We start from the raw sequence: 103,361 nt of genomic DNA on the forward strand, positions 1-103,361 counted from the left end.
CGGTTTTGGTTAATTATGTAGACCCCGTTATCGTCCTCATTTAAGTACCAACAAGGTTGGTCATAGATTCACTATGGTTCAATTTCACTACAGCAAAGGTCATAACTTTACCATTCTTGGAAGTTAAACCTTCGGGGTCAAGGTAACGCGCAGATCAAGACATAAGTTTCTTTGCGGACTACCTCGTTACAACTCTAGGTTTCTTTGTAACAATAGTCAGTAACAAACATTTTGATTACGAACTGGCGGTTACAAGGTAGGTCATGAACCCGTTCCTTGTCATTGCAATGGACCCCATGTTTGACCTGGGTACCATGGACGTTTATTACATGACGACGGATTTCGATTTTAACGATTTCATCAAAAGAAATTTGAATTGTACGAATACAGAGGCGTATTTAATAATAACAAAGGATAAAGTAACTATTGAGAGATGATCCTCAACAGTAATCGTACGGAAGCAGCGAAGTCCAGCTACGTACGTTGTCACACTCATAATCGTCACCTCATCTTATTCAGTTCTTCTAAATGATTTTTTTTAATTATAAAAAGTTCATATATACGAAAAAAATGCGTAACCTACAAAAAAAACTCGTCGTACCGACAAGAAACCAAAATGGATAATTTTTTTTACACCGGAGACGCGAAAGAATTTTTTACGTTCTTGTCTCATGGCTCCTACTGATTATATCTCGTAGGTATTTTTGAACGTTGGAAAAAATTTTAAATTACTAGAACGTTAAATTAAATAAATAAACTGAATTAATGTTAGTTCGCTTGAGATAAAAAAATAATCGCATTAGTGGTGAGAAGCCAAGCGACGTGCTGGACGTAGCCATAGTAAAGACCGATGGCCCATGTCAAGTGGGTGGGTTCAGTGTACGTCGTAAAAAAATCCATGTGGTTCAAAATCATTTATAAAAACGTGGTAAGCGCGGGATAAAAGTCTATGACGCAACAATATTGGGAAAGCGGGTGAGCGTAGTCGTATCGGTTACTAAGAATAAAGTAAATAAACTCGTAGACGGAGATGTATCACACGTTATGCTGCATTAACAAGGAATAGACGTAGTGAGTTGAGCGATAATAGAAGAAATATTACCTTCTGTGAAAGAGCATAGACGACTATTAGCTTGCCATTGTTTAAAGGTTATGTAAGAACTATCGCCCTTATTCCGAAAACTTTAGGTTGCCCACTATTTCGTTGGCAACATAATTTGGGACAAAGTCTAGCTATCGACTTTAAACCAAGCATCGGAACACTATCCTTGCACTCATTGAAATTTGAACGTAGCGCGGAATCTATCTATGGTTTGAGTGGGCCGAATTGGTAATCGAGAGGACGTTTTTGTCTTCCAGCTAGACCGAAGGTTAACCCGCTAAAATACTACTAAAATCGTACATTTATGACGACCTGAAGTAGGGTGCAGGCATTTTGTTTTACCCCTCCAACACGGCGTATAACAAGTTTTATACGCTACGGTATTAATCCCTATCATTCACGGTTAGGTGTCGCTTAGCCTAATGCCGACTGAGCGGTAGGGAAACGTGGATTTCCTAAACGTTTTACTTGAACGCAGTAACATACACGTCATAAATAACATTCGTGGCACGAGTTGCGTTATGTACGGTATTTAACAGGAAACACTAGGTGTTTACGGTAGAAAATGAGTAAGAGCGATGAACAAAGTACAATAGGAATTAATAGCCGTTCTTGCGTCCTTAGAAATGATACGTTTGCGATTATTAATTAGCGGGACTGCTAACCGTACAAGTAGAATCTCTATTACTCTACAACGTTGTGTGTCACCGTCTATCACGTTTCGTAAAACGAGCGCGTAATTATTACGGTTTAGAATTTGGCCGAAATTGTTGTAACAGTAGGGAACCACTTATGTCTTTATCTTAAGACTGTCGTGATGGGTTTCCTAGATGAAAACTCGGAATATACTGAAAAATAGAATTACTAAGGCACACACGGCTTCTTAATGTAGTTCGGCGTTTTTGAGGAATACAAGAGCCACGTTTTGAAATGGGCCGTCCGCGTTGCTGGTTAAGTCTTCGTCCACGTTTTAGCAATTGTCGAGAAATAGGAGAAAAACTTCACAATGTTTTATTATTAGACCGCAACGTTTAAGTACCCCTTCAATGAGTATCACTATAAAAACTTGCACTCAGGAATAAATAACTACTCATAAATTTCGGTTAGCAGGCTTTAAAAGGGTTTGATTCTCATCAGGAACTTGTGTATAGTTGTGTTCGACGACAGCTTATACATTGTCTACGAGGTCGTTGTCAACGCCGTTGCTAATGAGGTGTAGTAAATAATATATTGGCGTTATTTGACGACCGGCCGCCTGACTCTGGGGTAATAATAACAAATGGATAAAATTTCGTACTTTTTCTAGTTTTCCGCAATGTCCTACGACGGACATCGCCATTAGGCTTCAAAAAACGACCTTGACTATCGCGGGGAGTATAGCATTCACGGTTTCTTTCACGGACACCAACACGTCCTTAAATAAGACGAGGGAAACGAGAGCGAGATATATGTGTTCATAAACTACTTTACTTGGTCAATTTTGTTGAATTAGTAAAAGAGTCAGCAAAACCACGACTCAAGATAGTCGATGGGTAGTTAGTTGTTGTGTAACTTGAGTAATTTAGGGGTGTTTGATATGGGCTAATAGACGGAAATCCGAGTTTGGTTCAACAAGGCTAGCGACGTCCACTTTGGTAGGTTACCTCGTAAGTACTCGGGTGCGCTATCACATAAAATATACTTAAATTTTCTTGCTAAAGCACCAAAGAATGGACAGCAGCAACTACATCTTTGTCGGCCATATCTAGGTATGTTTTTGCGTAACAATCTTTACACGTAGCATAATTAAAAATACCTACTTGTTCCATTAAAAATAGCACCGTTTTCAGTAAAACTTGTATAAAACGGAAAGGGACCGCGACTTAACCTAGTTTTTAGGGACCTCAAGTTAGTTTATCTAGGAATGGTTGGAGACGCAAAACGCGACCTACTTTTTTAGCGAAACCTTTTAGATAAATTTGGGTAAAAATGACGCGAATTTCTTTGAGTTACAGTCGCGCGACAGAACCAACCGGTATTACGTACCAAACTAAATAACAAATATTTTCTTCGGTAGTTTTCTTGTCCTCAATTTAGTGGTAAAGTACGGAAATGAACGAAGCTATGTCGATGTAATCCGCCCGAGTATATACCCGTTTGGCATAATCGGTTTCGTCGAGTTCGTCGTCCTTAAGGAAAACTACGAGTCCTTCGTGTAAGTCGCTAAATACTACGTCTTTTTTGGCGGCTAAATAAAACAGTATACCAGTTGTAGACCTTTTTTCATGTTGTTTTTTGAATTACCTCTAAAACGCTTTATATTGGATTAAATTGTTATGATCCTACACAACTATTGAGTAGAGTTGTGAAGTAGAGGGCCTTCTGCGAAACGCAGGGGCCCCTAGTTAAAAATGTTACTAAGTCTTACGAGACTATTTATTCGTCGTTGTGGAAGACAACTACGAAAGTATGGACGAAATGGAAAAACGGTCGGACGTCCTGTATGAAGTGGTAAAAGAAGTTTCACGACTTGCCGTAGTTACTAAGAATTTTAAAGCAGGTATAACGCTGGATATCCGTTTAGTAATTGCTAAACACTTGCTTGATGCGGTAACCATAGTTATTATTTACGTGGAGCCTTACGTTGTGGGCGTGGTCCTACAAGTTGAGGTATACTAACCGTTTACGATACTCAGTATAGTCGTCGGTATTGTATAGCTTGACCTGGTTATGGTGGGAATAATTAACCCCATAAAGACATACGTAACACTCACTTCACACTTAGTTAACTTTGTCATTGGTGAAGTTGTAATGCCGAAAACTTGAGTAGTTATGCTACCAGATTTCGTTAATTGAGTCTTCCTGTATGTTTTCATTTTAGGTCTCCTATTTTCTTGTGCTCGGGTATGAATGGAAAATTTACGAGCACATTTAATTTAAATAGGTATTAGAGTGGCAATCCGTAATGTCGACGATGCCATTTTAGTCCTCGAAAAGCAGGGTGATTATGCGAGTAAGATACTAGAGGTAGTAATAGCAATAATAATACCATAATTGAGCAATATAATACGTCGTTAACGTAGTGCGTCGTAACAAAGATTAAGTGGAACAACTTTATTAAGTCGTTACTATAGTCTTGGTGGCTAATTGAGAGGGAAGTGTATTTCAACACCTTTTCACCCGGTTAGTCGCATGACACCGTTACAAACCGCTTATAGTCCTAATCGTTCTTGTAGATGTATCCGTTTTAGCTGTGGTGTGCTAAGCTACGTAACATGGCGTGCTCGTCTTTTAGGTGTAACACCGTAGAAGCCGCACGGAAAGTATATTTCGTCTTACCGTAAAAGACGATAAACGAAAAATTAAAAAAGATTTCATAGGTGAGTTTGTGGAATATTATTCAATTAATAACGAGTAATAGCGCTTTTGGATATTTTCGGCGTTGGTTATTTAAAAATCGTGTTATCTAATTGTCTAGAACCAAATTTTCGGTTGATTACGAGGTAAACTGGATTATTATTGGTCGTTTGGTGCACATCTAAGACAAAAATTCGTGAAAGTAATAAGGTCCGATTTTTGGCGAAAAAAAGAATAATATTAATTAGAAGTAACTTATAGTACGGGAAGGACGATGTGAATGCGCGTGGCTTATTTTATTATCCTCTAATCCTACTGTAAATGTAACGGACTCAATGGAATGCGGTTCTTACGCAATCTTGGAGTGTAAAGGTCACTTTGTAATCTCATAGTAATGCCGTTCGTAGTAGTTCGAATGCAGTGGTTAAATTTATTTAATTAAGGTCCTTGACTTAAACTTTGGTACCTAGACCTTCTCTAGTAGTTTTTCAGTTTACCGCCGTATAAATTGTTACGCCGTGTTCAAACCTTAGTATGGAAAATGACCGTAACGGAGTCAGGATTACCACCACCGCTCGGGGTTCCGTTCAATCGCCTTCGTTAATTGTTTGTAAAACCGAGTAAGTCACGTAAATTTCTTCTCAAATGTTTTTGACGTTATAGATGAAAACCAAGTCCGACCCGTACCGAACAAGTTCTATCATGACCGCGAAATTTTTATTAGTCGTGGTCATTACGTCCTTGCGGGTACTGGCTCCCAAATTGGCGCGATAACTGCACGCTACATACCCTTGTACGTATAATATAACTAATGGCGTTACGTGCAGGACTGATACAGAGACGTAAGACCAGAAACCAATTAACCCTAAAACATCAGTCATTAAACTTTATTTTTGTAAGAAAAATGGTACCTATGGAAAGGAGTACATCGTATCCCTTCTTTCAATACAGATATTACACCGGCGTGGGATAGAGAGGGACTTCCCTCTCTATTAAAAACTCACCTCTAGGAAGTAAAAATTCCTTTTGTAATACCGAAATTAATGGTCAATGTTAGGATACGGTTATTGAAAGTGGGTACCTCTTCCTTAAACCAACATACTGCTTGTTCCGTTCCGGATAGAACTGCGAAATTCACCCTATCGTCAAACACCTAATCCTGTAAGAGTAGGACTACAGTGGTTTTGGTATGTCGTTGTTCGTCGATTCGACGAGGTATGGAGCTTATGGAAAGTGTAGTTTGTTGTTCTTAATGAACGGCTTTTTGAATGTTGATACCGGCCATACCTCGTTCAAAAAAAGCGATTAAGTCCACGACTTCGGTTACTTCGCCGTTAATTTAACTGGGCAGAAATACCGGTATTTTTCCCTTATCTTTGGGGAAGTTAATAACAATACCTTGCTCGCAAGGTGCCAGCATGTTACCGATGAAATTGGCGTAGTCCTTCAGCTTTTCATGTTCGTCCTAAACTTGGGAATCATGGACCAAAGTAAGCACGAGGAAAATTACTAAACCTACGGTAAGTATGATAACGTCGTTTATCTCTCCTACAACAACGACAATACGAGCTTGGTTAAGTCCCTCTTCCACCTTAAGTACGTCGTCTTCTTTCAATAGAAGCGAGGAATCGGTTCGAAACGCTTGTTGTACTAACCTACGAATAAGACCTACTTTAGGTTTGACCCTTACCGGCGTGGCCTTTTGAAAAATGGACGTACGTGATACTATAAGTTGGACTATAAGAATGATGACGGTTTCCAAACCCATTACCACAAGGGTATCCGCGGACGGACTACTCATTTTTTCGTTTTCTAAATAAATTTGGTCCTTTAGTACCAAGCTGAAAACCTCCATTAGGTGAACGAACACGGTGGCGAAATTGCCATAACCTTCAGAACCTCGCACTGTTTTAAACACTTTTTCATTGTTTTTTATCAGGCGACAATTACCTTTTTAATTAATTTTTAGACCCACTCGTAGGGACACAATTCAGCTAAGCACCATTTCCCATATACTATCCGTAACTCAACCTGGCGGGGCGGTTACTGTACGCAAATGAACCCAATCGGTTACCGTATGAGAAATTATAATGGCGTCTATGTCACCATGCTGAAAATGGAGGTAACTAATAGTTACTTCTGCTTTAGCTACTTAACCAATTCGCTAATTGAAACTGCTAGTTAGTTAAATGAGTTTTGATTAATTGGAAGTGCTCGAAAAATAAAATCGGACATACGCTGCTTCACTCGCGAAAATCATATGCCCGATTCGAAGAACGAAGTAGTAAAGTTTTTTTAGTTATTAGCATAGTATCTAAAAAGAATATTGAACTAAGAAACTGAAATTTAAGTTTGTTCATAGAAGAAGGCGCAAAGGACGAACGTCAAAAACCGTTTATTCCAGTTTGTATACCCGTAGTTAAAAGCGATTAAGTCCCTCGTACGCTAACTAAGCGAGATTTTTTTGTAAAAAAAATAAAAAAGAACTAAGTTTATTGGAAGAGAGGTCAGATAGGTAATCTAGAACGTCAAGTAAAAGCGCCGGTGATGTACACTACGCGTATTTTGGTAGTACAAAACTGTTAGGTTTTATTCTGTTTCCACATTAGTAATCTAACAGAAGTTTGTTATTTATTATTCTGTCGAGGAGTAGGCAGAAGTGATTTGGGCTGAAGACATTTTGCGCTTGGCGTAGAAACCCGTTTCCGTTTGGTTTGTATAGTGATTTCAGTCGTTCTTGTATTTTTCACCGGAGATGGACCATATTTCCCAGACCGTAACGGCGAGGGTACCGAAAATTAGCGCGTTGGTGTATTAGCTGGAAAAAGAATATCTTACGACGATATAATAAAAAAAGGAGTCAGGGTTTTAAGCGGTACCAAACTCGTATTCGACGAACACGACTTGCGCCACGTACTTACTTCATCGAATATAAAAATAACTCGTAAAGTAAGTAGTTTGAACTAAGTTTGTGGTTTTCGTGACGGTACGCGAGCGGTCGACGACTGTTTCGGAAACAACGACTTGCGTTTTGCTAGTGAGCAAGAAATTCCAGCCCTCGTTAAAAATTCTTTCTTCCGTATAGACTTTTCGAGTAGAGCCATATTCGAAGTAGTTTTTACTACATGTTTAGTCCTATGACTGCGTTTTGTAGACGTTAAAAAGAATTGAGTAGAAGCAGTTACTACAAAGGGTTCCCTAAACTACCTAATGTTTAATTATACCGGAAACCGGTTGGCACCAGGTAAAGTCGTTCCCTTATTCGGAGAAATTACGAAACAAGACAACGTGCACGACAATCAAATATAGGTCCGAGTAGGTAGTGTACTTATCCTACGTTTGTTACGTTACCTAATAACCTTATCCGCGACATTATTCCTTTTCCCCATTATTAAGCTATAGGGCCGTGTAGAAGTATTACTCATAATTTCCAAAGTTTATTATGAGCATTCCGTGGTTATGGCGGATGTCATTTATTATACAAAACGCGAAATTAAAGACAGGGTATGGTCGTACTGTACTACAGCCGGTAATTAAGAGCACCGCGCATTAGTGGTGCTCCTAGAGGTATCAGTTACCGTTATAGGAGAAGTTGGACCACTCCCAGACGAAAGGTAAATAACCAATTTACCAGATTGAAAACGGTTATACTTTCTATTCTACGTTAGCATACACTTAATTATCCTATCCAGCCGAAGGGTTCGGGGCGTTTTTAATTAAAAAAACAACGCCTATTTGGAACACGAACTTAAAGCAGAGAATTTCATAAACGGGTATTACGGTCGTCGTAATGAAAAAGTTAAAATAAGCGTGTTACAGGTAGCCCTCACTCGTACTATAATGGCCTATTAGTTAAAACGAATAATATTGTCTTACGTTTTATTTTGTACTATAGTTAAAATTCTTGTTAGTTAAGTTATTTTTAGGATTTAATTAGCCTTCAATCTCTCGTAAATAGATACGATACGAATTTTTATATACCTGTGAAGAAAACCAAAAACACAGTTACCTCTGCTTACTGGTGCGAGATTTTATGTCTTTTAAGTACAAAAATCTAAACCCGTGAGTTTTTTATACGACTTAATTTTAAAATTAACTAGTGCCTTATTTTACCGCTTTTTTCTTTGAGGGTTTTGCCGATTGAATTAACGACTAAATCTGTGCAATGTTTTATTTTAGCTAGTAGACCTTTGTGTTATACGGGTTAATTTTTTAGACGAACTACGGCACGGACCTCTACAGATGACCTTTCTAAATTTGCCACATACCAGACCCTACTTAGTTGCTACACAGGTTTCAGAAATAGTATACTTTAAGTAGTTATTTACGCTACTTTTACTTCAATAACCGTTTTGTCTAATACTCTATAAGCCGTTCGTTTGTCGGCTATAAATAGCTTGTTTACTGGAACTTCACTAACTCTTTTTACAACTTAACAGTGCCCTTCTCTCTTGCGAAAATGGTAGTCCACTTCTCCACTAAAATGAAAGCTGATTTTCTGGATACAACCTATTTAGTCCCTTGTAATAACCGTAAGAACCGTTATGGTAACTATAATGAGTAGATTTTTTTTAGCTTAGGCTCGAGTTTTCTCGCTTTCTTTTTCGTCTCCGACGCTTGATACGGTTTCTGCTTAAGTAGGCGTTATACTCAGTACTATAAGCGTGAGGAAATTCACCCTAATAGCCCTAGAGGTCGTAAGAACTTGTTCTTCGGGTGTTAAGGGCTCTGTTTCTTGTACGTGTGTACTATTTGTATTCGCCTCTTGTCGAGAATCGTAATGAATTACCCCACGAGCTATATTAACGACGTCCGTCAGTCGTTCTCTTGCATTAGTTACTTAGGCATACATTACAAGTACTAAATTATATGTCGTAACGGCTAGACCTTGCAGGCTGGTAATGCAACTTTTTTAACCTAAATAATTAATCGTAGCTGACGCTATGAGGGCTTACCTAGCGATGTCTATGACATTTTGACGTAGCTTAAAATAATTTAGAAAATCCGTTACGCCAATTTAAGTGCCTTTTCCCAAAATAACTTTAACCTCAGTCCGGGTTTAGTGTAGTACCGTTTTGTAATCAACTTAAAAAACAATTTCTATGACCGGGCCCTTAATCTGGATTTCTATTTCTGTTTTAGAAGTTTGCGAAAATAGCCCGTTGTGGAAGTAGTGTTCCATAAATGAGTCCAGTACCCCACCCTAATGTATATCACTTTGCAATGTGGGTCGAAAATTTTCCGTTCTATGCACAACTGAGTCGTTAGGTACGGCCTTGGTGTAAGTGTGATTGTTAAGGACACGTCTTCCGTCTTTTTGGTCAGTTAGAAGTTCTCGGCCGTGGAGAATTCGAGGGCCATTTGTTTTGTTCGAGACTTCTTAATTTATTACGAGGGGAACACGACGAATAACTTCTATTACGCTAACGAGATTGTTACTATCTTTTGGAAAATGTTGTTCAACCGTAGGCTAAAAATAGCCGGAGTTGTCCATCGTTTCGGAACCTCGACAAAGTTAGGGTATGAAAACTAACCTATAATTCACTATAACCAGATGGACTATGATGACCTTATGTTAATCGTTTTTTTAAAGCAGTCATACTTGTATCGGTATTGGTTAGTGGGTGAGGCTAGTAACCAAACTGTCGGGTACGTCATCGACTACAACTTTTTCTTACGAATGTTAGGCCCTACTTAGTTCACTATTGTTTTGGAGACGCGTGGGTAAACAACGTCCTCGATAACTAAGCGATATCGTTAAGGTTTGAAGGTAGAGGATTAAATCCGCGTGTCGGACTTAGATACGACGTCAAATTACTTATAGGGAACAAACTAGCACGACTTCCATATTTATTAGATCCAAGTCTTCCTCGGGAGTTTTTCTATCACGTGGAAGAATAACTTCTTTTGTGGTTCCTAAATTATTTTTGTCGGGTCCGAACCCTTTTCGTTCTAGACTAACTTTAATTATTCAATTGGGTATTTTACTTTTCGTCGCGCGAAATAACACCGTGGGAAGCGTACGCGGTATGTACGCTTCAGGAACTCGTTGTAAAAGTTGTTTTAGGGCTTAATATAGGAGTGCGCGAAATAGTTGTTGACGAGTTTCAGGTAGTCCTTTGACAACGGCACGAGGTTCTAACCGAAGTTGTTACTTAAACTCAATATTAACTTGGCTGACAAATTACAACGGGATTCCAACCAGTCGTATATGAGTCTGATAATTATCTGGCTTTGATTAATTCTCATTCATACGGTCCAATAAATAGTTAAGTAGGTGACTGGAAAGGCTTAAATAAAGCCTTTCTTTTTTATAGCTAACTTCTTTAATGATGGGGTCGATATTCCATGCTCGATCTCGCTTCACCATTACATTAATAATACGTATGCGGGTATTTTCAACGTAGCGAATTTTTTAAGAAACTGCTAGAGCGTCGAGCGCTTCTAAATAGAGTTTACGTACAAGACGAACCTCAATAGCCTGTTCCCCGATGGCTTCTGGTGTATCAGTGGTACGTAGACGGAGGTCCCTTCGTTGGGGTTCAAATACTGAGGTTTATGTCGTTAGGCCTTGCGAAAAAAAGCTGGCGGGGGAGTTTTTTATGATAATAGCCTTACGATTCGCGACGGAAGGTAAGGAATTTAGGTAAGCGTTCGGGTCTCGTTGTACAACTAAATTTAGTAAATCCCAGGCTTGCGTATTTAAGACGTTGTATAGTACGAAAGCCTTGGGTTAGGAAAAAACTACCGCAATGAACGCCAATAGTATGCCGAGTCGAGTAGTTTTAAAAACGCGGATAAGAGCTCGTACCACTATTAGGTTTAGGCTCACTCGAAAACTTGCGAAGGTAATTAGGATATTGCTCGAGCCGTTTCTATGAACTTCTCTTACGGGGGCTAAACCATGTTCAAAGGAAAAAAAGGAAAAACTTTTTCCGGACCGTTCTATGAAAAAACTGAGATTGACTGGGTGTCAAATCTTTAGTCATAGTAAAACCGGTAATGAAAGAGCCAACCGGTAGGCTAGGATTTCCGAGTTTTTATCGGATAAAAGAATGGAATTTTAAATAATGGCGGGGTAATTGTTTGAATGACAGAGAACGGTAACTCAAAGGTGAATTAAAAGAATCACTTTGTACGAGGAAAAATTTTTTGTCCTAGGAGAGGACCCGCGGCTGTTTAACCGATTGGGTTTCGGATGCATCACAAAATGAGGAATGTTGTTACCCTGACGTTCCTAACAAATTTCCTCGCTTAATAGACTAAGCGTGGTAATGAAGGGGGTATCAATCGAAATTCCTCCGCGTTTTTCAAGTAGGACGAAATCCTATAGAGTCACGAAATCGAAGATATACGAAATAACCACGCCGTTAACGTCGAGACCGCAAAAAACGTGGTGGCTAACACCGTCGAGATTACGGGAGATATCCGGGACCTCGTGAACGGCACGATTCATGCAATCGGATAGGAAAACAGGTTGACAAAAGAAATTAGTCGCAGAGTTAAGGACGTCGATGTCCCCGGTACGAAAGTAACTAATGGCCCCGTAGGAAAAATCCACGAGACGTAGTCGATCCGTCCTTGTGATAAATAGGAGTTTTCTCAGTTCAATATTGCGTTGCACATCAGTTATAACTTCATAGGGTCCTTCCTTCATTACACTCGTTCGTAGATAGTCGGGTTCGTTTTGGGCAAGTACTTTGCTGTAGATATTTCTTTGTTCTTCTAAGAAGATTACTTACCCATATAAATCTACTTCTTCTGTTAAGAAGAGTTCTTGTAGTCTCTGTTTTCCGTCTTTGTGTTTTTCGGTAGCCGGGATTTTTATTGAAGTTAGGATTACCATAAGTTCTATTATATCTTAAGTTTAAAATTAATGATCTATGGGTAAAGGATACTCGTGCGATCTATGTGAGTAGCGGCTTCAGCTATTACGCGATGCATGAAATAAAGGGGGTCGTGTTGCCTACTCATGGGCCGGTAGCGGACGTGTTAGTGAATGACTGTAGCTCGAAAGATATTTTCTTTTTTTAGTACAGCGCCCGGAGTACGCGCAGTTAGTACGGCCTCTCCAGACACGGGTCCGTGAAATAGTTCCAGTTCGCGATTGTCGCGTTAACGGGGTATATTTTTTTGTTTACTCACTACGACGTCGTCTTCTTTAACTAGTAGAGCGAACCACACTTCGCGCTAACTGACTTGACCCAAGTTTTGGTTCGGATAATTTAGGAAAGACCATACCGCCAAGGTAATATAATCCTCGTAAACGTCCAAAGCAACCACTATTTCATTCAAATCCAAAACAACGTCTTTGCCTCGCGGTTCAGAGACGCGTAAACGTCGCAGTAAATGTTGTTAACGGACGTTTTCTATTTTTTAGAGTCCGTTAAGAGCAATTTTACTTTCTTCTACTTCTCGTGGTGCGTTGCTGTCGCAACTTGCGACCTCGATATCTCGAAGGAATGTAACAGTTTGTTAACTACGCACAACATAGATTTAATTACTGATTTTCATCAATGATACATATCATCAGACCACTTTGTCTCGTTTATGCTTTAACTCCTAACTTGCAGCATCGGATTCTAACGTAGGTCCGAAGTGATAGGACGCAAGCGCTGCAAAGCGAATTCGATATTTCGATACCGCGTTCCTCGATAACGATACCTGAGTCGTTAAAATAAATGTGAAAAACAATAAAATCAACGGATATAGAAACTGAAATAGTTACCCAAAGTACTGCGTCGTTTGAGATATCGATGATAACAATGGTGATTTCAAAATTGGGGCTTCGTTCGGCATTACACCCGACGAAAAAAATTAAAGTAAAGCAAAAATCATAAATTAGAGTGCCATCGTTTTTGATAACCATCGCCGGACTAACTCAGACTAAAACAACTACTGGTAAAATAAAATCGGTGGAACTATCCGCGGTATAAGACCTTAGAACAATGAACCATAATACCTGACGGTAGTTCGAGTAGTGTACGCGAATAACCACCTAATCGTCCACGGCGATAACGGTTTCCACCAAAAAGTAGGGAATTTTACAGTCCGAAACGATTTCAATAACCGCCCTAAAAATAAAGTGGTCGTGAACCTAATGAGTAACGGGACGAATAATGAATAAAAAAAATATTTAAAAATGTGTCATCTTTACTGGGATTTAAGTTTAATAAGTTTCCTAAGGTTAATACGAGGAGACGAGAAGATTCGAACTGGGTACCGTCGTTACTACCTGTTTTTTGCTACCCATAGTAAAGGTATTATGACAAAAGTAGGCGTACCTAACTTCCAGGAAAAATACAGGGTACAACCCACTAATAAAGTACAGTCCGCCGTTAATCGGAGCCTTGGAACCGGCCTCCTACCGCCTAACACGCATGCTACCCTTGATTTTAGTGTTTTGAACTGGGGTACTTCCCTAGACGGCGTCTTTGACCTCGGCGGCAAAGAGAAAAATAACGTTGAGTTACACCGTAGGGTCAGAGTTGGTGTATATGTCAGTGGCCTCGTTAATGGCCTCAACCGAATTAATTACCTCAACGTCCTTGCGTAACCGCGCAATAATTTTCTTAAAAGAAAAGGACCGAGTAATGTTACGGACGTCGACGTTATTAAAGTCGACGTAACCATAATTCGGTATAGATCAGAAAACGGTTTCGTGATAACCTTATTGGTATCCGTTTTATTTAGTGGTTAGGTTATCGGTAGGTTTAGTGTTTCGCTTTTTCCCAGTGGTCTCCATTTACTTATTAATTTATTTTTGTTGACTCGTAGGGATTTTATCCCTGTTTTCCGTAAGGTCCCCAAGACTTGCCGGCTACGTAACAACCTACAAATATTACATTTATTTCATGGGGACGTGTTTGTTATTTTTTACGTTTATCTCATGGCTGCAAGTGATCAAGCCGGTTTTGTACCTAACCACGTTTCCGTCGTTCACTACGGTAATTTTGTGGCGTATCGTTTTATTGCGCATACCCCCATACTCATATAACTAACCAAACGCTTTTTTAGAAGCCATTATTCGGTAGCGCACTGTATCGATTGTATTGTGCACAATTCGGTATCTTATTTTGATTGTAATGCCATCAGTTAGGCCGATAACGTGGTTGCGACTATTTTGACCGGTGCCAAAATATTGGATTTTGGTTATTTCGTACCGACTAGCCTCTACGTTGTAACTCACACGACATCACACGCTATGGGCAATTATTGGGACTTTGTTATTATATATTTTGGCATGTTTATTTATTACTCGGCTAATAAGGATATCCATTCAGGGCAACACCTAACTAGCGGAGAAGTCGGCGACATCTTTGACGCAGTTTCGGTTATATTCGTTTTTTATAATTACTACGGGGGAATTAATGAGGCAGGGTAGGTTTTCCATTTTTCCCACTGGTTAACCCGCCTATTTGGAGGGAACTTCGTTAGTGTTATTTTTCTTTTTATTGTTATTCGAACTAGTAGTGGTATTATAATAACTGAGCCCTTGAACTAAACTGGGGGGTTTAATTATTACGCCAATTTTAACAGTATTACTGTGTACGATTATTTAATTTTTGAGGTGGGAGGCAACCCGGTACGTTCTCTTGAAACCCCTCTAACTAAAAATTTTAGTACTCTTTTAGTAACCGTATCGGCGAGGTAGGGTGTCTTTGACGTCTTTGTCTTTACCGTATAAGGTTATCGTTTAGGGTTGGTTGTTAGGTACGTTAATTGAGAGGTTTTGGACGTATTCGTATTGGTATTCGTGACGGTGTAGGTGGTTATCTACGTCGGTCAAGTCGTATTCTATTTCGTCGCTTCTGCGTTCGATGAGGTCGGTTATGTATTCTTTTTTAGTGACGTCCCGGGCGTAGATTACGTCGCTGTTGGGGACAGTTTTATTTTTATGGACGTGGATATTACCGCGGTTACGGGTTTTTCCAGTCTAGTTTCCGTCATTCTGTAAATTGTTCTACCCTAAGAGGGAGTTTACTACGTAACTAGAGAAAAAATGCTTTGTTCAGGTACCATACGAGTGCTAAATAATGAAGTTTTAAGATAAATAAATATTCGTTCTTTCGACGGTTTAATTATTATACTTCCAATCTAGTATTTTAATATAAACATCAAACCTAGGGCGTATCCAATTTTCAATTTACTTTTTTTGTTGGAATGCTTACTAGTAATAACCAGATAATTATAACAAAAGAAACTTATGAATGTCATTGTCTAGGAGATGTTAAAGTAGATGGGGGAGAAGGTTACTTTGATTTCGTAGGTCACGGTTACGTCGTTGAGTCTTACTCCTTTTCTTTTTCCTAGAGTGACGTAAATTTTGGCTTCTCGGGTTTCCTACATTTATAACCGAAGGATATAAATTTGGAGAAACAATAGCGAATGTAGTTTGTACCTGACTTCCGTTGTTTCTTGAAATAAAGAGACCAATACGTACCGTATTGGCGAAATGAATAGGACGACTTGATGAGGCTCTTTTTTTTATGTTACTTGAGCGAACCCCCCCGCCTAAACCGTTTCCAAAAAAACTACTTTTTCCTTTAACCGTGCCAGAAATACGATAACGGAAGGAGCTGAGGGTAGCATTGGAACTTGGCTGCCACCCTATACGGATAAACTTTCAACGTTTTAATTGCGTTTTAAAATTCCGACCTAACCCACAAAGACATAACCAATGTAGTGCGGGACTATAGTACGTGTTATAAGGCAAGGGCCCTCGCCAGGGTACCCGTCCGAATAAAATATTTTTTGAAAGGAATTTTCGTCGGATATAAGGACCGAGGAGTTGGTTACCTTTACAAGAAATAGAACATCCTCGTATGTGTAAACTATTCATCCATTTTTATATGAACCCACTTCGTTTTGACGTAAAAAATTTTCTTACACGATACAAAATATCTTGAATTAATCTTATTAAAATTTTACTTTGGAAAATAACTTGTTCGTGTCAAAATACGGCTCATAGTAGTTTTGTAGGTTTGTGCAATATGCGTATACCGCCCACATGGCTAATAATAAAATAGCCATTACTAAGACAATCCAAAACATTTTTAATAGCAAGGACCACAAAAACGTTGTTTAGACCGGACAAATCGATGTAATTAACGGGATTAAATAATGAAAGCAGACGTAACCGTTAATCGAAACCGTGAATGAGGTTATTACGAATAGGACAATAACTAACGTTTAACCAAATCGGTTCTACCAGGTTGTTGTGATTCGTAGACCAGCAAACAGAAGAAAAAATAACATCCGACCCCTAATGTTAACATACCGGTAATAGAGCTTCCGTTTTTTGGTCGAAAATACCAATTAAATTCGGTTCGCGAATAGCGTGGCAATAAGGACCAACGTCTCGAGAAAAAATACCGACCTAAGTACGTCAGAAATTTTCTAGTTTATATACCATGTCTTTTTTTATGCGAAATTAAGCAAACGATTTGGACGCACTTAGGAATGGGATTAAAATGAGGACGGGTAGTCTTATCTAGCAAAACGAAAGGTTCACTTAAAATGCTTTTTTGACTACTTAGTCCCCACTTTCATACTAGTGGTATTAACGTTATTTACGGTTTGGTGATTTGTTACGTATCGTAGGACGTTTCTGAAAAGGTCCCTAACAATGGTTTAACCTGCGTCCGGGGTAAGGTCTTTCTTAGTACCTGCGTAAGTACTTACTTAGTTGGGTCCTGTACACAAGGTTCACTACTATGGGGTTGTAGGGATATTTTTCCCGGTAACGGCAGTAATTTTCGGGCTTTTAACGTAATGCCCGGTATACAACCATGTGTAATCGGCCCCAATTCTTAGAAAAAAAGGAAAAGCAACTTCAAGAGTAAGAATGAGGGATATCTGCTTGGGGTACGAATTCATGACCGTTTAACTCCGTAGTAATAAAATTTCGTTACTACTTAAAAAACTAAAGCAAATTTTAGAACTAGATATCAGACGCGCGATTACAGCACATGACTTATAAAAAGAAATTAAACTCATAGGTTAAATTTAACTGCATTTAACCATCTTTTTATATTTTGCGGTAACCCTAACTCGTTTGCGTATCGTCTTAACTGGTTTCTTTGTACTAGGGCGACTTATAGGTTTCATAGGCAGTACGCGAACCTCAACCTTTTTGACCCGCCTAGATTTTTTTATTGTAGTTTAGCTAGCGCTCGTTGAGAGTAGGTAAGTGCCGTTAGTATAACGTGTTTGACCACGAAGCTATTTAGTTCTACTAAATTAAACTTTAAAAGAAGTCGGGTAACGTTTATTCATAACCTGTTTAGTTGTAACCACCAGTCTCGAGGTCGATTTCGGCGTACTTGCGACCGTGACCGGCATATTGTTTTTGTCAACTCTTTGGCACAAGGACCGAAATTAAATGGTTTTGAATTTGCGTAATTCGCTACTAGGTCTTTATTTGGACACAGGTCTATTAGTATATTTAAGTGAAATTTGAATCGACCTGGAAGACATTGCTGGTACCAAAAAGCTGAAACGGGGTCAAAAACCATAACGAGCGACGGAAAAACAACAAACGCAACGAAATGATGATTAAATAGCCCAAGGTTTGGGTTATGAAACCCCCATTGGACGTAGTGGAGATTTGAAGCAAAAAGACGAAATACCCATCCTTATGAGCGCCCTCGTCGTATAAGGACCTCCTGGCGTATTAGCAATATTTATAGTTACCGTATACGTTTAAGTCCGTTTAGGCGTAGTATATGAGCTATTGTTCTCTATACCAATAAGAACCGGGTAAAAACATTTACTGCTATTAAGAAAAGGTCAGCTAATTTTTTGTAGACACGCGAAAGTCTATCCCATAACGAGTACTCAGGAAATTCGAGTAATCAGCGTACTTACAGGTCCGTTATTTCGAATGTGAGGTCACGCGGCAATATCTACCACATAACAAACGATCGCGCGTTAGGGTCCCGAAATGGATTTTGTCCCAATCTCCAGTTTTGCCGACGGACGGTTGGAACTATTACGCGTACGTTTTAGAATGGATCGACGACCATCTCGCCTTGATTTACGCAGCGTAGTGATTCCGCAAGTGGTATTCCCCCTAACGTATACTGATTAGGAGACCAACGCCCTCGCAATTGGAGTAAGTTACGAACCCCAAATTTTACTTGGTTACCTCGCTGTGGGCGCGCAAGTCGTAAACGTGCACGATATCGTTAATAAAACACTAGACGTAGTCAGGGATTATTACAATCACCATCGCTGAATTGCACAACGTTTCGCAGATGAGCGTTAAAAAGGGTATTACTTCTAACTACAACACGGGTTATAACATTCCTGACTAGAACTGCGTTATTAGGACCTCGTTATACGCGACGGTAGTAACGACGAAGTTATTGGTCTCATGGCCGCGGTGTTTTTCCTAGTACGTTTCGTATTGGGAATCGACGATTAAGACCGGTAAATCGAGCGTATTCATTGCGCCGCCGCTGTAAAAGAAAATATCCACGGCGCGGACGGAAAACTGCTATGGGGGAAACTACGTTTGATATAGGTCACTCTAGTTTCGAGTGCCATTGGTGTAGTAAAAAATTTATCCGTACTTATTCTTAAACGCCAAAAAGAAATAGATGACATCCTGCACTTGCTAGATTGGATGCCTTTACTAGATGCTAAGGTAGAAATTGATGAACACGCGGTTTGTAACATAACGCTTACACGAGTCTACGCGGTACCTTAAGATAACGCTAACAAAATAGTACTCTTTTTTGACAAACGGTTACTTTAACACATGTGTCAACTACGTCACGGACGAGTAATGGACGTATGGGTGATTTTTCTTAATTAACGTGCGCTAATCGATAAGAACTGGTCTCCGTATTAAACATATGGCAGTTATTTAACCGGAGAGGCATTTGAGGAACACCCGATTGCGCGCATTGGTTATTTGGGTTCCTGAAATTAAGAAGAAGATTATTTATGAGTTCAGGTGCGCCTGTCGAATACTTATTTCTTATAAAGTAAGATACCAGCTGGAGTTTATCGCCTTATCACGAAACCGTCGCGGACATAAAAAAAGAAAGACAACTAGTAGTTGACGAAAAAATTAATTAACGGAATTTACGACTTGTAGAAGCCCTACTATCCGAAGTTATTTGCGTCAATTACGAAGAAATGGAAGTAACTAGTTCGCTAGTGCGGTTACAAGTTGGAGTACTTTACTTCGTCAATGTCGTGACAGAAGAAGTTCGTTTGCGAGTATTCGACGGTTTTAAAGAAGCACGAGTCGGCGCGCGTAATTAAAAGGTTAATTAACTCGGACAGAAGAAAACCGTGGTACTGAAGATTAACTAAAACGTAGCTATTACCGAAACATGTTTAAAAGCCCTTCACCTTCGTTGAGTTCAAACCTGTTTGAGTTCAGCTAATTAAAATGTGGGTAAAAGACGTTTTTTAGCCGTAGAGCAAAAAAGACGCTAAATGACTGACCAAGTAGGTATCGCATATGACAAATAAAATTTTAATCGATTAGTATGATATGAAGTGTGCGAGTGTTTTACTCGCGCACTTCTATTCGATAATAAGACGACAATGTTCCCTTCGTCCGCAACCCCAAACACGTATTAAAAACGACCCAGATCTCGCATTTATGCTTGCGGGATGTCGTTTTTTTAATATTTAGTCTTACTTATTATCTTCATTTACGTTGGTCCATTATCAATTAACGTATTTTTGCCCCTATCATTATTCCTGCGGATCCGTTGGCCTTTCTGAATCCTAGTACCAAAAGAAATTTCCCTAAAATAGCACAAAATTCTTATGGTTTCATCAATTACCAACGACGTATCGAGGCCGCCATCAGTATTAACCCTTGCGCTGATGTCCGCTTTATAAGTAATTTTTATCCTGCGGAACTTGGTATTGTTTATTTGGCTAAGGGTGACTTCAATTTCGTGGCGTGTGATGGTAACGATTTTTCGGATATTGGTTAAAGGTACTTACATTAAGCCAATTAAGTGGTGGTTGTCCGTTATCTGCCTTAACTACTCTTTGATTGTCATCCTATTAATTTCGTTTTGTTGTTTGGTAGCTGTTTGCTTAGCGAACGAATGAATTTACTGACTGTTGTTTTGGTGGTTCATTTGGTGGTTGTGTTCATGGGTACTGATTTCACTCGTCTCATCAGTTTAGTTGTAGTTAGTTTGAGTATTTTTTATTTCTAAGTTAGCAAGGTCCTTATTGAACACGCGGTAATAAATGTCGTCCGTAAAGTAGCAGTGCTTTTCATGGGCACTTAAAACGGTTTCGATGTAATTGTCGTTTTGATGGTTGTGGATTTCATAGCCGTTATTTTCGTTAATGCGGCGAATACGAATTAAAGTTTATAACGTAGTCTCTATTTCCAAGCCGTCCGACAGCTCTCTCGAATTTTTGGTAGTGACGCTGTGTTTCGTCCGAATTATAGTTCTACGAATTTCATTATTTTTCCTACTGGTAATTTTATAAATTTAATTTCAATTTTTGAACTATTAATATATGATTAATACAACTAGCCCTTTGTTGTACATCTCGTTTTTTTTACGAAACACTTAATGCGTTCCGGTGTTTACCTCGCGTAAACGAGCTAAAAAAAACACGTCAACTAGCCGGGGATTAGACGTACTTGAGTTCACTTCGTGAAGCGGGTGGGTCTTGTTCGCTTAAGAGCAGGGCCCGTTCTTTTTTCTATCTTTAAATTAACCGGTATGTTGACCGCCATGAGTGTGGATGAACTGGTTTGTGACTAAATTGGTAAACACTTAGTTACACGTTTAGAAAACGACGTATGTCGTGTGGTGTGCGTGGAACTTATTTCAAGCAGCATCCTCAGGTCATAAATGACAACCGTTACTAGTAGCAGACTATTCGGACAAATTATGGATACAAGAATCGGTTATTTATTTTACGGAATAATTTGTGGGGTGAACGGCATACGTGTTATTTCGAAACAGAAAGAACACCTAATCTATATACACTAAAACGTATTCGTTGATTAAGTCCTATTGACTAACGCGTTATCCGGGGGACTGAAACTCGATTTAAAAATAGGTTTGTTAGACGCCTTGACGGTAGTCTGCTTCCTTTTAGGTATTTCGCGTTTCGAAATGGTTTACTCAGTGCTTGTTATCAGAGCGGTTATGGGGTCCAATGCCATAAACCGAGATCTATTTCAAATAATATTTCGACTCCTTTGAACAGGTTCTCTATTCGAGCGCTACGAACAGGGCGGTATAGTCTGTTGCTAAGTAATTCTCGGGGACTGACTAGCACCATGAGTTCTGGACTTACAACGAGTCATTTTGGTACGCAATGGAGTACTGGACGTTGTAGGTCTCTATGATCCCCTATTTTCAGAAGCGGTAGCGGTTTTCTGTACTTAACGGGTAGGGTTTTGCGTAACAGTATTACAACAGGTTTTACCTGTGCGTACTGCTCGACGTAACCACGAGGTAATCATACAACGTCACGTAATTGCGGTATGGTGAGAAATATGTATAGATGATATCAGACCGGTTTTATTATGCGTAGCAACCAACCGCTTTTACGAGGTAACTATAAAAGAAGACATAAGAATAATGTTCCTATAACTTTACCTCATGAGTTTTCTAGTAAGGTCAGGGTTCGTCTGCGGTCTAAGTGGTTAAAATGGAATCGTCATAAGTATTGTGTAACCGACGGTAAAACCCAATGTAGGTTCATTCCGTTAGGTAGAGCAGGTATGGTTATGAGTACTTGAAAAAGTAACGGCGGACCCGGTTATAGGTATTTTAAAAAATACAATAAGGTGACGAACCACTATAGTGGTGAAACACGTAGATATTATTTTTTACCGGTGCGTCCAAACAATAGTCGAACTCAACAAAATTTACTTTGGACTATTTGGTCAAAGTTAAGTAATGAAACTGAACGAGATTAAACGTTGAGTGAGTTGAGAAGTATTTATCCACGGACTCTTAATTTCGACTTGGTCCTAAAGAATCGGTTTAGTTATCGAACAAAGCTTCAGTCTCAACCAACACATAAGTCAACTTACAGCAATTCATTTACAGGCAAATGAACACGTAGGAGAAATCATTAGTATTGAACACGTGGTTGTTGGCCCTAAGGAGCTATATAAACAACTATGGCGCACTAACAAAAACTCATGAGGACTCAAACTGAATGAACAACGTTACATAAAAAAAGACGTCAACCCCGACGACACGCACGTGAATGAAAACTAACAACGAATTAACTTTTAACCAAGTTTGATGAATTACCTCGGACTATGTTTAGGTTGAGCCAATGACGTTTTCGTAGTATTCACTATTTTTGTTCTCATTTCGGGTCTTAAAAAAAATTGTATTTTTAGTGAGTTTTTTAAGTGTTACCGTAGTACTACCGTATTTTTATCTGTTGTAGGTTCACCCAACAAGTTTATAATAAATTATAATTTAAAGTCGTTTTATTGAGAAGGAAAAATTCCATCTTTAGTCGAGATAATGAGAACGTTTTTGCTGTCCGAGACATATTCCACCCATAAATTTAGTAGATGCCGTCAATTTTTCGGTGGAATTGGAGTGAAATTACTTACCTTAAATATAGTGCGATTCCTATTACGTATACTACAAATGATTTTTTACATGGTATGAAAAAGAACCAGAGACGCGATGACAGAGAAGTCGGGTCCGTCCTTAACACCTTGCGATGCACGTTGTTTTTGTTCGTCTTTTTTAAGGAAATCAACGACTTTTTTTCTAAGTTGAGCGGATAAAGTTCGTTGAATAGCTAGTATTACTAGGTCGTTATCCTTGGAAAAGAGTCGCAATGATATAACTACTTTGAATACCGGGTTGTCTACTAAGGGGTCACAAGAAAATATAAACGCCACTTCGCCGAACATGATTCGCACGTGATTTACCACGGTAATCTTGAATACGTGTTTTCAAAGTACGGTTTGAGTAACGAGATCTTGTAGCTATGATACCACTCTCGAATGGAAAGTTAAGTAACAGGTGGCTTTTGAATGCGAAAAATTGATGTCTTCGGTGAAACCTACTAAACCGAATAAAAGTTGCGGTGTATTGATTACTCTTTTTGACCTGACCGTTTACCCAGCGAAAACCTCCGAGAATAGGACCAAGTAATAGTCGAATAATAGCGAATTTTAAGGGAATAAATCAACAACCACGGAATCGAAGTAGACGTGGTCATTACCGATTCCTTCTGAAATAACTTATGCTACGGGTACACTGAGTTCAGCGGCCAAGCGTTACACGGTTGGTTTACGCTCTTCGTCAGCCACTTCATCTTCGGTCGTATTTGCTACGCTGTTTCACCGGGGTTTACTTTCGAAACAAGCTACGTAGACGTTAGCTACTAGGACAACTAAAAAATATGAACTAGCGCCTATGGCCCCGACGTCGTCATGTTATACCTTACGCACTACTAAAAACGTTATCGAATAGACGTTCAGGTTGAGGTGAAGTTCCAATGCGGCTTAAACGGTTTCTTAATATGTTCCTGTACGTACAGTCACGCCATCTCTACTGGCGCGTCCCGCGGTACTCACTTTTGGGGTCACTAATATTTCTACCGAATCCGTACGCAGTCACCATGATAGTTAGTACGTTTCTTATACCAATAACCGTTTTACGGGTAGGATTGGGTTGCGAAAGATGAGCTAGAAGTAATTAATTAGACCTAATGGTAGTGGTACATACGGTTGCGAACAAACCGAATTGGGTAGGACGGTTGTGGTATCTCGAGTTATTGTGAAATATGTGAGGAAATTACCTATAGGATTGGAGGTTGTAAATAAAATGATTACCTCTTTTGCTAGGGACCAGATGAGAGAGAAATCGGCTTTTTTTACCTTTACGTTAATTAGGGTTTAACCGTATAGTTAACTAAGTTCCTCGGCGGGTAACGCTACTGAACGTATCGGGAAGGAGGGTACTAAGGCTGCGTAATTTTCGCCGTTCTTTTTGTTACCTTAGCAACAATCGACGTACCGAGTACACTGGGAGTAGGGATTGGGAAGAGGGGTTTCACCCTCTTCCCAATCCCTACCAGTGTGGTTATTTACCCCTTGTTTATTTTCAGCGGACCGAAATGAGGATAAGTGAATAAATAAAGTGTAGGTAATTAGGTCAAAATCTGGTTTAAATCACTTGAAGTAACGTATCCTAGCTCGTAGTGCGCTTGCGAAATCTTAGATGGCGATGCTTTTAGTAGGTTTCGAACATAATAAAGAAGGACTCATAAGTAATGTTTACCGGGTACAGCTCAATATCCGAGTACCTCAGAGCGGCGTCGTTAGTCTTATGTAACCGAACGACAGAGAGGAAAGTTTTCGTTTTATAGAGGCAGCGGTTCAAAACGGTGTCATAGTACAACATGATTAACGAGTGGCTATGCTTGCCAAGGTCTTTAGTGGTCTTCTTAGCAAACCATCAGTAACCCTTATACAACGACGTATGACCGTGGTCCACCGTTTTATTATAGTTTATTTTTTCCAACCCATCGTTATGGACATTAACCGCTTAACCAAGGTAATAGCCAGAATGGCCGTTACTGAAATTAAGCTCGTGGTCTCAGTAAACAAAGGTGACCGTTAACCCGTGAAACGTAAAGAACCATTTTCCCCCGCGGGTAAAAGAGACGTCGTCCGTTTAAATCGGTGTTGACGTTCGGTACATTAAATGTTAATCGACTCCCGTAAAGACTCACCTATTAAGGAGAAGGCCGTCAGTAGGTAACTTGTAGCGGACGTCGCTATTGAGGAAATACAGGAAATAACAGAAGTACTCATTATGACGGTAGCTCATTTATTCATTAACAGAGTTTTGGTGCTACACCTACCCTTCCTTTCGGTCGGTATATTAGGTTTCCTAGGCGCGATAACTTTATTAGTTCATTTTCTTCTCCGAGTTTTAGTAACGAAGAGAGCTATGGTTATATCGCTACATTAAAATGTGGTCGTGGAAGAGCATGGTCCTATGGAAACTAATTAGCGAGATGAAATTAAAGCGAGTACTTATGCGAGGTACAATCGATTGCTTTTTGAAATTAAAGGAAGACGATTATATCGTATCTAGTTTTAGGTACTAAGCTAGAACCATTTAATCAAGAAGAGTTTTTAATGAAGAGCGTGTTGTAGGAATTAAAATAGGAAGCATCGTAGAGTTCAGTAATACGGGGCAAAAACTTGTTTTTTATGGGACATGATACGAATATTTTATTTGTCGCGTTAATTTTTATTAATGCGAACCGGTTTTTGTTGGGCCTCCGGGTTCAATACAATCCGTCTCAGCGAGCTCAATGGGGACAATCAGGTACGGCAGCACACCAAAATTTGGTAAACCGTTTTAGACGAGCGTACCCCTTCTAAAAATCGGGGGAAGCTCTATATGGTTGGCTTTCATGGGTAGTACTCGAATGATTTTTTCGTTGGCATCTAATAGTAGTTTACGATCCGTCAAACGGTTCACCTGACCTATATTAAGTGGCACCCTACCGTCCGAAACGACTTCACCTTTCGTAACGCTGGATACCTTCTAAACCACGGCCCTTTATATGATTTTCTGGAAAAAGAAATTTGTATCGACTTAAATATGTATTCGGGGTCTCGACACACAACGAAAGTTGTAGTGGTCTAGGTATGTGGCAATTTCTTATGTACCATCCTAAAGTCGAATAATCACGTTTTCCTCGGTAACGTAGCTACACAAATGGACGTCATATATAAGCTGGTGTTTGTCGTGCCGTATAGCTACACCTTGTCAAAGTTATAATAGTTTCATAAGAGTTACGGGTTGTCCGTGGACCTCTTATGTGGTCTCCACTTTTATAAAAACTAGAACGAGTCCCTTTATTACTTTGTTGGCATCAGAACCCGCGTTGTTTTCTTCTACTAACCGCGGGCGTTAAACTATAGCTAGACGTATCATATCACGATCATGTTCCGCGACCCGCATAAAATTCACCAAAATGCTTTCGTCTTTGGCATCTATGTTGTTGCTAATATTTGGGGAAGAAAGCATTTGCTTATTACAGGTAACTTTAACGTAGTTGCTGAAGGCGTCTCTCAAGTTACAAAGACTTCATGCAACTATTTTACTTACTTGCTCGTGTTTTTAATCCGCATCGATTTCTACCGATATCTCAAAATTGTAACCGGCTACGGAGATAATACTACTCGAGTGAATTCATAGATCTTTGCAACCCTTTTATAAGTCGAAGACTATTCTGGTACTATAACGTCCTACAAGGGCGTCTCTAAGGATATCCGAGCCTTCTTGAGCAACTTATACGCGACGTAGACTAGCTTCGTTTAGGCCGTTTTCTTGACCAGAGATGTTCGCGGCTCTCAAACGTCGTATTTGACATTCAGTATTCCGTTTTCCAGAAAAGAATCGGGGGTCGTTCCACTCCCCGATTCTTTTAAAATAGTTATGAGCCAGTAAAGAAGAAAATTATGAGCACACTAAGGACCAAGAAAATCAAATTTTACGTCTGCTGTGCAACTCCTTATGTATAGTAATGGCGGTTATTGTTGAACGAGTGGGAGTCATTAATGTAGTGGAACTCGTAAATTGGCATTTTAGTACCAGCGAAATGCAGGCGTCACTGTTTACCAAAACTCAAGTTGGTTGAGTAGCCGGGTTCGATTTTCTATAACTGACGGAAGTTTATTAAGCGGCGCTTTTAGGCATGCGTTGGGTATACGGTCTTGTCCTTATGGGTTAACTAGTCATTAAAGGCAATTAACTACGTGAACACGAGCGCAATTTTTAACTCGAAGCAGTTGGTTTTATGTGCGCATAAAAAAAAGAACACGGTTTTCCTCGACTATGTCCAGTAGAAGACCTAATTTTTAGTTTCGGACAAGCCTATTAGGTTACGCTCTTATCTGGTATGGTACGACTATTGCTAATAGTTAGCGACCGCATTTATTATTTCATAAGTATGGTGCAAGTGCTATCAATATTGAACTAACGTTCTCTTGCCATGAAAAGGGTCGTAAGTAACGACGTTTTATTTTTATCTCAAATCGGTACCTCTAGGGCCAATATAAAATTTTATGGCAGTAGTATGGATTTAGTGACTAATTCCCAGATGATACGTCCGTGTTGAGTAATCTTGGTACGCTAAAGTCCTCATAAAAAACCATATCATGTTTTTCTATAAAAAAGGCTGAGTGTGAATGTTATTTTATTTCGTCGAAGACTTATCACATACTCTATTGATACTTGAGTTTTTATTTTAGGAATAAACGTCGTAACTACAATTACTGGTCGCGTCGGTGAACAGTCCGCCTACAAGATGAATTTCTGTGAGTTCCGTTATGCTAGAGAAAAAGTAGAGACTTTCCCTTTACCCACGAATAATTAATGACCCGCCCGACCACATTTTGGACATAGCTACTTTAAGGACTCAATTTAGTAAAAATAGCTTTTGTGCTTTTGCTGGGACAGCATAATAAGCGTCATTTAATACTACCCGACGGTCAAGTATTCGTTTTGTTTGAGTAAGCTTTTAAGTTATAGAACATAGGTAGTAATCGATGACTGGGTCGTGAGCGTAATCCTAATCCACTATAATAACCACACGGACAATGGAAGTAGTAGTTAGGTGTTCCTCTAGAGCAATTATGGGAGATACCACCCGTTCTGTAATTTTGAGATCTGTGACGCTATTTTTTTCGTATTTCGTAGTAACGGACCCGAAACCGAGCACAGCAACCATTATCCTCGTCTTTCCCAATTCAATACGGACAAAATTCGTTAGAATTATCGGATAATAAGTTCCGTCTATAGGAACTAAAAACTGTGGGGTGGTTTGGATAATGATGGAAGTCAAGTACTAAATTCTTGTACGTGTCAAACAATGCAGAAAAACTAGTTTACTCAATTGTTATTCGCTTCTCTTGCGCTAAATTGAAGCATTAAAAATCCCATGGGATAAGAAGGACTTTTATATTATAACAGTCGGTTCGAGGGTACATATAACAATTTTGACTATGGATAAAAGAAATTATTGGAACACACGAAAAGTTTTAGGAACCGCATTATAAGAACCCACAGTGAGGACCTATTATTATAACGTTTTATCGAACCCGTATAACTTTAAGGTACAACTCGCGTACAATCGGTTTTCGCAACATGGTAAACTGGTAGGAGCTACTTTAAATTTATGTACCTCAACTATAGCGGATGAGGACTGACAAGGCTTACCCGTAATAAATTAGCTTGTTATGATTTGACGCGAGGACTTTTGTATAACCTTTATTATCTGTGAAAATTATCGCCGTTGTTTATCGGAAACTTTCTTTGGTACTTTCACACTTTATCGAAACCAAAAAAAACATATATGGCTCTATTGTTGGACCTTTATTTCCTATATAATTTTCTAGGGTTTCCATAAGGGACTGACCCTTTTAGTAAGAAACTTTCTCTGAAAAGACTTTTCTTTACTTAGTTAAAACCCACATTGTAGTAACAAAAAACTCGAGAGCGTAGTTCTTCTCTCTTGGAGGTAAATAGAAATTTTCAAAGGAATTTTTGTTACGGTACTAACTAACTTTATGAAACAAATTCACGAAGATTGTGAAATCCTAAATAAAAAAAATCAACCATTCCTGCAGCTAGTCATTTGGCATAGAAATATTTAACTCTATTCCCTAGACCTCAATATCTATTTAAGAGAAACTTTAAATTTAACTTTACATTGCATAATAGAGGAAGTTGAAGTAATCCTTGTTTACAGGTACTTTTTAGCACGAATTTCATTCTACTACGTTCGGAATCACAAAGTTCGTATTCGGGGCGTACTTCCTTTAATTAAAAATAACAGACCAATCTTCCCGGTCTTTACAGGCATCTATTTTACGAATTGAATGTTGAAAATAGTAATTAGAGTCTTTTAAGGGTGAAAACTGACAATACCCGTGATCCACTGGTAGCCCGGTTTAATTCCTACAAAAGTTATCCCAATAATTTTAAATTTAAACCTATTCCTATAAGAACTAAAGGAAATAATTATTTGTAAAAAAAACGATTTTTATACGCATTAAAAACTTAACCTAATGCTAATGGTATACCGTATATATGAGACTTTATAAATAAAGCTATTGGCAGTATAACTACTGATATCCCTCGCCGTATTTGTCAGGGGGATAAATTATTTTAAAAATTACGGAGCCAATGACGACGGGGACGCGTTTTGACTGTTGGGTATTACCAGCTTCCTGGAAAAAAGAAAAGATTTAATTGGGAACTGAATAGGTAATTCATTCTTCATACTCGCGGAAACCCACTTTGTGGGTTGTTATCAAACTAACTTAAATTGAGACTTAATAGGAACAGTTTTAATTTTATGACGAGGTATGAGTAAAAGGGACCGTTTTTTTAATGGACTGGTTTAGGGTAGGGTTCTCCTTGACTCTTTTAATGACCTTAAAAAGAAAAGGTTGTAAGTCTTATTTGATCAGAAGAACGGAGTTATGTTTTGTTTAGTTACGTTAGCTTCTTATTTAGATGGGGTAGTTCTTTAACCAAATGTAATAGTCCTAAGTGTGGTAATCCCTTTGAAACTTATAAATCTAAGCCTAATTACAGGAACCGGTATCGTTAATTATGTAGCCGGAAGTATACCACTTAACTACTTTGCCAGCGCGGCTAAACGGCTAATTTTAATCGTTCGAGCTTAAGTAGTTTTAGTCAATATACTTTTGAGGGTTAAGGTTCTGCGTGACTTCAATTCTTTAATTAAGGTGGTTGCGGTGGGTAAGGCCGCTATCGTTAAAAAAATCATGCATTATGAACAACAAGGTAAAGTCTTTGGGTTGGTTATAAAGCTGATTTACGAAGTAATATTAGTTTTCATAGGTATTAAGGAGGATGTTAAGAAAATCAGGAAAACGAAAATTATGAATATTTATTCAACCAAGGTTAAATTTTTTTGATTTTTTACTTCTATTCTTTTTCTTTATTCCGAAATTACTTTTTCCTCAAAGTTTCGGTAGAAAATAGTACAATTATGGAAGCTTAAATCATTTCTATGATCTAGTAGTTACTGGCCAAGTCAATTATTTGATATCACTAAACGTCGCTTAAATATTTATTGGTATGAGCGGTTTATCCCAAAGGTTCAGAGACCTCTGTCTCGACAAAGCGAGCGAACTTATACCTTTTGTAGGCGGCACTAACGAGGTCCGACTACCAGAAAGGGTCGAACGTTTAACCGAAAATAGACGAGTTTTTCTCCGAGTTTTAAATAACAACTTAATATAGAGAACCGTACATTTCAGTCCATTAGAACCGTAAGAACAACACAGTAGGGAAACTCAAGTAACTTGCTAAATAAATTAACGTTCAATATTGCTACTAAATTGAGTACTATGTTTAGTATGGTCTGTTCGCGAAGTAAAAGCGTGTGACGAAGGCTGTTTACTAAGTTTCCTATTGATAGTTAGTAATTATCAAATTAGTTGGCAAGAGGAACTTCAAGGTTAACTATCCTATAAAGTACTCGTTATTGTGGTGGATTTCTGGTTGGTTGTTCAGCTATACCGGGAAATCCGACTTGGACGAAGTACCGTAAATATATTACTCGTCGGTAGAGAAATTACCTAAATCTAACGACATTGCCCCAAACGACGTCTGGTATACGTCTGACTAAAAACAGGTCAAAAAACTAATTACAACATATAGGATTTTCTAACGGTAAATGGCCTACCTGTTTTTTCTGCCCATTTAAAGGTGGAAGAAAATTAAGATGGTTCCCTCTACATCAGCTAACGTAAAATGAATCATCAACTCGGTATGAGAGTTAGCAACCACGTAACTTATCCCATCTTTGTAACTCAAGCTGCGGTCAGACAACAAATTACCGTACGTAATTAAGTTATCGGAAATTACTCACGGGAGGGTTCAGCTTTTTTAAACGTCAATGTGATTATACTGTTTGAACATTATGTAGGAGGGTTTAAACGAATTCATAGCTAAGTGTAAGTAACGCACCTCGTTGTATGAGTCTTGTACTTCGTTGTACAACGCCTGACCCATTACGAAATGCTAGATTAAACGGTAAAAGCAAATAACCTTCAAATAGGTATTTGTATTTACGTGATCCTTAGTATATAAGTCCTTCAACGTAAAAATTAACACGGTGATTATGTAGAGACAACAGAAATTAAAGTGATCATAAATTTTGTTGTATTCGCTGTTCAGAAAAAAGCGGAGGAAGAAGTGTCCGATGATGTCGTCTAAGGACATGAACGCCGACAGATAAATTATTTAAAAGATAAAGCGGGTCGAGTTGGGATTTAGGAGCATAAAATTAAACCAATAGTTAGGAAGGATATATAAGTTACCATGGCAGAAAATTGGTTGCCGTATTTAGGGGACAAAATATGTAGAACGATAGACCAAATAAACTTTTCCCTAGTCCTTATTTAGCAAGAAAACAAGAAAGACTAACTAAATCTATTGGCGCTCTGTGCGGTAGGGGTGGTCGTATATTAAGTGGTTAATAAGGATAGCCGTGTCCTCGGTTCAAAAATAGGTTTTATATCTGACTTCATAATGACTAGCCTGATGGATAACCATACCAAAACAATTTTAGGTAAAGAAAGAATTCCCATTTCCAACAACATTTACAGCATAAGAGACAACCTGGTATTGGTAAATAGTCTATAGGACCAAATGGATAAAATAATAAGTAATGAAATGAACGATAACGTCCTAAATTGCGAAGAGGAGGATGATTTTCTATAAAATTTGATCTTTTTTGTCCAAGTCTTATTACTCGTTAAACCACTTTATCTGACCAACAATTGGTATTTTAACTATAGAATAACAAAACTTAACGGTAAAAGTCAAACGAGCCTCTTTCATGGAGTAGTTTTGGTTCTTACGTATTTGTCCGGGGTAAGTCATTACGGGGGGTATAGAGGTTACATCTACGTAGTTTTCTATATAAACTACTAACGCGTTGATGTAGAAAACTTCATTAGCACTACATTAAACATAAAAATTGATTAGATTGCTATAACATCACGAGTTGCTGTTGGGGAAATCCATATGGACAACTCGGACTACATATGTACTGCATTCGGCGTGATAATCCAAATGAGGTTTGTTATAGTACAAGTATCAAAGAATACAGACTGTTAAATAGCGGGTTGAGAAGTTACTTTTGCTGTGCGGGATTTTTTAATAGTTTAGCGCACGTCATAACGAGAACCCATTACTAATTACTCCCAAATCATAGCAAATCGTATATTAAATTAGCAAGTAGACCTATTAAATATAGATTTCCATGTTTTCGCCGAGGTCTAAATTGATATCGGTCTTATCGCTGCTACTCTAACTAAGGAGATAGATTTGAATATCGCTGTTTTCTGAGTGAACATTACGGCAATAAAGCTTCTATCCTCCGATTAACTAAACAAAAATGTAGTTCAAGAAATATTGAATTGAAAAGTAATAATTTGTAATTACGTCATAATAATCCCATACGTAGCTGGTAAAGTCGTTTATTAAGAACATTGCAAAATTCGAAACCTATTAACCTGAGGCAAGATAAGGTAAGTTGATGTTAAAAAACGTTAAGAAATCCGCAGTAATTGCTGTTAAACAGATGAAGAAGGAGACTAAATAAGCATTAAAGAACATTATTTTATGGGGTTACGAGACAGTAAGAGAGTTATCATAGAGATAGTTTATCTCTACATCGCATAAGTTTACTTGTCAGTTACGGTAGGAGTTGACCGAGTGTATGATTTCAGTTTAGTATGAGCCTCCGGTGTAATACTATTCTATGCCAATGTAGCTCTACAAGGTATAAGTAAACACCGAATCATACAAAAACATTTTGTTTGTACTGAACCTTATTGCTTCAAGGTAAACGTAACGCGACAGATAAGTCGCGTAATTGTTAAAATAGTTTTCTTTATAGGACTAAAAAATCACGTAGTTCATGAAAACAAAAATGAAAGGAATTATTCGACAACTTACAAAGAGGAAGTAGATTCCATCGGGATTAACCCTCGCATAACTATTTTATAGGCTAACAAAAAAGGTTAGGTCTAACTGCGGACACACAACAACCCTATGGTTAATGCTTCAGCGAAACTGGTCTCATCGCGCTCTCGTTATGAACTTTTCGTCAGTTATTTTTGTATTTATTTCACCATACAACCGCTACCAAGTAGACAAAATTAACTAAACGATGAAGAGCTCCTTAATCTATAAATTGGAATAGTTGTCTCACGGGGGAATTACTCAGAGATCTGGATAGAAACCCATTTTCATTAAGTCTCCCTCGTAATAAATTGAGTAAGAAGGTTATGAGTTAATCGAAGCTTATCGATGCTAATATCAATTGCAAAACAACAACCCTTATGAGTATTATAACATAGCCATTAAATCCCTCTTGTTTAAAACGTAACAAGTACGGACGTAACATTTTCCATCAATTGAGAAGTCTTTTATTACTTTCACTGGTGGGCAGATGGTTTTATACTACTTGTGTTTAATTATTAAATATCCACAATAGCAAGTTTTATATCTCTGTTGGGGAATAATTACCCGGGCAGAGGTCCAATTTCTCGAAAAGTCAGAGAACGACATAACTAAGAAAATTATGTAGTAACGAAAGACAAACTAGTAAAAGTCTATTTAATATTTACCCATAAAATTACGAGAGCGAAAAAAATTACGCAACGTACTCTTATGGTAGTGTACTAAGTTTCTTCCAAGATTTTTGACGTACAGAAAATTGTTGAAGTAATTATCGTATATAATTGCAAAGTTGTACGTTAAGGGGAAATTATAGTTTATAGTACATATCTACTATATACCCTCTAACGCTTACCTCAAATGAGTATTTTATGTACGAACTGACACGCCGCCAATTACCTTTAAATAGTAGGCTTGAGAGACTCAAGTCTAACGTAAGGTAAACTAAGTGAAGTGTAAATAAAAATACCAATAGTTATATTGACCGATTGAGAGATTCGCAATACAATCACTTCTTTGCTACATTTAGTTACAGTTACGGGGTAAATAGGAAATAAGCTAAATGATGAACATAAGGTAGATAACTTAGTTATGGTCAAGCATGTTAAACTAATAGTTAAGGTTGAACTTATAAATCATGTAGTCATTTATTCAGCGTGTGGAGAAAAAGACAAGAGCAATTCAATTATAAAACTAATTATAGAAGCCAAAGAGGATAAAAGGTTCGTATATTCATTAAATTAAGTAACAAGTAGTCGAATAAGAAGTAAACGAAAGCAGAATGAAAAGGCGATCATCAGAAAAGTTATCAAGAACCGCCATTATTTATTTGTCTTACCCCACATTAAAGTACAAAACGTCAGTGTCGGTTATGGTGTAGAAACGTTTACGTGAGTTTTCTCGATTGAACTAAACAGTACAAGAATAGGTCGAGTGTATCTTATGTATTGAAAAGAAATAATAGCTATAAATGACTTTTGCTGTGTGTCAATTGATATAAACATCATAACGCTCAAACTTAATGACATATAAGTTTTAGAACTCCTATTATTAAAAGAGGTAAATTATACTAATTTAGAAATTTAGCAGGTGTGTGTTTGTTAAGTAAGAGTATTTATTTGGGATTTAGAGGCCAAAAATCTTTAAAACATCGCCTGAAGAGAAGTAATTACCTTAATAATTTTTATCATAGCCAACGAAGTGATAACAATATCATAGGGGGACGTTGTCTTAAAGGTGAATGGGTATAAAGTGGCTGAAGTAATCTAACTGTCTATGAAACACATGCAAGTAACTGATACTGTTGTAAGTAAACTCCTTGTGGACTTGATTGTTCTGCACATGACAGACCTCGCAGTCAGTTTTGGTGACTCAAAAAGCGGTCACTAAAACATAGTTCGCTATATTAAAAAAGACAAACATCTTAGCCGAAACGACTTTGGTATTGACAACGAAGACGATTGGGTATTGTACCTTTTTACCAAGGACGTGCATTTGGTGTACGGAATATACAAAATATTTTAACAAGATTGCATACTCCTAAATAACCGAGACGGGGTAATCGATAGTGAAGATACGCCGAATTTAATTAAAACCTAACTAGATTTAGAGATCGCCGAAATTACGTTTCAAGTTTTCGTTTTAAACCTCGAGGACAACATCATGTAGGTATGAGACTGTATATGGAATTGGTTAAATTACCAGCACTTTATTTCAGGTACCAGCTGTAGTTACAACTCCCATATAAGCGTATATTTCCGAGTTCTTATGGACGTTAATTAGGGTATAGCACCATCCCTCCGTTGGTTCTTTTGTAAACCGAAGGGAGCGCTACTAGATTTCGTAATGCTTAGTGAAGTTTCAATAGATTGTTTAACCGTACCGACTCGTAATGGGGAAAACCTAGTGGACATCTAGGGCTCCATATAACGTTTTTACGATATAAAAGACAAAAACATTCTCCAACATAGCGAACAAGCTATAATTAAAAAAAAGAAAGAAGCGACCGTTAATTAAATTAAGCGACAGCTAACTAATCGCACTCATTAACTAGCCATGACAGTAATTACGGGCTTATAGAAAAATTAAAAAATCCATTTTTAAACAATTGATTGTTGGGAAAAAAATTATCACATACTCAGAAGTATAGTGAGTGGTGTTCCCAACCACATCTTAGAACATGTTATACTTATTTGGCAAGGCAGTAACGTGACAAGTGTCCTCCCTTTTGGCCTTGTTGTTAGCGCGGACTAAAATCTGTCCTTATTTTCGATTATTACATAAGGTTAGGTCCAGAGCGGCGATTTTACTGAGATAGCGGTCCTAATTGTATAACCGATTGTATTTGTCGTTTAGCTAAGTGAAGTCGAAGATTGAGACGTTTCCAGTCTCTGACATAGCTTGCTAGTCTAAGCTACTTAGCCATTCGATTACGTACCCCTAAAAAAACACATAACTACGATTATTCTAGACGCTATAATATTTGAAAATTAACATCTATTAGTAAGTGGCAGCTAAGAGGTTAACTAAATTGAATATAGTGAAGTAATAATAAGAAAAAATTAAACAAGAAAACAACCGTTTGATTGAAGCAACTGGTTAGGCTTTTCTCTATTTATTTTGACATTATTTATTAGTTAAACGGTAAAATTTCCGGATACAGAGCGGCCCTTCCCTTTACGTACTACCGCTAATACGGTTGGAAGTGGTACCCGCTCTTGCCTCTTAAATATCCCAGCTACTATACGTCAGTAGGTTTTTTTACCTCCCTAAAGTTTTCGATATGGGGACTTTTATCAATCTTGTTCGAACGAATTCAACAATCGAAACGTCATTTCACAACGTTATTTGCCACAATGATCATATGTATACGATAATTAAAAAGACCAATAACACTTAAAAAATATGTTGAGATGTAGACTAAAAAGGTAATGATGCGAGACTAATTTTGGCAATGTTGGTTTTTTGTGATAACAATCATATTCAGGATTAACTTGTTAAAAGTACGATTTACTCACAAAAAAATAGAAGTGCTGAAATATCTACAGATACCTCACGTATTTTTTCTCCCGTGTATAGGTTGAGTGACCGTTACTCGCAACAACTCATTAAAAAGGTAGTCGTGCTAGTTACTGAGTCACAAAAGGTCTGTGCATGTTCGTTGTTACATTAATGGACCTACCTAAACTTAAATTTAGGACTAACCAAGTGAGCTTCTCTTATGGTTTCTACTAAGAGATATCGCCACGTAAGTAACGTACTTATTTGAACTCAAAAAAATTATCCGCGCTAGGTTTTACAAGAACAAGCTGTTATCAGAATGGAAGACTGTACACAGAGATTTGGGACCCAACGCGCCATACATATCTGGACTCTCTTGCCATGTGGGTCCGATAATCGTTAAATGTTACTACCACCCGATGAGTAACGTTTGTTTGCAACAAAAACCCGAACCCACTCCGCCTAGAAGTTATCGGTTAGCGGTAGAAGTAATACACTAAGTGAATTTTATCGTGGGTTGAGTATGTCAACACGTGCATTAAAACGGACTCAACCAAACTCATGCTGGACAAGGTGTTCTTGGCGGGGTACGTTAACTCATGAATAACGGAGAAACTCGTTCAGGTTAGGGTTTAAGCGACGCCGTCTTTAGGTATGGAATGTAAAAGGAAGGACCATTAGTTAAAATCCGCGGGTCGGAAGAAAATTTAGTTAAAATAACTTATGGACTTACTACCCCTATAGTACGTGAGGGTTGAGTAGGTTTTGAACAACATGACTTTTGTGTAACAGAGCGGTTACGCCTAGTCTTTATAGCTACTGCACGTTGTTATCTAGGCGGACAACTCAGAGAAGATCCCAGCGCGCTTTCCGAAGTTGGTTAACTACGCCATTTAGTGCTTACTTAGGATGACATAGCCAATTTTAATGACTCCTTCTTGGCCCATTTAATTCGACCGCGTACCACCCTAGGTTACATCGTTTGTTGACTAGCCGGTGCATTTACGAAAGGGGCCAGTTACATAACTTATTTCACCTAAAGGGCCGCAACCATATTGGATGGTTTCTGTGCCATTCGTTTCTTCGGAACGCAGCTCGGACTGCCAAAACTAGCGCCGACGACGCATGAAAAAGGTTTGCAAACAATTACATAAATTACGCAAGAGCGTTATTCGCTGCCAGACAAAGATTAACCCAAAGTGGACCTGGAGCGTTTGGTTATGGGGGAAAAACGGCGAGGTTTACCCAGGTTGGCGCATAGTCCGCTCAACTATTCACAACATTAACACGGTCAAGCTGAACGTCAAAGGGAAGTTTGCACGCACGTGCGACCCGTTTTTATAGTTCTTAGTTTGGCGAAGATAGCTGATGGGCTGTAAGTGTATTTGCAAGCTCTAAAGCGAGAACACTACCCCTATTAAGTACCAACTGGTTTTGGTTGAGACGTAGTTCGCGAAATTGGTCGACCCGTTAGAGAAGACGAAATGGAAATGGTTATATTATGAACCGTAGTCCGCAACGCGCTCAGGGATTTTGTGTTAGATTTTAAAGGCGAAAACGGCTTTCTCGGTTGAGAAGTTTAAGGACGTTACGGAATAGACGTAGTTGTGGGCCATTACGGTCAACGTGGTTATGGCGAGCGAGCGGTGGAACTCCTGCAAGTTTGTGATCCAAAAAGAGGCTTTTTTATCCTATTCATAATACAGTTTTCTTCTTTTTTTTGTGGTACAACCGTTTGTGAAACTCTTGATCTCCGGAGGTTTATCAGAGGGATGTATAGAAAATCAATAATCAATCTGTTGTTTAATAGTCTAATATTGTTTAAACTAGTTTTGTTAGACGCTACAATTATAATTTAATTAGATGTTGTTAATATTATTAGCATTCTTCCAACCTAACTTACTCATCCTTCATTCGTCTCTGATTGGTCCCCATTAGGCTTACAAACTCTGTTATAAACGCCGCCATCTTTGCGAAGTCTTGCTTAACTATTTTTAGTTACCTCTATGTCGTAATGGGTGGTTGTGACTCTTTAATTTGTTTCTCGAAAGTCTAGATAACAAATAGTTGGGTTTGGAAAACGGTCTGAGAAAGCTCGATGGAGTTTGACAGTGATATTTTCTTTTTCTATTCTTTTGTGCCGTTCTTCAATTCTTTGTTTATCGCGAACGCTGGTTTCTCGTTGTCCTGTTCATAAGTGCAGTTCATAACGTCCGTCAAAAATTATAACGATTAAGATAAGGATTTGGATTACGACCAATGTAACTCTATAGACGATGAAATCAATGTTTATCTTTACAGTAGTGGGTTAGGAAATTAAGAGATCTAAGTTGGACCCAAGGGTTTTAAAAACTACTAGCTTGGATAGTTCATCCTTTCCGCGATGTCTGTAAAAATCTTTGTCGTGACTCACTCGTCCGTGAACGTCTCGAAGGCCTTAGAGATGCTCCACACCCCTTTCAAGCTTTTGGTCGTCTTTTGGAAAACTTTTCAAACTTTACCTGAAACCTAACCGCTTATATATAAATACTCTAGGTAAGATTGGAACTTTTTTCATTCCTTATAAATCTTAAATTTTGTCTCTCTTCCTACGTTACCAAATTGGTCAAGCTTGGAAATTTCTTTTTTTATTTGCTGCGTCTTTCCGAAAAAAAATTACAATTAAGCTAAAATTTCGTCCTCGGTGGATGACTTTGCTGTCGTAACGTTTGAGTAGAGCTCTTACACGTTTGTGTGGAGTATCTAAACTTCGTTTTTATACTTCTTTATTTTTATCTTTACGTTTTTAAACGACTCAAATTACTCTCTACCTTTTTTCTTTTACTACTTTCTTTGGACGGATTTCTTTAATATAGTAGTGGTAAATAAGCCCGTAACTTATGACTCTATAGGTTGAGACAAGATTTTAGTGTTAACTATTATTTTCTCACCTGGGCTAACCAGCGACTTCTTAAACATCGTCTACTTGACGCGCTTCTCGCTTAACGCTGCCGAGACCTTCTGTGAATACTCGTTCCAGTTAGATAACATCTGTTTCGGAAGAGCCATTGACTCTATTACTAAAGTTCGGATTAATTCCTGGTTCCTAAATAACTAAATGTATAACGTCTACAATGAAGTAATTCTCTAATATAACTATTCCTATGTCGTAATAGAGCTGAAGGATAGGGGTTTGGAGGAACACAGTGGCCACTCAAAGGACTCTATTCGAACTTGCAACAAAATAGCTGTCTACGTCTGTTATCGCACTTTAATTGCCGATTATCTCTGCGAATACTATTCCGAAATTTCCTTGAATTACTGATGGTGCTATTTGACCAATTTCCTTTCCTTTTCAACCGTAGATGTCTAAATTTACTACGAAACGGTCGTACCGGACTTCTTAAAGGGATAGTTCTATAGAAATTTTTTCGAGCATCACTCTTCGTTTTTGTCGACGAGTGTCTTTACCTTTCAGTTTAGTTGCGGCAATTATTTAATTATGTTTGTCGTTGTAACCTCTTTTCGGCGTAATTAGCACTTAATTATTTTAAGTTGGCTCTGCCCCGGTGGTTCGTTCGGAGATCGGCATAAGTTCTTTGTAAAGTTTTTTTTCTTCTGAGATTTTTTATAAGTTCAATGCAATTAATACTGATGGTATCTTGGGTTTAATCTATACTTTCTCGAAATAGAAGATTCGTTCGAGTATTCAGAGTTGATTGTCTTCATCGTTCATTCTAATCGTGTTGACTTCTTCGTTAGTTTGTCGTTTCTCTAAGATAGTTTTTCGAGGTTTAATTCTCTTTCGTAGCACTCGATAAAAATAATCTTTGGTTCCTTTTTAATTGTGTTAAATTCCTTCTAAACTCATTCGTGGTCCCGAAGATGTAGGGGCGCCTATTTTAGGGTGTTCGCCTCAATTATTTTATAAACCTCACACCGAGTTTACTTAAAATACTGTTGAACATAGTTTCTCGCGTTTTGCCATTGCGCATGATACCACGTTTATATTGAATACCTTAACTAACCCGCTCAATAGAAAATCCTAGTTCCGTTGTACTTAGTCTAAAGGTTTTCCAAAGATTCCTGTAGCTTCGGTTTTAACTTGAATAGCTATTCCTTAATTTCTAATTTGAACTTCCAGTCCTACTTGTTGGCCTCTCACTTAGCTAACGGCTTCTTTTGGAAACCTCAGATGTTTTCAGGATAGTTTTCCGGTGAGTAGTTTTTTTTCTTCCGCTTGATGCTAATCTAAATGATTTTTGGGTTGTTCTTGTTAATGTGTTTCTCGTTTTTCTTTGTTTACTTGATAATCTATAAAACTTGGTTCCTTTTAGTCTTAATCTTGTTTTTCAATTTGTTCGGCTGAACTGATACGTTGTACTACTTAAATCATTAGTCGTTCGTTAGAACCGTAGTCTATACGAGTTTGAACTTATACGTGAACGACTATAACCCCTTTCGCATCGATTAAAGCTAGTTAATAAAGTTTTAGAACGGTTAGAACGATTACTTCTTAATAACCGGGTTAGTCGACTAGAACTCCTTGTTGATTTATGCTAAACAGCAGGAAATTGACTCTCCTTTTGTATAACCCTTTTTAGTCAACGTCTTAACTAATTCGTTCATGTTCTTTGATAGTTGAGTAATCTTTTTTTTACCTTTGTCCATGGAGGATCAGGACTTAACCGAAGACTCAAGGTTCTAGAATTTTTTGTCGAATGGCGGAGAAACCTCCTATTTCCTTAGCTCTTATGGATACGATGCGACTCGTAATTTTAACGACTCTTTGTTTTGCGTGACAATGTTGAGTTTCTTGAACGGCAGTGAGTTTATTTTTCGTGGCTCAATAATGTTTTCCGATCAAACAATCTTGTTTACTCGGGTCTGCTTTCTCCACTCGACATGCTCGTTTAATTTGTAAAGCTTTTGCTTTAACTTGGCGTTAACTGCCAGTAATACCTCTTGAGGTTACTCGAACACTTCTTCTTTCAACTACGTTGTTTCTTTTACGAACTTCCTGAATAGGTTCATTTTTTATCATAACTCCTAAACCTCGTGAATGGTTTTTAATTAAAGCAGATACGACTTAACCTATCCTCCCAGCTACGTACACTTGGTTTGTACCACAATCGAGCTTCTTTTAATGATTTTCTCTAACTCGAGAAACTTGTTTCACTGAACCCTTAAAGAAATTGATCTTAAGCATATTTATTGTTAGGACGACACTTTTTTCTTGCACTTGGTCACGAGGTTTACGTAATGTTTTAACCAATAAAATTTTACGAGATATTCGGAAGAGGATTTCTTCCCACACTGGAGGTAAACGACCTACTGAATGGATGATTCCTCCTCAAACTATTGCTATTTGAACCTTGTATATTTTTTACGATATAGATATCGTTTCTCCGATCAGTTGAAATAATGTATAGTATACCTTTTAGACTCGGTCATTTCTAGTTACTAGGCCTGGATAAAGTTCTTTTAGAGCTTTACTAATTTTTTGTTGCTTTATGCCTAGGTAATTTCGAATGACCTCTTCTCTAAATATGCAACTATTGCAATTTGCCTCCTGTGAGAGAAGGCTGGGAAAAACGTCTAAATCTTCGGCTTCTCCTGGTTTTTCTATTCCTGTCATAAAATCTCGTGAATCTAGTACAATAACGACCTATACTTCCTAAATTTCTTTCCCTTTGTTTTAACAGAGGTTTACGTCGCGTTCGTTCTGTTTTCGAAAAGAGGCTGTAATTTCTTAAACTCCTTTCGCTTGAGCACTGGGAAGACTTGATATAGTCACTCGCACTCTGATCTCTCGGACTCTAGGTCCGTTTTTATCTTGCGGATCGTCTTAATTTCCGATTTGAGTTATGAAAATTTTACCGAATACTACTCTATCCTTGATTCGTTCGTTAATTATTCCGCTAACTCTTCCGTTGATGCTCGTGTCTTGTTAAACCTGTTCGAGCTCGACTAAACTTTTGTTCTATGAAACCCCTTCTTAGATAAAAACTGTTAATAGATTTTCTTGCTTTCTCGTGGAAGCGGAAGTCTCTAAAAAAGTCGAGACGACGTCGAAATCATAATCCCACGAAACCAATATTTTGTCTCAGTGTTTTTTCTCTTCTTATGGAGCTCCTCGACGTTCGTCGTAACGTTCGGATAGTTTTCCGCGGTTAACTATTGCAGCTCCTTCACTTATCGTGTGTAAGCGTTAACGAACTCTTCTAGCTGTATCCGGAATTTTTAAAGAGCGGTTCTTCGTTTCTTCCGCTTCTAGTACCCTTTAGTGATTTACGTTTTGACTGACGTAAATCTTGACGACAACTCTTACATGTGTCGGTTCAGGGCCTTTTTGTTCTTCTCGACCTAATAAGACATTATTCGATACAAATTTTATGCGGTATCCAGTAATGATTACTTTACTTCATTTGAACCTCTAATCGAACCGCTTAGTTGAGAGTTCCGAATGACGTCGATGGCAATTTAATTTTTGGAAACAGTAAGGGCGCTTCCGCCATTAGATAAAGATGTTTATCGTCACGCGAAGAAAATTCGTACCTAGGGGCGGAAGCGCCCCTACTGTTGAAAAGCGTGTATACCTGGAACGAATTACCGTCATTTCCTATACCGTATGATTTCAAGGATCGGAAGGAGGCGAGGAAGCGAAGGTCTCAAAAGGAGTAGTCGTCCGTAAAAATAACGCGCACTTCCTTGATGACATCTTTAACGTACGAACATTTGGTAAACCCACTAGCTCAAAAAGTCGTACTGATGTATAACTAGTTTTCTTAGGTGCTATGGCACATTAAACTAAGGCAAATGGTCTTTCTATCTATGTCCGTGGAAAAGAAATGCATTAAGTAAATTTTTCCCCAGAACATCATTTACTCAAAATCTGTAACGGGTGAGGAACAACAATAACATAAATAATTTCCGTTTTGTACGTAGACTAGTGAATAAGCTGTAAAAAACTATTTTGAAATCTAATTAAAGTACTGTCGAGCTAAAATTAGGCAATGATATCAAACGTTTAAATTGAGACTTAAGATGAGTTGTTCCTTAAAGCCAATGAGTACGGCCTTCTCTTGTTTCCTCTATTGTAAATAGTAAAAACGACCTCTTTGAGGAAACATATTAACAAGTAATGTGAAAGAGTAGAAGTAATTCCTCCTAATTTACCGTAAATGAGCATAGCTGAATTGTCGTGAGTTTTTAGGGATGCTCGTAGACTCGCTACCACTGCGTAACCGTTTCTTACGATTCCTCGAGTTACGTAATTCGCGGTTTCTTGTTCAGAGAGAACGATGGTTCTAGTAACGTCGGACGGGACTGAGTTTCAAGTTTGTTATACCGGTAGTTTAATTTAGCAACCTTTCGAACCGATGTTCACTTCTTTGTAAAGTGAGGCATTAATGACTTCGGATAGTTCAGTCTGTCGCATAGTGTAGTAATGAACTGGGAGCTTTATTTCGTGGTGTGTGCAATAAAAGTCCTTTCCTTAAATTAGGTCGAAGAAAAGTAGCAAAATCATGGGAGCGGCTCGTTCATAACCTTTCATTACTTAGTCGTTAACGCCTTGCTCAGCGGAATACACGGGGTCTTGTGCTTGCTTCAGTTTAGCGGGTATTGTATTCGTAGCGCAAGGGGTTTGTATAAGAACTTCATTTTTGAGTTTAACGTAAGTACGACGCAGCTTTATAACTTGCTAACAATAATCCTTTGTTAGGTCTCTTTAAAAAATGTTCAGCGCTAAAATTATTTCTTTGGACGTTTTACAAGCAATTATACAAAGCGTGAAATAACTTACCCGTACTTCGTTGTTAACCTCTTTTTAATCCACGAGAGCTCAGAGTCCGAGTTCGTAGTTAGTTCGCATTGAACCTTAACAACGTGTGACTTCGTAAACTACTTTGGTTAGGCAAGTTCGAGTAACGACTAAGGTACTCACGTTTTCTTTCGTGCCTCGTACTCTTTTTATTTAGAGTTCGGTGGTTAGGGTTATCGAACAAATTCTCGAGCGAGTTGTACAGCTCGTCTTGTTATGTTTTGTTCCTTCTTGAACTTAGTTCATCACTACGACTACTTTTTCTTGAGAGAATGAAATTGCTTCTCCTTCTGCGTGTGCTACCAAGAGGGTGATTGTGAACCAAAATTTATGTAGACGGGAATGTTTCATTCCCGCGAAAAAAAACTAGGAATTAAAGTTCTCTCCATTCAATTACTGCGTTCTTTTTGACTGACAGCGTAATCATGTTCTTTTTACCGTGCTTTTGGGATTCCTTGTAGTTCTGTTTGACTGAAGGCCTTAGGTAAGGCGTCGTGTTGTTCCTCGACGACATCAAACAAACGTTCTTGAGTGGGATTCGGGAATAAAGACGTGCGCAAGTCTACATCTAGGATGAGGAAAATACCTCCTATAAGTATGGCCGGGATGACGGGTCAAGCAGTCATTTTACCGTTTCCGAATATTAAATACGTAATGTCGTAGGGATAAACTTTTTCGTCCAATATTGTGACGACACCGTATGTTATTATTCCCTCTCGAATAACGTTATTGATCTTTCGTTGTATAGGGGTCGCCGCTTTTTATGGTACTTTTGAAGATGAAATTTGGTCCCCTGAGGTTAATGGGGCAAGTAGTTTAGCGTCCTGTATTTACCCCTAATGGTTGGACAATACTAGTTACCAAAGGTCTCAACAGTGCTTAAATACCAAACTTCCCACGTCTTTAAAACCAAATAGGTTGGCGCTATCCACCACTTGGATGACGAGGCCTTTATCTATGCGTTGGCTACACCGTTTTCCAATACCAACGTGTCCCTTAGTACTCATTATGGAAATAGTAACGGCGGTTATCTTAACCAACACTTCTACCTAACCTTAAAATACCATCGTCAAAGTAATCATGTGGATACCCACTTTAAAACCGCGTTCGTAGAGCGCTGTTTGGCCGTCATGAGCATCGTCTTAATCTGAAATCAGTTGCACGTAACACCCCTTCTAACAAAGGAAAACGTGTCGTCGCTCTTGGAAGTTGAATGGTACTTGAACATTGTAGTGCAATTAGGGAAACCTTATAGCTATAATACTTGTAGTCACGTGGTAGACTTCTTTTAAATATATTGTAGTTGTTGACCCCACTCCCTATGAAGTCATAATTACGGCTTCCCTTATAACGTTACTCATTCCGTGGTCCTTTTGGACCACAGCTCAACGTCCGTTAACAATTACGACGCTCATCCCGACCTAACGTAAATGGCGACGATTAAGCGACGAGACTATAGAATGTACTGGCACACGTAGCGTAAATACTTCGTAAAAGAGTCCGGTATCTTCTCTTGCTTATATGTCCCGTGATGTTTGACCAAATAGGATAATTTCATTTGGTTCTCGTTTCGCAACAAGCGCTTAACAACTTTAGTGGTTTGGTGAGATATCCTGACCTTCGTCCGAGTTTCGGGCTTGAGTACCGCCAGTAACCGTACGACCCGTTAGTTGTTTTGTCGTGGTATCAAACATTGCCCATATTCCTGTCGATAATATAAGCATGGCGCAATTAGCGGGTTGTTTACCCTGTATTTCAGAAATAACAATAACTTTTTTAGAGACTCAACCTATAATAAAATTTTCTTAGACGAGCGGACTTTTATTTTGGTAGTGAACCACAAGCGTAAGCAAATTAATGATTTTCGCGTCCTTTTACCCTTGTATGGCCGCCCCAATTTAGGTTTAAACCGGAATGACGTTTCGTTCAGGAGCTCAATCACTTAGTTAATTTTCGAGTACTGTACGAACTAACGGACGTCAACTACGTAACAGTAAACCCAAGCGTTTATCGGTTATAAGTACTGTAAGCGGTGACGTACGTTCTTCAGAGCGCAATGATACAGCTCAATGCGGTTGAGTTACGTGGTTATCTATGATAACTACACCCACCACCTGAATCGCACCTAATACTTCCCTGGGTAAGCTTAGTCCCAACAAGGTACTTGATGTCGAACGCGCTTATACGGTGGGTATAAGAGGAGCGGTAAGTTATAAATACAGTCCTTCGTTTACAAGGTCTTGGTTTGTAATAAAGTCTTAGTCCATCTCGGAATTGTCGGGTAGTACGGCAAAATTAAAGACTATAATCGCTATATCTTTATTACTCATTCAGAGGGAGAGAAGGCCTTTAATGATTACTTCTGAGCGTACACTAAGCGCTATAAATACTATGGATAGTAAGTTAATGACGTTCGAGTGGGTAACTTTAGATATTGATACGTCTTGTAAGCAACTTACTTCGGGTAAGGAACAAATTCGTACCCCAATAATCGAATGTTCTTTTTCGATTTCATCTCCGAAAAATATGATTATATACGGACCTTGAATTTTGCGCCGAGTTACATCTCTTAGGATGTCTTCTTCGAAATAACCGTTTTTAGTTACTTCTGTACCGGCAATTCCAAAAAACGTTATATAGCAAAAAGGTTAGCTAAGGCCTACGAACCCGATAGCCTGTTTAGAAAGGTTAACGGGGGTAAAGTGTTGACTGTCTTGGTGGGCAGTACGTGTCACACAATGTTCTAAATTGGACACTGAGCCTACCGTGGTAATTTCTTATAGAACCGTCAAGAACACACTTGAGTTGTAATTACAATGGGGGGATACTATCGTTGTTAGGAATGAGAGACCCAAAAAAGGACCAACCACGTATGGTCCTTTATAACCCATTAAACGTATTAAATAAACCCCTATGATTGAGTGACCTACAGTTTGAGAAACTACTACCTGTCAAACTCGAGTTACTAAACCAAATACCACTGTGGCATTGGTTACAGAACTTAGAACGAGTAAAACTATGTTTTTTTGAGCAAGTTAGGATACTTTTCGTCGATTAAGTTCGTCTCGATGGATTTCTTTGTTGCGAAAATATAAATTTACTTAATTCTTCGTAAAAAAGAGTTAATTGGATAAATCTGCTTTTGTAAGCCTCTTCTATTCTACTGTGGTTTTGTTTCACCTAAAAAGTACGGGCGACTCACCGTAGGCGTACTCGCGACGACCTACCGTACCGGAACAGTAGAACTTTGGACCAGATTTTATCCAGACGTTTTTCGGGCCCGTCGAATACGGGCCCAACGCGTTCGGTAGCGAGTTATACTTGGGCACTGATACAATCAGTTAGGTCCACTACTTCTGAGCCGCGTTTCGAATACACCACTACCTTAATGGAATAAATGGGAAGGGTAGTTACTGAGTACCTGTTCCCTATGGCCTGGCTGGAAAAACAATTTGGTTTTGGTAGTTAATCGGCCACAGCTAACCTAAGTATTACGAACCCCACCATTGATAGTTCTAACACGCGACCTATTGGTTTAACGGCGTCGTTAGTAATTTGTTTGGGTACGAAATAGGAAACGTCGTGGAGACCAATACCTTCCGCCAAGTAAGGTACATCTACCACTTCCTTGACAAAATTGATGAGCACTTACGGACGAGTTACGGTTAGCTTTAGGGGTCGAGTCAGTTGTTCTCTAACTTTGAATGGACATACTAAAAGAACCAAGAGTTTTTTAATAGACCAATTTGTTTCCTAATAATCCACTGCTTTGACTACCAGTACAGCTACTCTAAAGGACAAAATAGCGAGGACCTTTTCAGAATACAGAATAATGGGTACTATTTCTTCTAGGCTTGATACGACGAAATGTGCTTTTAGACCTTTAAGAATTTAGTTGTTGACTACGTTTTCCAGCTTTCAATCTTCAAATATGACACCTCGTTGGTGGTCGTTGCATGGAACTACCGCTCGCTAATTGGAATAGGATATAGTTGAAAATAAATCGCTTATTTCCCTAACAATACGGACGAAAACCGATACTTGTTGTCCTATTCCGTCGAATGGTCAATAAATGAGTTAATATAGGCCCAATAGTATAATGGGTTTAACTACGTGACCTACATAAACGTCCTCCACCACCTTAAGTAACGTAATGGGTCGTCCTTGGGTTCTATTGTGCACAAGGAGAAACTCTATAAAGAATGCGAGACAACGAGATAGGTGCGTTACTGTTGCCGTTGGTTTTCTGATATGAGATTGATATTTCCTGCTGTGCCTTAACAGACTGTCCTTCAGTTTGATGTCCCTGGTCATGTACCCTACATGAGGCGACGTTCCTACGTCGTGTGATTTGCAAATTATATAGAATAAAGAGGCATTCTTTTACAGAGAGAAAGTAGATAAAGACTATTCTTCTCTCTGACAAAAATAGAACTCCCAATACCCTAGAAGTTCACGTGGAGTGTCATTCGGCGGGTGTACGAGATATTGAAGTACTGAATATAACTCGTTACTAAAGAAGAAGGAGAAAAAGCCATTTGAGGAATTGCTTGCAAGGAAATTTTAGTGGCTTTTGCGGCAATTTTACAGGAAGTTTAAATGCTCAAACTTTATTTCAAGGGCGATCATTTACTGAAAATCGATGGTTAAGAGCTTGTAAACCACTTCATAAAAATCGAGGCTATAGAAGCGGTCAGAGGACGAAAGGTAGGTCGACAACGAGAAGGTAAAAAAATAAATAACACCGTTATTAAAGTAGCCGACGTCGTAGGTTTTAATGTAAAACTGGTAGATTGGGTAGTGCTACTAGTAACCATTGTATCCATAGACGTGGGTATCTTGACGAGCGCCACATAAAATCCTTCGGTCCTGGTTGTATAAAAGCAAGGACGACGTCTGTCAGAAATGCTTGAGCAGGCGCTACGAGATATAGTGCTGACTATGCTGCGAGTTATTACAGACGTATTGACAGCCAACGTTGTAAGCGACATTGGTGACAGTGGAACTTACTGGTTATAAAAAATATTTTTATGACGCGTTTATACGGAAGATATTATTACTGTAGCCTACCTACTTGGACGAGAAGCAGATGTGCGGCCAAACAGAATTTTAGTTTTTAACCAAACCAGTGACTGAACGGTAACACTTCGTTTCGTTATACAAGAAAATTATTTAGATTTACTTCGTAGAGGCCACATAGTTTTAAACATAGAGATGCTATAAGAAGTTCTAATTGAAGAAGTCCTGTGAGTGCTATTATTAGTAGGTATAATTCATAAACACGTGAATGAGGTAACTCGAAATCGAAAAGGTCATTTACGTTCCTCTCAGGACAGAAGGGCCTCGGTCTGCGAGGAGGTTATTAATATTTTTAGTATACGTGGGGTTTCTCTACAACTTAAATCTAAGTGTTTCTGCTTTCTAATATGTACGCACGAATACTAATGAGTTTGTTTTGTTAATACATAAAATGACTAAAAATATATAAAAAACCTATTATTACGCCAATCTGTACGTAATAAGAAAATAGATACTCGAGAATGCGATTGCAATTACTCAACGTACAAAAAACGTTGTTTTAGCTACAATTGAGTTACTTAAAAAAGTTTACTCTGACTGAGAATTAGTCTTCTGGCCTAGTTCTCAGTCTTACACGAGCCGTTTTAGCTGGATTAGAGATAAATATTAAATGATTCAGTACTTAATTTGACGGTTCAAGACCTCATGGATTAGGTCAGTGTATTAGTATAGGAAAAACACGTCGTGTCATTATAGGTGTACAAGGTAATCAAGGACACCATTATAGTAATTTTAACATTACCATAAAAGGTCACGACCCCAAACGCCGGCGTATCTATCGTGATTATTTTACTCACGGTATATGAAATCTTATCTCACTTAAACATTAACGGCGCTAAGGACGGGTGACGCCACGTGGACGCGAACATGGTGGCTGTTGCCGGGTTGGATATGGTAGCGATGAACCTTGTCTCAATATTTGACTTTTAGGACAAAGACCTAGGCGTAATATTCGATGTAGACCTGGGGGGGCGAATAATAACCTAAAACCTTATCCATTAAAAAAAACTAAGAGTCCGGTACCAAGATGTTACGAGTGAGGCGGTGGTGAAGGACTGGTACGGAGGAGAGGAACTATTAAAGGTATCAATAGTTGTTCATTGCATCAAGGCGGCTGGCGGTTTTGTATTCCACTACTACGTCCTATCTCCCAAGGGAACGGCGATAGTGGCCTACTCCGATGTTTTCACTGGAAACCTAATAATTTATCACGTAGTATCCTTCAAAGAAGTCCTTTGAGTAGAGGTGGGGTCGAGTACCTCTGTTGCCATCGAGGCAAAAAATGCCGTTGAACGTGCCGAAATTTATTTAATAGATACGATAGTAGACGTCGGAGATGATTTTAATAAAAACGACGTCCGCGGTGTCGTACATGGGTGAGCTGTAGGTTTCGTTAAAGAGGCCGGGTAGGTCGTAGACAAAAACCGAAAAATGGCGAACGTATCTAGAAGAATTTTGTCGGTAAACGACAACATGTGCGTCCATTAGGCTTTACAAAGCTCTTGTGCGGATCTAGACGAAGTTAAAAACCTAGCAGTATTCGTAGATGTTAGCGTTATTGGACAGGGAAAGGAACGCTCAACTGACTTAATTTAGGTATTCGATGAGCATGGACCGAACCACAATTAGGACACCCCTATTTTACTCCACATAAACCAAATATTACCTAACCTACTACGCGATGGGGACCACGAAAACGATTACGTATTCGGACGTGTGAGTTATTTGGCTCATGTTAACCACATTGTTCGGTAAATTTACCCTTCGGTAAATCAAAGTTAAAGTAACATAAAGGAATATAGCTACATTAATTTAGGAAATAGAGGTAGTATGCATGGTTACGATAATGAAATTTAATCCTTGTTGGCCTTATTAACCGAATGAACGTTTCCCTTGTGAAGTATGAACGTTTCTCAAGGACCCAAGATCGAGTGCGGAAGTGGGTCCGATACAACTAATCAAAAGATTAACTTATAAGTGTGCGTTGTGAAATATGCAGATATAAAAGTCGAAGATTACGCAATGAAAGCTATTTGAGTGCAGACCCAAGTTGTAACAGAGGGTAGTTACAGCACTTTTAGCGTAGACGTCGTTGACGTAGGAGTTACGATTGAACGTCGTATGCCGCATGTCGCCCTAGGTATCAACAGAGGGTGTCGACTAGACCTAAGTAAAGAGGGTCTGGAAATATCGCAACTTATCGGACTGGAGAAAACCGAAGAAGGTATTCGGTCAAATTCCGAACAAGTTTCGAAAGATGGTAGTTGAGGAACAGTGGGGCAAATTGTATGCGAGGAAGGAGATGATTTGAACGATTAAACCTTGGATCTAATCGATTAAGAAATATCAGAAATCTCAACTTTTTAAGCTGTAAGTATCCCTACATTAATAGGTAAGGTACGACCCATTGATACTAAGCACCTTATTTAACCAAACATAGAAGGTCTCGTACACAGAGCTGGACTATGACGAGGCAGAATGATGGATCAACAACGTTTGAGTTTACGTTGACAAATGTGGTTAAACGATAAAAAAGAACGACCAATTTTAGAAGTAACACGTTGTACCCGTTTATACGATGGGCAAAATCCTATAGACAGCCTATAGAAGAAAATATTGCAAACTATTAAAAAAGTCGGGCGGCTATAACAACATGGTTTAGAAGATTACGCCATCGTCGTTAACCTCCTCGCAGAAAACGACCCATCTTACGACGAGGTAGATTTCGTGAAACACAATTTATAAGTTTATTACGAAGTAGTAGAAAATGTATAACGAGAACAAAAGGCGCGAAGTGAAATATATCGCCCCCGACTCGTTACATCTACATCGGTGCGAGATCGTTAAGACCTCAGACAGATATCTTTTTCCAATCATTATTCCAAGACTACACGCTCGGTAGCTGCAGCCGCAGCCAGTACTATTATTATGCTACTATTGCCTGAAATAGCCCTAGTATAAGTAGCCCAGGATATGGTGTAGGGTTCCGACACTAGTCACATCGGTGAAGAACGCTACTTTCGTAGAATAGTTTTGCACGAAAAAGCTGTAAATTATAGAAAGGAAACTCGCCATTTTAGCGAACCTTGAAAGATAGGGCGGGAACAAAGCGGCTTGGCGGGCGTCTTAGAGGGAGATGGTCTATTTCGAGACTATTCCGTCCCAGAAAAAGAACTGTTAGTCGGTCAAAAGGCCCGTTGGGTCGCTATAGGTTACGTGGAAACGCTGCTCAGTAAAGCGCTCGTGCAGCGCGTCGAAGAGAACGTGCACGTCGTAGATATTAAAACCGTTGTTAACGAAAACGTGTCCGACCTAAAAGATTCTCCTTTAGTAACTTAAAAAGCCGTTGTGAGCTAAGTTGTTGACTAAAATGAAGACTTCTATGTTCGAATAGGAAACAAACTCTGCTTTTAAACCCTAGCCCTTGAAATTGCCTTTCTTGGCGACAATTAGGGAGTGCTCGTAGTAGCGGACAACCGCTATGAAACCGGAAAAACCGTATTGGAAGTGAAAGCTATATTAATAAATTTCAAGACCAATTACGTCGGGACTTAGGTCGGTACACTCATGGTGGTAGTGCGACACCTTATAACAAACATTTCGTTATTTCCCAAAGAACTATTCTTAGTAAGGTGACGTATCTCTCAAGTTGTTGTTATAATAGAAAAAGTCGCGAGTATCTTTTGTGACATCCATATTACTGCAAAAATAAAAATAATTCCACGAGCTGTTTGCGGAAATAGGGTGGGAGTATTACCTTACATAGAACAGAAACTGACGCGAGTAGTTTGTTTACCTACGTCTGCGGTCTTAAATTCATCCTATTAAGAGAATCAGAAAAACGATTTTATAGCATCACTTTAAGTTATAATCTCTTACAAAGTCGTGAGCCAAATTTGGTTTAAACTCAAGGTCAGCAACAACGTAGCGGACAAAGACGGTACCCGCGAAGACCTTGCGGTAACGCCATTACAACAAGCACTTAAAATGGTACAGCTGCGTGACAGTTTACGTTAAGAAGACTATTCCGTAATTGATGACTTTGTGGTTGCGGTACGTTTGGTGGACTATGAAATATCCTCAATAGTAGTTTGAATGGAGGACGCACTTCATGACAGTACTAGTGAAGACGTCGTCTCGCGGGAAGAAGAAATACTTATAGTTGTCCCTATGGTGCAGGTAGTAGAAATTGTCTTTAACTGAGTAGCCTTACTTATCATTGTTTTTAGAGAAACGTCATAGGACGGTCACGAAGTAGATATCTCAATAGTTGTTGAAGTTTTTGGTACACCACGTCTGGACATGGTAGTAGGCATAGTGGCTATATGTAGGGCCCAGAAAAAGAATGACGTAGATTTGGGAAATCCTGAAATTATAATAAACTTAGCATTGACCGTAGTTGCGAGTAATCCACCAGGAGAATGGGATAACCACCACAAGATTTATGGGATATTATCGTATAAAACGCGGTGCAAATATACAGTAGGTCCTTGAAATGTATGTTAGCTATTGCGGGAGGAATTTCGGTGAGTTATTACCTTATATCTGATAAGGGAGAAAATAAAAGTAACTACCATTTATCCAAACCTCTGATGCTAAACAAAGTGCACTTTGTAATAAAGACGACATTGTGCGGAAGTGACTAAACTATTTAATTTACAAGAACCCAGCTATAATGACTTTACTCGAAAAGACCTACTCAACATCTTCACTAATGCATAACAGGGCGAGCAACTCGTTCTATGAGGTATTCAAAGTAAACTACACAAAGTAGCTCAAGTCGTCCATTTAGCAGTTAATTTACGTTCGTAAGGACAACATTTTCTAAGCGAACTCGATTCGCGTTTCGTTAATTTTAATAAAAAACAACGGGTGCCCTATTTTGAACAAAGCGAAATAAAACTAATTGAAGATAATTTTATAGTCGAACTACTCGCGGTTTAACACATATTCAGAAAACTAATAGTCTTCGTTTTAAGAGTCGATTATAAACAAGGTCAAGAAAAGGTCTCAAAAAAAACAGGGTTGGAAATATTATCGATTCGAATGTTAGCTCTACTGAGTTAAGAAAATCACGTCGCTGTTTGCGTGCAAGGGTAACGCGTTTTATGAGAAGTGCTTCGTGTACTTCAACCATCCGTTTAACTGAATCGACAAATAGGGTACCTTGTTTTACGAAATTTCCCCGTACAACAAAATTTTCGCGTAACGCGACGAAATCATGAGAAAATATAAGGAAGGTATTTCCTTCTATCAATACAAAGTGCACTTTGTTAGGGGTCAGGTTATTTGATGCTGCTTGTCTTCCTGGACGTAGCTATTAAACTTTTTCCAGCCTTATTTTCTAGACTGTCCCATTGCGCATTCGGTTAACTGACCAACACCTCGTTTTAACTAATAAGTTAAATTAGACCCACCCAAGTCTTATTCTAAAAACTTATGATTAGCAAAGAACAACAACACGAGCTCGTTTATGCCAATTTCTACCCATTAGTATTCTTTATTAACCGCTATAAAGTGCCCTTGCTTTTCTTACAGGTGTCGAATTATTTATTTCAGGAAGTTCCTGTCTTCAAAACGGTGACGGTAAACCTGGTATATATTTTAATTTAGACCCTGAATTCGGTTCAACACAGCTACTTTATAAAGCATTCAATACTTAAGAATTAAGTCTTTCCTAGTATAAAAGTATCCGTATTAATATATAACCATTAATAGTAGTAGATATCTGAGTTAATTTTATGATGATAGGCATAAGCTATCTCTGTTTGCTTAAACAGGAAGTGGTTTTACACTTTCGTGTAGCTCGTTTATCCATCGTAAGTTCGGTTAGAAATTGAGTAGCGGGACACAAAGTCGCTAATTTCTAAGTTGCCGAAGAAGAACAAGTAATAACAACCGTTAATTTCAATTGTACGGTCCAACATTTACTTCGTATTGGCGGAAACTGAAAAGTACTCGGTTTTACTGTTATGCACTATTACTCGCGAATTTTTGTCGCGTTAGTTATTACTAGACGAACAGGACTAAAAATCCTTATCGAAATCATATTCCTCCTTTTGCGCGAAGTTAGTTAAAACTATTTTTGTATTTAACTGCCCTATGGTTAAATTTTACTCTAAAAGGTCGTCGGTTATTATGGAGAAGTAGAAGTTATGATAAATCTTCTGCATTGTTGAGAACTTAAGGGAAAAAACCATAGTTGTCAAAAAAGAGTAACCATAATCTTGTAACTACTGCTGTTTAGCGGTAAGCTACAGGTAGACATCGTTGTCGTCTTTACTCCAAGCCAAGTTTTAGTTCTTTGTTAGGTAAATCTTTCTGAGCGTGTAGAACAACACGGTATCGTTTTACTCACCTGACGTTGTCGAAATTATTTTGGTTTGCTCCTTATCAGTTAAGTTGGAGCAACGTAAGTAGAAGCGAATTCCCTATCGGTAGTCGCCCATTGCAACAGTTAAACTTGCTTGATGCAGGAACAAATTATCAATTATCTCGTAATAGTTGTTAGTGAAACCCTAACCCCAGTAGTAGATTTCTTGCTTATTATAGTTATTTAAAAAAACGTCCCTGTCATTATGAAGGTCTGACAAGCGGTCTTAATGTCCCATGAACTCGTCGTTAGAGTTAAAGGTTTAGGCATCGGCATTATAAATTGCTTAATAGACTATTAAATTCTATTTTTAAGCTGTTTTATCGATTTGAAACGAAAAATAGTTGTCGTGGACGTTGACATTCATCGCCTCTTTCATTTAGGAGAAAAAATTATCGCTTAAGTTTGTTCTATCTTGAGGTAGAATTGGATTCTTATTGTTATTTTTTTAGCGAAGTAGTGCGAGTACGTAGTAGACCTAATTCTATCAGTATTAGCATCGGTCTCATTTCGCTTTGCCTTGTCCCAAACAGAGCCGGACCTACTTATGAAATCAGGACCTAAGGTGGAGTTAGGGGAGTCTTCGGGTACCAGCCAGACAATTTTAGACAGCTAACTTAATTCTTCTGTTTTACGCGTAATTTAAAAATATTAGAAGTCATTTTAGTGACAGTAGGACTTGGTTAAGGAATTGAAAGGACGTACGTACTTATTGGCAACATACTAGTGCCGGTGGTTTTACTAGGGGTTAAAGCCCATTCGACACTAACCAATTGAGAAACGAATTTCGGTATCGGTAAACAGACCCAGACCGTTATCTTGCCGACGCCGCGAAACTGTTATTTAGTCGGTGAAACTGGAATATTATGAGTCGATGACAAAAAACTTATAAAAGTTACCATTGATTAAATAGGACGTTTCGGTCTTCTAGTGCGTTCCGAAGCACTTGTTTGAGTTACCATTAACCAAACGGTCATTTTACTCGTAACCGTTATTGAGCGGCATTACGCGGGAGCTCAAGGGACTGTAACCTCGCTTATGCGAAGCGTTATTTTTTACGTTGGAGTATTCCGTTAAGTTATAAGCTAACAAGGCGGAACGATTAATTTTATCGTTGTGCACAAAGTTCGAGCCCTCCAAGTTGTCGTTGTCAATTAGGGGTTGGTTTAGCCCTAAAGTTTGCGAGAAGGTATGGAAGTTAAAGAAATCCTATTGCCAGTGAGCACTCTTACTAAACAACGACGGGGAGGTTATTTCGTAATTTTCATACCTTTTTGAGGAGAACTCTGGACAGAAATGGTCGTTTTTTGACCTATAGTAGTTATTCGTTACGTAAATCCCTTGCTATTTTTGCAAATTTAAGTAATTAACTCAAGCAGACCTATCGGAAATGGTATAGGCGTTGTTTTGCAAGTCTTACATTTATATCATAGAAGCGTAGTCCTAATAAAAAATTATACCGTAATGGTTATCGTACGTAGTTTACGCAAAAAGGATTTGGGTGTGGTGGTATTTATTTGTCACCTAATATCCGTAGTGGTCCAGCGAGTCGATGGACGTAACTTCGTCGAGCTCGATCGACCAACCTTAATGGAAGTTGTTTCGAAAGTTTTTGTTTAAAAAATAAATTCACTGACGAGAATATTAGCTGTCGAAAGAATCCACGGCAGAACTAACGTTGCCATAACCGGCCTCGTCTCCGTAAATGAAGTCTACTTTTTCTTGATCTTCTTGGACGTCTCGAGCTTAGTCTGAGTCATGACCTTTGAGACGACGGTTAAAGTTATCTTTAACTAAATTAGAGTAGTGGTGTTTTGACAAATTAGTTGAGAAGTTAAGCACGTTTTTTTACGAAGAAATGGGTTAGTTGTTGTTTAGCTAACCCTCGTTTATTTTATTTTGCAACAAGAAGACATACTCGGACATTTCCTGCGTTGGTCCATAATTTAACAACTCGTCTTATAAGTAGAACGTTATCTGGATTTGTAAAAACGGTTTGTCTACGACTGTGTTGTATTGAGGAGTAATTTCTTCCCACCATTTTTCTTATGTTTTGATTAATAGGTGTCGTTAATTTATACGGTGACTTTCATGGGCCTGTCGTTCTATTAATTCGTACTTTAATGATGCATACTTTAACTCTTTATCTTAAAGAAGCCATGTGATTCCACGACGACGTCCGTTTAATATGAGTCGGAACCCTTATTTCTTTTCAATAGGTGTTTTTTTCACACCTATAAAAGTCTTCATTCTCTCTTAATAAAACGTTCTTTAAATTTAACTATATAAACTTCTCTCGATACGATTCATCTGCATAGTGAAACTTAAAGGTACGTTAAAAGGAATAAGAGTAAATTTTTTTCTATTTTTTTGTTAACTCAAACGGGAATTATATTAACAAAGTTTATTTCTAGTCATGTCTCCACAACTAACCTTGCTTAGCGAGGTAGAAACAAGAGTGAAACATATGGATTGCTAAATTTCTGTATTCTATTACATCGTGAAACTAACGTGCGGTATTGGCAAATTTATGTAGTAATTTTGTAAGTCGGAAAACAAGTATTTCTTTTATTGGTGCTTATGAGATAGATAAGTAATTACAGCGCGTTATCGAAAACAACTGAGAAGACATTAACGAAAACTTGATAACCGTGCAATTGAAATAAAGGATTACACTGTTTATTTTTTATCTTGATGGTTATCGATTTTTATATCGCTATCTTTTCTATGTGCTCAATTTCTTTTTTTTCGCTGTTTTGATGGTTGGTATCGCTTATGCTATGGTTTATTATCGGTACGCTGGGATCTAGGTCTAGGTTATGGTAAATATCGCCTACAATTTTTATTCTACTAATAAGGATTTATCGACTTGAGTAATAAACTGCAGTAACTACAAATCAACGTAACGTTTTTTCTTATTATTATTTTTTTAGTTATTCAATTCATAATTTGTTGTAGGTCGCTTCTTGTCGCTATTTTGTATTATTTTTTTCTATTTTTTATTTAGTCCAACCTAGTTCAATTGATACTTATTTATGCTAGCTTATTGCCCATATTCGACTATTATTTAGTAACTTATTTAGTTTAGTATTTTTATGTATGTTTATCTAGTGTTCGAATTTTTCTCCAATGTTTGTTTCAAAGTATAGTTAATTCAATAACAAAAATTATTAATAAATTGTAAATAGTTGTTGTCTATTTTTGGATTATTGTTATTTTTTAAATTTTTTATATTTTATTACATCAATAATTGTCCGGGTTTTTTGTTTCTTTTTTCTCTCCTGTGTTTTTTATTAGTTAATAGTTTTAACTGTCATCTTTTTTTCAAGAGATAATAACGGTCGGAGTATTTAAATAATTGTCCAAGTAGTACTTTGCATGGAAAGTTGGATCATTAAATTTTGCATTTGCACTGGTGCCAAAAGCACTCGCATACCGATGAGCACGTCCATCTAATCATTAGTTTGCAGCAGCACGATTTCCGGCATTTGCAAACTGACGGATTCACAAACGAAAATTTTTTTGTGTCGCTAATGATTGTTTTATACTAATATTAGTACACAAACTTGTTCGTCTTTTTTATCATTGTAGGCTCAAATAGCAAGAGAAATCTCTTTTATTAAATCCAATACGTGCTGAACCCGACCGCAATAGATTCTTTTACTATCGTTTTCGAGTACTAGCTTTAGCATAATTTGCCGACAATTCTCTTTCGAAAGCTGTTTTTCTTAATGGACGTCAGCTACACCAAAAAAATCGTTCTGTTCCGCATCGTTTTGTTTGTTTACGTTAATATTTACGATCTTACTCGTTTTGTACCTTTTTTAATTAGAGTACAATGCTTTTTATCAAACAAAGGGATAGTTTAATATATTTATAAACTAATCGGGGAACAATTTCGGTTCAACGGCTATGATGGGTTCAACAAGTGTTATACGACTTTCGCGATAGGATGTGACACCGTATTGGTTTCCAAATACCTACCGAAATTTTTCTCATGACGCAACGGTAGGAACCAGTGCACCACCGATACTAGGACATGAGGGGTTGTTGCTCTTAGTAACTACCTATATGCTGCATAACAAAATATATACCGCGAACGCGATCAATCAAATAGTGAAACCTTACGGACCGTTGATCTAATAGGAGGAGTCGGTCGCGGTTGTCTTTTCCACTCGCCGGTTCTCGTCTCACCTGTTGGAAACGAAGGCGTTCAATGTGGTAGGTTATGCAGGTGGAGTTGCGGGTAGTTGGGACAACGCCTTGTTTGATTTTTGTCATTACATGGCGATTAGGTCCAATTTTGCCTACAAAATCTACACCGATAACTAGGCGTTGTTCCACTACAACAAAGGCCCGTCGAGGAACTAATAGGCGTTTCACATCTACTTTTCTTATTTGGTAAAGAAGAAAATGTTTTAGTCCGTTTACTCGCAATACAACGTTTGTCGTCGGAAAAACAACGAAGTCCTGTCTTGCAGGTTCGAGAACTAAAGTTAAAATGCTGTCGTGTTGTCTTAATGCATTACCGCGGGCTGGTCGTCGTTAATTGCCATTGAGAATCACCTTGTTTATCACTTCCTGAGTTACATTTTTTTCTCAAATAAAAATGATTTCCGTCGATAGAATAGCTACATTTAATATTTTAACAATTGTTCCCGTCGTTACTTACCTGACCTATAAACTTATGGGTCAATAATGCGTCGAGTGGGTTTCTTCTATTCAGTTCGCATAAAGTACAACCGAGTATATGACCACGAAGAATAAGTCTTGGGCCTTTTGTGGCGATAGTTTTTCATTCGAAATCGCTATACTTATTTCGTTTAGACCTACACCTATCATTTCCGCCAACCTAACGATACGTTGTTGTAATGAAAAATTCGCGGACCCAAGGACGTCGTTTACGCTTATTGTTCAAAATATGTGCTCGACGGTTACTACTAATATGATAACCACGACACTCGTTCGGCTAATGGGAATTTGGGCTTCTCGTTTGTTGACAACCAAGGTTTAACATATAACCAGGTCTTTAATGCTCGCACAATTTTCTCTAACGAGGTAGTGACCTAGAATGACAACTAATACCGTACAATACCAAAAATAGAAGCAATAATAAAAGCAACTACTTTTGTTAAATATTAAAGTAACCGTTGACCCCAACCAGATAGCATAATCAATGACATAACTAATTTGACCGTAAAATGGCGAATAGTCGCCGGTCGATATTTAGTTACCGACCATACGCATTTAACGTTGGGTTTAACGTTCGCGATGCACTCGCAATACCGCTACTATTTCGATTTTAGTCGGTTCGCTGATACCTTAACATGTCCGTCCTTTTCCATTTAGGAAATCCGCCAACAAACGGATATAACTAGGTTTAAGGTCATAAATAACGAGATATAACCCAAGATAACCTTTCACAACTCGATTCTGTTCGAGGTAAATAGAAAACCTAATTTCTAAACCGGAGTGGACTAGGAATAGTACATAACGGTTATTAGTACCCCCGATGGTACGACTAAGTTGTTTTTAACTTAGGACGCGGAGGTCTAGGTTACGTTCGTTTTCACTACTACAAAAATGGCCACAATAAATGACGAAATAAGACCTTAAAGGGTCGGCCAAACCAAGACATAACCTATCACTTATTATGGAACAGGTATAACGTTGTTACCATGTAATGTGCATTTATAAGTCTACTTTTTGGTCGGTTTTTTGAACAAGGTCGATTTATTTACTGATGTCTTTGATAGCATCGATATCGATGGGGTGGACCTTCTCCACCCCATCCTTATTAGGCTAATAGGCCAGGTCTTCGTATGAGATAACGGAAAAGAGAGTTACCATTGTTTAGTAATGGTGGTGCGTACCGATGAAAAACGAGGAAAATAAGTAAAACGTTGTTACTCGTGCGGGTCGTTGAACTATGAGACTAACTAGTTCCCTATTACTAAATAAAATTTCGCGGAGTGAGAAAATGACCCCTTCTACAACAACTCTAAGTTCGCGTGCCGAGCGGACAACACGAACTATACGACTGATTTCATACATAAGTAAATCCCCGAGCGAACCGTGCCGGTCCCCTCAAAAGGCTCGCACGCAAATATTTACTATTTTAACTAAATTGAGTTCGACTTCGATAACGACTAAATTAAGTTCGGTCAAGCGTTTGGCGACGCGCTTACCGCAATTTCAGTAATGTCCCACTTAAGAGTTTATTTTATTTATTCAATTTACTTTTCTAATAAATGAACGCAAATATACAACTTCGTCGTTATCTAAAAGGTCTTCTTCTTTAACTAAAGGAATTACTGCCATTTCAGCGCGTAAACGATGTGCTATAAAATTGACTTAATCTACTTTAGGCAAGGGTTCGGTTAGTTCCTCAATAAAATGCACTCCCTAACAGACATCACTAACGACCTTCTGGATTACGTCCGTTTAGTTGCAATTAATTAACAAACCGCCCTGCGCTACACCGATATCAATGACTCTAACGACCGTGGTGAGCACTATAATACGCGCTTGTATAAAATAACCTACTGTAGGGGGAGGTGTAATAACTATGACGGCCAAATGCACTCAGACTACTATAACAGCTTTTCCTTCCCTAATTTTCTCGGACCGTTCTTAACTTTTTCCGACTAACACAAAATGACCAGCAACTACATTTACTAGACCTTGTGGTAGTAATAAATTGATTCCTTTAATCTTGGCGGAACGGTCGCCTTCAAGGCTAATAATGACAGAAGTTATTTTAACTGTGGAATCCAGTGGCACGAGTGTGTTTGTTAGTACTATAGATAGAAAGACGTTTTAGTCCACTTCCTTAACTACCGAATTTCGTTCATTATTTTGTGCAACATCCGATAGTTGGATTGCTTCCTTTAAAAGAACGGTCTTCTGCCGTAAACGTCCGTAACCTACTTCGTTTTTTTAATGAAAGCTGTCCGGTCGTTGTTAACCGTCTCGTAGCACGACCTCTCAATGACCGTCTTCTGAACGCAGACCGTGTAGTTTCAGATACGCTTTATTGTCCGCTCAAATCAAGCCTACTGAATAATCCTGCGTAGAAAAGGTCGAAAACATAACCGTTTATTTAACTAACTATCCGACAAATTAAAACGACCTGTGTTTGGCGGCGTAATAATTCAAAAAATAAGAGTGAAAAAGTGGGGTTTCACTAGAAATGTCGATATTTGTGAAAGAAATGACAAAACTTTGTAATACAATTTTTTTGTTTGTCTTTATAGAACAGTTTTGGTAACAGGTTACTATTGCATATTCAGAATGACAGATAAAAAACACTCCACCAGTACCGAGTAAGTTTTGTATTACGCCTAGAATCATTGCTATTCTTGAGCAAAAAATACGTTGAATTATTCTTACTCGAATTCTGACATCTCCTATAACTTGCAGCACGACTATTCGAGCCAATAGGAAAATAAAATCTTTTAGTTTTTAGAGAACTTCGACTTAAGTGGGTTTACAAACGTCACGACGTTTTCGCTTTTTTTCTTCTATTACTTCGAAAAACCTACATGACAATGATAACGCGATGGGACAATCTCTGGAAGGTATTTCGTATAAGAGTCATGTCATTTCTTCTTCTAATATTTTTTTATTTCGTTGTTTAATTCTTGGCTAACAATTTTTTCCATGTTCTCCTACGGTTTCGTCTCCTTCTCAAGTAGCTTAGTGACTTTTTGTCAAAAGAATTGTCAAAAGTATTAAACTACTTACGTGGTAATGTAGACAGGGTCTAAGCACTAATACACCGAATACGATTGAATACAGCACATATAACCCATAAAACGGCAAATTGAAATCATAGCCCAAATAGAAAACGTTTTCTATACGTGGAATAACTCGTAGACCTAAGTTAAAATCCATGTGTGTGCCTACAGCCAGTTTATTAACTAAAAGAATTACGTGGGTTACCTCATGAATTTATAAAATCACACCCAAATAAAAATTACGCAAAACGTTAACTACGTCCGATGAACCAACTTGTATGAACAAAAGGATGGCTCCTCCTTCTTTTCTTACCTTGATGCCGGATACTCGCTAAATTTAAACTTGAAATATTTGCGGTGACATTAAAACGGTTACTGGACCATACCCGATGTTATTTAAAGGATTGTTTAAAATTAGTATAATGGGTATATGGGCTAGGTTGTCGGCCTCATTATTGGACGCAGAAAAACCCAAAACTGCACACATACTGGGACATATTTACAGTAGACCGGTTCGTCCTTATAGACCGATTTTTCCGTGTTATACTCGTTCTTTACCTTCTAATGGACTTAGTAGGTCTTTTTAAAGGACCATACTGACTATTCGTTTCTAATCGAGTACGTAGTTACGAGGTTGTTGTTGAATTTCTTAACCTTTAATTGACCGCATGATTTCTTTCGTGAAAAATAAAACAACGACGGCGTCGGTGGAACGACTACTACCCTAAGCCACGAAGTAATGATAAATGACCGGGTCCTTATCGACAACGAACAAAGAAACAAACATGAAAACGCCATCGATACATAGAAAGAAGACTACGCATAAGCTTTATGGTTCTCTTTTCGTAAGCGAATCTCCTTCGATGGCTATTTCTTATACGACGCCGTGATTATCTTATGCTTCGCCGTGCATTACTAAAATAGAAGTGCTACTATTTTTTATGCCATTACGGATGTGAAAATTAACGACGGATACGTTGTACAACCGGCCGTCGTTAGCGAAATTGACATAACATATAACCAATACTTTAAATGGTACGGATACTAGTCGTATTATCATTCTTTCTCCGACGATTCGACCGAAACCTACCTGGATTACTTCTTCTATATCTTCGATATGGTGAAGAAGATCTACTTCAAGTCTGCCTGTTACATCTGCCTCGAAGCACAGAAACGATTATTCGCGAGATACTTCTTTTACGAGTCCGGACCAACTCCACTACGTTGGGTCTCTAGAGGTGCAACATCATGTTACAAAGCTACCCTCTAGGGGCCAACGTAAACCTACCGTCCCTTAGTATTATAGACGTGATTTCGCGAGCAGGAACGCCTATTCGACACCTCGAATCCACGTCTAACGAGTTCTCTGTCCACCTAAATGGGACTAATTTACCTAAATAAAAAATAACGATTTCGGAAAAGTATGTTAAGTAAAAATAAGGGTGACGAGTTAAACGTTCGCTAACGATGGCGGACGAACTCACCATCAAGTAGATTATTATGCAAATCTTCAAAAAGCATCCGAAGTCCAAGTAAGCTTTGTCCAGCGCCTCCTTAATTATTATGTTTGAGGGGAAAATGTACAGGGCCTAGACGGTTTTCGGTTAAAAACTGAAGTTCATGTCACGGTCATTATTACGCAAGTTTTCAAAACCAATTAAGAAAACGGTTCTGGTAGAGTGTGCAGACAGGTATTTAAAGCGGTTCCAGTAGGTCCGTGAGGTCTTACGCTACGCAACTAAGTATTTTTTAGTTTCACACGCCAAGACATGCGTTCCGTAGCTCAAATTAAAAAGCCCGTACGACAAAACGACCCTCCTTAGGATTTTTATTTTTCCTTAGCGTTCCTTACGGGCGTCGTGTTTCTCGTCATTAATTACGTGTTCGAGGCCCTTGTCCTCATTGGCCTTAAACGACGACTGCCCGGTTAAAATGGTTATTTTTTGGACCCAGCGATTAATTACCTCAAGGCCGTAGTGACTAATTCCGCTACCTAAAAGGACAATTCTCAACCAGTTATTTTACAAACGAAAATAGTAAAAGTAATACACGCACCTCACTAAGTTCTAATAAAAATTAAGGATTTCTTGAGTCATTGCCACGGCTTACTGCGCATAGAAGTCGATTTTACTATAGTTGTCTGAACTCTTGGAGATTACGAGATTTGCATTATAGGAGTGCCAAAGGATACCCTCAACGTTGTTATATTTCGCATGGTTACGGACAACGATCACTCAATCAGTACCAAATAGGAGAACGCAATAACGAATAAGTTAAGAACTTTTTGTACAATTATTTTTAAGCGCATAAAAAAAATGACTGTAGATGAAAAAAAGAAACGGTCACATGATGGCGTCACTTAGGAGGTCTTTACCGTCGCGGTCACGGACGTAGATTCCATCTTTTCTTTTTTTATCGCTCAGGAATAAGGTTTAGATGACGTTTAATGGAATACGTCCGATTTTTAGTTCTTCCGTAACTATTCGTTGTTAGCAATGAGAGCCGGCGCCCTGCAAACTAAAGTCTGCCAGTTACCGCTGTTCCACGACGATAAAATCGTGTCTGAAGACTGAATTGTGGCCATGAATTACTACTTTTTTTAGAAAATGATCGGGTTTAACTAGAGTAAGCACTGGCTGGGTTATACCGTGCCTTGTTTAATCAATCATATTTCCTTGCACTTCGTAAAAGACGTATGGTTTTCTAGGTCAAAGTACTTGAAAACCGTGTTCGGATAGCACCGCTTCCATTCAGTAACCTCAGCTAATTACTCGCCTATCTTGAACTCTGAAACAACCGGCTACTTCTCTCAGTTCTATTATTATCCGCGCGGGACACCAATTGAGATTGCGCCTACAGTGTTTGTCTTAATTTAAGTAACCGACGATTTCGTAGTTCGGTTAGACAAAATGTTCCGACCTAACCCGACCGTAACTAAAGAGCGTTCATAGCTCTATTGGGTTTTAGAAACGAGCGACGAAATCTCGTCACCGTTAGAGTCATGTCATTGGTGGGACGTCCAGTATAAAACGGATTAGGTGACCTGAGCTAACGTTTATTTTATGCACGAGTTGGCTTTGTCCAACGAGAAAACAATGGACATTCACCAAGAAACGTTCCTGGCCCAAGACGACATGCACTACCCAAATACCGCCGTATATTGTTTTTGTCACTTGTTAGCTACGTCCACTTTTGAATACTATGGTTATTTCCGTTACAACGAAGAAACATAGTTTTTCGTTAACTACTACCGCGACTAATATAACATCCGGGAAATTGGTTTAGTGTTCATCGGTGTCAACGTCGGAATGGTGTAGGACAGGGGTGAGACAATAATTTACTACGTCTATGGTTATAAGTCCTTTTAAGAATAAATAAGCCTGAAAGAGGGCGATTACTTCGTTGGGTCCACCGTTAGTCTCGTTTTCTATTCCCTATATCAGCTCGTAATTAATAACGTGGACGTTTACTTACCCCTTTTCTCTATTGGTTTCGCAAATGCGTTGTTACCGTTTTTTTACCACCTGCTCAACAACTATGAAAAAATATACCAAGATTACTACTAAACTTATTTTTTTACTTCCTAAAAGACGTTTAGTCGTTGTCGGTCGTCGCACTTTTTTTTAATTCCCTCAATAATCCCATATTTTAAGTCGGTTAATAATCAGCGTCTGTTCTAAAACTATACTATAAAGATGACCGGATAGGCAGTTTCCGGGCAGTCTAATACGGAAATGATTTAATAATAATGCGTCCTCTGCAAGGACATATACGATGTCGGTCACAGATACCACCTTCGCGATTGGGTGACTTTCTATTTCTAGAACTACCTCAATAAAAGACACTATAAGGGACCCAAAAGAGCGTAGTCCGTCCTTGAGCGTTAACCGGACTTGTTAAATTGTCAATGTTAGCTAACATACGAAATCCTTATCTGTCAATATGAAACCGGTGGGTTAACTTAGTTAACTACGATAAAGGACGCCTAGCCAGCGTATTACCCCTACCATAAAATATGGAGTTCGGTAGAGTTGTCCAACGTGCATAAAACCTCACCCCCGTCAAGTTTGTTCCGGAGCACGTAAGGAACCCACTCTGCCACATTAACTACTGGATACTCTTTCCGGCATAACGACTTCTTTTTCGAAATCGTATAAATTTTTTCGTTCCAGAACTCAAGTATTGCGTTTTAATGTTAACGGCGAACCCACTTTAACTAAATTAATACGCACTGTTCCTTGTCAACCAAAAATATCTCCATGCAAGCGCGCAAAGATGGGTCAAACCACCACCGTAACGTTCGCAATGAATATGTTTTTTTGTTTTTTATGAGTTTCGTCGCTGAATAATAGACGACCTTGTAGCTTTCATACTGGTTAATCGAGAAGCAAAACTACAACATTCATAACTACCTTTTAGTCGTAGGTAATTAACCTATTTTCTACGTAAACCTTGCCTAATAATTAATTTACATCGGACCCATCGCTTCACCTTGGGCCCTCAAAATAGTAGACTTGTTATTGGTCCCAAGGCGAAGCGAAGTGGGTCCGATGTTTCTTTCATGTTCTATCTCCAAATTATACTACCCTGTTTACCTTCTTGCTCATTCTGTAGACAAACCCCATTTATATCTTTGGTTTTATCGTGAACGACTAAGAAATAGACTAAGTTAGCGGTTTCGGCCCGTTGCAAATCACTTAACAAACGAACGGCTACCGTTTTATAATAACACACCATTACCTCCCAGTTCACGGTTAACGTACGTGAAACGTTCGCGGTACAACTTAGTTAAACTTCAACTTGCGGGCCGAGAAGGCCATTAATTAAATTCATGACTACGCTCGTCAAATTCAATAAGACGTTTACTATTAGTAATATTGGTCCAAAAACGCGCGGTTTAAGTCCGAAATCCTGTTCTTTTGCTACACGACGAAAATAATTGATGGAGTCCATTGAGGCTGTCATACAATATGCGCGAAGTACGGCGATTACTTGCACCCTACCTGTGGCATCGGAATTCGCCTGCACTACCTCCTCACGATCGTTTAGTAAACCCGGGTCTTCTATAACTCGAAGCGCAACACAGTCTATTAAGTCGTGCTTAATCTCTTTACGTGAACAAGTAGAATGTGACGAAAACACTAAATTAACTGGTCAGTAATAAACCAGTCCACAACCCCATTTTTTACTCAAAGTTTAATTTTAGTTAGCGAAAAGAAAATCATTGGTGGAACGACTGTCCTACACAACGACGACAACATTGACCTCGACAACGACCGTACCAAATACTGGCTGCGCCACAGTAATGGTACCTCCGACTACGCGCTAATAAAGTACACTAAGTATTCCGGTATCATTGTTTAGCCGTCAAATCACTAAGCGCTCAATAACACTGATCAAAATTAGCACGCCAAAATGAACATCCGGTTTGTGGTTGTCGAAGAAATGCACTAAATCGGCTTTTTTATCGGGCTTCACGAGGTCCACGTGTAGCTCAAATATTACTTTATAGTCAACCAATAGGATATGGCGAATGTCTCGCGAGATTTCTGTCAAACTATTGGTCAGTTCAGGCGTCGTCTTACAACCGATTTTTCCCTGAACTCAGGCCTAGTTAAGCATAACACTGTCTTTTATTTCATCAAATAGAGTACCCATAGCAATTGCGTGTCGTTCGTCGAGAACGTCAGCTACGCCGCGCCGCTCAATTACCACACTTATTTCATCAATTTTAAAAAGTCATATAAGTGATTTACTTTACAATTTTGTTCCTACAAAACGTCATAATGAACGATCACAAGATAAGACAAATATACCGACACATCCGCCGTATACCTGACCGCGATGATACCAGATGCTGTCTGTATTACACATATTCTTTGACCTACTAATGTCGAATTTATATTTTCACTTATTACGCTATTGACAGCTATTGTTTAAGTTTTTATTACCTACACAATAGCTATAGCGGCACAAGTTACCACTATAAAATCAGAGGCCTGTGCAAGGGTGCCGACTTTACTTTCTCTTTAACTCAGTTGCTAATCGATTCCATTTTCCAATGTCCGCAAATAAATTAGTTCATGTCCAAGCGTGACTTCTCAGGTTAAACTACGATCTATCGACCTATTGCCGCTTTTAAGCGCCCGTTTACAAACGACTACTAAGCTAACTAGGATTACGTAAGTTTTAACAATGAAGTCTAGTTCACCACATAAACTACCCTCTACAGGTATTCCTTGTTCGACTTTTTCATTAATTATACCGTTCTCTTTGGTCGCTACAACATGCACACCATTTTTACGAGTTTATAAAATGAATAGTCCTATTAAGACATCCCATTAGGATTTTTCTCGCGAACTAATTTTATAGTGTATGTTGGTTGGCGGGAAAAATCCTACATACATATAATTACCTTTACGGGGAATAGTCCAGCGAATGCGTAAAAGGAATTAAATTCAACCGCATTATTAGGGCACCTCGGCCAATTGAGAAGAAGTGAATATAGCAATGGAACTAATGTTCCCACCCTAGATTTCACAACAGCTATAAGATCTACTACAAACAATACAAATACTACATTGGGTAGCGATATTGCTCGCTCGTAAAAAACGACGTCCGACCGACGTCATGCAACCTAGAATAGTCCGTACAAGAAAGGAAAACGCTCCAATTATTTGTGATGAATAATGGGCTCAACGCTATTATTCGAGGTGTGAAATTAATATCTGCAATTTTAGATCACATTAACCGAAGGCGTCCTTTTGATATTTCCTCTTTTACCTACTTAATAAATGTATGCTACCATGCTTAAAGTTTAAATCTCCTCAGAGACCTAAAAATAACGTTATTTGACCCGGACCAACTTCAGTTTGCGTGCCTCGTAGTCTTTCCGGCTATATGAAACTATATAGATCGTAGTTGTCTACTAAATCTCGTGTGTTGGGTACGTTTATGTGGGAACGAACTCGAATGAATGTTAACCCTAGGGCTTCTGATAGTTCTCCCCGCTTTAAAACCAGTAAATCGTATGGCCCACCTACTATAGATGCGCTGTACAGTTGCTAATTTTTTACGTCCCCATCATTAATTGGCTGGTGGATCTCTACCCGTATACCGCAAATAAGCAAGCGGTCTATTATAAAGGTAGCTCAACAACGTTTTTCCACTGGGTGACGGTTATGTTCTTGGGACCCATAGTCTCGGCTTACATCCAGTAACCATTAATCTTTAAAACAACCTATGTTCTGTCCTGGCATATAATCCCTTCCGAGTTGAATGGCGGTCTGCGTCACTGTAAACGACCCATATTTTGTATTTGGTAACATCAGATATTAAATTAGTAATTCTAATTAACCACCAGTTAATACCGAAATTGCTAAATATGAACCTTGGTATCATGCTTCCTCATAAGTTTTCCTAACTTTTCTCATTAACCCGGCTTCAAAAAGCCTCCTTTATACCCTGTATGAAGCTATCTCAATTGAACCGGAAGACTACTTTTTCCTCTATCAGAGCGATGTTTTATGCCATCATAACTACCTCAGTGATAGTCATTTGCTTGTCTTTAATAAAGACTTTTTGTCCCGCTGTCGATAGTTGGTTTTCTTGTTCACCATATAAAACGGATAAAATCGACCACCGGTCCCATATGCTTACCTGTAGTATAGTTATCCAAAGAACTACTAGCTTTTAGTCTTACCCTCTTACTAGGACTCCCTTTTAATCTTCGCCTTGTTTATAATTTTAATATACCAAGCCTTCTTGTTGGGTATAGATGCTTTTGATGTCAGTTTCCTATAGAGTATAGTTCTTTTCTTCACTGATTTTATTTTCTTGAGCTCGTGGGCAGAGACGATGTCCCGTCTGTTGAACTTCTACTAGGACGGATAGTTGTTAACTTAGTTTTTTTTCATTTAAATCTTCTACTCGTTTTTTACGAGTACCTCTTTGCCCTACTTAAATACTTACTCGATCTCAGTCGCTCCTTCCTTCCTTCTCTTGGGCTAAATGTTGAACTAAAATGTTTTCTTCTGCCTCTAGCACAACTATCAGAGTACTATCTCAATTTCAATCGTTGCTTTGTTGAACTCCGTACATTTCTTCTAAAACGACTCGCCGTATCTAGACACCCCTTTCTTGGTCTACCACATTATCTTGAGGGTTACCTAATACTATCGGTCGTTGGCTGCGTATCAAATCTATGTCTTGCACACGAGCGCGCTTACCAACGTGATAGATCTTCGTTTTTTCTCATGTTATAGGCTTGGAAGTTAACGAGTTGTCGTCATGTAGTTCACTAACTCAGTCCCGATTCACTACTCAACTTTCTTTTCTATTTCTTACTACCAAAACTATAGTCATATTATAGGTTTGGTGGGTAGCGTTCAGGGTGTTCACAGATATTTAGCTCATGTTTTGATTTTCTCCTTAACAAATTCGATTTAAATGATAGACATCTGCAGCTCGTTCTCCTGCGTCTATCAGTTTATGAATTTCACTTTATTAAAATCATTAGTGACTCACGGGTAAGTGACTAACCGACATAAACCGAGTGAAACATACTTTTATTTTGAAGCATTCAGAATGTAGAATAACCTACGGCGAGAAATTTAATCGCACCACTAACACGTAAAGCAGCATTTAAAATTGGCGGTAGTTTCTAAGTTCATATAGGAGACTTGTCAATAATTGAAATAACGAATCTAGTCCGTAACGAATAAGTATGCGCAACTAAATATTAAGCGCGCCACTTTGAATCCACTTATACACTTGTTTGTTGATTCATTCGCGCCTTAACATGCTGATACCAAACATGTCGATTCGCAATGTAACCAGAAACGTCGAAATACGCGTGATCATATACCATGATTACGTCCTTCAAGTCGTAACGAACCACCATACCAAACATAGCAAGGTTTACGTATAAAACGATCCTTTGATAAATTCATAGTCCCACGCGCAAGTCGGTTTGTCTATCATTTATCGAAGATATTTCCGCTTCGTAATTTCTATCAATATAGGTATAAGGACAAGTGACGCCACAAAAACGATAAATTTTAGTGTGGCAATCGCAAAAAACGCAGCATATAATACTATGACTACTGCGTAACCAAACGGGGCAACTAATAACATTTATTTGTCTTATCCGGACTTTCACTGACTTTACCATAGATCGTGTTTGATGTAATTCGTAGTAAATTGCATAGAATGAATATTGCAATCACTATACTTTAACCCAAGCCCACCAAAGACCTGTAACTTAGAACTGTGAAATAAAAAGAGTTAGCAAAATCCTTATCAACAAACGCCTAATTACATAAAACCACGTGCGTTTCACTGATGGCCGTAAGGCCCATTCAATGTCTTGAAACGACTTTAGTACGAAGTTAAACGTCTATTAGTCCAATTTCTGACGAAGGTACCGTTTTTGTTGGATTAACCCGGTAACCGTAATTGGTAAAAAGATACCCATAAGGACTACTTGAAGTACCTATAAAATGGACATCTATATAATGGACGAGAGCGCGTTTGGCCTCCGTAGGTGATGGAATTTCAGCACGGTTGTTTGCTAAATTTGAATTGGAAACCAAATAGTGAAAGACATAAATAAGACTAATAAAAAATGTCGTAATTCTATTTTCCACACTTTTTCAAATAGTTTCTCAACTGAAATGTCGGAAAATTAGTAGGACCTAAATATGGAAAATTGAATGACGAGCTTCACCAACCAGAGCAACGATTTGGTTAAAGTGACCGTAATGCAAATAAACCATTGAATATACGTCCGCTTAACTATAAGTATAACTAGCGCGACAATTGGAATTTACGACGTTGAAGTAGTTGTGACCGATGACGCTGAAATCCGAGTCGTGTTAAATAAAACCGCGACCGCACCAGTTATAAGGTATATAACCACTATTGTAACGTTCGTAAATAAAAGTACCACGATTGCTAACACATAGAATCAAACCGTGTGCTTCTAGTAATTGGCTAAATTAAAAGTAGGTAACATTTCCCCTATTTATACGTTCGGCGATCAAATTATCGTGTTTAAGTCTCATACTGGCAACAACGCCAACGGAACAATTAACCAAACCCACGTAACCCGTGTCGCTATCCTAAACCAAACGAACCACCGTTTAAGGAACTTCCGAGTCGAGCAGTTGGTCTTTACCAAGGTTACAATGTTCATTTTTACAAGTAGCAACGACCAGATAATCTGCGGCATTGGTACTAACCTCACCCATAGCGTAACAAGAAATGAAAGCGTTTGGGAAAGGAATCGTTGGACCCAAGAACTATTGTGTATTAGTCCCGCGGTCCGCGGGATTAACAATGTCCTCTATTTGTCACCTTTAATTAAATTGTAATTAACATGTTTACGAGCAAAAACGTCGCAAACAAAACAAATGGTACTTCAATCATACCGGAGGTAATCGTTTCCGTTACCTTCTTGCTGTTCTGTTTTAACGACTACCAAATCGACGACGTCTTGCACCAGCTTTTCTTAATCTTGATCGAGTCGTAGCGCATTTCCTACTTAATTTTGTTCGATTCCAAGTTAGTCGTCTGTAGTAACTTTTTCGCTTATTCGCACGACGCGTTTAGTAACTTCTTCGTTTTCTTCGACGCTTCGTACTTCGCGTTTACGTTCACTTTAACCGTGTTCTCGTTAATGACGTTGTTCAGTTAGTGCGTTTTCTACTTAACGCATTTGTCCAACGTTTGAACCGTTATTGACCACGACTCTTTTAAAACTTCGCGCTTTAACTACGGTTCCATTTATGACGGAATAATCTATTGAACTATCTTCTCTAAATTTTACAGACTATCATGGTGGTATCGGTCTGGGATACGATTTCGTTATAAACTTATACGAAATCCCCTTTTTTTTAATCGACTCACCAGTCGTGTAAACTTTTTAGAACGTGTTCGACACGACTACGGACTTCGACTTTTCAAATAACGATTAGGTCGTTGATGACAGCGCGTCGTATAGCTCAACAACGTACGTCGTTAGCTACGTTTCAGTTTACTTTTATTCCGTAATTTGTTAAATTAATGGAACAACCGATGTTTATTTTCTAACTATGACGATGGTCTATAAACACGTGAGATACTTCGTGTAGCACGTCTCGTTCTCTTTTGAGACACACAACTACATTCGTCAAAAAGACTAAATAGTTTACGCGTTGTTGTCGCTAATTAGCTTAGTAATTCAGTCGCGAATGTCGCGTTCCAGAGCAATTTTTAGTCATAACTAGGAAGGAACGAACCACCTCGTTATTAAGCTCGCCCGCTAAATCAATATCTACCAAGTCAAGCACCGTTCGAATTGTTCGAGTCATGTCTTAACCGGCGTATTAAATCTCCTATCAAAGGTACAGTCTTGTTCATCGCAATTTAGGAAGACTTTAGTCACTTAATTAGTCTTTCTTTTATCTTGTGAAATCACATCATAGACTCAGTGCGTTACTTCCATGATAACAGTCAAACTTTCTGCCACAACACTCGAACGTACCGGAACTTCTACGTTACCGACCACTTTACTAACTTAAAGGTCCGCCTTAAATACCAGACCGAGAATTGGAACTTTCTCTGAGCCATCCGCGCCAACAAGAACCACTAATAAGATGAAATCGACTTCCAGTTTTTCCATTTACATGACCGGCATAAGAACTTCAAGGTCAACCCTTTCCTGAAAATCCGGCCCAACAACTACGAAATCCATTAGGTTAACTACCATTTCCGGGTTAGCTACGTCGTCCGTACCGAGGGTAACTTTTTCAACGAGGACCACAATAACGTGCATTTAGTCATCTGGTTGGTCATGTTTGTCCTAATTTTCGTTAGCTGCGTTACTAAGGTCAACCTGCACCTGTCGCACTCGAGTAGTAACCACTGGCAGTTTGTCCTTTTTGTCGTTAGCGTTAACTACGCTAATAATTGGTCTTTCCGTGCCCACAATTCACACAAATACATCGTCAGCCTGTTTTTCGAAGTAGACACCGTCGTTATCATGCATTCGAACTTCTCGTACCACGAAATCTTGTATGGTAGCAGCATCAACGGCCACGTAGACTGAGTCGACGTAATGTTAAGTAGCGTGGGATACGGCCTACGTGGTACCCACTTATGAAGTACCTCGCGCCACTTCTACGTAATTAGCATATACTACTGAATTGATTTGTCCGAACCCGAATAGCTGTTTAAAGTAATAATAATTCTTCTGGTGGACCGGCACTTCGTATAGGACCACTATAAAAGATAAACGTAAGTGCGAACGATCTTTCTCGTCGTGCTTAGTTACGACTACTTCATCTTTTTAATTGATTACCGCTTCAATTTCCTTTTTGTCCTAGTAACTGACGGAATGGCTAATAACTTTGTGTTCGACCACTGCATAGTCGTAAGCAAGGTTGATTGCATTAAAGCTAATGACTGCCAGTCTAAAAGGAACTACAACTAAATAAATTGAGTCCACATTCTGGTCGCTAATTGAGGCCAGAAAGACATAGTGCCCAACCACCACGACGTGTTTGTTTTTAGTACTTTTTCGACCCACCACCATGAGCAAACCGTGACCGAGTTAAGGCGCTTAACCTTCGCAAGAGAGTTAAACGAAGTCTGGAACTACTACGTTGAGCATTTGTCAATCTCGCGCCAGTCGCGTAATGACTCAACTACTTTGTTTTTGTTATAAGAGGTAATAGACAACGTCTTTACCCATGCCGTAACAAACAACAACTTTTTCCAATAAACCTACTACATGGCCATTCACTTCAACGACGTAAACTTCGCAGTAACGTACTGATATACGCATGGAGTGTAGGACTAGATGATGTTGACTAGTTACTTCGCCCGCGAATGCTATTACTGTAACTTCGTTTTAACTTTTTTCGACATCTCCTGAAATTTGCATGCCGTTCAACCATTCAGTTAAATTCCGCTTCACTATAATACCGACCTCGTTTTCTTTAGGCAAGCTTTTAAAGCTCATAATTATTCTGGGCTTTCTAATGAGCACGCTACCTTTACCACCGTCGTTCGTTTTACGCATTTTGAGTCCTTTCTTACGCGCGTAGATTTGGAATACGGTCATTCTAGATGCCACATCATTTTGTATAACGAGCACGAGTAAGTCTCATGTCTGTAGGCAAATACTGGGTAGCGCTCCAATTGGCATAACCAGATTAGCAACAGTGATGTCTAGCGCCAGATACGCCACCAAATTTGCATTTGAACGACGCTCTCTGTTAAGCGTGATAAGCATTGACCTTTCTCGTTCCGTTTCTCCAACTATAACGACAATAGCCGGCATTCCCTGTTCGTAAAAAATTTGCGCAACCGTCATTACAAGAACCGAGTTTTCTGGTAGATCCACTATGCGGTTCATATTTTCTGGAATAGCCATAGCAATTTCAGTACGAACTACGCAAATTATTACCGTGGTAGCTACGTAACGTGCAACATATATTGCTTAAACAATTGTGGTACTGAGTCTTCGGATACCACTTTGTTAATGATGGTAACGGTTTTAGTCTTCTTCTGTCGTGTTGTTACCCCGTAGTAACCCTGATGTAGATGCTTGGACTACGATTCCTTAACGACCTATTAGAAAATCTTGCAATATAGCTTAACGTCTAAATGGTTCGTCATCAACTTTTATAACGAACACTTGTTCGCCGATTTTACTAACGTTACTTTTTACGTTGACTATTACGGCCACTAAACTAATTTCTTAAAGTTAACCGAATATTGTTTCGAGCTGTTCGACGTTAATGAGTTCTCAATCGTCTCTAACAGCCACCGCGTCGGCGAAATATTCTCCCATATTTTACTCGAATCCTTGACATCATCTTTAATAACCGCGCCAACACCTACACCTTAAGGGGGCACTATTACAGGGATTTTAGTTACTACGTAACTTTGAACAACTACCACTAAACCAAAAGCTTCATGTCGTTGTCGACCCACTACCACATCAAGCATGATAACGTTACCCTTGTTGGCTTCCTGAATTCGCACCAAATTTTCGACTTTTATGTCGATTAGGATAAGTTCATGGACAACCATTTTTTTGGGACCCAGCTTAATACCTACAAAACCCAGCAGGACAACTACTACGTCCGGGTTAGCCACGTCTTCTCGTAACCAGATAAGTAGCGTTCGGTGGTTCAATGCTTCTTGTTCGTCCGTCAGTTCTTAACGAACTCTGGCCATAATTTCAATAACTGAACGAGACAGGAAAACGATTTCCCCCATTTCAGCCTGACAAGCCACCACGGCCACACCCGTTCTGACACTTATACTACCTCAATTAAGCTTTGTAGCGCTAACTCGTATCGCCTATGAGACATAAACGCCCACAACCACTCGCATGAGCACTTCCTTTACTGAAGATAGTACTTTACTTTCTGAGTTTACATAACCTATTTCATAGTAACCAAATACCGGTTTACTTACTCGGTGGTCCATTGGCAAATGCTCAACGTAATTGACCGAACTGGTACCGACTTTTTAAGGCACTACTTCCGGCACTGCATAATGATAAGTAACTGTTATAGATAGCTATATGGAACCGTCCCCAACTTCATAGTCGAGACAATCCAGCATACGGGAGACGACACCCAATAGTTGGTTGTGAACGACTTCTTTACCCATACAACGTTCTTGCATAATGAAGATGATTCTGACCAAGATAATGAAGTTAAGTTCGTCATATGCATGGACGACTGCTAAATTGACTGGGCAGTGGTCGTTGATGCAAACGAGTGAACCTACGATGGCAACATAACAGCGCTGTTTAACGACTTGATCCTTAGATAGGACGCCATCTAGGAGACCTAAGATGAAGAGCTGTTAATCTAGGTGATTAACAACCTGTTCTCGTGATGCTATGTCGTGCAGCACATGTTGTTTGTAATGTTGCGATATTTCTTAATTTTCTGTAATAACGCTAAGAACCATACCTGCTTAATAGACTTCTTCTATTTGCACAACAATGGGCACGCGCATTTTAGGTTTCTAAGAATAGAGTTGGTAAGAAGCAACGACTTCATAAATGACCAAGAGGTCCTTTTATGCATAGCAATTTTCTATGCTAATTTCCGAAGGTTCCATAAGAGCGGCCACTTATGCTACTAAATGGACTCGTCCGTAAGATATACCAACCATCGTAACTCCTTCGCCAACGATTTCGATTCTGGAACACTCCATCCGTTTATACTGATCTTGTTGCGTGAATCTATAACAATCACGACTTGTACTTTATAAGAGACCAAATCATCTTTACCATCACCGATGTCCTCTTAATCCGCTTTATCCATAATGTCGGCCAGTACGTGGAAACGAATGTTAAGATTTCGGTCCGCTTCACTCTTAATGAAACAGACCACCGGTGGTTCTTTAAATGATACAAGTTCCACCTTACGACCTTTATGTTGGATTGACACACTGATAAGAACGTCTACACCAACTTGCTCGACTCGTAGAACTACTTCGGCGACAAGACCGACGATTTCGAGTTCGACTCCGCCGTTACCGCTCATTTCCGCCACTTTACCTAATAAGACAACGACGACGGCTTGATCGAGCTCGACAACGTGTTTAAGCGCGATAAGTTTTTCAATCTTTCAGTTAATTTATCATAGTTGAGGTTAGAAATTACAAGGGGAGGGAAAAACACGTTCTCCCTCCGCTAAAAAATTTAGCGACATTTATATTGACCACTTTAATTGGCTTCTAAAATTATTTATAGCAATAAACCAAAACAGTGAAAACTACGACCTTGAGAGAAATTGTCAAACCTATAGTCTTATATTTTGCTGGACTAAAGCAGGTAATAAAAAACGCTTTATATCACGGAATAGCCGACGAAGTTACTCAAGTTGGTCCCACACTGGTACGAGGCCCATCCTTCTTTAAGGTTAGCTTTACCAATACCCCGGTTGGACAACCCGCGGTATAGAATAAAAATTGTACCTATGGCTTAAGGACTACGATAGCCGTGCGAGAAATTATCTAAAACCTAGACGTAACTTCTTATGCTACTGTTTAAGAAGGGGCGGCATAGAGCTACGGTATAGAAGTTACGCATATAGTAGGACGTTATGAAACGGATGAAGAAAGTTTTGTTGCAGAGGTCGTAGCACGGGTTTTCATAGTAATTAGGCAAATTTTACCAGGTTTAGATCGTAGTTTTAACTTTCTCCCTCAAAACGTGCAAGACGAACTACTTCAACAAATTTATCTTTCAGAAGATTTATTGCTGCTAATATGTTTGGCCAATTACCTAGAGCCTAACTAACCATCGCGTCTAAAAGGGAATCTGCATGTAATCGTATCCGGTTTCGCTAATTAAGGCTCTTACGTCACTAGTTCTCATCTACTAGTAGTCTTATGTTACATCACAGAAGAACCAAGTAGAGTTCTTTATTGTTAGGTATTTATAGTAAAACGCGGTAATCTCCATGTGTTACTCTGCGACAGCAAACAAATAGTCGTTAAAATTATACTAGTGTTTAATTTAGTACTACGCTTCCCGAATAACATACTTATACTGGATCCGCTTACCGGGTTGTCACAAGTCCGCACTTTGACCGAAGAACACCCCACCCTAGTGGGGTCCTCCGATGTGAAAGTTTTATTAAAAAACTGCCTACGTCGTGTATATTTATTGGTAAACGTTTTAATTCGCGCGCAACTGTTATAAACCATTGATGTAATAAATTAAGAAGCTCACAAGGTGTTCGTTCATTATACAGCGAGTAAAGTTGTTCGTCACATTAAACGAATAAAAATAGAAAATTACGAACGTCCGGGAATAATTCCAAACATAAATTTAGGAAATCGAGCAGAACGAGAAAGTGGTTAAATCATTATAATGCTTGTTATACATGGCGAGGAAAATGAAGTAATAAATATAACTATTACTCCGAACTCGACTGGAGTATCTGTAAAGCAAGGAATAACTAGAGGTTAAGCTGCAATAAATGTTTAAGGAGTGGCAAATCTCTAAAAAGGGTATTAAGGTATATCCCAGATAAACTTGGCCAATGTAGTCGTTTACGAAGAAGTTCGCCGTAAGGATACCATTAACTAAACCACTTATACGCCGCTTTGAGTGCTACCATACGAAGTAATTTCTAATATTTAGCTGTAAGTGATAAATGTCGTCGTTAGTATAGTGAACGTGAAAGCTCTTACGAAACATTAACATAAAGTTATAAATAAGATGCGGCGAGTCGAAAATCTGACGAACGGTTGAGTATTAAAGGATTATCTTTTCGACGTTAATTCGGTCAGTCCGAGTGTTACGACGGATACTACTAATAGTTTGATCTAAATACTCGCAACGAATGATGTTAAACTAAAGCGAGTAAGTTGTTATGGTAAAGTTGACGTAACTAAAGCAGCGGTTCCGGAGAATGAACTAGACTATAAAGAACAGGAAATACTTGATTCTAGTCCCGAAGGACCCTTGAATTCGATAACACGTAAAACTTAACTTAATGAAGTAAATAATAAAAGTCAGAGACTAAGTGATTTAGTTATTTCACCCATTGTGCAAGTACAACGACTCCTAATAGATACCAATTAACGTCGTCCAGCAACTAAACAAGTCTATCAAGAAAACAGTGCCAAAACTACATAAGTTCCATGTCTAATAGCAACCATTATTCTATCGGGGCAACTACGCTAAGTTATAGTTGATGTCACATTTCATGAAACAGACATCGAACTCAATGAACTATTGATGCCCAGTGGGTAAATAATCTGAGATGTTCTAGAGCTTGGACAAACATACTTATTTACGACTATTACTCATGGTATTATTTGCGGCCATACCTTTAATGCATTTCTTACATGAATGAATCCGCTCTTAATGACATTCATAGATCCCTTGCCGAACTTGAGCAGAAAAGTAGGTAATCAACTTGAGGCATCAGGAAATAATCCTACGTATAATTATGTTAATATATAATAAATAAAACAAACGACACCTACCCTTGCTTTTACTCCGTACCCATACCCAGATTTTACTTAAAAACACAATAAATGTTGTTGAATAAGCTTTATACGATACTATTATGTGTTCCAATAGGTGTCCACTAGTCTATAAATTTTTTGGTTTCTAAAATTTTTTATTAATTAATAGTTAACCAATTTAAATAATATGACGCAACTAATCTTTTTATATGTTTCAATAAGTGTTACATATCCATCAAATAGATAGATGGTCTTGTAGGTTAAACAACTTTTATGAAACGTTGTTTCATAGGATCACCAATTTATTGCTATATTTTGAGTACTTATTTCTTCGTTACTTAGTTCATTGTCTTGCTTTTGGTAATTGACTTAAATGGCTTTTCCGAATAGAACTAATAAGTTACATACAGTAAAACCTGTCTCGGAATGGTGTATAACGTCTACCTAATTTTGGACAAGTCGCTGCGTAATAAATACGTTACAGACTTGACCCAAACTTTCGTTGGCGGTTTATGTTTTTTAGTCGTGCATGGCAACCCCTACATAACCCATTTAAGGTAGGTGTACCACTGTCACGGACAATACTTCGGTACCATAATTACCGCGTCGGTAAAAGCATGGCAATAGGGAAACAGCTACCGGTTCCTTTGACCCCAAGAGGACTACTAGGATTTAGGAAACGGCGTTACGCAATATGCCTTCGAGCCAATAGCGGAATACGCCTTCAAAATGAAAGTCTCAATAATGTTCCATGCCATCTAACCCAACTGTTAAAACTACCTTGCGATGTTCTTGGCCGTAATAATGGTCGTGCGAACGGCTTATAGAATAATTTACCACGTTGTCCATAACGACACCCATACCGAAGTCTATAAAACGGGGTATTAAACTGGCTCCACCGATTACGAACACAAGTAAATAACCTATTAGGCGTGCGTCTAAATTGGCGTTACTGGGTTATATAGTTTCCGGGACTAAAAGGCTGGCTTCGTCTTTAGTAATGAGGCGGTGTTCGGTATCGCTCATACATACGCTGTCCATTACCAAGTTAATTTTACGCACGACAAATATCAGTCCTTTTTGTTTTATATCAGTAGTGCCGAAACGGGATAGTCCAAAGACCACGGTTCCATTATCTCGTTTAGCGCAATGTCTACGTCGTCTTTTTTGAAGGATACCACCTCCTAAATGCACTACTTAGGCTAGTACTTGTAGGATGCGCTGACCAATAATAAGGTGCAAGTTTGGCTCAGCTACGGCTTCCTAACTACAGTGTAAATAAACGTTGGTGTCTAAACCTTGCATCAATAGCTCAATTAAAATTATACTATCCCGAGCTACCGTCTGGTTCTCATTTTTTAAACGACCTATAAGACTGGCTTACCAACAGAATAGCTAATTGTCATCACTTCGCTGCTAACCTTATAGCAAACCGTTTTCACGAGCTAGCATAAGTACAAGAACTTCCGAATGACTATCGAATAGACTTGTAGCTACTTCAGTAGCGGTAGTAAGCACTTGTACTCGTCGGGTTCGTCCCTAATTACCGAGCAAAATTGGAGTCACTAGCGGTCCGTCTTCGGTAAAATCTTTACTTTAACGCAGTAAATCGCTTTGACCTTCTCTATTTCTATGCACCGCTTGACCTACTCGAAACACGACTCGCTCTATTGGACGTTTTATAAAATCGGAGTCTCGTTGCTAATTTTTGAAACTAATTTCTTCTTTAATAATCTCTGTCCCTACTCAAACCGCTACGTGCAGCAAGTGGTTAATAACACGCTGTTCTTAGTGTTCGTAATTTTCTTCTCCTATAAAATGGATTACTCGGTTAATGCCATCACGAGAGATTTTTTCCGACCCACTCTCGGCGATTTCCAATACTACATTAGCCTTCGCTCAACTCGATATTTCGACCACTACTTAAATTCCGAGTCCGGTACCGTGCAAGTTTAGTTGTTCAGGAGAAAAAGCTATCGCTCCCGTTTCAAATAAGAAACGGCCCCGTACAAAACGGTAGTCGAGCTCCTGTCCCACTTGGGAACTGACCCTTCGAATTAGGCCGACTTCCTCGTGAGAAACTTCGCCATCAACCGCCACTTCGCCTCGTCAACCACAATAACCGTACACTACGCCCTATACCAAAATAGCGATTCTAACTACTAGAAATGCATTTTTTAGCGTTGCCGTTCCGGACATAGTTCAACGGACTTAGGTCGGTTTAAAATAGTGGCGCGCATGAAGGATTTGTACTCCTCAACAAACAACGCACACGTTGTTCACGACCGGCTAATGAATAAAAAAGGCGCTTTCTTCATGGACTCAATAGAGCACCTTTCCCTTTATTTAATTAGTCATAAGGACGACGCTTTCGGCGTAGTGCACTTCTCATACACTAACTGAACGTTCACGAAAGGCGTCTACTAAGGGAGTGTCACGTACGCCCATTTGCAGTAAAATGGAACTTTCCACGGCTAGACCTCGTAATATTTCCTCTCGCGCCTGCTGCTCCATTAGCTAACGGTGCACCGAACGTTTTACACTGGGTTAACGTTCAATTATGGGGTCTTATTAGATATTTAATCTAACATCGGACCCCACTTCAGTAGCGTCTTTGGCCCATCACTTAAGAGTCCAAGATGACGCGACGTAGGTCCGTTTATTACCACTAAGGTAGCAAATTAGCTACCCTAAATGCGATTACTAGACAATTTATTAAGTATCATCACTATTTCACGAACTTCGTTATTCGATTACACTAAAGGTTATTACCTTTTATCAAATCTATCCCTTCAGAATCGTGGGTACAATTTTTAAAAATGGAAACAACGGACGGACAATAACTCGAGGACAAAATACCAACCAGGATTAATATTTCTCGGCTATTTTGGATAACGACGGGTAACCGGCTTCTTCCTACGTTGCCATTTTCTTCGTGGTAAATTTTGCTGTTTTACCACCGTCCAAAAAGTACTGGGGCATGATTGGAGTAATTAAATAGTTCCCATAGTATTGTTAAACTGCGAGGTCTCACGGCCCCATTCCCAAAATGTTTGGGCCCGTGATAACCGGGTTAGCCATCCAGTCGACATAGGCGTTGTTGTCCGCCGGTAACCATTAAAGTGGATAATACTCTAACCACCACCGCTCGACGTCTGTGAAAACGGAAGTAGGAAACTTTGCAATAGTAACCCAAAAAGACGCTTAACCCTTTAACTAAAAACCCCATTTATAGCTTCTCGTTAAGTCCGGTTACTACGATGTAAAAATAGAAGAGAACGACGTATACTATTACGGAATCAGTGAGAATGGCGTCTATAACGGTCATGCATGTAGGTTTAAGCATGAATACTCTTTGTTTAGTTCCATTGCTTTCGCTTGTAGCAGCACGTTTCTCTTCCTAATTTCTATCGGGCGCGAGCTATATTACGCCCGGTTTGCTTAGAGTAACTACAGCTCGTTCGGGTCTGTCTCGAAAGTGTTTGTCTTCGGAGAAACGGAGGGAACCACTGGTTAAATCTCGTCGTTTTTTTACGTAACCGAGAAAATAATCCATGCCACGGATTGCCACAACTACCCCTCAACTCCTTTTCGTCTCCCTAAGGGTTGCGTGGAAGTTGACATCGACAACCGTAAGGGGCTCTTCAGAACCGAGCTGCTGGCCTATAAGTAGTTCGCGCAAACCTGCGCTACCGTGTTAGGCGATTTTATCCGCGTTGTTTTCGGTTAGAAAAGGGGAGAAATCGTAATTTACCTTGTAAACAAAAAAGAAGTTTATTATAACCAGTTTTAAGCGAAAGCCTATATAAGGTTACCAGTTTGGCGAGGTATTGGCGTCCGGGACGCGACTGAACCGGTTATGAATTGATACCCGTTTAATGGTTGCGCCATGCTCGCGTTCTACGACGTAAGGTTGTCAGAAATAATTCGATGCAGTTAAATCACGAATTTCGCGTCGTTCTTCAAGTTTTATCATAATGTCGGATATAGCTCCGTTTTTTCCGTCTCGCACGAAATTGGTTCCGTTTATTGCGACGTTAATTTTGTAACTTTGATCGTTATTATGCAATACAATTGCCCCTTCAACTAAAGTGTGGCCATAACTTACGACTCGTTGTTGTTAATTCGCATGTCTGCAGTGAACAATTACGTGTTCGCTTATAAGGAGACCGTAATCAGAGAGACATAGCACGCGAACCACCACCAACCCTTTAAGCACCATGTTTACTACACCACGGTGTTGTTTATTTTCGTCTTTACCGTCGTGCATGCTTGACCCCATGAAATGATTTGGTCGTTTTAGTACTTCATGGAGCTTGCTTCCTTCTTCTTTATTTTCTTGAAATAAATGGATTCACCATCTCCGCAAGATTTACCATCACCCCAAATGGATTAACATCTCTTGTCCTTTAGAGGAGAGCGGCGTAATCAATTCTTTTTTGGACAGCAAGGGTATTTCCACCCTTGGGTGAAGATCTCACCGAATAACGGCGAAATTCTTATCTAAAGGCGGAAGCGCCCTTACTGTTTTAAAGTATTGAATTACCTTCGCTAAGCCGTATCACACAGCGAAAATGGGAATCTCTCTTCCTTGTAAAACCTTGTTAATTTATTTTACCATAACCCATACTTGAAATTAGCTCTAAGTTTTAGTCAGTTTTAACGTCCCTATCGACAACGATAAAATAAAGAATAGATAGACTACAATGTAAAAAAACCGTTTTCATTACGCGGTTGGTAGGGCCACGGACGCCAGCAACACGTTTTTGGTTATTAGTTCCTTTACCGACTTATACACTGCGTTTGCCCCTTATGGCATCGCATATTTCGTCAATTGGACCACCGAGCACAACTCCCAATAGAACTAAGTTAACTCAAACAACTACCGTGAAAATAATTTTTTCCTTTTCTCGAGAAACATTAAGTCGGACTCGGAATAAAACTTTTTGAATCCCGACGGTTCCGCTGACAACGACGTCGTTTTCGTAGTGAATAAATATTGTTTAGTCTTATACGTGCGGTTGTCGCGTACATATTTCTCGTACGGTGGAGGGATTTACTTCAGCTTTTTACCATGCGCTTTTGGGACCTCTAACGCCGTGTTGACCTATTTAGTCTTCGTCTTCTTTATTTACGCCGTTAACTAATGTCAATATGGGTATAAAGACGAGGTAAACTACCGGCGTAACCAGCCGTAAACCACCTACATCCTTTAGAACACCCCGTACCCCTCCGGTGATTAAATCGATGGTAGCTCGTCTATCTAGGTTAGATACATATGAAATTAGACTTACTCTAACTAAATTAGTTTAATGCGCGCCGTCGAGCACGTGCACCCAAATTTGGCCTTCTATAATTATTTTATGGACAACTTCATTCGAATGTTTTACTAGGACTCTGGTTCATATTTCGTTGCGACCTAAAACAATTATGGCCAGAATTACGTAGTTGTCCCTGATACCTCGAAGCGCGATAAAACGTGTTATTTCTCATATAAAAACACGGACCGGAAAAACACGTTCACGCTCAACGTTAGAGGTCTGGATTTTTGGTTAATTGACACGGACTATGTCGTTAGGACATACTGGTTTAGCCGAGAATACACAACTGACACCTATTGTTGTTATAACACCATTGTTTTGCCCATTGTAACCCGTCACATCTCTTACCTTACGCACGCCACTGATGTCCTGAATGACGTGTTCTACTGCATTAATAACTACCGGACGTCTTACGCTGAGGACCGTTATTTCAACGCGGTGCCCTGTTCCTGTGTGTTTGTTTCTCATTACCCCTTCGGTTCGTAATTAAATCTAGTCCTGAATGCTTTTGGCGGTCAGAGCAACATTTTTTTACAAAAATTAAGCCAGTAAATCAAATAGATGAAGGAGTAATTTTAGTAAAAATCGAAGCTTGAACCTCTAAGAAGCATTTAAGACATCGCTACTGTCCGCTCGTAACAAGTCTATTAACAATGTTGTACACTCTTTTACCGTCTTACTAAAGATTTAAAAAATAACTCGCCGGATATAACCGTTTGCAATAACGCGAAGAGTAGCACGATAACCCTCGCCATCGACATAAACAAAATGGACATTGAGTTATAGGACGTTAACAAGGGGGTTGGTAAGTCCATTGGTGATGGATAGGTCCACGCCTACGGTTTTGTGAATAATTTTGGCATCGAAACGGATAACTCGTCGTTCACTTACCCCACCTCTTGTACGACATATACGTTAGGTGGTCGTGGTTATTACCATGAATATGCGACTAACAATGAAAACGGTAGCCCTGCCTAGAGTTAAAACGTGTTCATAACCATGTTTTGGCCCATGTTAGTCGTTACCGTGTCAATGGGCTAAGTCACGTTTTTGTCCCACAATACCAGGTCGTTTTTAGATGCCGGTAAAACGTTAAATAATGGGATTGTAGGTTTTTATTACTTATGCTACCCGACAAAGAACTATTAATACGACGTTAATTATACGTTCTACTCAACAGTGCGAATGGACCACAGCCTTTGCACGAATAAAAACCTTGGCCCTGAATACGCTACGCACAAACCGACCTAGGATTTTTTTACAACCGAATAAGTGAATTAGGTTCGCTACACGATGTTCGGTAATCGGCGGTTTTGGTCCTTCAAAGAAGACCTGTTCAACCTCGTGGCGGTTGGCTACCGTTTCGTCGCATGGTTAAATGCCACTTGCAAGGTCCTGTTGAACGACTACAGCTAGTTAAACGGTTATAGTAACACTTTTGTCATCGAGTTTTCGGGTTAGTTTGCCGGTTAGTTTCATCATCACGCGTTTAACATGCATAAGCACTACATCCAGCACACCTTGACCCGAGATTATCAATGTTGGTCCAGCGCTTTGACTTATTGTTTGGCCGCCGACGATAACCATAAATAGTCGAGGGGCCCCGGTTACGCGACGTTCAGCGTTGGCTTCATGCATTTCGTCAACTCTTTTACCGTTTCGTTAAAGGCGGACCTTACCTCATAAGTTAAGGAAAGCTATGTTGGCAAAAGCACTTCCGTAGTCATCTGCTTCATATATTTTGAAATAAGCTTCGCCCATAAAACCAAGACTAACAATAAAACGAGAAAAATGTTTTGCGAGCACGGTGAAACCACGGATGTTGATGCCATGGCCATTGGTAGTAGCCACGCAAGAAACGGTACGACCGTAATCCGATAAGGTAATTGAATGACTGTAATAAACGGGAACAAAATCGTTAGCCCTAGCACCACCTGCTGCGGTAACATTAACAACTCCCCCATTGGGTTGTATAACTTTTTCCGTGCGGTGGGTTTGTTAGCCGTTAATTACGGTACTGCCTTAATTACCCGGGGTAATAACCATAATGCGAACATAATTACCGGCATAAACAAGGACGTCCAAAATACGGACCGAATTGACCGCGCTACATACGGGTCAAACGTAACCAATAACGGCGTTGGCGCAAATAATCGCGCTAATTACGCTACTGGGATTTCGGGTGAGTTACACGAAACACCGAGTTCGGCTATCTGGGAGTCTTTTTCTTCTTGGAACAAAAGGCAAATAAACTATTTATAATGATAGGATATCTTCTATGGATAGAGTCCAAGTAACTGTCCGACCAAGTATTATTATTTAGCCAAACAGAACAACCGGAATGTGACCACTAAAACCGCTAATATCCGGAGTCGGCATAGGGTTGGCCCAAATAAGGTTAGCTTCTAGTCCCGATACGCTACTACTTGCACGTTGACGGTCTACCAAGATCAAACCCCGCATGCCTTCGAAACAACGCGCTAAATTCACTGGTCCATAGATTTTAACTACCTTATCGATTACACTAGTGGTAACTGCCCTAGAGCGAAAATCTATTGTCGCGCTCAGAACGGTTACCGCCCCAAGAAATATAATACAAATTTCTAACCTCACTCGCCCCATTTTTTCTCCTAAACGACCGCTACATGTTTCGCGAATTACGTTAACGGGTTTTTTGGAACCCGCGATTTTAGGACCAATACTAAGGGGGTGGTTAAGTTCCAAACCCGTGCCGCCCGCCGAAAGTTTACGTTCAACTTAACGTTCTGCCAAGGAAACTAATAGTTTTTAATGTTTGTCGATGTCTAGTCAACTAAGCAATACGTTCAGTCGTTGGACTTAATGTTGCCGATTACTGAAGGAAAGCACGAAGTCACGGAGTCGAACGCCGGGGTTAGTTAGCCCAGTTTCGCCTTCGAAACCCGCAACGCCACCCACTACGGAGGCTATGTAATGTTTGGATAGAACCTAGTAGAATACACTTAAATAAAAGTTTTAAGCCTGTCCAAAAGGTCCAAATACACGTCCGCCTGCGTCTGAGCGCGTACTGCTAACCGCTACACGCATTAATAATACATGCTTTATTCAGGCCACTTTACCACGGTAACCCTTGCGACTGACTATACAGTGGATGACAACCCGGCAGGTAATAAAGAGAAATATTAAATATGGGAAGGTCATTATAAATACCACGACGTCGCGGTCCCATGTCGAGGCCAGTTCGGTACGTTCAATACCTCGCTAATCGGTTTGTTCATAATGGACGTCCGCAGAGAATACTTACCTGCTCATGGCGAATAGTCCTTTTTTAACGGCCTTTATACTCAATAATATAAAAATAAAACAGTGACCAAAACCACATAGACTAAAACCGCCCCGTTATACTTCTAACCTAACGGGGCCGCCGCTAAAATAATTCGCACGGTAATCGGAACTAACCTTGCCATAAGCGAAATAGTCGAAATCCGGAACGGTTATTATACATGTGGGTTTAACCTCAGAACAACGAGTAACGAAACCGACGTTTCTTGCGATAAAATTAGCAACTTCACCGTGCTCTTGTCGTACTCGAAGTATTATTTAGCTAATACCTTCGACGTCGTTAACCACGGTTTTGCGCAAAAGCGGGCTAAAACTACTGAAGAAAACGCAAGTAAGAGCCCCATTACGGTAATCATAAACGTTGTCCACGACCGCGGTTACGCGCCGCGAGTTAACCGTAACGACATACGTCGCCGTACAACCGTAGCTGAACGGAACGACATCAAAAACAAGGACGTAAAAAACACTACGACGTTTGGACCGTACTCTTTTCTTTTTATTTCTTTTTTAGGTTATTAAAACTTGGTTAATTATGTCTATTAATTCTTTAAGAATTCGATTTCCCCGATATGAGTTAATTTCTCATTTTAGACTCTCCAAAAAGGGATACGGCTGGGGACTTTATGCACGCTTTAATGTTCGATAGATAAACGTTCGCGACGTATGACGTCGTTTCCTATATATACGACGATTTTGATTCTACTTAGGACTTATAAAAGGTTACCTAGGTGTTCCGGCCCAATAATAACTACAAGTTGAATCGCGCCTATTAACCTTATTATATATATTTCTAATAGAACGCGATGCTCTCTAATTAGTTCTGCTTGTTAATGTCCTTAAACTACTACAACTGCGTAAATTTTCTCTTAAGGTGCGGGAAAATCCCGTAGGATAAGTCCTCTAATGAAGACAATCGAAACTAAATGTTTGGAGTAGGGTCGATTTTAGTGGAAATCTAAGATGTGATTTCTTTTTCAATGGGGTTTTATTTAGAGTTCTTTAAAATGTCCGTATAGTCCCGAATCGGTTTCCGGCGTAGTAATCAAATGTGGTCCTTTGGGTAAAAGTACGGGTAAATTAACCCGCCTACGAATTTTGACGCCAAGTACGACTTCCGGCACTGATATTACTATGACTTAAAGTTGTTCCATATCTTCGACGTGAAAGATCCGAATTAGGAATGTATTACTTCAACGTTCGCCTGCGTAATTTTTTTCGCATACGGTTCCGATTATTTTCTCGGGGTAAACTAGTCCTCGTTAAACGTTGATGAAATTTACGACTCGAACTATTCCGGTCTTTGTTCGATAACGGCATATAACGATTTTGTTATGCACAACTTCAGTAATACCGCTGACCTTAAGTTAAACTACGTTTATAGTGGTCCGTAAATAGTTTTGTAGATCGTCTTCGTTGGTGACGGTCGCGGTTACTAAAGCAAGTATAGCTATTTCCTTGTCCCAAGTAATCGAAATAGCCACGGTCACTCGTATGGAGCGTAGTAGTCCTTAACCCACTTTCGGTAAATCGTCTAGCGTACTACATAAGAGTGGTAGACAATCCTCTACTACATCATGGAAATAGAGTAGCAGTTGTTCAAGCGCAAGGAAGTGACCGCCATTTTGTTGATGTAGGGTAGTGCGTTTTCGAAAACGTTGTCCTTCATTTCGTTCCATTTTTGTAGCTTTCGTTTCTACTAAGGGATCATTTATTCCTTTATTGCTTTGAACTGGGGTTTTTATTCGAGAGATTTTTTCTTGCTCTAGTCTAAACATTTCTTATATATTGTTATTTATTTGAGGAACAGTTTTTTATAGGGTTTCGTGAGATAAGCCTACTTTTATATTTTACCCGAAAATTGCTCGACTAACACTTACTATGCCAACTTTTTGAGGCAATAAATGTTCTATTTATAGTTGATCCACCTCTACAAGCGTCCAGTCGCCCTAGAGTCAAAGGGGTTCGGAAATAAATGTTAGATATATGGTGGAATTTATTCCCGTTAGGACGACCTTAAATACTACTCTCGTTTTTATTCGTTTCAGTTTCACGCCTTGTGTAAAACCGTCGCCGCGTACGCATGTTAGCTCGGTTAGGAGATTTTGGAAATACAAATCAGGTTTTATAGCGGCAATTACCAACCCCGGTACTCGACAGCTAAGTACTATTTTTAAGCCTCGAACATTTACTTCGGCGGAACTACTGCGTTTACCGAAGAAACGTATGATAAATACTCTAATAAGCCCTATTTTTACTATCTTTCGCGCAACTTAGTAACAAACGACTTATGCTAGTGAAAGAACGGGAACTAATACCCGGAAGAAAAATATCAATAGAGTTTAGTCTTTTCGGACTCCAAAACTGTTGAGAATTAGTGGATGTTTCGTCATACTGTCAAGGACTGCGCCGTGGTTCAAGACTCAAAGTTACCCTCCTCGTAGCACGCCGCTAACATCTATTACATTTCCAACGATATCAAAGGGATAAGTTTCTCCCACGTAAACCGGTAGTACTCTTACCCAAGTGGATGGTTCGAAATAGTCATAAACGCCTTTTCCGTAGATAACCACCGACATTCTCGCGTTTGCTTTCCCGCGTTCGGCAGTTACCAGCACAGAGATAAGAACTAAAACATTCAAACCTATTAAGTCGCGCGCTCTCAGAAAATTTCTCCATAGAAAGACTGTGCCTTCGTCTCTCCGAATAATTAAATCGTTTACTCAACCTTTGCTCATAAATAACATTCTTATGTCGTCTATATTGGTTCTTAAACCTACGCGAGATACTCCGAAATTTGGAACTTCCCAAGGTTCGGCATTAATCAAAATAGCTAGTCCCGCCGGTACGTTTTAATCCGTGCTCTTGATCATAAAAGAGACTATGATTATTACGACTTTGTCAATGATGGGTACAATTTTTACGCAGCTTTACCGTTACGGTATTTCCCAACTGACTATTACATAATTCTCTCAAAACACCCCATCTTTTCTATTCAATAAACTCACTTGAATTCTGACGTCCATTCCGGTAAGAACCCTATCGTCATCCACCACGTAATTAACTTCGACCTCGAAAACCATAACGTCAACAACCGAAACCAGATCGACAAAGTCGTAAAGGAGGTCAACGATAACGCTAACCGCATCCTCGTCCTCAACGTCGACCTCATTATCGCGACCAAAACGACCCACTAAAAGAGATATCTGAACGATGCTTTTTAAGGCGAGTTTTTCGAGCTAAACTTCTTAATGTTTTTTCTTTGTAATGTAATTAACTTTACTCATTGGTCTTTTTTGGCCTTCGCCTAGTTCTAGGATCTATACCGGTTCTTCTCGTTCGATTACGACCTTTACGTTCGTCACAAGGTCATCCGTTTACCGCTCTGTGCTTTAGACGTATATAAGGGCTATCTTTACCCGGACACTAAAGTTGGAGGATACGTTTCTGACAAAATTTGCTTCCTTCTCTTAGTGTTTTTCTACATAATCTAAGATGGCAACCACGGGCTTGTAAAGCCTACCTATCAAGTCCTCCTCTTCTAAATACTAAAAGAGAAAATTACATGGATAGTTTATATTTGTTGAATACATCGGACCCACTTCGTTTCGCTTTGGGTCCCAAAGGACGGTTATTGAGAGGCCCAAGACCGATATAACGAACTATAGGATTGATGTTTCTAGGGATTAGAAGACGAAATCAAGATGTCTATTAACACAGTAGCCGTTACATCGGTTCCGGCGTCAAACCATATTTGCGAAACAAAGCCCTAATAGATACCTCAAGTTTACGTTGCGCTACCAAACTTATAGCGGAGAACGGTCACCGGGACACTCACAAAGACGCTATACAAATCAAACGTCATTCAATAGTTCTAAAGGAACGTAATTTAAGTGGTAGTAGACAGCCGAAACGACCGATAATTACGGCCGCAAGTCTTTATTAACAAGTGACGTCCGACGATTCCATTAATTTATCAAGCTTCGGTACGTCCGACGTCGTACTATCCGACGAAAACGAAGCCCTAATTACCATTAATCTACGCGCGGGTTGACGCATTTTCTCGCGAAGTTGGTGAGTGTATGAAGGTCTAGAGGAAGATTCTATGTCAGCTGAACGAATTTACGCCACCCAAGGTCCATTAAACAAAATTTGCGAAAATTTCCTACTTTTGAGCGGTGCTTTGTTGGAACAAAGGAATTTCCCCGTTCATTACGGCTCGACTCATGCGGCGACGATACTTACTGTTTTGACGGACCAAAATTTCACTATGACACTCGATTTAACAGTTGTTGTAAGAGTTACCGCAGTAGTAATGTTGTATAGGTCCAATAGAGACGACGTCCATTCACTCGGTAAAACAGCTAATGGACGGGTTTTGGGTCGAGAACTACACGTAAAACACATGAAAGCTTCGACGCTAACGTTTACCTTTGACTACACTAGGCGACACGAAATTTATCCCGATTTCGCTATAAAAATGGATTAGCTGGGCGAGGATACTCTAACGTAAAGTATAAAAAAGAACGGACATTTAAATAGTTATCAAGTAATGGGTGATTTTTACGTTAAAATCGTTTTTTAATAGTGGTAAGCTCGTTAATAACCTATATTATGAGAGTTAAACAGTACAACTCTTTACTTAATACGGAATATAGCATGTCCCTTTGCGTGTTGTTTACAAAGTCCGTAAACCTGTCCTGACCCGATAACGTCTTGTTTTTCTACCGTGTTCTCAATAAAGATCCCTTCAGTAATTAAAGGACCCAAGATACGGCGTTCGTTATTCTGTAAATTTATAAACCGTTTTTGTTCGTAGTCCTTTCGTAATAGACGCCCCGTTATACTGACGCCCATTAAACCAGATAAATAAACCGTAGCTGGGAGAGTTCTTCTTTCTACTTTCGGGTCTCCAAATAGTACGATTAAAATAAGCAGTCCTAAAGCGGATATAACTACTACGCCCTCTTCTGACACCGGAGCAGCAGTACATAGCTTTCCTACTGGGGTTTGTTACCCATTAGCCGAATTACTCTTTTCCGGTACGTGATGGAGTCCTGTCTCTTTAATAGACACGTCGCTCAAAACTAAATGTGGGTAAATAATTTCGCGGACTAAGGCCCGAGTGTCAAAGGAGATACGGGAGAGAACTCGACAATAATTTAGTCCAAGCTAGAGGAAACGGCGTAAAAAATAATGTTTGTCGGCAGTTACGTCTATTACCTTAATTAAATGCGGAAGTTGCACAACGCGACAACTACGCTGTCGATGTTCCTCCTGTCCTGGGGCGCTGTTAACCATGAAGTTAAGGAAAATCACTTGAATTAAATAGACGGTATAAACGTCTCTTAGGTCGAGACCTAAACTAAGAAGTTAGGTTTTATGAACTATTTAAATGCAATGGACAACCGCATTAGTTACTAGAAAACAGTGGTAGGTCGGTTAACACATTCCTTTAAGATTTTTAATTCAAGTGGTTCTTATACGCCTAATTAGTCTCAAATAATTTCTAGTAGTAGTATAAAATACTTGTTCCCTAAGAACTCGTTTTGGCGCTCGATGATCCCTTAAACCTCAAATAATTGTTCAAGTCACCAAAATACACCCTATTCTGCGTTTAGTTCGACGAGGGGAAAAATTAAGTTGTTTTGATAGGACTTCTAAATTAGGCAGAATAAAATAGATTACTTCATATAATGGTTCACTATCTGGCGAACCATTGTAATCTCAGCCGTGAATGCCATCTACACGGCTTTAAGAAATTGCTAGGATGTTTTGATCCCCTTAATTTTAAATAAGTAAGGGACGTACTACTTCTAACATTCTCTTAAACAAACTAAAAAACCCATTTTCCTAGAAACAGACGCTTATTTATAGTTCTTTATTAGCTACGTTGTTTGCTTATAGGTAACAACCGAAGCTGGGACTAACGATATCTAGTTTGTTTTTGAATGTCATAATTTCCAGACCTCTTTGAACGCAATCGAGGGGCGCTGGTAAACTTTCTTAGTTAAGCGATAGTAAAACTCCTTCTCAAGTTTTTAGACGTACTACAAATACGCGCAAATACGCGCAATAGTCAGGTACTCGACCTTCGACGCTCATTACGCGACGAAGATAATTCCTTTAGTCCCCATTATTTTGGACTTAGAATAGTACCTCGCTATCTTTTATTAGTATTCCCCGTTCGGAATGCAGACAAAAATGGCGTCAACCTCGTATAACTCCTCTCGTGAGCTTTCTATAATTATCTACAAGACCTACAACCACATTGTTTACCCCAGTGCCGAGATCCGTTTTTCTATGAAGTTTAATGTCTAGGTCCTGTTAACCGAAATCGATGTGCAAATCTTCTCGCTAAATAAACACAGTCCGTTTACGTTCTAAATCTAAATTTCGCGTTTTTACTTTACCAACTTAATCGCCGTTATCTTCTCTCACTTCTTCGGTTCGCAAAAGCTGTGCAATAATACGCACACCTTCGTGTTACGCTTTATTAAGTACATGCAAACAGGCTCCGATTGAGTATATCTGGGTACGAACTGTTTACCTTCTTTCGTCTTTTTCTTATGTCCTTTTTTAATATGTGATAGTGAATACTACGCGAATACTTAGGACTACAACTTCATGCAAGGTTTAATTTCCGTCGGCTTTTCTTTTAAGAACTATAACAGCTAGGGTTTTAGCTCAGTCTATAGATATTTCGGTATTAACAGGACCGATTATAACACTAATCACAGACAAGAAAAAATCCCCGGTTACCTATATTTATGGTGTTTTGACCTTTAAAAACCAAAAAATTAGTTTGGGCGAGTCCTCTTCTCTATGCGCGAGAACTATTTCTTTAAGAGTTCGAATATCTCGGTCTCTTTTGTCTACTTTTACCTTAAACCAGTAAGTAAGGTACAAACGTTTACTCAATTTGTTCACATCGGCCATTGACGATGTCGGAATCGGGCTCTTGAATAGAGGGAGGCCCGATCCCGTAAGAAGAACGTTCTCTGGTGCTGATTGGACTTGTCAAGATCCCTTACTGTCGGATTTAAGCGGGTTTTAATGAGGTAAGCAACAGATTTTTATAAAAACCTTGTCTTGACGGCTTGGGGTAAAATAGAAAAAACGTTACCTTGGACTTTTTGATTTAGTAGGATTCCTCGAATTCTACTACCTAGAGGACTCATCCCGTTTATGTGATAAAGTATTTTTAATACGGTATAGGTCCGCTAGGAATAGAAGCAAATCCTACTTCATAGAATTCGCGATTCGCGAATTTTTTATGGGAAATTTACTTACTCTTCCGACCTGATAAAAAAAGAAGGCAAAGCCTAAGTGACCCAACTCGATTACTCAATTCCTTCAATACTGCAAGTCCGAAAGAGAAAAAGTCACCACCACCACGCTGATATGGATTGAAGAGTTAAACAACTCCCAAATTAAGCACGAGACCTTTATTTCCTCGACCGGCAAAACTTCTGCGTTTATTGGCATTGCTGCCTTAAGGCTTACGCCCTTTAGAACACCGCCGGACACCGCTTAGTGACCTATTGTCTCGACCATACAAACTGAGTAGTCCATGAGGTAGAAGGCGTTTAAAATCGGAAGAATGAAAACATAAGAGTTATTCACCTAGTAGTAATAGTGGGTGTCGCTTCGCGGACCCAGAAAGATCACGCATCGCGTGAGAAAACCAAAGTCGTAAAACGAGAAAATTTGAACTGCAATCGCGCTACAAAAGGCGTTTTCAACAATTGGTCAAAAATTATGACCGTTAGCTCGTAACCACTCATGGATAACAAAATGGTAATACTAGATTGAGTAGCTATTAATCTTGAAGTCCATTTAACTTACCTTCCGTTCAGAGTAATTATTGTTCTTAACGATCTTAGGTAAATTACCTTAGTTTACTTCCTGCTTTTAGTGGTGAAAATACTAATTAAAATTAATTTCACCTTATCAGAAGTGATTTTTTGTTTAACGGTCGCCAAAATGTTTTCCGGACTAAAACACCCCTCGGACAGTAAAACTTTACACGTCCCCGCAGTCCTCGTAATGATACACTGAGAGACCGTTTGGTCCGATTAAATAAATTTGTCTGTTCTATCGCATTTTGTCCTCAAAGGAGAGGAACAAAGTAAAGACAATTATTGACAGGATCTCACCGATCGCTTACTTATTCTATGAGCCTTCATGCCCAATAGAAAAAGTTTAATAACCTCACTTTAAATAGTAAAACTAGACCACCACATCTCTTTTCAACAAGATCGAAGCTAACGTATTTTTAGCGGATAATAGTTATTCTATACAAATTTTTCCGCGCATAAAATGGTACTCTCGGTGATAAATTGGTTATAAAACTAGTATAAAAAAAGATTTGCCAAAAAAATACGGAAAACGAATAAAAGAACACTACCGTACGGACGCGTAAATTACTGCTGTTGAATTATATAATAACTACGTCATACGAAAGGGTCTTAGGACGGACAAGACGTATTTTAACCGCCATCGCTATGGTCAAGAGTAGAAACTCGTTTTCGAAAAAATACCCATTCTTCGTACGCTTTTTATCTAATTTTATGTTCCACGCTCACTTTATGTTTTGAAGTGCCTAGCGACTGACGCCGCCGGATACACGGTTACCGTGGTACTATTCAATATTATTTTTTTCGATTTGTTGTAGTATACTTTTTGAAAGGAAATCACTACACCAATAGCGAACTTAGAATGACAAATCAAAGGAACAATAGACAAACTTTTAATAAGAACTTGAATAACTTATAAAGACGAATTATACTTGATAAGATTTCCTGCTGACACTAAATTACCTAATTTGTATACCCTTAAGGTTTTTCCCGCGACTCTGTAGCGGTTGAGTGAATAAGATGTTTTTGTCGATAGAGCCTATCAAGAGTAGTTTGTAAAGTACAATCAAAACTTCTTCTACCACAATAGTTCTTCCGGAAAAAATTTTTTAATCTTGGATTTTTAGTGATAGGACTTAATAATCGGTTTTATTCACATCGGTGAAGTAGTAAATTTGCAAATAAGGTTCCTTTTTCTAGACGACTTCTCGCAAACCATAAACTCCTCATACTGTAACTTAATGACAATCTGTCATCACTTAGCTCATTATGTGATTTTCTGTTGTGTGAAATATAATTTGATCTAGTTGTTCTAAGCGAATTTATATAACAATTCTGAGGACTACCAAGCTATTTTTTTCTGTGCTAAAGTTATTTCCTATATGTTCTGAAATTAGAACTCAACGGAAATTGTCATCTCGTTGAAGTTAGCCATTTCTCAGTATAGGACCTTTAGTGTAGTTTTTCCCCGGTGTGGGTTCTATTTAATTAGCCATGCAATAGATAACCACATCTCCTAAAATTCGGAAAAGTAAAGCGATTTCTTCCGTAAGGATATTTATCGAGGAATTTCCTTGTTCAACGCGGGTCACACTTTTGTGAATAACTCTTTTTGTAGTACCTCGAAGACGAACCGTCTACCAAAGAACTACTACTACTACGCGTAGGCGTATTGGACTCGGATCGACCTCTATAGCTAAAACTATACAAAAAAATAACCAAGTGATAGATATACTTTCTCGGTTCTAGTCACTAACCTCAAGGATTTTTCGTACAATGAGATTGGCAAGTACTAATACTCCGAAAAGGGTTGCAAGTCCTCAGGTACGGAATAGTGACCGGTGGAATAGTTGTAGGTCCCGTTCATTGATAAGGCCATTAGCATGGACCTCATGTTCTCGTCCGAGAATTTGATAATGGTTTTCGGATACGTCTGGGTCAACTTAAACGTGCAAACCGAGTCTTAAGACACCGCGTTCTTGTTTTCGAGCGGCGTCGAAATTTTCGAAATAATTGTAAGGTCGGACTCCATGTTGCATTTGCAAATTGTCTCGAGAAACCGCTAGACGGAAATTTAATGCGGAGGAATCTACTCTGGCTGGGGTCGAATTCCCGTTTTATACTTCTCGACATAGGAGCAAAAACATTACTTCTCTGCTTGTTTTCCAGTAAACAACTAAAATACTACCTAAACATAGTCCTTGTAATACTATTAAATATAGCTCAACAGCGGAAAATATACCCTACAAGACTGTTACCGATACCCTATGGTAATAGTGGGTGGATAAACCGAGAAATAGTTTTCGGAAGTAAAATAGCATTGCATCTCCTTACCCAGTTTTTCCTTTTACTTTGTTGGATACGGTTTCTTCTCTGTGAATTTATACTAGAACCGCTTAACGTTTTTGCAATAGTGGTTCAAACCGCACTACGTAAATGAGGTTGATATTTTCTTAACTAAATGTCAAGTATGTCTGATTGCTTACGTAATGAATTTCTCCGATGGTTAGGTGGTATACATGTTTAGAGGCTCGACCAATCGTTTTTTCGATGGCTACTCTGCAATTGGTCGCGCACCCTCAATAAACCTTTAGAGGGAAATGAAAGACGGCTGTGTTAACTTTGCTTCTAATCACAACTATCCCTGTCATTCAACGCACTACGTCATAATAGCTACCAGCGTAAACAATTACTCAAAGCACGATAATGTTTTCGAATAATACTTTTCCTTGCTTTCCTAGAAAGTCTTCTTCTGTTAGAGCTTAAAAGTTTATTTGATTCGAATGAGGTAGTTTGCATATTGAATTTTTAAGCGGTTCGAAATCGTTTATGTTGTTGAGTACGACGACTTAAATTATTATAGCGGAGTTCGGAGTTCAACTACCGTCTTGTCCAGTTAAAGGTTAACGTAAACTGGTGATGACTACTCGAATACCTCTTTCGTAATGAACGTCAATTTTTTCTACATAATGGAAAATGCGTACTTCTACACTTTTTTGTTATAACACTAAGTAATAAACAAACCCGTTTTTGGTAATTCGGACTCCTTAATCTCGCAATATAGTTGCTATAATATCTATTTTTTATACGAGGAAACGACGGAAGCCACAGTAAGGCAGTTTCCCGGCTTGGACACTCTGTTATAAATTTCTGTTCGCCTTCACTTTCACCACTATTAGCGAACCGAATATAAAATTCAAGTCCTTGGGTTCTATTACCTCGCAACTTGTGGGTCGAATATGATCCCGAATGGGGAGAATACAATGTTTTCGTAGGATATGGTTCATAACTAGAACGTTAGTCCCTCTTCTCAAAACTTTTCCCGTAGCGACTAAAGTGCTCGCTACATCATAGAAAACGCTTTCTTTTGTTCGCTAAATGAGTAGGAATATCACTACCTCCGTAGTTGTACCACATATTCCGCTAAATACTAACCCATCTATGTGATTGATGCTTTAGTAAATTTTCGAATTAATTAAGATGTAATTGTTTTATACTCAGCTTTTGTACCCCTTCGGAATATCCACATAGGTCCTCTAGCCTTCATCTTTCAATAAATCTTCCTTTAACATTAAGCTTTCGTGACCGGTACTAGAAATACTTACCTCCACTCCGCAGTTGTAATTTACTCACAAACAAACAGTTTTATAATCTGTGTTAATTTTCCCTTCAGAGATTTATGGGCCACTACGACGTTCTCGGTTTTATAGTTCATCAGTGAGTCAAATTAAATTTACTCGTCGTATTTCGCAAAATAGAACGATTAGACTTTATAGTAGTACTTTGCTAAAGACGAAGCGTAGCAGTCAATGTTGAATGGATGCCTCTACGATCGTTATCATTCCTTGGATGTGGTGATATAAACACTGGTAACCTTCATATCCAATACTAAGGGAAAAAATTTTTGCGCCACTCTCAAAGCGTACAGAAAACTAAATTATTTTTGTAATGGAGTTATGGACTAAGGAGTCGTACCAGAATGTCGAGAACGCCCAACAAACCGACTACATTTTTTACAGTTTCAATTTTTAATATAATAAGTTGCTAAATATTCTTTTATAGTCCAGTTATACTCACTCCGGGACTAGCTTCTAGGGTGGCGTATGAGAACAAAATTACTAAAAAAATAGGCGGTAGACTTTGGCCTTACATCCGGATACCGGGTACGTCTGTAGTAGAGCGGACATCTACCAACACAATCGCTCGATCCTAGATATCTCGTTCCGGTTAATTAAGTCCGTTTTCCAGTAATGATAAGACAGCGTCTAGAAAATCGTACGTTATTATTCCACCGTAGAGTTAAATAATTACCTACAAAACGATGCAACATAAATAGTGGGTTTCTAATAGTAGCCCAGGTATACGGATACCTACGACTTTAGCATAGCTACTGGATATAAGGCCCCCGAAATAAAAGTCAAGTCGGAAGTTGGCAAGCCCAACACGGTTTTAATAAACGCGCATTACGAGCTGACCGTTAGAAAAAAAGATGGTTTCATCCAGGATACCACTACCACTACCAACCGCGTTGATATCAACCTCGCTATCCTTGGTCAACCGTACCCCTGTAGTTTGCCTCATTCCGGGCGTAACTAAAACTTATGTTAGTCCTATTTCTTGTTTACTACTACCGAGTTCCGCTACTTTACCCGATGAAATTTAATCCGAGTTGACAACAGAACAACAAACGTTTACCGCGTGTTCAGGTAACCGTACTTCGAAATTTTCGTCCTTCTTGTTATGCAAACCCGCTCCGTAAACCTCTTTAATTTATCCACGGTTTTCGACCTCTAAGAAGCAGCGTTTGAGAAGTGCTGCTCCACCATGTTTTAGATCCGACCCACGTCGCGTGGCGCGGACTCTCTAGGAGTGTTTTAAATCGGTATCACTCCTGAGAGAACAACTCAGACTTATCGT

The 103,361-nt window shown here is 39.0% G+C and carries 5 protein-coding genes and 1 pseudogene; 1 reads left to right on the forward strand and 5 read right to left on the reverse strand.

Annotation, left to right across the window (positions count from 1 at the left end; all coding sequences use genetic code 11):
• Nucleotides 1-54,688: 54,688 nt before the first annotated feature.
• Nucleotides 54,689-54,784: pseudogene (locus tag DGG96_RS21390) on the forward strand (hypothetical protein); the annotation flags it as partial.
• Nucleotides 54,785-76,844: 22,060 nt separating this feature from the next.
• On the opposite strand, the gene DGG96_RS20800 reads toward DGG96_RS21390, so the two are convergent.
• From DGG96_RS20800 to DGG96_RS08420, 5 genes are all read right to left on the reverse strand, one after another.
• A complete protein-coding gene (locus DGG96_RS20800; protein WP_165831594.1) occupies nucleotides 76,845-77,015 on the reverse strand; it encodes a hypothetical protein in 171 nt (56 codons plus the stop codon).
• 84 nt (nucleotides 77,016-77,099) lie between these two features.
• Nucleotides 77,100-77,369 (reverse strand): hypothetical protein, encoded by a 270-nt coding sequence (locus DGG96_RS08400; protein ID WP_110142281.1) that lies wholly within the window; start codon nucleotides 77,367-77,369, stop codon nucleotides 77,100-77,102.
• A gap of 1,897 nt (nucleotides 77,370-79,266) precedes the next feature.
• Complete coding sequence (locus DGG96_RS08410; RefSeq protein WP_110142283.1) at nucleotides 79,267-79,506, reverse strand: hypothetical protein; 240 nt, start codon at nucleotides 79,504-79,506, stop codon at nucleotides 79,267-79,269.
• A 7,992-nt stretch (nucleotides 79,507-87,498) separates the two neighbouring features.
• Nucleotides 87,499-87,735, reverse strand: a complete 237-nt coding sequence (locus tag DGG96_RS20650) for a hypothetical protein (protein WP_133249327.1) — start codon at nucleotides 87,733-87,735, stop codon at nucleotides 87,499-87,501.
• Nucleotides 87,736-88,964: 1,229 nt separating this feature from the next.
• Nucleotides 88,965-89,216: a hypothetical protein gene (locus DGG96_RS08420; protein ID WP_110142285.1), complete on the reverse strand. Its 252-nt coding sequence runs from the start codon at nucleotides 89,214-89,216 to the stop codon at nucleotides 88,965-88,967.
• Between the last annotated feature and the right edge of the window lie 14,145 nt (nucleotides 89,217-103,361).

The organism is Legionella qingyii, assembly GCF_003184185.1.

Coding starts and splice junctions, on each gene's coding strand:
- DGG96_RS20800 (WP_165831594.1), bottom strand. CDS start 77,015: ATGCGTAAAACGAACGACGGTGGTAAAGGTAGCGTGCTCATTAGAAAG.
- DGG96_RS08400 (WP_110142281.1), bottom strand. CDS start 77,369: ATGGCTATTCCAGAAAATATGAACCGCATAGTGGATCTACCAGAAAAC.
- DGG96_RS08410 (WP_110142283.1), bottom strand. CDS start 79,506: ATGAGCGGTAACGGCGGAGTCGAACTCGAAATCGTCGGTCTTGTCGCC.
- DGG96_RS20650 (WP_133249327.1), bottom strand. CDS start 87,735: ATGAGAAACAAACACACAGGAACAGGGCACCGCGTTGAAATAACGGTC.
- DGG96_RS08420 (WP_110142285.1), bottom strand. CDS start 89,216: ATGTTACCGCAGCAGGTGGTGCTAGGGCTAACGATTTTGTTCCCGTTT.